This window comes from Microbacterium sp. NPDC089188, assembly GCF_040685155.1.
GTDB lineage: Bacteria > Actinomycetota > Actinomycetes > Actinomycetales > Microbacteriaceae > Microbacterium > Microbacterium galbum.
Genome location: NZ_JBFBHH010000001.1, coordinates 229484 through 342415 on the forward strand (window position 1 = coordinate 229484; position 112932 = coordinate 342415).

General features: G+C 72.2%; 106 protein-coding genes, 1 pseudogene and 2 riboswitches (2 of these 109 only partly in view). Of the genes and pseudogenes, 43 read left to right on the forward strand and 64 right to left on the reverse strand.

What is annotated here, in order from left to right; translation table 11 throughout:
• Positions 1–718, reverse strand: the 5' portion of a protein-coding gene (locus tag AB0N80_RS00965) for an acyl-CoA dehydrogenase family protein (RefSeq protein ID WP_363577013.1). It extends 461 nt beyond the left edge of the window; 718 of the gene's 1179 nt are visible here — the first part of the coding sequence; it begins with the start codon at positions 716–718; its stop codon lies off the left edge, out of view.
• 79 nt (positions 719–797) lie between these two features.
• Positions 798–1517, reverse strand: coding sequence for a VIT family protein (locus AB0N80_RS00970; RefSeq protein ID WP_363577015.1), 720 nt, complete (start codon positions 1515–1517; stop codon positions 798–800).
• A gap of 194 nt (positions 1518–1711) precedes the next feature.
• On the opposite strand from AB0N80_RS00970, the gene AB0N80_RS00975 reads away from it, so the two are divergent.
• Positions 1712–5188, forward strand: coding sequence for a choice-of-anchor I family protein (locus AB0N80_RS00975; protein ID WP_363577017.1), 3477 nt, complete (start codon positions 1712–1714; stop codon positions 5186–5188).
• A 128-nt stretch (positions 5189–5316) separates the two neighbouring features.
• Here AB0N80_RS00975 and AB0N80_RS00980 read toward each other — a convergent pair whose 3' ends face one another.
• From AB0N80_RS00980 to AB0N80_RS01010, 7 genes are all read right to left on the reverse strand, one after another.
• Positions 5317–6033 (reverse strand): Type 1 glutamine amidotransferase-like domain-containing protein, encoded by a 717-nt coding sequence (locus AB0N80_RS00980; protein WP_363577019.1) that lies wholly within the window; start codon positions 6031–6033, stop codon positions 5317–5319.
• A gap of 101 nt (positions 6034–6134) precedes the next feature.
• Positions 6135–7313, reverse strand: coding sequence for a thiolase family protein (locus tag AB0N80_RS00985; RefSeq protein ID WP_363388957.1), 1179 nt, complete (start codon positions 7311–7313; stop codon positions 6135–6137).
• On the reverse strand, positions 7313–8497 hold the full coding sequence (locus AB0N80_RS00990) for a bifunctional 2-methylcitrate synthase/citrate synthase (RefSeq protein WP_363577021.1): 1185 nt from the start codon (positions 8495–8497) through the stop codon (positions 7313–7315). Before AB0N80_RS00990 ends, AB0N80_RS00985 begins: the two co-directional genes overlap by 1 nt.
• 37 nt (positions 8498–8534) lie before the next feature.
• Positions 8535–9434 (reverse strand): methylisocitrate lyase, encoded by a 900-nt coding sequence (prpB, locus tag AB0N80_RS00995; protein WP_315994376.1) that lies wholly within the window; start codon positions 9432–9434, stop codon positions 8535–8537.
• A complete protein-coding gene (locus AB0N80_RS01000; RefSeq protein ID WP_363577023.1) occupies positions 9434–10960 on the reverse strand; it encodes an MmgE/PrpD family protein in 1527 nt (508 codons plus the stop codon). Before AB0N80_RS01000 ends, prpB begins: the two co-directional genes overlap by 1 nt.
• Positions 10957–11586, reverse strand: coding sequence for a GntR family transcriptional regulator (locus tag AB0N80_RS01005; protein WP_315994374.1), 630 nt, complete (start codon positions 11584–11586; stop codon positions 10957–10959). Before AB0N80_RS01005 ends, AB0N80_RS01000 begins: the two co-directional genes overlap by 4 nt.
• 149 nt (positions 11587–11735) lie before the next feature.
• Positions 11736–12311 carry a TetR/AcrR family transcriptional regulator gene (locus AB0N80_RS01010; RefSeq protein WP_363577025.1) on the reverse strand — a complete coding sequence of 192 codons (576 nt, stop codon included), beginning with the start codon at positions 12309–12311 and terminating at the stop codon, positions 11736–11738.
• A 161-nt stretch (positions 12312–12472) separates the two neighbouring features.
• On the opposite strand from AB0N80_RS01010, the gene AB0N80_RS01015 reads away from it, so the two are divergent.
• Entirely contained in the window at positions 12473–13447 is a 975-nt protein-coding gene (locus AB0N80_RS01015; RefSeq protein ID WP_363577027.1) for a zinc-binding dehydrogenase, read from the forward strand.
• A gap of 175 nt (positions 13448–13622) precedes the next feature.
• On the opposite strand, the gene AB0N80_RS01020 is transcribed toward AB0N80_RS01015, so the two are convergent.
• The 5 genes from AB0N80_RS01020 to AB0N80_RS01040 form a co-directional block, all read right to left on the reverse strand.
• A complete protein-coding gene (locus AB0N80_RS01020; RefSeq protein WP_363388940.1) occupies positions 13623–14108 on the reverse strand; it encodes an NUDIX domain-containing protein in 486 nt (161 codons plus the stop codon).
• A complete protein-coding gene (locus AB0N80_RS01025; RefSeq protein ID WP_363577029.1) occupies positions 14108–15751 on the reverse strand; it encodes a DUF4407 domain-containing protein in 1644 nt (547 codons plus the stop codon). Before AB0N80_RS01025 ends, AB0N80_RS01020 begins: the two co-directional genes overlap by 1 nt.
• 324 nt (positions 15752–16075) lie before the next feature.
• The gene (locus tag AB0N80_RS01030; RefSeq protein ID WP_363577031.1) at positions 16076–17089 is read right to left on the reverse strand and encodes an aldo/keto reductase family protein; all 1014 of its coding nucleotides are present in this window, start codon (positions 17087–17089) and stop codon (positions 16076–16078) included.
• A gap of 148 nt (positions 17090–17237) precedes the next feature.
• On the reverse strand, positions 17238–18041 hold the full coding sequence (locus AB0N80_RS01035) for an ABC transporter permease (RefSeq protein WP_315994368.1): 804 nt from the start codon (positions 18039–18041) through the stop codon (positions 17238–17240).
• Complete coding sequence (locus AB0N80_RS01040) at positions 18038–18913, reverse strand: ABC transporter ATP-binding protein (protein ID WP_363388930.1); 876 nt, start codon at positions 18911–18913, stop codon at positions 18038–18040. The genes AB0N80_RS01035 and AB0N80_RS01040 overlap by 4 nt, the downstream gene beginning before the upstream one ends.
• Before the next feature lie 216 nt (positions 18914–19129).
• Between AB0N80_RS01040 and AB0N80_RS01045 the strand changes: the two genes are divergently transcribed.
• From AB0N80_RS01045 to AB0N80_RS01060, 4 genes are read left to right on the forward strand one after another with little or no spacing between them, the layout of a single operon-like run.
• Positions 19130–20611 (forward strand): glycosyltransferase family 2 protein, encoded by a 1482-nt coding sequence (locus AB0N80_RS01045; RefSeq protein WP_315994366.1) that lies wholly within the window; start codon positions 19130–19132, stop codon positions 20609–20611.
• Entirely contained in the window at positions 20608–22596 is a 1989-nt protein-coding gene (locus AB0N80_RS01050) for a glycosyltransferase family 39 protein (RefSeq protein WP_363577033.1), read from the forward strand. The genes AB0N80_RS01045 and AB0N80_RS01050 overlap by 4 nt, the downstream gene beginning before the upstream one ends.
• Before the next feature lie 29 nt (positions 22597–22625).
• The gene (locus AB0N80_RS01055; protein WP_363577035.1) at positions 22626–23510 is read left to right on the forward strand and encodes a DUF4397 domain-containing protein; all 885 of its coding nucleotides are present in this window, start codon (positions 22626–22628) and stop codon (positions 23508–23510) included.
• Positions 23507–25129 (forward strand): class F sortase, encoded by a 1623-nt coding sequence (locus tag AB0N80_RS01060; RefSeq protein ID WP_363577037.1) that lies wholly within the window; start codon positions 23507–23509, stop codon positions 25127–25129. The genes AB0N80_RS01055 and AB0N80_RS01060 overlap by 4 nt, the downstream gene beginning before the upstream one ends.
• A 22-nt stretch (positions 25130–25151) precedes the next feature.
• Here AB0N80_RS01060 and rlmN read toward each other — a convergent pair whose 3' ends face one another.
• The 5 genes from rlmN to AB0N80_RS01085 form a co-directional block, all read right to left on the reverse strand.
• On the reverse strand, positions 25152–26456 hold the full coding sequence (gene rlmN / locus AB0N80_RS01065; RefSeq protein WP_315994362.1) for a 23S rRNA (adenine(2503)-C(2))-methyltransferase RlmN: 1305 nt from the start codon (positions 26454–26456) through the stop codon (positions 25152–25154).
• Between the two features lie 237 nt (positions 26457–26693).
• Complete coding sequence (locus tag AB0N80_RS01070) at positions 26694–26960, reverse strand: HPr family phosphocarrier protein (RefSeq protein ID WP_315994361.1); 267 nt, start codon at positions 26958–26960, stop codon at positions 26694–26696.
• Between the two features lie 21 nt (positions 26961–26981).
• On the reverse strand, positions 26982–27812 hold the full coding sequence (locus tag AB0N80_RS01075; protein ID WP_315994360.1) for a PRD domain-containing protein: 831 nt from the start codon (positions 27810–27812) through the stop codon (positions 26982–26984).
• A 41-nt stretch (positions 27813–27853) separates the two neighbouring features.
• Entirely contained in the window at positions 27854–29305 is a 1452-nt protein-coding gene (locus tag AB0N80_RS01080) for a family 1 glycosylhydrolase (RefSeq protein WP_363577040.1), read from the reverse strand.
• Positions 29292–31193: a beta-glucoside-specific PTS transporter subunit IIABC gene (locus AB0N80_RS01085; protein ID WP_363577042.1), complete on the reverse strand. Its 1902-nt coding sequence runs from the start codon at positions 31191–31193 to the stop codon at positions 29292–29294. The genes AB0N80_RS01080 and AB0N80_RS01085 overlap by 14 nt, the downstream gene beginning before the upstream one ends.
• Before the next feature lie 308 nt (positions 31194–31501).
• On the opposite strand from AB0N80_RS01085, the gene AB0N80_RS01090 reads away from it, so the two are divergent.
• Complete coding sequence (locus AB0N80_RS01090; protein WP_363577044.1) at positions 31502–32344, forward strand: Cof-type HAD-IIB family hydrolase; 843 nt, start codon at positions 31502–31504, stop codon at positions 32342–32344.
• A gap of 84 nt (positions 32345–32428) precedes the next feature.
• Here AB0N80_RS01090 and AB0N80_RS01095 read toward each other — a convergent pair whose 3' ends face one another.
• Genes AB0N80_RS01095 through AB0N80_RS01110 form a run of 4 tightly spaced genes read right to left on the reverse strand, consistent with a single transcriptional unit; the run spans position 32429 to position 35805 of the window.
• Positions 32429–33259 carry an NAD(P)-dependent oxidoreductase gene (locus AB0N80_RS01095; RefSeq protein ID WP_315994356.1) on the reverse strand — a complete coding sequence of 277 codons (831 nt, stop codon included), beginning with the start codon at positions 33257–33259 and terminating at the stop codon, positions 32429–32431.
• Positions 33256–34032: an enoyl-CoA hydratase/isomerase family protein gene (locus AB0N80_RS01100; RefSeq protein WP_315994355.1), complete on the reverse strand. Its 777-nt coding sequence runs from the start codon at positions 34030–34032 to the stop codon at positions 33256–33258. Before AB0N80_RS01100 ends, AB0N80_RS01095 begins: the two co-directional genes overlap by 4 nt.
• Positions 34029–34790 carry an SDR family NAD(P)-dependent oxidoreductase gene (locus tag AB0N80_RS01105; protein WP_315994354.1) on the reverse strand — a complete coding sequence of 254 codons (762 nt, stop codon included), beginning with the start codon at positions 34788–34790 and terminating at the stop codon, positions 34029–34031. Before AB0N80_RS01105 ends, AB0N80_RS01100 begins: the two co-directional genes overlap by 4 nt.
• 46 nt (positions 34791–34836) lie before the next feature.
• The gene (locus AB0N80_RS01110) at positions 34837–35805 is read right to left on the reverse strand and encodes a hypothetical protein (protein WP_363577046.1); all 969 of its coding nucleotides are present in this window, start codon (positions 35803–35805) and stop codon (positions 34837–34839) included.
• Positions 35806–35948: 143 nt separating this feature from the next.
• On the opposite strand from AB0N80_RS01110, the gene AB0N80_RS01115 reads away from it, so the two are divergent.
• Entirely contained in the window at positions 35949–36443 is a 495-nt protein-coding gene (locus tag AB0N80_RS01115) for a GNAT family N-acetyltransferase (RefSeq protein ID WP_363577048.1), read from the forward strand.
• 98 nt (positions 36444–36541) lie between these two features.
• Here AB0N80_RS01115 and AB0N80_RS01120 read toward each other — a convergent pair whose 3' ends face one another.
• The 3 genes from AB0N80_RS01120 to AB0N80_RS01130 form a co-directional block, all read right to left on the reverse strand.
• The gene (locus tag AB0N80_RS01120; RefSeq protein WP_363578164.1) at positions 36542–37315 is read right to left on the reverse strand and encodes an energy-coupling factor transporter transmembrane component T; all 774 of its coding nucleotides are present in this window, start codon (positions 37313–37315) and stop codon (positions 36542–36544) included.
• Between the two features lie 38 nt (positions 37316–37353).
• The gene (locus tag AB0N80_RS01125; protein ID WP_363577050.1) at positions 37354–38805 is read right to left on the reverse strand and encodes an ABC transporter ATP-binding protein; all 1452 of its coding nucleotides are present in this window, start codon (positions 38803–38805) and stop codon (positions 37354–37356) included.
• Entirely contained in the window at positions 38805–39443 is a 639-nt protein-coding gene (locus tag AB0N80_RS01130) for an ECF transporter S component (protein ID WP_363577052.1), read from the reverse strand. The genes AB0N80_RS01125 and AB0N80_RS01130 overlap by 1 nt, the downstream gene beginning before the upstream one ends.
• Positions 39436–39546, reverse strand: a riboswitch (TPP riboswitch). (Overlaps the previous gene by 8 nt.)
• A gap of 36 nt (positions 39547–39582) precedes the next feature.
• Between AB0N80_RS01130 and AB0N80_RS01135 the strand changes: the two genes are divergently transcribed.
• The 8 genes and pseudogenes from AB0N80_RS01135 to thiD all read left to right on the forward strand — a co-directional run bounded on the left by AB0N80_RS01135 (position 39583) and on the right by thiD (position 47538).
• The gene (locus tag AB0N80_RS01135) at positions 39583–41223 is read left to right on the forward strand and encodes a D-alanyl-D-alanine carboxypeptidase (protein ID WP_363577054.1); all 1641 of its coding nucleotides are present in this window, start codon (positions 39583–39585) and stop codon (positions 41221–41223) included.
• A gap of 3 nt (positions 41224–41226) precedes the next feature.
• The gene (locus tag AB0N80_RS01140; protein WP_363577056.1) at positions 41227–41583 is read left to right on the forward strand and encodes a GntR family transcriptional regulator; all 357 of its coding nucleotides are present in this window, start codon (positions 41227–41229) and stop codon (positions 41581–41583) included.
• A 269-nt stretch (positions 41584–41852) separates the two neighbouring features.
• The gene (locus AB0N80_RS01145) at positions 41853–42374 is read left to right on the forward strand and encodes a hypothetical protein (protein WP_363577058.1); all 522 of its coding nucleotides are present in this window, start codon (positions 41853–41855) and stop codon (positions 42372–42374) included.
• A 15-nt stretch (positions 42375–42389) separates the two neighbouring features.
• Positions 42390–43202: pseudogene (locus AB0N80_RS01150) on the forward strand (HNH endonuclease); the annotation flags it as partial.
• Between the two features lie 364 nt (positions 43203–43566).
• The gene (locus AB0N80_RS01155) at positions 43567–44232 is read left to right on the forward strand and encodes an SDR family oxidoreductase (RefSeq protein ID WP_363577060.1); all 666 of its coding nucleotides are present in this window, start codon (positions 43567–43569) and stop codon (positions 44230–44232) included.
• 306 nt (positions 44233–44538) lie between these two features.
• Positions 44539–44630, forward strand: a riboswitch (TPP riboswitch).
• Complete coding sequence (gene thiM / locus AB0N80_RS01160) at positions 44622–45467, forward strand: hydroxyethylthiazole kinase (protein ID WP_363577062.1); 846 nt, start codon at positions 44622–44624, stop codon at positions 45465–45467. It overlaps the preceding riboswitch by 9 nt.
• Positions 45464–46111: a thiamine phosphate synthase gene (thiE, locus tag AB0N80_RS01165; protein WP_363577064.1), complete on the forward strand. Its 648-nt coding sequence runs from the start codon at positions 45464–45466 to the stop codon at positions 46109–46111. The genes thiM and thiE overlap by 4 nt, the downstream gene beginning before the upstream one ends.
• On the forward strand, positions 46108–47538 hold the full coding sequence (thiD, locus tag AB0N80_RS01170) for a bifunctional hydroxymethylpyrimidine kinase/phosphomethylpyrimidine kinase (RefSeq protein WP_363577066.1): 1431 nt from the start codon (positions 46108–46110) through the stop codon (positions 47536–47538). Before thiE ends, thiD begins: the two co-directional genes overlap by 4 nt.
• 84 nt (positions 47539–47622) lie before the next feature.
• On the opposite strand, the gene AB0N80_RS01175 is transcribed toward thiD, so the two are convergent.
• Genes AB0N80_RS01175 through AB0N80_RS01195 form a run of 5 tightly spaced genes read right to left on the reverse strand, consistent with a single transcriptional unit; the run spans position 47623 to position 51311 of the window.
• Positions 47623–47805 carry a DUF5302 domain-containing protein gene (locus AB0N80_RS01175; RefSeq protein WP_315994342.1) on the reverse strand — a complete coding sequence of 61 codons (183 nt, stop codon included), beginning with the start codon at positions 47803–47805 and terminating at the stop codon, positions 47623–47625.
• Positions 47806–47844: 39 nt separating this feature from the next.
• The gene (locus AB0N80_RS01180) at positions 47845–48774 is read right to left on the reverse strand and encodes a DnaJ domain-containing protein (RefSeq protein ID WP_315994341.1); all 930 of its coding nucleotides are present in this window, start codon (positions 48772–48774) and stop codon (positions 47845–47847) included.
• Positions 48775–48815: 41 nt separating this feature from the next.
• Positions 48816–49391, reverse strand: coding sequence for a hypothetical protein (locus tag AB0N80_RS01185; RefSeq protein WP_363577068.1), 576 nt, complete (start codon positions 49389–49391; stop codon positions 48816–48818).
• The gene (locus AB0N80_RS01190) at positions 49388–50218 is read right to left on the reverse strand and encodes an LssY C-terminal domain-containing protein (protein ID WP_363577070.1); all 831 of its coding nucleotides are present in this window, start codon (positions 50216–50218) and stop codon (positions 49388–49390) included. The genes AB0N80_RS01185 and AB0N80_RS01190 overlap by 4 nt, the downstream gene beginning before the upstream one ends.
• A gap of 28 nt (positions 50219–50246) precedes the next feature.
• Positions 50247–51311, reverse strand: a complete 1065-nt coding sequence (locus AB0N80_RS01195) for an enoyl-CoA hydratase/isomerase family protein (RefSeq protein ID WP_363577072.1) — start codon at positions 51309–51311, stop codon at positions 50247–50249.
• Between the two features lie 87 nt (positions 51312–51398).
• Here AB0N80_RS01195 and AB0N80_RS01200 point away from each other — a divergent pair, with 87 nt between their 5' ends.
• From AB0N80_RS01200 to AB0N80_RS01210, 3 genes are read left to right on the forward strand one after another with little or no spacing between them, the layout of a single operon-like run.
• Complete coding sequence (locus AB0N80_RS01200; protein ID WP_363388854.1) at positions 51399–52697, forward strand: ABC transporter ATP-binding protein; 1299 nt, start codon at positions 51399–51401, stop codon at positions 52695–52697.
• Positions 52694–53512, forward strand: a complete 819-nt coding sequence (locus AB0N80_RS01205) for an ABC transporter permease (protein WP_363577074.1) — start codon at positions 52694–52696, stop codon at positions 53510–53512. Before AB0N80_RS01200 ends, AB0N80_RS01205 begins: the two co-directional genes overlap by 4 nt.
• A 54-nt stretch (positions 53513–53566) precedes the next feature.
• On the forward strand, positions 53567–54385 hold the full coding sequence (locus tag AB0N80_RS01210; RefSeq protein ID WP_363577076.1) for a TSUP family transporter: 819 nt from the start codon (positions 53567–53569) through the stop codon (positions 54383–54385).
• A gap of 210 nt (positions 54386–54595) precedes the next feature.
• On the opposite strand, the gene AB0N80_RS01215 is transcribed toward AB0N80_RS01210, so the two are convergent.
• Positions 54596–54994, reverse strand: coding sequence for a hypothetical protein (locus AB0N80_RS01215; protein ID WP_315994334.1), 399 nt, complete (start codon positions 54992–54994; stop codon positions 54596–54598).
• 148 nt (positions 54995–55142) lie between these two features.
• On the opposite strand from AB0N80_RS01215, the gene cofG reads away from it, so the two are divergent.
• The 4 genes from cofG (at position 55143) to cofC (ending at position 60936) form a co-directional block, all read left to right on the forward strand.
• Positions 55143–57596 (forward strand): 7,8-didemethyl-8-hydroxy-5-deazariboflavin synthase CofG, encoded by a 2454-nt coding sequence (gene cofG / locus AB0N80_RS01220; protein ID WP_363577078.1) that lies wholly within the window; start codon positions 55143–55145, stop codon positions 57594–57596.
• On the forward strand, positions 57593–59074 hold the full coding sequence (locus AB0N80_RS01225) for an NAD(P)/FAD-dependent oxidoreductase (RefSeq protein WP_363577080.1): 1482 nt from the start codon (positions 57593–57595) through the stop codon (positions 59072–59074). Before cofG ends, AB0N80_RS01225 begins: the two co-directional genes overlap by 4 nt.
• A gap of 11 nt (positions 59075–59085) precedes the next feature.
• Positions 59086–60096: a glucose-6-phosphate dehydrogenase (coenzyme-F420) gene (fgd, locus tag AB0N80_RS01230; RefSeq protein WP_363577082.1), complete on the forward strand. Its 1011-nt coding sequence runs from the start codon at positions 59086–59088 to the stop codon at positions 60094–60096.
• A gap of 204 nt (positions 60097–60300) precedes the next feature.
• Positions 60301–60936: a 2-phospho-L-lactate guanylyltransferase gene (cofC, locus tag AB0N80_RS01235; protein WP_363577084.1), complete on the forward strand. Its 636-nt coding sequence runs from the start codon at positions 60301–60303 to the stop codon at positions 60934–60936.
• 169 nt (positions 60937–61105) lie between these two features.
• Here cofC and cofD read toward each other — a convergent pair whose 3' ends face one another.
• The 10 genes from cofD to hemQ form a co-directional block, all read right to left on the reverse strand.
• Positions 61106–62071, reverse strand: coding sequence for a 2-phospho-L-lactate transferase (cofD, locus tag AB0N80_RS01240; RefSeq protein ID WP_363577086.1), 966 nt, complete (start codon positions 62069–62071; stop codon positions 61106–61108).
• Positions 62072–62144: 73 nt separating this feature from the next.
• Positions 62145–62597, reverse strand: a complete 453-nt coding sequence (locus tag AB0N80_RS01245; RefSeq protein WP_363577088.1) for a hypothetical protein — start codon at positions 62595–62597, stop codon at positions 62145–62147.
• Positions 62597–62875, reverse strand: coding sequence for a WXG100 family type VII secretion target (locus AB0N80_RS01250; RefSeq protein ID WP_363577090.1), 279 nt, complete (start codon positions 62873–62875; stop codon positions 62597–62599). Before AB0N80_RS01250 ends, AB0N80_RS01245 begins: the two co-directional genes overlap by 1 nt.
• Complete coding sequence (locus AB0N80_RS01255) at positions 62865–63077, reverse strand: hypothetical protein (RefSeq protein WP_363577092.1); 213 nt, start codon at positions 63075–63077, stop codon at positions 62865–62867. Before AB0N80_RS01255 ends, AB0N80_RS01250 begins: the two co-directional genes overlap by 11 nt.
• Before the next feature lie 119 nt (positions 63078–63196).
• Positions 63197–64306: a hypothetical protein gene (locus tag AB0N80_RS01260; protein ID WP_315994325.1), complete on the reverse strand. Its 1110-nt coding sequence runs from the start codon at positions 64304–64306 to the stop codon at positions 63197–63199.
• A 59-nt stretch (positions 64307–64365) separates the two neighbouring features.
• Positions 64366–65706, reverse strand: coding sequence for a glutamate-1-semialdehyde 2,1-aminomutase (gene hemL / locus AB0N80_RS01265; RefSeq protein ID WP_363577094.1), 1341 nt, complete (start codon positions 65704–65706; stop codon positions 64366–64368).
• 96 nt (positions 65707–65802) lie between these two features.
• Complete coding sequence (gene hemB / locus AB0N80_RS01270) at positions 65803–66786, reverse strand: porphobilinogen synthase (protein ID WP_315994323.1); 984 nt, start codon at positions 66784–66786, stop codon at positions 65803–65805.
• Entirely contained in the window at positions 66783–67598 is an 816-nt protein-coding gene (locus tag AB0N80_RS01275) for a uroporphyrinogen-III synthase (RefSeq protein ID WP_363577096.1), read from the reverse strand. The genes hemB and AB0N80_RS01275 overlap by 4 nt, the downstream gene beginning before the upstream one ends.
• The gene (gene hemC, locus AB0N80_RS01280) at positions 67595–68593 is read right to left on the reverse strand and encodes a hydroxymethylbilane synthase (protein WP_315994321.1); all 999 of its coding nucleotides are present in this window, start codon (positions 68591–68593) and stop codon (positions 67595–67597) included. Before hemC ends, AB0N80_RS01275 begins: the two co-directional genes overlap by 4 nt.
• Complete coding sequence (hemQ, locus tag AB0N80_RS01285) at positions 68590–69261, reverse strand: hydrogen peroxide-dependent heme synthase (RefSeq protein ID WP_315994320.1); 672 nt, start codon at positions 69259–69261, stop codon at positions 68590–68592. Before hemQ ends, hemC begins: the two co-directional genes overlap by 4 nt.
• 131 nt (positions 69262–69392) lie before the next feature.
• Between hemQ and AB0N80_RS01290 the strand changes: the two genes are divergently transcribed.
• Positions 69393–70181: a DUF4239 domain-containing protein gene (locus AB0N80_RS01290; RefSeq protein ID WP_315994319.1), complete on the forward strand. Its 789-nt coding sequence runs from the start codon at positions 69393–69395 to the stop codon at positions 70179–70181.
• Between the two features lie 187 nt (positions 70182–70368).
• On the opposite strand, the gene AB0N80_RS01295 is transcribed toward AB0N80_RS01290, so the two are convergent.
• The 5 genes from AB0N80_RS01295 to hemE form a co-directional block, all read right to left on the reverse strand.
• On the reverse strand, positions 70369–70647 hold the full coding sequence (locus tag AB0N80_RS01295; RefSeq protein ID WP_315994318.1) for a hypothetical protein: 279 nt from the start codon (positions 70645–70647) through the stop codon (positions 70369–70371).
• Positions 70637–71047 carry a phage holin family protein gene (locus AB0N80_RS01300; protein WP_315994317.1) on the reverse strand — a complete coding sequence of 137 codons (411 nt, stop codon included), beginning with the start codon at positions 71045–71047 and terminating at the stop codon, positions 70637–70639. The genes AB0N80_RS01295 and AB0N80_RS01300 overlap by 11 nt, the downstream gene beginning before the upstream one ends.
• 4 nt (positions 71048–71051) lie before the next feature.
• Positions 71052–71453, reverse strand: a complete 402-nt coding sequence (locus tag AB0N80_RS01305; protein ID WP_315994316.1) for a hypothetical protein — start codon at positions 71451–71453, stop codon at positions 71052–71054.
• 111 nt (positions 71454–71564) lie between these two features.
• Positions 71565–73070, reverse strand: coding sequence for a protoporphyrinogen oxidase (gene hemG, locus AB0N80_RS01310; protein ID WP_363577098.1), 1506 nt, complete (start codon positions 73068–73070; stop codon positions 71565–71567).
• Positions 73067–74155, reverse strand: a complete 1089-nt coding sequence (gene hemE, locus AB0N80_RS01315) for a uroporphyrinogen decarboxylase (RefSeq protein WP_315994314.1) — start codon at positions 74153–74155, stop codon at positions 73067–73069. The genes hemG and hemE overlap by 4 nt, the downstream gene beginning before the upstream one ends.
• A gap of 100 nt (positions 74156–74255) precedes the next feature.
• On the opposite strand from hemE, the gene AB0N80_RS01320 reads away from it, so the two are divergent.
• From AB0N80_RS01320 to AB0N80_RS01330, 3 genes are all read left to right on the forward strand, one after another.
• Positions 74256–75584, forward strand: coding sequence for a glutamyl-tRNA reductase (locus tag AB0N80_RS01320; protein ID WP_315994313.1), 1329 nt, complete (start codon positions 74256–74258; stop codon positions 75582–75584).
• Positions 75585–75625: 41 nt separating this feature from the next.
• Positions 75626–75907 carry a hypothetical protein gene (locus AB0N80_RS01325; protein ID WP_315994312.1) on the forward strand — a complete coding sequence of 94 codons (282 nt, stop codon included), beginning with the start codon at positions 75626–75628 and terminating at the stop codon, positions 75905–75907.
• An 82-nt stretch (positions 75908–75989) separates the two neighbouring features.
• On the forward strand, positions 75990–76568 hold the full coding sequence (locus AB0N80_RS01330) for an HhH-GPD-type base excision DNA repair protein (protein WP_363577100.1): 579 nt from the start codon (positions 75990–75992) through the stop codon (positions 76566–76568).
• Between the two features lie 201 nt (positions 76569–76769).
• Here the strand turns inward: AB0N80_RS01330 and AB0N80_RS01335 are convergent, their stop codons facing one another.
• The 4 genes from AB0N80_RS01335 to menC all read right to left on the reverse strand — a co-directional run bounded on the left by AB0N80_RS01335 (position 76770) and on the right by menC (position 85097).
• Positions 76770–81542, reverse strand: coding sequence for a hypothetical protein (locus tag AB0N80_RS01335; RefSeq protein WP_363577102.1), 4773 nt, complete (start codon positions 81540–81542; stop codon positions 76770–76772).
• 276 nt (positions 81543–81818) lie between these two features.
• The gene (locus tag AB0N80_RS01340) at positions 81819–83207 is read right to left on the reverse strand and encodes a glycine--tRNA ligase (protein ID WP_315994309.1); all 1389 of its coding nucleotides are present in this window, start codon (positions 83205–83207) and stop codon (positions 81819–81821) included.
• Positions 83208–83265: 58 nt separating this feature from the next.
• The gene (locus AB0N80_RS01345; RefSeq protein ID WP_363577104.1) at positions 83266–83967 is read right to left on the reverse strand and encodes a hypothetical protein; all 702 of its coding nucleotides are present in this window, start codon (positions 83965–83967) and stop codon (positions 83266–83268) included.
• Positions 83964–85097, reverse strand: a complete 1134-nt coding sequence (menC, locus tag AB0N80_RS01350) for an o-succinylbenzoate synthase (RefSeq protein ID WP_363577106.1) — start codon at positions 85095–85097, stop codon at positions 83964–83966. The genes AB0N80_RS01345 and menC overlap by 4 nt, the downstream gene beginning before the upstream one ends.
• 100 nt (positions 85098–85197) lie before the next feature.
• Here menC and AB0N80_RS01355 point away from each other — a divergent pair, with 100 nt between their 5' ends.
• Positions 85198–86010 carry an SDR family oxidoreductase gene (locus AB0N80_RS01355; protein WP_315994306.1) on the forward strand — a complete coding sequence of 271 codons (813 nt, stop codon included), beginning with the start codon at positions 85198–85200 and terminating at the stop codon, positions 86008–86010.
• A 10-nt stretch (positions 86011–86020) separates the two neighbouring features.
• Complete coding sequence (locus AB0N80_RS01360; protein ID WP_315994305.1) at positions 86021–86230, forward strand: multidrug transporter; 210 nt, start codon at positions 86021–86023, stop codon at positions 86228–86230.
• 48 nt (positions 86231–86278) lie between these two features.
• Here AB0N80_RS01360 and AB0N80_RS01365 read toward each other — a convergent pair whose 3' ends face one another.
• From AB0N80_RS01365 to AB0N80_RS01375, 3 genes are all read right to left on the reverse strand, one after another.
• Entirely contained in the window at positions 86279–86965 is a 687-nt protein-coding gene (locus AB0N80_RS01365; RefSeq protein ID WP_363577109.1) for a GNAT family N-acetyltransferase, read from the reverse strand.
• 84 nt (positions 86966–87049) lie between these two features.
• Entirely contained in the window at positions 87050–88372 is a 1323-nt protein-coding gene (locus tag AB0N80_RS01370; RefSeq protein ID WP_315994303.1) for an MFS transporter, read from the reverse strand.
• A gap of 60 nt (positions 88373–88432) precedes the next feature.
• Positions 88433–89008, reverse strand: coding sequence for a helix-turn-helix domain-containing protein (locus tag AB0N80_RS01375; RefSeq protein WP_363577111.1), 576 nt, complete (start codon positions 89006–89008; stop codon positions 88433–88435).
• Between the two features lie 82 nt (positions 89009–89090).
• Here AB0N80_RS01375 and AB0N80_RS01380 point away from each other — a divergent pair, with 82 nt between their 5' ends.
• Both AB0N80_RS01380 and purU read left to right on the forward strand, forming a co-directional pair.
• On the forward strand, positions 89091–90209 hold the full coding sequence (locus tag AB0N80_RS01380) for a zinc-binding alcohol dehydrogenase family protein (RefSeq protein WP_363388786.1): 1119 nt from the start codon (positions 89091–89093) through the stop codon (positions 90207–90209).
• Positions 90210–90283: 74 nt separating this feature from the next.
• A complete protein-coding gene (gene purU / locus AB0N80_RS01385) occupies positions 90284–91165 on the forward strand; it encodes a formyltetrahydrofolate deformylase (RefSeq protein WP_315994300.1) in 882 nt (293 codons plus the stop codon).
• Positions 91166–91382: 217 nt separating this feature from the next.
• Here purU and AB0N80_RS01390 read toward each other — a convergent pair whose 3' ends face one another.
• On the reverse strand, positions 91383–92273 hold the full coding sequence (locus tag AB0N80_RS01390; protein WP_363577113.1) for an FHA domain-containing protein: 891 nt from the start codon (positions 92271–92273) through the stop codon (positions 91383–91385).
• Between the two features lie 14 nt (positions 92274–92287).
• A complete protein-coding gene (locus tag AB0N80_RS01395) occupies positions 92288–92563 on the reverse strand; it encodes a hypothetical protein (protein ID WP_315994298.1) in 276 nt (91 codons plus the stop codon).
• 154 nt (positions 92564–92717) lie between these two features.
• On the opposite strand from AB0N80_RS01395, the gene AB0N80_RS01400 reads away from it, so the two are divergent.
• The gene (locus AB0N80_RS01400) at positions 92718–93275 is read left to right on the forward strand and encodes a helix-turn-helix domain-containing protein (protein ID WP_315994297.1); all 558 of its coding nucleotides are present in this window, start codon (positions 92718–92720) and stop codon (positions 93273–93275) included.
• Positions 93272–94474 (forward strand): MFS transporter, encoded by a 1203-nt coding sequence (locus AB0N80_RS01405; RefSeq protein WP_363577116.1) that lies wholly within the window; start codon positions 93272–93274, stop codon positions 94472–94474. The genes AB0N80_RS01400 and AB0N80_RS01405 overlap by 4 nt, the downstream gene beginning before the upstream one ends.
• A 3-nt stretch (positions 94475–94477) precedes the next feature.
• Here AB0N80_RS01405 and AB0N80_RS01410 read toward each other — a convergent pair whose 3' ends face one another.
• Together AB0N80_RS01410 and AB0N80_RS01415 are read right to left on the reverse strand one after the other, a co-directional pair.
• The gene (locus AB0N80_RS01410; RefSeq protein WP_363388777.1) at positions 94478–95446 is read right to left on the reverse strand and encodes a serine hydrolase; all 969 of its coding nucleotides are present in this window, start codon (positions 95444–95446) and stop codon (positions 94478–94480) included.
• A gap of 42 nt (positions 95447–95488) precedes the next feature.
• Positions 95489–97468: a M13-type metalloendopeptidase gene (locus AB0N80_RS01415; protein ID WP_315994294.1), complete on the reverse strand. Its 1980-nt coding sequence runs from the start codon at positions 97466–97468 to the stop codon at positions 95489–95491.
• Between the two features lie 301 nt (positions 97469–97769).
• Here AB0N80_RS01415 and AB0N80_RS01420 point away from each other — a divergent pair, with 301 nt between their 5' ends.
• A complete protein-coding gene (locus AB0N80_RS01420; RefSeq protein WP_315994293.1) occupies positions 97770–99098 on the forward strand; it encodes an MATE family efflux transporter in 1329 nt (442 codons plus the stop codon).
• Between the two features lie 67 nt (positions 99099–99165).
• Here AB0N80_RS01420 and AB0N80_RS01425 read toward each other — a convergent pair whose 3' ends face one another.
• Positions 99166–99576 carry a Rid family hydrolase gene (locus AB0N80_RS01425; RefSeq protein WP_315994292.1) on the reverse strand — a complete coding sequence of 137 codons (411 nt, stop codon included), beginning with the start codon at positions 99574–99576 and terminating at the stop codon, positions 99166–99168.
• A gap of 20 nt (positions 99577–99596) precedes the next feature.
• A complete protein-coding gene (locus tag AB0N80_RS01430) occupies positions 99597–100349 on the reverse strand; it encodes a TrmH family RNA methyltransferase (RefSeq protein WP_363577119.1) in 753 nt (250 codons plus the stop codon).
• Positions 100350–100523: 174 nt separating this feature from the next.
• Between AB0N80_RS01430 and AB0N80_RS01435 the strand changes: the two genes are divergently transcribed.
• Positions 100524–101882 (forward strand): Nramp family divalent metal transporter, encoded by a 1359-nt coding sequence (locus AB0N80_RS01435; protein WP_315994290.1) that lies wholly within the window; start codon positions 100524–100526, stop codon positions 101880–101882.
• A 9-nt stretch (positions 101883–101891) separates the two neighbouring features.
• The gene (locus tag AB0N80_RS01440; RefSeq protein ID WP_315994289.1) at positions 101892–102527 is read left to right on the forward strand and encodes a metal-dependent transcriptional regulator; all 636 of its coding nucleotides are present in this window, start codon (positions 101892–101894) and stop codon (positions 102525–102527) included.
• Between the two features lie 45 nt (positions 102528–102572).
• Here AB0N80_RS01440 and AB0N80_RS01445 read toward each other — a convergent pair whose 3' ends face one another.
• Complete coding sequence (locus AB0N80_RS01445) at positions 102573–105437, reverse strand: HAD-IC family P-type ATPase (RefSeq protein WP_363577121.1); 2865 nt, start codon at positions 105435–105437, stop codon at positions 102573–102575.
• Between the two features lie 43 nt (positions 105438–105480).
• The gene (locus AB0N80_RS01450) at positions 105481–106428 is read right to left on the reverse strand and encodes an SDR family NAD(P)-dependent oxidoreductase (RefSeq protein ID WP_363577123.1); all 948 of its coding nucleotides are present in this window, start codon (positions 106426–106428) and stop codon (positions 105481–105483) included.
• A 190-nt stretch (positions 106429–106618) separates the two neighbouring features.
• Between AB0N80_RS01450 and AB0N80_RS01455 the strand changes: the two genes are divergently transcribed.
• The 3 genes from AB0N80_RS01455 to AB0N80_RS01465 all read left to right on the forward strand — a co-directional run bounded on the left by AB0N80_RS01455 (position 106619) and on the right by AB0N80_RS01465 (position 107883).
• Entirely contained in the window at positions 106619–106789 is a 171-nt protein-coding gene (locus tag AB0N80_RS01455; protein WP_055832729.1) for a CsbD family protein, read from the forward strand.
• 96 nt (positions 106790–106885) lie between these two features.
• Complete coding sequence (locus AB0N80_RS01460; RefSeq protein WP_315994286.1) at positions 106886–107716, forward strand: HAD-IIA family hydrolase; 831 nt, start codon at positions 106886–106888, stop codon at positions 107714–107716.
• Positions 107717–107739: 23 nt separating this feature from the next.
• Positions 107740–107883: a hypothetical protein gene (locus AB0N80_RS01465; RefSeq protein WP_315994285.1), complete on the forward strand. Its 144-nt coding sequence runs from the start codon at positions 107740–107742 to the stop codon at positions 107881–107883.
• 151 nt (positions 107884–108034) lie between these two features.
• On the opposite strand, the gene pyrE is transcribed toward AB0N80_RS01465, so the two are convergent.
• The gene (pyrE, locus tag AB0N80_RS01470) at positions 108035–108613 is read right to left on the reverse strand and encodes an orotate phosphoribosyltransferase (RefSeq protein WP_315994284.1); all 579 of its coding nucleotides are present in this window, start codon (positions 108611–108613) and stop codon (positions 108035–108037) included.
• Positions 108614–108834: 221 nt separating this feature from the next.
• Between pyrE and AB0N80_RS01475 the strand changes: the two genes are divergently transcribed.
• The 3 genes from AB0N80_RS01475 (at position 108835) to AB0N80_RS01485 (ending at position 111672) form a co-directional block, all read left to right on the forward strand.
• On the forward strand, positions 108835–109680 hold the full coding sequence (locus tag AB0N80_RS01475; RefSeq protein ID WP_363577125.1) for an exodeoxyribonuclease III: 846 nt from the start codon (positions 108835–108837) through the stop codon (positions 109678–109680).
• A 322-nt stretch (positions 109681–110002) separates the two neighbouring features.
• Positions 110003–110428, forward strand: coding sequence for a YciI family protein (locus AB0N80_RS01480; RefSeq protein ID WP_315994282.1), 426 nt, complete (start codon positions 110003–110005; stop codon positions 110426–110428).
• Positions 110425–111672, forward strand: coding sequence for an RNA polymerase sigma factor (locus AB0N80_RS01485; protein ID WP_363577127.1), 1248 nt, complete (start codon positions 110425–110427; stop codon positions 111670–111672). Before AB0N80_RS01480 ends, AB0N80_RS01485 begins: the two co-directional genes overlap by 4 nt.
• A gap of 132 nt (positions 111673–111804) precedes the next feature.
• On the opposite strand, the gene AB0N80_RS01490 is transcribed toward AB0N80_RS01485, so the two are convergent.
• Positions 111805–112377, reverse strand: coding sequence for an NADPH-dependent FMN reductase (locus AB0N80_RS01490; RefSeq protein ID WP_315994280.1), 573 nt, complete (start codon positions 112375–112377; stop codon positions 111805–111807).
• Positions 112378–112524: 147 nt separating this feature from the next.
• Between AB0N80_RS01490 and AB0N80_RS01495 the strand changes: the two genes are divergently transcribed.
• Positions 112525–112932: the start of a sensor histidine kinase gene (locus tag AB0N80_RS01495; RefSeq protein ID WP_363577129.1), read on the forward strand. It continues 852 nt past the right edge of the window; the window shows 408 of its 1260 coding nt (coding positions 1–408); the start codon lies at positions 112525–112527; the stop codon falls past the right edge of the window.

Consider the following 112932-nt stretch of genomic DNA (forward strand, 5'->3'; position numbering starts at 1 on the left):
CCTCGCCGCCGAGCAGGTTCTCCGCCGGTACGCGCACCTCGTCGAGGATCACCGGGCGGGTGGGTTGGGCGTTCCAGCCCATCTTCTTCTCGTTCGGCCCGAACGACAGGCCCGCGGCGTCGGCGGGGACGAGGAACGCGCTGATGCCGCGGGCCCCCGGCTCGCCGGTGCGCGCCATGACGACGTAGACGGATGCCTCTCCGGCGCCCGAGATGAACTGCTTCACGCCCGTCAGCACGTACGTTTCACCATGGCGGATCGCGGAGGTGGCGATCGCCGCGGCATCCGATCCTGCGCCCGGTTCGGTGAGGCAGTAGGCGCCGAGGTCGTCCATGGCCACGAGCGAGGGCAACCACCGCTCGCGCTGGGCGGCGGTGCCGTAGGTGTCGATCATCCACGCGACCATGTTGTGGATCGTGATGTACGCCGTCACCGTGGGGTCGCCGTAGGCGAGCTCCTCGAAGATCGCCACCGCATCCGCTCGTGACAGCCCGGCGCCGCCGACGTCGTCGTTGACGTAGACGCCGCCGAGACCCAGCTCCCCCGCGCGGCGCAGCACGTCGCGGGGGAAATGCTTCTCGGCATCCCACTCGAGGGTGTGGGGGGCGAACTCGGTCGCGGCGAAATCGCGCACGGCATCGAGGATCGCGGCGCGCTCATCTGTCGACAGGGTGCTGACCGGTGAGGCGTCGAGCGCGGGAGCAGGGGTGGTGTCCATGCGGCTCTCCTTCGTGAGGCGACGGCGTCGTCGCCTGCTCAGATTACCTGGACGTCCTAGTAAATGGTAGAGGGGTCGATTACCCCGCGGACACCCCGAACAGAGCGCCGACGGCGTACGTCGCCGCGAGCGCGAGCGCCCCGCCGATGACGGTGCGCAGCACCGCCCGCCCCCGCCGGGCCCCGCCGATGTACGCCGCGACGTAGCCGGTGATCGCGAGCGCGATGAGCACCGCGACGAAGGTCAGCGGCACCCGGATCTCGACGGGCGCGAACAGGATCGTCGCCAGCGGCAGCAGCGCGCCGATCGTGAACGCCACCGCCGAGGCGAGAGCCGCCGCCCACGGACTCACGACGTCGTCGGCGTCGATGTTGAGCTCGACCGCCAGATGCGCCTTGAGAGCATCGGATGCCGTGAGCTCGGTCGCCACGCGCGTCGCCGTGTCGCGCGAGAGGCCCTGCGCCTCGTACATGCCCACCAGTTCGGCGAGCTCGGCCTCGGGGTCGTCGGCCAGTTCGCGCTTCTCCTTCTGGATGAGCGCGTGCTCGCTGTCGCGCTGGCTCGACACCGAGACGTACTCGCCCAGCGCCATGGAGATCGCGCCACCGACGAGGGCCGCGAGACCGGCGATCAGCACGGGACCGGTGTCGCTCGTCGCTCCCGCGACGCCGACGACGACCGCGGCGGTCGAGACGATGCCGTCGTTGGCGCCGAGGACTCCGGCCCTCAGCCAGTTGAGGCGCTGCGAGAGTCCCTGACGGTGCGGTTCATCGGCGTGCGCGCCGTTCGCGGTGGTCATGGGCGAGAGGATATCCCCGCCGTCGACACCCGGACGCCCTTGCGTCGACGTCAACGAGCCGTGCGGGTCCGCCGTTCCCCCGTCGTTCACTCGGGCGACACCGCCCGCGGGCAGACTCGCCGCCATCGCCGCCCCGCGGCGTCCTCGCGCCGTTCTCGACGCGCGAGCTCCCCCCTGCATCCGAGGACACAGCCATGCCTTCGCCCCTCCTCCGCCGCGCGGTCGCGTTCAGCGCGACCACCGCCGCGGTCTGCGCTCTCGCTCTGTCGAGCGCCACCGCGGCATCCGCCGCTCTCGTCTCCGATCCCGTGCGTGACGTCGCCGCCGACGGCGCGGTGTCGCTGCGTCCGCTCGGCACGTACGAGACCGGGGTGTTCGACCAGTCGGCCGCCGAGATCGTGCACGCGTACAAGAACCGCCTCTTCGTCGTGAACGCCCAGGCCGGGGCCGTCGATGTGCTCGACAACGGAAACCCCGCCGCACCGACGAAGCTGTACTCGATCGCCGGCACCGGGATCGCGAACTCCCTCGCCGTCCGCGCCGACGGCCTGGGCGTCATCGCCCTGGAAAGCACCGACAAGACCGCGCCCGGACGTCTGGTCTTCTTCGACGCGGATGCCGCCGCGCCCACGATCCTCGGAGAGGTCACGGTCGGCGCTCTGCCCGACATGGTCGCGATCAGCGACGACGGCTCCTTCGCGGTCGTCGCGAACGAGGGCGAGCCGGCCGATGACTTCACGACCGACCCCGAGGGTTCCGTCGGCGTCGTCGCGCTGCCGAGCACCAAGACCGCCCCGACCCAGGATGCCGTGCGCACGGCCGGGTTCGGAGCCTTCGAGCAGGACGGCTCGAAGTCCCTCGACCCCGCCGTCCGGGTCTTCGGCCCCGATGTCGCCGCCCCCGACCAGGGCTCCACGCCGCTCGCCGCCAACCGCGTGAGCCGCAACCTCGAGCCCGAGTACGTCGCGATCGCCGGCTCCACGGCGTACGTCGCGCTGCAGGAGGCCAACGCCGTCGCGGTCGTCGACCTGGCGACGGCGGAGGTCACCGGCATCCGGTCCCTGGGCTTCAAGGACTACGGCGTCGAGACGCTCGACGCGAGCGACCGCGACCCGAAGGATGCCCCGACCTTCAACGAGAAGAGCTACCCCGGCCTGTTCGGCATGTACATGCCCGACGGCATCCAGGCCTACCAGTCCGGCGGCGAGACCTACCTCGTCACCGCCAACGAGGGTGACGGTCGCGAGTGGGGCGACTTCACCGACACCGCCCGCGTGAAGGATCTCGGCTCCGACGGTCTCGCGCCCGTGTGCGCCGACAGCCCGCTCGCGGGCTCGCTCGGCGACGCCGCCCTCGGTCGCCTCAACGTCGCGACCGACATGGGCCTGAACGCCGAGGGCACCTGCTACTCCGCGCTCTACACCTTCGGCGGGCGCGGGTTATCGGTGTGGAACACCGCGGGCGAGCAGGTCTTCGACTCGGGCTCCGACTTCGAGCGCATCACGCACGATGCGAATCCCGATTTCTTCAACTCGAACCACTCGGAGTCGAACCTGGAGGGTCGCAGCGACGACAAGGGCCCCGAGCCCGAGAACCTCGCGATCGGCGAGGTCGACGGGCGCACCTACGCCTTCATCGGCCTCGAGCGTGTCGGTGGCGTGATGACCTACGACATCACCGACCCGAAGAACGCGACCTACACCGGGTACGTCAACAACCGCGACTTCTCGGTCTCGGTCGAAGACCGGCTGACCGGCGATGAGACCGCCGACCGCGAGCTGCTGGCGAAGGCCGGCGACCTCGGTCCCGAGGGCGTGGAGTTCATCTCCGCCGCCGACTCTCCGACGGGCCGCCCGCTCGTGGCCGTGGGCAACGAGGTCTCGGGCACCACCACCGTGTTCGCGGTGGAGAACCCGAACGTGAAGGACATCGACATCCTCACGATCAACGACTTCCACGGCCGCCTCGAGGCGGGATCGCAGGGCGAGGCCGGCGCCGCCGTCATCGCCGGCGCCGTGAAGGCGAAGGAAGCCGCGAACCCGAACACGCTGTTCGTCTCGGCCGGTGACAACATCGGCGCGTCGACTTTCACCTCGCTGATCCAGGACGACTCCCCCACGATCGACACGCTGAAGGCCTCGGGTCTCGACGTCTCGGCCGTCGGCAACCACGAGTTCGACCGCGGCTTCGCCGACCTGACCGACCGCGTGCTCCCCGAGTACGGCGGCGGGGAGTTCGGCCTGGGCGCGAACGTCTACAAGAAGGGCACGAAAGAGCCCGTACTCGACGAGTACGCCGTCAAGGACGTCGACGGCGTGCGCGTCGCCTTCATCGGCACCGTGACCCCCGACACCGCGACCATGGTCGACCCGGCCGGCATCGCCGACCTGGACTTCGGCGACCAGCTCGAGGCGGCGAACCGCGTGGCCGACGAGATCACGGCGGGCGACCTCGCCGACGTCATCGTGCTGCTGACGCACTCGGGAGCTGCGACGTCGAACGACTGCGCCGCCATCGCCGCCGACCAGGCCGGTTTCGGCGCCCTCGCGGTCAACGCCTCTCCGAAGATCGACGCCGTCGTCTCCGCGCACACGCACCAGACCTACGCGTGCGACCTGCCGGTGGCCGGCACCGACCGGACACGCCCCGTCATCCAGGCCTCGGAGTACGGCAAGGCCATGGGGCAGCTGTCGCTGAGCTGGGACACGCGCACCGACTCCCTGGCATCCATCTCGGGGACGACCTTCCCGCTCGCGGGCGCGGCGGCTCCGGATGCCGACATCGCGGCCAAGGTCGCCGCGTACGTCGCGCAGGCCGACGTCATCGGCGCGAAGCCGGTCGGCGAGATCAGCGGTGACATCCTGCGCGGCGGAACCCCCTCGGGAGCGGACCGCGGTGTCGAGTCGTCGATGGGCAACTGGGTGGCCGACGTGTACCTGTGGGCGACGTCGCAGAACCCCGCGTATGCCGGCGCGAAGGCCCAGATCGCGCTGATGAACCCGGGCGGCCTCCGCGCCGACCTGCTCAAGGGCGACGACGGGGTGGTGACCTACAAGGAGGCCGCCCTCGTGCAGCCCTTCGCCAACACGCTCGTGACGGTGACGCTGACGGGTGAGCAGCTCCGCGGCATCCTGAACGAGCAGTGGAAGGCCACGGGAGACCGGCCGAAACTGCACCTGGGCGTGTCCGACGGGTTCACGTACACATACACGCAGGACCCGTCGAACCCGCGGGTGGGCGCGGTCGTCTCGATGGCCTACCAGGGCCGCGCGATCGCCGACACCGACACCTTCACGGTCGTGACGAACTCGTTCCTCGCCAACGGTGGCGACGGCTTCCCGACCTTCGCCGCGGGCACCGACCGCACCGACACCGGGCAGATCGACCTCGACGCGACGCTGTCGTACTTCGAGGCGATCCCCGTGGTCGATCCGGCGCCGCTCGGGCGTGCGGTCCTCGCGACGGATTCCACTCCGCAGCCGGGTCAGCCCGGCACCGAGCCGACGCCGGTTCCCGCCCCGGACCAGCCCGGCCGGCCCGCGGGAGAGCGCCCCGGCAGCGGCCTCGCCAACACGGGTGTCGAGGCGCCGTGGGGCCTCGCCCTGGCGGGCGGGTTCCTCGTGGTCGCGGGCGGGCTCGCGTTCGCCCTGCGCAAGCGCCGCGCGGTCTGACGCCGGACGCCGGAACGGCCCTCACCCTCGCGGGTGGGGGCCGTTCCCGTTCACGTGGGGGGGTCGGAAGCCGTCGCCGGGAAGCACGCCGGGCGATAGTTCCTGACCCCTCACGAGCGCGTGGCGCCTCAGGCGCGGAGCACCTGGACGTGCACCCCGGATGCCGTGGACTCGACGCGCCAGACCTGACCGCTGCCGCGCACGGCCGGGGCCGCCTGCGCCGAGATCACCAGGGCCGTGTTCTCGTCGATGGCCACACCGTCGGTGACGAGACCGGCATCGACCGCGGCGACGAGACGCGAGAGGGTGCCCCACTGGGCGGCGTGGACGTCGACGGCGAAGTCGAGGAGCCCGAGGCCCGGGCGCACCTCGACGGCGTCCAGCTCTTCGCCCGCGTCCTCCGACACGACCTCGACCCCGCGGACCCGGTACCCGCCGACGAGCGCCGGACCCGCGGCGATGGACGCTCCCGCGGAGAACCCGGCGTACGGCATGCCGCTCGCGACCCGTTCGCGGATCGCCTCCCGGATGCCGCGGACCGCGTCGTGATACGCCGGAGTCAGACCCCCGCCGACGAAGACACCGTCGGCGTCCGTCATGGCATCCGCGAAGGTCTCTCCCTCGACGACCGCGTGCACCCGGATGTCGTCGGGTGCCGCTCCGGCGGCCTCGAGCACGCCGCGGAACCGGTCGACCGACGCGTCGTCGTCGGCTTCGAGCACGAGCAGGAGCGCGATCACGGGCGCACGACCGGCGGCGTGCTCCCGCGCCTCGCTCACGAAGGCCTGCAGCAACGATGCGCAGACGGCGACATCGCGGCCGCCGCCGAGAAGGAACACACTCATGGGCCCAGTATCCCGGGTGCCCGCCTTCGCGAGAGTCGCCAGCTTTCGTCGCTTCGGGACGCCCCTGGGCGACGCATCCTGGCGACTCGCGCGGGCGGGGGTCAGTACCGCCGCAGCAACGCCGCGAGGGCCTGGCCGCCGCCGATGCACATCGTCACGACGGCGTACTCGAGGTCGCGGCGCTGCAGATCGAGGGCCGCGCGCACGGTCAGGATCGCGCCGGTCGCGCCGACGGGGTGGCCGAGCGCGATCGCCCCGCCGTACGGATTGACCCTCTCGGGGTCGAGGCCCGCGTCGCGGATGACCGCGACCGCCTGAGCGGCGAAGGCCTCGTTCACCTCGATCACGTCGACGTCGGCGGGGGTGAGCCCGGTCCGCTCCCACAGCCTCTGCAGCGCGATGACCGGCGCGTAGCCCATGATCTCGGGGTCGACGCCGGCCGTGGTCACGGCCTCCAGCGTCGCGAGCCCGGTCAGCCCGCGCGCGCGCACGTCGTCCTCGCGCATCAGCACGGTGGCCGCCGCGCCGTCGTTGATGCCCGAGGAATTGCCGGCCGTGACCGACCCGTCCTTCTCGAAGGCGGGACGCAGCCCCGCCAGGGCCTGCATCGTGGTCCCGGGGCGGGGGTGCTCGTCGATCGACACCTCGACCGGCTTCCGCCCCCGGGTGGTCACGGGCACGATTTCCTCCGCGAAGGCCGCGCGAGCGGCATCCGTCGCCGCTCTCCGCTGACTCTCGACGGCGAAGGCGTCCTGCTGCTCGCGCGAGACGGAGTAGCGGGATGCCACGACCTCGGCCGTCGTGCCCATGTGCCGACCGCTGAAGGGGTCGGTGAGGATCGCGAGGGTGCCGTCCAGGAGCGTCCGGTCGCCGAGACGGGCGTTGCCGCGGGCGCCGTACTCGAGGAACGGCGTGCGCGACATGCTCTCGTCACCGCCCGCGACGGCGACGTCGATGCCGCCCCAGCGCAGTTCCTGCGCGGCCGACCAGATCGCCTGCAGGCCCGAGCCGCACAGGCGGTTGACGGTGAAGGCGGGCACACGGGTGGGCAGCCCCGCGGCGAGTGCGACGCGGCGGGCGTTGTAGGCGTCGGGGCCGTTCTGGGCGATGCAGCCCATGACGACCTCGTCGACGTCGGCCCCGTCGACCCCGGCGCGGCGCAACGCCTCGGTGACCGCGACGGCCCCGAGCTCGTGGGCGTCGACGCCCGACAGCGCACCGCCGAACGAGCCGATGGGCGTGCGGGCGCCCGAGACGATGACGATCCGCGGCTCGGACATCAGCCCGCCGCCTCCTCGGGGCGCTCCTGGGCATCGACGTCGGCGGCATCCGGGACGTATCCCTCGACGTGGCGCTCGTCGGGGCCGACGTAGGCCGACAGGGGGCGGATGAGGGCGTTCGCCGCCTGCTGCTCGCGGATGTGCGCCGTCCAGCCGGTCACCCGCGCGGCGACGAACAGGGGCGTGAAGGTGAGCGTGTCGAAGCCCATGAGGTCGTAGGCCGGGCCGGAGGGGTAGTCGAGGTTGGGGTAGATGCCCTTACGCTCGACGAACTGCGACTCCAGGGCGTCGTACAGAGCGGCGACGTCGGGGCGGTCGTAGTGCGCGACGAGGGTGTCGAGGGCCGCCTTCATCGTGGGCACGCGGGAGTCGCCGCGCTTGTACACGCGGTGACCGAAGCCCATGATCTTGCGCTTCTCGGCGAGCGCGGCGTCGAGCCAGGGCCCGACGTTCTCGGCCGAACCGATCTCGGTGAACACGTGCAGCACGGCCTCGTTCGCCCCGCCGTGCAGGGGCCCCTTGAGCGCGCCGACGGCGCCGACGACCGCGGAGTAGAGGTCGCTGAGCGTCGAGGCGATGACCCGGGCGGTGAAGGTGGAGGCGTTGAAGGAGTGCTCGGCGTACAGGATCATCGAGCGGGTGAACGCGTCGACGACGACAGCGTGCGCTTCCTCGCCGAACGTCATCCACAGGAAGTTCGCCGCGTAGTCGAGGTCGTCGCGGGGCTCGATGAGCTCCTCGCCCCGTCGGCGGCGCTGGCCGTACGCGACCACGGCCGGCAGCTGCGCCCACAGGCGGATGCTGCGCTCGAGGTTCTCCTCGGGGGTGCCGACGGCATCCATCACGTTCGAGATGCCCGCGGTCTCGCGCGCGCCGATGACGCTCACGGCCGTGCGCACCTCGTCCATCGGGTGGGCGCTCGTGGGCAGCAGGTCGATCGCGGCCCGGACATCGTCGGTCAGCGCCCGATGCGCGCGCTCCGTCTCGCGCAGGGCGGCGAACTGCGCCGCATCCGGGAGCTCGCCGTTCCACAGCAGGTACGCCACCGCCTCGAAGGGCTGGGTCGCCGCGAGCTCCTGCACCGGATACCCGCGGTACAGCAGGCTGTTGGTGTCGGGGTTCACCTTGCTGATCGCGGTCTCGTCGACCGTGACGCCGGCGAGGCCCTTCTTGATGTCGGTCATCGTCTCTCCTTCGAGTCGTGCACGTGCGGGTGGGGCCTCAGCGTTCGACGGTGAAGTCGAACACGTCGGCGTCGAAGCGGGTGTAGCCCTCGTAGTCGATGAGGTCGTACAGGTCGGCGCGGTGCTGCATCTCGCCGAGCTGCTCGCGCAGGTGGCCCTCGGATGCCAGGGCGTCCAGGCCCCGGCCGGCCGCGCCCATCGCGAGCCGCAGCAGCGACACCGGCCAGATGACGAGGTTCACGCCCGCATCCTGCAGCTGCCTGGTCGAGAAGAGCTCGGATTTCCCGAACTCGGTCATGTTCGCGAGGATCGGCACATCCAGCGCCGTGCGCATCGCCTCGAACTCACCGAGGTCGCGCATGGCCTCGGGGAAGATCGCGTCGGCACCCGCGTCGACCAGCGCCTTCGCGCGGTCGATCGCGGCATCCAGGCCCTCCACCGCCCGCACGTCGGTGCGCGCCATGAGGAGGAAGTCGGGGTCGCGCCGGGCGTCGACGGCCGCGCGGATGCGCTTGATCGCGGTGTCGGCATCCACGACGCTCTTGCCGTCGAGGTGGCCGCAGCGCTTCGGGTTGACCTGGTCCTCGATGTGCGTGCCGGCGAGGCCTGCATCCTCGAGCGTCTGGATCGTGCGGGCGACGTTCATCGGCTCGCCGAATCCCGTGTCGGCGTCGATGATCGCCGGCAGTTCCGTCATCCGTGCGATCTGCTGCCCGCGTCCGGCGACCTCGGTGAGGGTCGTCAGGCCGATGTCGGGCAGGCCGAGGTCTGCCGAGATGACCGCGCCGGAGATGTAGACGCCGTCGAAGCCCTTGCGCTCGATCAGCCGGGCCGAGAGCGGGTTGAAGGCTCCCGGCATCCGCACGAGCTCTCCGGATGCCAGCTTCTCGCGCAGGGCGCGACGCTTCTGCTGGGGGGTGCTCTGGGCGTAGAGCATCAGAACAGCCCCTTCGGCGCGGGGGCCAGCGCCAGCACGCCGGGCTTCGCGACGATCGTGAGCTGCATGACCTCGGCCGGGCTCAGCTCGGGCAGACGCTGCACGAGCTCGAGGAAGCGCTCGATCTCCTCGGGCAGCAGCACGGGCTCGGCCAGGATGCGGAACTTGCGGATGTAGTCCTCGCGCGCGAACGGGCGGGCGCCGAGCGGGTGGGCGTCGGCGACGGCGATCTCGCCCTCGACGACCGAGCCGTCGGTGAGGGTGATGACCACGCGGCCGCCGAAGGCCTTCTCGTTCGGATCCTCGGAGTGGTAGCGGCGCGTCCACTCGGCATCCTCCGCCGTCGTCACCTTGTGCCAGAGGACGACGGTGTCGGCGCGGCCGGCGCGCGCGGGGGCGTAGGAGTCGACGTGGTGCCACGCGCCGTCCTGCAGGGCGACGGCGAAGATGTACGGGATCGAATGGTCGAGCGTCTCGCGCGAGGCGGTCGGGTCGTACTTCTGCGGGTCGTTCGCTCCCGACCCGATCACGTAGTGCGTGTGGTGGCTGGTGTGCAAGACGATGGATGCCACGTTGGCGGGGTCGCGCAGATCGGGCCGGTCCGTGCCGAGGCGGCGGGCGAGGTCGATCCACGCCTGCGCCTGGTACTCGGCGGAGTGCTCCTTCGTGTACGAGTCGAGGATGCCGCGCTTGCTCTCGCCCTCGCCGGGCAGCGGGACGTCGTAGGAGGCGTCGGGGCCGTCGAGCATCCACGCGATGACGCCGTCTTCGCCTTCGTAGATCGGCGAGGGGCTGGTCTCCCCGCGCATCGCGCGGTCCACCGCCTCGATCGCCATCTTCCCGGCGAAGGCGGGGGCGTGCGCCTTCCACGTCGAGATCTCGCCCTTGCGCGACTGGCGCGTGGCGGTGGTGGTGTGCAGCGCCTGGCCGATGGCCTGGTAGATCGTCTCCTGGTCGAGGTCGAGCAGGGTGCCGATGCCGGCGGCCGCCGCGGGTCCCAGGTGGGCGACGTGGTCGATCTTGTGCTTGTGCAGCGAGATCGCGCGGACGAGGTCGATCTGGATCTCGTAGGCCGTGGCGAGGGCGCGCACGAGGGCGGCGCCGTCGCGACCGGTGTGCTGGGCGACCGCGAGCACGGGCGGGATGTTGTCGCCGGGGTGCGAGTAGTCGGCGGCGAGGAAGGTGTCGTGATAGTCGAGCTCGCGCACGGCGACGCCGTTCGCCCACGCGGCCCACTCGGGGCTGGTGCGCCGCTCGAGCAGGCAGCCGAAGACGGTCGCGCCGGGTCCGCCGATCGACACCGCGTGATCGAGCGCCTGCTGGCGCGCGGCGCTGACCGGCTGACGGGTGAGGGATGCCGCGGCGACGGCGGCGTTGTCGATCAGGCGGTTGACGATCATGTCGGCCACGTCGTCGTCGACCGCGACCGGGTCGACCGCGACGCGCGCGAGCGCCCAGGCGAGCTGGCCCTCGCGGGCGAGGTTCTCGTCGCTGCGGTGCACGCGCACGTGATGGGTGATCGTCATGAGGGGTCCTCCGTGAGGGCTTCGAGGATGGTCGTGAAGGCGTTGTGCAGGTGCACGTGGGTGGCGTGGGCGGCGAGTTCGGGGTCGCCGCCGCCGATCGCGCGGGCGATCAGTTCATGCTCTCGCGCCGAGGCGGAAAGCCGCAGGGGGTTGTCGCGGGCCATGCGTCGGACCCGCACGAGGTGCGTGCGGACGCTGCGCAGGGCCGCGGAGAGGTAGGGGTTGTCGACGGCGGCGTCGATCGCCGCGTCGAACCGGGCGATCAGCGCGTAGTAGTCGTCGGCGTCGGCGGTGTCGACGCGCTCGAACTCGGCGGCCAGCGCGTGGAAGACCCGTCGGTCGCCGCGCTGCGCGGCCAGCCGTGCCGCCTCTGTCTCGAGGGCGCGACGCAGGTCGAACAGGGCACGGATGTCGTCGGCGTCGATGCCCGCGACCACGGTCACCCGCGGCGAGGCCTGGGCGACGAGCCCGTCGGATGCCAGGCGGCGCAGCGCCTCGCGCAGCGGGGTGCGACTCACTCCGAGACGCGTGGACTGCTCCACCTCGCCGAGGACCGTGCCGGGAGAAAGGGCGCCGGTCTGGATCTCGTCGAGGAGGGTCGCGTACGCGCGTTCGCTCGCTCGCATGCCGCACCTCCCTCGCCGCCTTCCCAGTGTATGCACTGCGGCGCCCAAGGGATAGTTTTCGCCCCGGGAGCGCTACGAACGTATACAAAGAGATACCGAGATCATCCCCGGACCGCACCCGAGGAGACGATTCTCGGCGACTCGCGCGATCAGGCGCGCCCCCACGACTCCAGGGTCGTCGGAATGGATGCGAGGGTGCCGAGCGCCGCGTCGCGGTCGGCGCGGGCGAGGGTGAGGCCGGCCACCACGAGCGAGGCGCAGACCGCGGCGAGGGCGTCGACGGCATCCGGGGTCAGGTCGGGGCGCCGGTCGGCGACCGCGGCGCGGATGGCCGCACGCATCTCGGCCGCGTAAGCCGAGACGAGGGCGCGCACGTCCGCATCGTCGCTCGCCAGGGGCGATGATCCGGCGTTGAGCAGGAGGCAGCCGAGGCGGGCCCGCGGGGAGTCGGCCTCGATCGCCGCGCTCATGTCGTCGACGTAGGCCTCGAGCGCGCTCGGATCTCCCCCGCCCAGCGGACGCAGGCGGGTGCGCACGACGTCGTCGAGGTAGGCGGAGAGCACGGCGTCGAACAGCCCGCGCTTGCTGCCGAAGGCGTTGTAGATGCTGGAGCGCGTGAGCCCGGTGGCCTCCTCGAGCTCGGCGATGCCGGTCTCGGCGTAGCCGCGGCGCCAGAAGACGTCGCGCGCGGCGTCGACGACGGCGGAGCGCTCGAAGCTCGGCATCCTGCCCATGTTCCCTGTTCTCTCCCTGTGCCTCGCGATGGCGTCCGGCGGAGGTGGCCGAGCCCGTCGAAGCAACCGGACGCGGACGCCTTCCGGTTGCATTCGCAGCGTCGAGGTCTATATTAGACCGGTCGTTACAAAATAACCACCGGAGGCATTCCATGCGCGCAGTGATCCACCACGAGTTCGGCGAGCCCGCCGACGTCCTCGGCGTCGAAGAGGTCGAGACCCCGACCCCCGGCCCCGGCGAGGTACGCCTGCGCGTGCTGCTGTCGCCCATCCACAACCACGACCTCTGGACCATCCGCGGCACCTACGGCTTCAAGCCCGAGCTGCCCGCGCGCGCCGGTACCGAGGCCGTGGGCGTGGTGGAGGAGCTCGGCGAGGGCGTCGAAGGCCTCACCGTCGGCCAGCGCGTCGCCACGGGCGGCACCTTCGGCGTCTGGGCAGAGCAGGTCGTCGCGAAGGCCGCCGGCCTCATCCCGGTCGCCGACGGACTGAGCGACGAGGTCGCTTCCCAGCTGGTCTCGATGCCGTTCAGCGCCATCAGCCTGCTGCACTCGCTCGACCTGAAGGCGGGCGACTGGATCGTGCAGAACACCGCCAACGGCGCCGTCGGCCGCATGGTCGCGCAGATCGCGAAGGCCCGCGGCATCCACGTGATCGGCCTCGTGCGTCGCCGGAGCGCGGTCGCCGAGCTGGCGGAGCAGGGCATCGACAACGTCGTGTCGACCGACGCCGAGGGGTGGCGCGACGCGGCGCTCGCCCTCGCCGACGGCGCGCGCATCGTCGCCGGCGTCGACTCGGTCGGCGGCTCAGCCAGCAACGACGTGCTGTCGTTGCTCAGCGAGAACGGCACCCTGGTCATCTTCGGCTCGATGGGCGCCGGCAAACTCGAGCTCTCGGCCGGCGACATCATCTTCCGCCAGGCCACCGTGAAGGGCTTCTGGGGCAGCGTCGTCAGCAAGACGATGGATGCCGAGACCCGCGGCGCCCTGTTCGGCGAGCTGTCGCGCTACCTCGCCGACGGCACCCTGACCCTCCCGGTCGCGGCGACCTTCGCGCTCGAGGATGCCCGCGAGGCCGCCCGCGCGAGCGACTCCCCCCGCGTCGGCAAGGTGCTGCTGCGCCCCTGAGCCGACGCGCCCCGCTCATGAGTCGCACGCGTCCGCGCGGGCGGTGAGGCGCTGAGTCGGTGTGCGCGGCCGCCGTGCACTCCCCATCGAGTGTCCGAGACACCCGGACGAGATCCGAGAACGTCCGGGTGTCTCGGACACTCGAACAGAAAAGCGAGCGCGGAGCGCGGATGCGTCACGCGCCGGCGAGCTCCTGCAGCGCCCTCTCGAGCGCGTCGATCGCGGGGCGCTGGCCCTTCACGAGCGCGTCGCGCGCGGCATCCAGGCCCATCCACTCGGCGCGGTCGACCTCGGGGAACGACGCCGTGCGACCGGAGCGCGGTGGCCACTCCATCTCGAACTCCCCGAAGACGAAGTCGTCTCCGGATGCCGTGAACCCGGCGCCGTCGCCGCAGAAGACGACGACCTTCTTACCGCTGCTGTAGGCGAAGGTGCCGAGCTCCGCCCACTCCGTCTCGGGCGGCTCGATGCCGAGCTCCTCGCGGAACTCCCGGTGGGCGGCATCCAACGCCCCCTCCGTGGCGGGGTCGAACTCGCCCTTCGGGAGCGACCACGCGCCGGCCTCCTTCTTCGCCCAGAACGGGCCGCCCATGTGGGCGATGAGCACCTGGGGCGCAGGGCTCAGGCGGTACAGCAGAAGCCCTGCGCTCCAGGCGACCATCAGGCCGTGGCCGCCGGGACGCGGGTGGCCTCGTCGGCGATGATGTCGGCGCGCTTGCGGAAGGTGCGGGCCGACACCCGGTCGAGGGCGATCTGTCCGCGCATCTTCTCGGCCTTCTCGTACAACGAGGGGCCGCCGAAGCCCGTGAGCACCTTCACCAGCACGGGGAGCAGCTCGATCATGAAGAACAGCGCGGCGATGAGGTAGTGCGCCCAGCGCAGCACCGGCTCGCGGTCGGACAGGCGCTCGAGCGCCGTGATCTGACTCAGCAGGCCCACGGCGCCGGCGTTGCCGTCGGCGACGGACGACGCCCGGGCGTTGTACGCGGCGAGCGCCGACTCGTACTGCGCGCGAGCTGCGGGCAGCTGGTCTTCGGCCTGCTGCTTGTTCGCCTCGGCGGAAGATGCCGCAGCCGCAGCGCCCGCGGTGTTGGCGGCGGCCAGCGTCGACTGCGCCTGCTGCAGCTGGGTCGACAGCGCGTCGTACGCCGTCTGCGCCTGCTGCAGCTGCGCCTGGGCGGCGTCGGAGCTCGCGCCGTCGCCGGCGACACCGGTGCAGCCCGGGACCGTTCCGGCGCCCTGCCCGGTCAGCTCGCACTGGTACACCGCGCGCGCCTGGTCGATCACGCTCTGCTGCGCCGCGAGCTGCTGCGTGAGCTGGTCGACGGTCTGCTGGGCGGCGGCCGACTCGGCCGACGTCGACGAGGTGCCCGTGACGATGCCGGTCGCGGCCTGGTTCTCGAGCGCCGAGACCTGGGCCGTGGCCGCGTCGAGGGCCTGCTTCTCGGGACCGTTGGTCACGGCATCCTGATCGCCCAGGGCCTGCGTGATGTTGGTCGCGTTGACCTCGCGGTTGATGTCGTTCTGGAAGATCTGCAGCACGAGCGGCTCGGCAACCACGACGCCGATGAGCGCCGCCATGATCACGCGGGGCATCGCGAGCCCGAGCAGGCGGAAGACGTTCTTCGTCGAGCGCATCGTCGAGGTCAGGAAGCGATCGAGGTTGAAGATGATCAGGCCCCACACGATCGCGAGGGGGATCGCGAGCAGGATGCTGACCCGCACGCCCGTGAGGAGCGCGAACATCATCGACAGCGCGGACACGAGCGCGGTGCCGGCGAGCACGAGGAACATCTGCACGAAGCGCGGCACCTCTTCGGGAACCTCGTCGAGCACGTCGTTGTCGGCACCGCCGAGCACGGCCATGCGCCGGATCAGCGACAGACGCGGTCGACGGGGGTCGTGGCGCCGCAAGCGCGGCTGGCGGGGCTCAGAGGTCACCGGGATGGATGCCACGGCGGGAGCCGCGAGCACCTGCTCGGTGTCGGTCTCGGCGTCGACGGGCGCACGGTCGATCACGACGGTGTCGCGGTCGTCGGCGGGGTCGTCGTCTCGCGGGTCGCGGGGCGGGTCGTCATCGCGGGGATCGCCGTCCGCGTCGTCGACGAAGGGGTCGCGCGGCTCGTCGTCGGCGGGCGGCGCGCCCCACGGCTCGGACGTGTGGTCGCGCGCGTCGGCGTCGGGGTTCGCCGCGTTCTGTGCGGCGAGGATGTCGTCGAGATACTGCTCGCGTTCCTCGTCCGTCGTGAACTCGATGCGGCCGTCGGAGCCGAAGCGGCCCGGCCGGTGAGCGGAAAAGGACATTCGCAGAGGGTACGACGCCGACCCTGCCCTCTCCTGTGCGCAGGCTGAGGCACGGCCCCTCGTCGCCGGCCGCGCTCCGGCGGGCACCTCCTGCCGGCCGGTCGACCCGCCCTCCGCCCCGCCGCCGCTGTCGCGTCGCGCGCCGACATGATGCGTGTCACCCGAGATGACCCGCGATTGCGCCGAATGGGGTGTGCTCTCGCGAAACCCGGGTCATCTCGCGGACCGATCCGCCCGCGCCGGGCGCCGGGCGCCGGGCACGCCGAGCGGGCCGCACGCGAAAGCGGGCCGAGCGCGAACGCCCGACCCGCCGCGCGAACCGCGTCAGACCAGGCGCTTCCTCGGCGACACCTCGTAGGTGTTCTCGGGGTCGGAGAACACGGCATCGCCCAGGGCCGCGTCGATCGCGGCGAGCGTGTCGGCGTCGAGGGTGACGCCGGAGGCCTTGACCGTGTCGGCGAGCTGCTCGGGGCGCGAGGCGCCGACCAGGGCGGCGGCGATGTTGGGGTTCTGCAGCACCCACGCGATCGCGAGCTGGGGCATCGTGAGCCCGGCCTCGTCGGCGATGGGCTTCAGGCGCTGCACGGCCTCGAGGGTGTCGTCGTTCAAGAACCTCTTGATGAAGTTCGCGCCGCTCTTCTCGTCCGTCGCGCGCGAGCCCTCGGGCACGGGCTGACCGGGAAGGTACTTGCCGCTGAGCACGCCCTGCGCCATGGGCGACCAGACGATCTGCGAGATGCCGAGCTCCTCGCTCGTGGGCACCACCTTGCCCTCGATGACGCGCCACAGCATCGAGTACTGCGGCTGGTTGGAGATGAGCTGAATGCCGAGCTGCTTCGCGAGCGCATGACCCTCGCGCAGCTGCTCCGCGGTCCACTCCGAGACGCCGATGTAGAGCGCCTTGCCCTGGCGGACGACGTCGGCGAACGCCTGGAAGGTCTCTTCGAGCGGCGTCTCGTAGTCGAATCGGTGCGCCTGGTAGAGGTCGACGTAGTCGGTGCCGAGGCGCTTCAGCGACCCGTTGATGGAGTCCATGATGTGCTTACGGCTCAGGCCGGTGTCGTTGGGGCCACCGGGACCGGTGGGGAAGTAGACCTTCGTGAAGATCTCGAGCGACTCGCGCCGCTGCCCCTCGAGCGCCTTCCCGAGCACGGTCTCCGCCGCGGTGTTGGCGTACGTGTCGGCGGTGTCGAAGGTCGTGATCCCCGCGTCGAGCGCGGCGTGCACGGTCTTGATGGCGGCGTCGTCTCCGACCTGCGAACCGTGGGTCACCCAGTTGCCGAGGGTGATCTCCGAGATCTTGAATCCACTGTTACCGAGATAGCGATAAGCGACCATCCCTCCACGCTAGCCCCGGCCACCGGCACCGGGGCCGTGGCGTCCACCCCCCCCCCCGATAAACGCCAACCGTGATGAGAAACGCGGAGGGAGGGCGTTTCTCATCACGGAGAGCGTTTATCGATCAGTGGGGTGCCGGCGAGGCGCCTCACGCGTCCTTGCGGATCCACCGGAAGGTCACCCGCACCACGGCGAGACCGACCACCAGCCACAGCGCCGTCACCAGCAGGATCAGCGGGTGGTCCCACGATCCCGACGGCTCGGCGGCGGCGAAGCCCTCGGGAAGGAACACCGACCGGAAACCCTGCGCGAGCCACTTCAGCGGGAACACGCTCGCGACGTTCTGCAGCCACTCCGGCAGGGCGGCGAAGTTGATGTACACACCCGAGATGAACTGCAGCAGCAGCACGATCGGGATGACGACGCCGGTCGCGCTGCGGCCGGTGCGCGGCAGCGCCGACAGGCCGATGCCGAGGATCGCGCAGGTCGTCACGCCCAGCAGGAACACCCACGCGAACGTCAGCCAGCGCTCGGGCTCGGTCGGCACGGGAACGCCGAAGAACACCGCCGCCACGACGATGAGCAGCACCGACTGCAGGAACCCCGTGACGAGCACCTGGCCGAGCTTGCCGATGAAGTACGACACCGGGCTCAGCGGCGTTCCGCCGAGGCGCTTGAGCGTGCCGTCGCTGCGCTCCATCGCGATGTCGATCGACATGTTCTGCAGACCCGACAGCAGCACGCCGGCGGCGAGCATCGCGGGGAGGTAGAACTGCGCGGCATCCACCTCATCGCCCGGAGGACCGAAGGTCTGCGCGTCGAACGCGACGGCGAAGATCAGCAGGATCATCACGGGGAACAGGAACGTGAAGAACACCGAGTCGCCCTGGCGGAAGTACGAGCGCACCTCGAACGCGATGCGGGAGGCGCCCAGACGCAGGATGCGGCTCATGCCGCGCCCCCGGCCGCGGTCGTGCGGCGCGCCTCGTCGCCGAGGAACGACAGGTAGACGTCTTCGAGGCTCGGGCGCACGATCTCGAGGCGTTCGGGCTCGCCTCCGCGCGCGACCAGCGCGGCGACCACCGCCCCGGGTTCATGGGTGCGCTCCTCGCGCACCTCGCCGCCCTCGCGCCACCGCACGATCGGCACGCGCGCCCCGGCACCGCCGAGGTCGTCGATCCGGCCGACGGATGCCACCTCACCGGCGACGATGATCGCCGCTCGTTCCGCGAGCTCGGCGGCCTCGTCGAGGTAGTGGGTGGTCAGCAGGATCGAAGTGCCCTCGCCCTGCAGACGGCGGATGAGGTCCCAGAACTGCCGCCGCACCTCGGGGTCGAAGCCCGTCGTCGGCTCGTCGAGGAACAGCAGCTCGGGGCGACCGATGATGCCGAGTGCCACGTCGACGCGACGACGCTGCCCGCCCGAGAGCTTCCGCACACTCACCGTGGCCTTCTCGGTCAGCCCCACCGACGCGATGACCTCGTCGACGTCGCGGGGCCGCGGGTAGAACGAGGCGAAGTGGGCGAGCATCTCCCGCACGGTGGCGGCGGGCGCCTCGCCGGTGTTCTGCAGCACGATGCCGAGCCGCGCCTTCCAATCGAGTCCGCCGCGGTGCGGATCGACGCCGAGCACGCGCACCTCGCCGCTCGTGCGGTCGCGGTAGCCCTCGAGGATCTCGATGACGGTGCTCTTCCCGGCGCCGTTCGGCCCGAGCACCGCGAACGTCTCGCCGCGGCGGATGTCGAAGGAGACCCCGCGCAGCGCCTCGACGCCGCCGCGGTAGGTCTTCCGCAGGTTCTCGACGCGCACGACGTGATCGCTCATGTGCCCAGTCTGGCGGTCGCGACGCCCCCGACGCCCCGTCGTCCCCCGTGGGCAGGGCAGGGAAACACCGCAGAGCAGGCTGGGAGAACCCTGACTCCTCCAAACCATCCCCCCTTCCCGCCTCGGATGACCACCCGTGCGGGGAGATTCGCCCCCGGTCGCCGCACGTCCCCTTACCGCCCTCGAACCGTCCACGTGGACGCTGGAGGTTGACTTTTGCCGTTCCCGCACGCATCCCTGATCGCCGCCGCACCCGATCCCACTCCCGAACCGCTCCTCACCCCCGTCGCGCCGGCCCCCGGCCAGGGATCCGCGGGAACCACGGACGTCCCCCTCCCCGCCCAGCCCGGGACCACCGTGTCGGGCGGATTCCTGCCCGACTGGTCAGTGGGCGAGTGGCTCGGCTACAGCGGGATCATCGTCCTGGCGCTCGCCCTGACGATCGTCGCCACGACGACGTTGTGGTGGATGCTGCACGCGTGGCGTTCCGCCGACGACCTGCGGGCCACGCAGTTCAGCTCGACGCCGCGCCCCGCGCGGCACCGGTTCACCCTCCTGGTCCCGGGTCGCCACGAGGAGGAGGTGATGGGACAGACGCTCGACCGGCTCGCCCAGCAGGACCACCCCGACTTCGAGATCATCGCGATCGTCGGTCATGACGACCCCGGCACGGAACTGGTCGTGCGCCAGGCCGCCGCTCGGCATCCCGCGCTCATCAAGGTCGTCGTCGACGACAGCGTGCCCAAGAACAAACCGAAAGCGCTCAATCGCGCCCTCCAGATCGCCACGGGTGACGTCGTGGGCGTGTTCGACGCCGAGGACGAGGTGCACCCCGGGCTCCTGACTGTCGTCGACTCGAAGTTCCAGGAGACCGGCGCCGATGTCGTGCAGGGCGGCGTGCAGCTGATGAACTTCGAGACCAGCTGGTGGTCGCTGCGCAATGTCCTGGAGTACTACTTCTGGTTCCGCTCGCGCCTGCACTTCCATGCGCGCTCGAAATTCATCCCCCTCGGCGGGAACACCGTGTTCGTCACTCGCGACCGGCTCGAATGGTCGCACGGCTGGGACGACCAGTGCTTGGCCGAGGACTGCGAACTGGGCGTGCGCCTGTCGAGCGACGGCGCCAAGGTCGTCGTCGCCTACAACCCGGAGTACGTCACCCGCGAGGAGACCCCGCCGACGCTGAAGTCGCTGTACAAGCAGCGCACCCGGTGGAACCAGGGCTTCCTGCAGGTGCTCGGCAAGGGCGAGTGGAAGGCGCTGCCGACGCTCCGGCAGCGCCTGTACGCCCGGTATCTGCTCAACATGCCGTTCCTGCAGGCCGCGACGGGGCTTCTCATCCCCATCTCCCTCGCGTTCATCCTGTTGGTGAAGGTTCCCACCCCGGTGGCGCTCATCACCTTCCTTCCTCTGGTGCCCACCGTCATCACCCTCGTGGCGGAAGCGGCGGGACTCACCGAGTTCGGCCGCGTGTACGGCAAGAAGGTGCGCGTGCGCGATTACGTGCGCCTCGTCCTCGGGCTCGTGCCCTACCAGGTGTTCCTCGCCGCGGCCGCCGTGCGCTCCGTCGTGCGGCAGCTGCGCGGTGACGGCAGCTGGGAGAAGACCGAGCACACCGGCGCCCACCGCGAGGGCGCCCCCACCCCCGGATCCGGCGAGCGCGTGCTCGTCGCAGCCGCGACGGAGGCGACGCGATGACCTCGACACTCGACCGTTCTGCGCAGGCCCCCCTGCGCACCGACCGGGCCGTCCCGCATGCGCGTCGACGCGTTCCGGCCTGGCGATCGCGCCTCGGCGACGCCCTCTGGCTGTTGCCGCCCCTGCTCCTGGGACTCCTCGTCAACGGCGCGAACCTCGGCGGCTCGCCCCAGCGCATCGACGACGAGGGGACCTACGCCGCGCAGGCGTGGAGCATCGGCAATCTGGGCGAGCTCACGCACTACACCTACTGGTACGACCATCCCCCGCTCGGCTGGATCCAGATCGCCGCGTGGGCCGGTCTCACCGACGCATGGAACCGATACGACGTGGCCGTGATCGCCGCTCGCGAGGCGATGCTCGTCGCCAGCGCGATCGCGGCGGTGCTGCTGTGGTTCCTCGTGCGGCGCATCGGCTTCGCACGCCTCACGGCCTCGGTGGCGGTCGCCCTCTTCCTGCTGTCGCCGCTCGCTGTGCAGTTCCACCGCCAGGTGTACCTCGACAACATCGCGACGGCGTGGCTGCTCGCCGCCCTGCTGCTCGCCCTGAGCCGACGCGCCCAGCTCGCCGGCTACATCGGCGCGGCCGCGGCCTTCGGCGTCGCCGTGCTGACCAAGGAGACCTACCTTCTTGCCCTGCCGCTCGTCGCGTGGTTCATGTGGCGTGGAGCGGACCGCACGACGCGGCGGTACACGCTGTCGGTCGCTGCCGCCGTCCTGGGGTTGATCGGACTGACCTACGTCGCCCTCGCCGCGGTCAAGGGCGAGGTCATGCCCGCAGCGGGTCGCGTGAGCCTGTGGGACGGCCTCGCCTTCCAGCTCGCGTCGCGCGAGGGGAGCGGCTCGCTGTTCGATCCCGAGAGCCTCATGGCACGCACCGTGGGGCTGTGGTGGCAGCTCGACGCCGTGCTCATCGTGACCGCCCTCGCCGCCGCGGTCGCCGCCCTGCTCGTCCGGCGCCTGCGCCCGTGGGCCGTCACCCTGCTCGCCCTGACGGCGTTCATGTTCCGCGGCGGGTACCTCCCCGTCCCCTACGTGATCATGCTGCTGCCGTTCGCCACGATCGTCGTGGCGGGAATGGGACAGCTCGCGGTGGAGGCGCTCCGCGCGCACGGCGTCTTCCGCCGCCTCGGGGGTGTCGCCGTGGCATCCGGGCTGGTCGTCGCCGTCATCGCCGCGGGTCCCCTGTGGGCGGCGCAGTTGCGCGGGTTCCTGCTCGCCGACCTCGACCGACCGCTCCGGGACGCGGAGTCCTGGATGACCCAGAACGCCCCCGCCGACTCGCGCATGCTCGTCGACGATGCGATGTGGGTCGACCTCGTGCGCGCCGGCTTCGAGCGCGAGAACGTCGTCTGGTACTACAAGGCCGACACCGACTCCGACGTGCAGGAGCTCGCCCCGGACGGGTGGCGCGACTACGACTACGTCATCACCACCGACTCGATGCGCACCTTCCCCACCGAATTCCCGACCGTGCGCCAGGCGATCGAGAACAGCGCGGTCGTCGCCTCGTTCGGCGAGGGTGCCCAGAAGGTCGAGGTGCGCCTGGTCGACTCCGACCAGGCCGCCCTGGCCCAGGCCGCCGACGACGGTCTGTACGCCGCACGGTCGGTCGCCGGCCAGCAGGTGCTGAGGAATCCCGACGTCGGCGTCCCCGCGGAGCAGCAGGACCTGCTCACCTCGGGTGTGGTCGACGGTCGCATCCTGCTCACCCTCGGCCAGCTCTCGGCCTCGGGGCGCGTCGATGTGGCCGACATCACGCAGCTCGAGGGCGACCCCTCCGGCGTGCATCGGCAACTCATCGTCAGTTCCTACGCCGGACAGGACGCTCGGGCGGATGCCGCCGGAGCCGACGCCCTGCTGCGCTTCTACGAATCTCTCACCGGCCCCCTCCGCCCCGTGTCGGTCGAACGCGGCGACGCGGGCGTCGTCATCACCTTCTCGCCCGACGAGCCCGTCGACCTCCTCCCCCGCCCCGCCGACTGATCCCCTTCTCCCCCCACGAAAGGACCATCATGTTCCGCTTCGCCTCACCGACCTCGCCCCGCCGCCGCGTCACGCGGATCGCCGCGGGAGCCACGGCCGCCCTCGTCGCCGCCGGTCTCGCCGCAGCCGTCGCCCCCGCAGCCCACGCGGCCGACTCCGCCCCGGGAGGATGGGCTCGCGTGGCCCACCTCTCGCCCGACACGAAGTCCGTCGACGTCCAGCTGACCGCGCTCGCCGGTGGCGCCGTCGTGTACGAACTCGACGACGTCGCCTACGGCGCGGTCAGTCCCTACATCCCCCTCGCCGACGGCACCTACGTCGTGTCGATGGTCCCCTCCGACGCGGCCGACGGCACCCAGCCCGTCGTGCAGCAGTCGATCGACATCGCCGAGGGCGAGCCCCTCACCGTAGCGGCCTACGGCCGCAACGCCGATCTGAAGACCACCGTCTTCGACGACGACCTCTCCGCGCCCGCGGAGGGCCAGGCACGCGTCCGCGTGGTGCAGGCCTCCACGGTCGAATCCAGCGTCGACGTCGACACCGCCGAAGGACGCGTCATCGCGCGCGACGTGCCGGCCGGCGCCGCGACCGATTACGCCGCCGTCCCCGCGGGTTCGTGGGACCTCGCCCTCACCGGTGCCGACGAGGCCGCCACCTCGGCCGTGGACCTGCCCGCGGGTTCCGTGTCGACGGTGTTCGTGCTCGACGACGCCGCGGGGTCGCTGACGGCGCAGGCCATCACCGACTCGGCGACGCTCGCCGACATGCCCGTCGGTGGCATCCACACCGGCGGTGGCGGCACCGCGCCCTCCTCGGCCACGCCCCTCGGTGCGGTGGCGGGCGTCGCGGGCGTGCTCGGTCTGGTCGCCGTGGCCGGCCTCCTGGCCCGTCGCCGGGTGCGGGCGGGCGCGTGAGCATCGCGCGCCGCGCCCTGGCCGGGGCTGCCCTCGCGGCCACCGTCGTCGTGACGGTGACCGCGTGCGGCGTTCCCGCCGAACCCGACACCTCCGCGGAGGATGCGACCGTCGCCTCGGCGACGGCGTTCCTCGACGCCTATGTCGAGGACGGACGGGTCGTCCGCACCGACCAGGGCGGTGACACGGTGAGCGAGGGACAGGCCTACGGCATGCTCCTGGCGGTGGCCGCGGGTGATCCGGCGCGCTTCGACCGCATCTGGGACTGGACCACCGCGAACCTCCGACGCGGCGACCTCCTCCTCTCGTGGCAATGGAAGGACGGCGGCGTCGTCGACGAGCAACCCGCCTCGGATGCCGATCTGGACGCCGCGCGGGCCCTCGTCCTCGCCGGCGACGCCTTCGGCCGCGACGACCTGCGCGAGCAGGGCGTGGCGCTGGGCGCGGCGGTGCTCGACGAGATGACGGCCGAGACCTCGCTCGGGCGCATCCTGCTCCCGGGTCCGTGGGCCACGGCCTCCCCGCACGCCTACAACCCGTCATACGCGTCGCCGGCCGCATACGCGGTCCTCGAACAGGCGTCGGGCGATCCCCGGTGGGCGGAGCTGGCCGAGGGCAGTCGCGCCGCGACCGCCGCGCTACTGGACGCCAACGCCCTGCCCACCGACTGGGCCACCGTCGCCGCGGACGGATCCGTGGCGATCGCCGGCTCCGCCGGAGGCGGCGGCGAACCGGGGTACGGCTACGACGCGGCGCGCACGGCGATCCGTTTCGCCGAGTCCTGCGACCCCGCCGATCGCGCCCTGGCCGCACGCGTCTCCTCCGCCCTGCCGGAGGACGAGGCCCTCCCCGCCGAGCTCGACTCCGGCGCGGGGCCGCGCACCACCGATCAGCACCCCGTCGCCTACGCCGCCCGCGCCGCCGCGGCGGCGGCGGACGGACGGTCGGATGACGCTCGCGCCGACCTGGAGCGTATGACCGACACCGCGGCATCCACCCCCACCTACTACGGGTCCGCATGGAACGCCCTGACCACGGCCATGCTCTCGGGTGACGTGCTGGGCGGCTGCCCGGCTGTCACCGACGACGCCGGCGGTGCGGCCGCGCAGAGCACGACCGCGCCGGGAGTCGGTGCCGCGGCGGGGTTCCAGGACCCCGTCGCTCCCTCGTCGGCCAACACGGCGCCGCCGGTGCACATCTCCATCCCCTCCATCGGAGTCAGCAGCGACCTCGTCGGCCTCGACCGCGGCGAGGACGGGTGGATCCAAGCGCCCGGGGACTACGACGCGGTCGGCTGGTACGAGAAGGGCGTGCTGCCGGGCGAGGTGGGCCCGGCGGTGATCGCGGGCCACGTCGACTCCCCCACCGGGCCGGCAGTGTTCATCGACCTCCCCCGACTCGCCCCGGGGGACACCGTGGCGGTCGAGCGCGCGGACGGTTCGACGGCGAATTTCGTCGTCACCGGCCTGCAGACCGTGGAGAAGGACAGCTTCCCGACCGAGTCCATCTACGCCCCCACACCGACGCCGCAGTTGCGGCTCGTCACGTGCGCCGGGGCGTGGGATCCGGCCAGCGGGCACTATGTCGACAATCTCGTCGTGACGGCCGTCGCCGCCTGACGAGCGCTCCCCGCACCGCGGCTCAGCCGACCGGCATCGCCTCGGCGACGGCTTCGTCTTCTTCGGTCGCGACGAGCTGACCGCACGCCCCGTCGATCTCCTTGCCGCGGGTGTCGCGCAGGGTCGTCGGGATGCCGGCATCGTTCAGACGACGCACGAACTCGTTCTGCACGGGCACCTCGGATGCCGTCCAGATCGACCCCGGAGTCGGGTTCAGCGGGATCGGGTTGACGTGCACCCATCCCCGACCGCGGGCGTTGAGCTTGTCGGCCAGAAGGTCGGCGCGCCAGGCGTGATCGTTCATGTCTTTGATCAGGGCGTACTCGATCGACACGCGGCGCCCGGTCTTGTCGAAGTAGGCGCGGGCGGCATCCAGGGCCTCGTCGACCTTCCAGCGCGAGTTCACCGGGATGAGCTCGTCGCGCAGGCCGTCGTCGGGCGCGTGCAGCGAGAGGGCGAAGGTGACCGGGATGTCCTCGTCGGCGAGCTTCTTGATCGCCGGAACCAGGCCCACGGTCGACACCGTGATGCCGCGCGCGCTCATGCCGAGCCCGTGCTCCTTGTCGACCATCACGCGCACGGCCTGCATGACCCGCGCGTAGTTCGCGAGCGGCTCACCCATGCCCATGAACACGATGTTCGAGACGCGGTCGAGCGAGTGGTCGGAGCTCTTCTTGCCGCCCAGGCCGCCGGCGGCGATGAGCGCGTTGGCGCGCACGATCTGCTCGATGATCTCGGCGGCCGACATGTTGCGGGTCAGCCCCGCCTGACCGGTGGCGCAGAACGGGCAGTTCATGCCGCAGCCGGCCTGGCTCGACACGCACAGCGTAATGCGACCGGGGTAGCGCATGAGCACGGATTCCACGAGGGCGCCGTCGTGCAGCTTCCACAGGAACTTGATGGTGTCGCCGCGGTCCGTCTCGAGCCGGCGCACCTCGGTGAGCAGCGGAGGCAGCATGCCCGCCACGAGTTCCTCGCGACCGGATGCCGGCAGGTCGGTCATCGCGGCCGGGTCGGACGTGTAGTGCGTGAAGTAGTGCTTCTCGAGCTGCTTCGCCCGGAAGCCGGGCAGGCCGAGCTCCTTCACCTTGGCGACGCGCTCGTCGGCGGTCAGGTCGGCGAGGTGCACCGGCGGCTTGCCGCGCTTGGGGCTCGCGAATTGCAGGAGCGGCCGGCCGGTGTCGTCCTTCGCCTGCTGCCATCCTTCGGTCGCGGGGCGCACCTGGCGTCCGGTCTTCGGACGGGTTTCGCGGATGCCGGTGTCGGCCGGCGCCCCCGCGGGGCGCACCGGCGGCGTGGTCGTGCGCACGGGGGGCTGATCGGTCATGGTTTCCAGGGTACCGGGGCGCGGCTGCGACGCGGCTGGGCGCGGAGCCGGACACCGGCGCGAACACCGGTTCCCTGCCACGCGACGGATGCCGGGCGCCGACCCCGGTCAGCCCCGGGGGCGACCCCGGTGGACGTACGTCTGCGTCGCTCGAGCGGCGGACGGAAAAGAAGAGCGCGAGGGGCCGATCACCACAGTCGGGGGGAGACTCCCGACCGACCCCTCGCGCCGTCAGGGTCAGGCGGCGTCGAGATCCCGCTCGAGCAGCGCCCGGAGTTCATCGGCGACGCGATCGGCCTCGGGCCCGTCGACCTCGAGGGCGACCTCGTCGCCCGTCTTCACACCCAGCTGCAGCAGCGCGAGGATACTGCGGGCGTCGACGGAGGTGTCGCCGGCGGCGAGGGTCACCGTGTGCTTCGATGCCGCGGCCGCACGGGCGAAGGTGGCGGCCGGTCGGGAATGCAGGCCGGACGGGGAGCCGAAGACGGCGGTGCGCTGTGCCATGGGGAGGGACCTTTCGGGTGTTCAGCTCGACTGTGCGCGAGCGATGTGGAGGGCGAGATAGCCGACCTCCTCGTCGGAGATCGCGACCTGATGCTCGCGGAGCACGAACGCGCGGACGCGCTCGGCCGTGGCGACCGCGCGCGGGTGCTTGGCCGTCATGGTCGCGAACAGCAGGTCGTCGTCCTGCGCCGCGAGCCGGTCGGAGAACAGGCGCTCGGCGAAGAACTGCAGGTGCGTGAGGAATCGGCGCGTGTGCAGGTCGTCGGCATCCAGGGCCACTCCCCCGGAGTGCGTGACGATCGTGGTGATGTCGGAGATGAGGCCGACCACCCGCATCGAATCGACGGCCGGACGACCCACCTCGGAGTTGACGAGGTGGAACGCGATGTTGGCCGCCTCCTCGTCGGGGAGCGCCGCCCCCGTGCGCTCGCGCAGCAGCGCGAGGGCGCGCAGGCCGACCTCGTACTCCGCGGGATAGACGGTGCGCACCTCCCACGCGAGCCGGTTCGTGACACGCAGCCCCCGACGCAGCCGTTCCACCGCGAAGTGCAGGTGATCGGTGAGCGTCAGATAGATGTGCGGATCGAGCTGGATGCCACCGTCCTCGGCATCCATCACGATCGAACGGGTCAGTTCGACGAACTCCCCCGGGATCTGGGCCAGCAGCTCGACGAGGTTGCGCTGGTCGGTGTCGTCGAGCGCGACGAACACGCGGTCGGTGTCCTCGGGCGCGACCGTGGCGCCCGGCTTGGCACCGAAGCCGATGCCCTTGCCGAGCAGCACGCGCTCCACGCCGCGCTCGTCCTCGACGAGCACGACGCTGGAGTTCAGCACCTTCTTGATGATCTGCATGGGTGTCTCCGTCGACCCCGGCGGATGCGCCGCGGTGGCGATCACGCCAGGTCGGCCCCGTTCGAGGCGATGACCTTGCGGTACCAGAAGAACGAGTCCTTGCGACGTCGTTCGCCGGTGCCGTTTCCGAGGTCGTCCTGGTCGACGTGGATGAAACCGTACCTCTTGGATATCTGCGACGACGATGCGCTGATGATGTCGATCGGCGCCCAGCTCGCGTACCCCCGCAGGTCGACGCCCTCGTCCACGGCGCGGATCATCTCGGCGAAGTGGGAGCGGAAGTAGTCGATGCGGTACGGATCGTGGATCCGGCCGTCGTCGGTGAGCTCGTCGCGCATGCCCAGGCCGTTCTCGACGATGAACAGCGGCTTGCCGTAGCGGTCGTAGAGGTCGATGAGCGAGATGCGCAGCCCGACCGGGTCGATCTGCCAGCCCCACTCGCTGGACTCCAGGAACGGGTTCTTCACACCGAGCACGGTGTTGCCCGGGGTGCGCTCGGCATCCGGTCGCACCGACTCGGTGAGGGTCATGTAGTAGGAGAAGGAGATGTAGTCGACGGGGTGCGCGCGCAGCAGCTCGACATCGCCCTCTTCGAACGGGATGACGATGCCCTTCGCCTCCAGGGCCTTCAGCGCCAGGCGCGGGTAGGCGCCGCCGGCCTGCACGTCGGTGCACAGGTAGAGCAGGCGCTCCTTGGCCTGGGTGGCGGCGACATCGTCGGGGTGGCAGGTGTTCGGGTAGGTGGTGAGCATGGTGAGCATGCAGCCCATCTCCGACTCCGGCCACAGCTCGTGGAGGATCCTCGTCACCGATGCCGACGCCACGAACTGGTGGTGCAGCGCGGTGTAGCAGGCCTGCTCCAGCGAGCCCTCGACGGTCTCGTCGATGATGCCGCCCGAGGTGAAGGGGTGGCGGATGATCCCGTCGATCTCGTTGAACGACAGCCACAGGTCGACGAGGTGGCCGAACCGCTCGAAGCAGGTGCGCGAGAACCGCTCGAACAGCGCGATCGTGCCGCGGTCCACCCAGGCGTTGTTCTTCAGCGCGAGGGCGAGGGGCGGGTCGTAGTGCGACAGCGTCACCAGCGGTCGGATGCCGAGACGGCGCATCTCCGTGAAGAGATCGAGGTAGAAGGCGATGCCCTCCTCGTTCGGCTCCTGCTCCTCACCGGTGGGGTACAACCGCGACCACGCGATCGAGACGCGCAGCACCGAGAACCCCATCTCGGCGAACAACGCCAGATCCTCGCGGTAGCGGTGGTAGAAGTCGATACCGCGTCGCTTCGGATAGAACGAGATGTCGTCGTCCGCCATGGCCGCGGCGATGCTGGCGAGGGTGTGCTGGTGGTGCACGGCGTACTCGCGCGGGTCGACGTTCGGGCGGTACTTCGCCACGTCCGACACGGCGGGGCCGCGGCCCCCTTCGTTCCAGGCCCCTTCGGCCTGGTTGGCGGCGAGGGCGCCGCCCCAGAGGAATCCGTCAGGCAATCCCATTCGCGGTCTCCTTCGCGTCGATGGCCAGCAGCGCGTCGCCCGCGGCGACCCGTCCGGTGGCGAGGGGGGCGACGTCGTACGCGTCGCCGTTGAGCACGACGACGGGCGTCGTGATGTCGAGTCCGGCCGCTTCGATCGCGGCGAGGTCGGCGGTGAGCACGCGCTGGCCCGCCTCGACCCGGTCGCCCTGCTCGACGTGGGCGATGAAGGGCGCACCCTCGAGTCGCACGGTGTCCAGGCCCACGTGCACGAGCACCTCGAGGCCGTCGTCGCCGAGGATGCCGAGGGCGTGGCGCGAGGGAAGGAGGCTCGACACGACGCCGCTGATGGGGGCGCGCACCTCGCCGTCCGTGGGACGGATGGCGACCCCGGGTCCGAGGATGCCGCCCGAGAACACCGGGTCGTCGACGGCACCGAGCGCGACGATCTCGCCGGTCATCGGTGCGACCACCCCGCCTGCGGCGTCGGGGGCGGGAACGGACGCGCCGGACTGCTGCTCGAGCAGGCGCACGGTGGCGGAATCGGAGTCCTTCCAGATCACCAGCGAGACGATGAAGGAGGTCACCATCGCGACGAGGGCGCCGATGACGGCGTGCAGCAGGTTCCACGGGTTGGCCATGTCGATGAACATCGAGATGGACGCGGCTCCCGGGCTGACCAGCGCGAAGGCCGAGATCGCGGCGATGCCGAGGTACGCGCCGCCCACGAACGCGCCGATGACGACCGAGACGATCGCGCGACGGTTCTGCAGGGTGACGCCGTACAGGGCAGGCTCCGTGATGCCGAAGAAGGCCGAGATCCCCGAGGAGATCGCGGTTCCCCGCAGCGTCTTGTTCTTCGTGCGCACGGCGATCGCGAGGCTCGATCCGGCCTCGGCGAGGTTGTGCGCGAGGGAGGCGACGAGGTAGAAGCTCTCCCGACCCGCGGATGCCATGGTGGCCACCGTCGGCGGGATGAAGGCCTTGTGCATGCCCACCGAGACGATGAACGGCAGGGCTGCGGCCATCAGGGCCACGGCGATCCAGCCGAGCGTGCCGTAGAGCCAGAGCATCGCACCCGTCAGCAGCGTTCCGAGGAAGAAGCCGAGCGGGCCGAGCAGGAAGATCGTGGCGGGGGCGACGACGATGAAGCAGATCAGCGGGACGAGGAACGTGCTGATGACGCTCGGGCTGATGCGGCGCGCGAGACGCTCGACCACCGCCAGCAGCAGCACGGCGAGGATCGGCGGGAAGACCTGAGCGTTGTAGGCGATGGCGGGGACGGTCAGTCCGAAGAGGGCCACACCGCCCTCCTGCGTCAGCAGGCCGGCGAACGTCGGGAAGACGAGCAGACCCACGATGCCCAGGGCGAGCGGGATGTTCGTGTCGAGTTTCTTCGCCGCGGTGTAGGTGACGAGCAGCGGCAGGAAGAAGAAGACCGCGTCGGGGATCGCGGTGAGCACCTGATAGGTCTGATCAGTCGTCTGCAGCCAACCGAGGGCCACCGCGAGGATGAGGAACGACTTGAAGATGCCCGCACCCGCGACGGCGGGGATGATCGGGGTGAACACGCCGACGACGAAGTCCATCGTCACCGCCCCGGCGCGCTTGAGCGTCGGTTTCGGCTTCGCGGCCTCGACCCGCGCACCCGCCCGGGTGCCGGTGCCGCCGCTGCGGAGCTTCTCGATCTCGCGGAAGTAGTCCGCGACGCCCGAGCCCACGATGACCTGGGTCTGCGTGCCGGTGACGACGCCGATGACGCCGGGAGTGGCTTTGAGCGCGGCCTCGTCGGCGCGGCTCTCGTCGGCGAGGGTGAACCGCAGACGGGTCGAGCAGTGGTGGAGCGCCGCGACGTTGGCCGCTCCCCCGACGTGCTCGAGGATCGCGCGGGAGCTGTCCTGGGTGGTCATCGAAGTCCTTCCTTGGTTCGAAGGACACGCGTCGCGGCATCGACTCCGATGCCGCCCGGGCAACAAAAAAGGACCCGAAGGCGGTGCTCTCGCACTGCGTTCGGATCCTGCCTGCATGACCAGTCACATGTCCACCGGCGACTGTACACGATGAGCGATGGATGCCGGACCACCCGGCGCTCCCCCGGGACGGATCGCGATACGGTGACCACGGCAGCGCCCCGCGGTGGCGCACCCCCACGCATCCCTTCCCCCGACCGGATCGGCCCGGGCCGCACGGCCCGCAGTCGATCCTCCCTGGAGCGCACATGACCCGCATCGCCTTCCTCGACGTCGACGGCACGATCCTCGAGCACGGCTCCGTGATCGCCCCCTCGACCGCGACGGCGATCCGCCGCGCGCGCGAGAACGGCCACCTCGTGTGGCTCTCGACCGGGCGGTCGGCGGGCGACATCCATCCCGACGTGCTCGCGATCGGCTTCGACGGAGCCATCACGAACGGGGGCGCCTACGCGATGCGCGACGATGAGCTCATCGTGGAACGCCCGATGCCGCGGAACGACGTCGAGGCCCTCGAACGCTACTTCGAGGCCCACGGCATCCACTACTTCCTCCAGACCCACGGCGGGGTATATGCCAGCGACGGCATGGGGCCGGTCATGATGGAATACCGACGCGAGCGTCACGCGCAGCGCGCCGCCGAGCTCGAGGCCCAGGGCCTGCCGGCCGAGCAGCCGCTGTGGCGCGAACCGCGCCCCGTGTCGGACGTCGACCGTGACGCGGTCGCGAAGGCCGTGTTCGTCAGCCCCTCGACCGACACCGTCGCCCACGCTGCCGCGGCGCTCGGCGACGGGTTCCACGTCATCCCGGGGTCGATTCCCCTGCCCGGCGGGTCGAACGGCGAGATCGGGCAGGCCGGGGTGACCAAGGGCTCCGCGATCACGTCCGTCCTCGCCCAGCTGGGCCTGTCGGCCGCGGATGCCATCGGCATCGGCGACAGCTGGAACGACGTCGAGATGTTCGAGGTCGTCGGCACGCCGGTCGCGATGGGCAACGCGGTGCCGGAGCTGCAGCGCCTCGCGGGTCGCGTCACCACCGCCGTGCTCGACGACGGGGTCCATAACGCGTTCGCCGAGCTCGGCCTGATCTGAGGCCCGCGCGGGTCCCCGAGCCCGTCGAAGGGACCGGCTCCGCAGCCCCGGTCCCCGAGCCCGTCGGAGGGACCAGACTCCGCGTCAGTCCAAGAAGATGTCCGGGTACATCGCCTCATCCGGCGTCCCGGGCACCGCGGCGTAGCCGGAGAAGTCGGTGACCCCGGCGGCGAGAAGCACGTCCTCGACGATGAGCGTCTGCCCGCTCCGCTCGCGCGCCGGCGCGGTCAACACCTCGTACGCGGCATCCGCGTAGATCTCGGGTGTCCTCGACACGCGCATGAGACGGTCCCCGCCGATGACGTTCTGCACGGCGGCGGTCGCGATCGTCGTGCGCGGCCAGAGGGTGTTCGCGGCGATCCCGTCGCCGGCGAACTCGGAGGCGAGGCCCAGCGTCGCCATCGTCATGCCGAACTTCGCGAGGCTGTACCCCGTGTGCGCGCCCAGCCACTTCGCCGAGACGTTCAGGGGCGGCGACAGCGAGAGGATATGCGGGTTCTCGGCCTGCTTCAGCTGCGGGATCGCCGCGCGCGAAAGCAGGAAGGTGCCGCGCACGTTGACGTCCTGCATGAGGTCGTACTTCTTCGTCGCGAGCTCGAGCGAGCCCGAGAGGTCGATCACGCTGGCGTTGTTGACGACGATGTCGATGCCGCCGAACTCCCCCACCGTGCGTATCACGGCTTCGGTGATGGATGCCTCGTCCCGCACGTCGCCGACGATGGGCAGCGCGCGACCGCCCGCCGCGCGGATCGCCTCGGCGGCGGTGTGCACGGTCCCCTCGAGCTTCGGGTGCGGGGTGTCGGTCTTGGCGAGCATCGCGATGTTCGCTCCGTCGCGGGCCGCGCGCAGCGCGATCGCGAGGCCGATGCCGCGGCTGCCGCCCGACATGAGGATGGTCTTTCCGGAGAGCGTCACGAGCGTCCTTTCGCGGAGGCGGCGGCGAACGCGGCGACCCGCGCCCGCGCCTCGGGGGTGTCGAAGGCCGCGCCGATCGTGGCGGCTTCGTCGTCGAGGTTCTCGGCGAACGTCCGCGCCGCGCCCACTCGCACGAGACGCGTCGCCTGCCCGAAGGCGGCGGTCGCGCCGTCGAGCCAGGAGCGGGCGATCTGCTCGACCCGCGACGCGAGGTCGGCGGATGCCACGACCTCGGCGACGAGGCCCCAGTCCTGGGCCTCCGCGGCATCCAGCATCCGGTCCTGCAGCAGCAGCTGCAGCGCGCGGCGCTGCCCGATCGCCGCGGGCAGAAGCGTGGAGACGCCGAGGTCGGGGGTGAGGCCGATGTTGGCGTAGCGGCTGACGAAGCGCGCGTTCTCGCTCGCGACGACGTAATCGGCCGTGAGCATGAGGCCGAGGCCGCCGCCCGCGACGGCGCCCTGCACGGCCGCGACCATCGGCAGCGGCGCCTCGGCGAAGGTGCGGATGCCGTCGTGGATGGCCCGGGCGGTCTCGGTCACCTCGGCGCCGGAGGATCCGCTCGTCGACATCGCGACCACGTCGCCGCCGGCGCAGAACGCGGGGCCGCTGGCATCCAGGATCACCGCCCCGACCGACGCGTCGGAGGTGACCTCGTGCGCGACCTCGCGCCAGCGGCGGGCCATGGGGAAGTCCATCGCGTTCAGCGAGGCGGGGCGGTCGAAGGTGACCCGGGCGAGCCCGCCCTCGACGTGGAGCAGGATGCCGTCGGTCATTTCGGAGCCATCCGGATCGCGCCGTCGAGGCGGATCGTCTCGCCGTTGAGGTAGCCGTTGTCGACGATCGCGAGGACGAGTCGCGCGTACTCGTCGGGGGCGCCGAGGCGCGAGGGGTAGGGCACCTGCTGACCGAGCGAATCCTGCGCGGCCTGCGGCAGCCCCTTCAACATCGGGGTCTCCATGATGCCCGGCGCGATGGTGCACACCCGGATGCCGTGGCGCGCGAGCTCCCGGGCGATCGGCAACGTCATCGCGTGCACGCCGCCCTTGCTCGCCGAGTACGCCGGCTGGCCGATCTGGCCGTCGAACGCGGCGACGCTCGCGGTGCTGACGATGACGCCCCGGTCACCCCCCTCGGTCGGATCGGTCTTCGCCATGACGGCGGAGGCCTGCGCGATGACGTTGTAGGTGCCGAGGAGGTTGACGCGGATGACGCGCTCGAAGTCGGCGAGCGACGAGGGCGCTCCGTCGCGGTCGAGCACCTTCGCGGGAGGGGCGATCCCGGCGCAGTTCACGACCACGCGGAGCGGGCCGGCCTCGGCCGCCCGGGCTGCGGCCGCGGCGATCTGTTCCGGGTCGGTGACATCGGCCGCGGCGAAGGCGCCTTCCAGCTCGTCCGCGATCTCGGCGCCGGACGACGAGGGCAGGTCGACGATGGTGACGTGCGCGCCGGCACCTGCGAGGCGTCGCGCGGTGGCGAGACCCAAGCCCGAGGCACCGCCGGTGACGAGGGCGGAGGCTCCTGAGACATCCATGCGTTCTCCTTCGAAAGCTGAAACCGGGTCCCACCCTAGCCGAGACTCAGGATCGCCTGAGCCCCCACCACCGCCGGCGCTGGACGGTGCCGGTCTGCGTCCGGATCGCCGCGGTCGAGGTGCCGTCGACGAGCAGGATCACGTCTTCGGCCTTCCAGCCGTAGTCGCTCTTCAGGCAGGTGCTGACCGTCGACAGCGGGTCGGGGATCGTCAGCTCCACGCCGCGCGGAACCTCGAGCGCTCGAGGGTCGAGGCCGCGAGCCGCCTGTCGGAGTTGACCGACGAGTTCGTGCACGCGATCCGCGCCGTACGCCGCGACGGCCAGCTCCCAGTCTCCGACGACGACGAGCGAGCCGTTGGGGCACTCGACCTCCTTCTCGTGTGCGTGTGCACCGAAACGCAGGCGGATGACGGCCGCCCCGCACAGAACCACCGCCGCGGCGCCCAGCACCGTCGCCGGGGCGTAGGAGAAGCCCACGAGGTAGATGAGCGAGTCCCATCCCGCGACAGCTCCGACGACGACCCGGACGACGCAGTAGACGGCGAACACCGCCGTCGTCACGGCGATGAGTCGCACCGGCGCGAACGGGTCGATGTCGGCACGGAACGCGGCGATGGCGCAGGCCCCGCACGCGAGTGCGAGCGCGAGGGCCTTGACGGCGAGCGATCCGGGCAGCGGCACGATCGCGGTGACGATCGCCACCAGCAGCGCCAGGGCGACGACGGCCGCCGAGGTGCGCCGGGCGCTGCGGCCGTCGAGGACGCTCACCGCGACGAGCAGGAGCGACGGCGCGAGCACCATCGCCACGTCCCCCAGGACGAGGCTCAGGATGCCACCGCCCGCCGCGTAGATGAAGTACATCGCGCTCGATCCGACGGCGCACACTCCGGCGACGGCGGCGAAGCGCAGGAAGAGCGTGGTGCGGCCCGGGGTTCCGATGCGCGGCATCGCGACGAAGAACACGACCGTCGCGACGGCCGCGCTCACCGCCACCAATCCCAGCGCGAGCTCCACGTTGCGCACCTCCCCCCTCCTCATTCTGCCTCGCCGCATCGACGGCGTCCGCGACGCGCCGTGCGGGTGCGGCGGCCCGCCATCGGGTCGCCTCGCGGCCACGGCGCGTCCATCCGCGACGAGCGCGAAGCTAGGCTCGACGAGTGAACGCCCCCGCCTTCCACCTCGAGTCCGTCGACGTCGACGACCCTCGTGCCGTGTACCTGCGTGGCATCCTCGACGACGATCTCGACGAGCGGTACCGCGAGGCCGACGCCGACGACACCCCCGAGTTCGCCGCGAAGCGGACCGCCGCGCTGGCCGTGCATCGCGAGCAGATCGTTGCGACACTGCTCGCGATCGACGCCGACGACAGCCCGATCGGCCACGTGATGCTGCGGCGCCTCGGCGACGAGTGGGAACTCAAGCGCCTGATCGTGCGCGACACCGCCCGTCGGCGCGGCGTCGGGAGAGCACTGACCGCCCAGGTCGTCGACCTCGCCCGCCGCGGCGGCGCGTCCCGCGTGATCCTGCAGAGCGGCAGGATGCAACCCGAGTCGCTGCGCATGTACGCCGCGTCGGGCTTCACCCCCATCCCGGTGTACGAGCCCTACATCGAGACGATGCCGCGCTCGCTGTGCTTCGAGTACGTGTTCTGACCCGCAGACCCTCCGCCCGCGCGCGACGAGTGTCCACGACACGCCGCCTCGACTCCGCGGGGCACGGCGTTTCCTGGACACTCGACGGGGCAGGGTCGTTACGTCCCCACCACACGGAACGCCCCCGTCGCCACCGCCACCCCGAGCGCCGCAGCGACGAGCAGCGCCGCTGAACCGACGGCGACGGCATCCCGAGCCGAGAGGGTCGAGGGCCGCGCCCACGTGCGCGCGACGTCGGCGCCGAATCCCCGGGCCTCCATCGCCGTGGCGAGCTTCGTTCCGCGGCGCACCGCGAACACCAGCAGCACGAAGGCCATCGAGAAGAACCGCCGCAGCGCGCCGCGATCGCCCACGCCGCGCGCGCGACGGGCGAGGGCCATCGTTCGCCAGTCGTCGACGAACAGCCCCACCGTGCGCGCTCCCGCGAGCACGCCGAGCACGAAGCGACTCGGCAGTTTCGCCACCTGCGCGAGCGCATCGGCGAGTTCCGTGGGGTCGGTGCGGGCGAAGAGCAGGATCATCGGCAGCGCCAGCACGATCACGCGCACTAGCACCGCGACGCTGAGGGCGATCGACCCGTCGCTCACCGTGGCGAAGAGGAAGGTGCCGTAGACGGTCCCCTCGGGTCGGGCGTAGAGGAGCATGCTGATCGCCGCGACGGGGGCGAACACCAGCACGGGCACGAGCCGCCGGAGCACCACCGCGTACGACAGTCCGGTCAGCGGTACGCACAGCAGTTCGAGCACGAGGGCGGTACTCGCGCTCACCGCGTCGAGGGTGACCAGCAGCGGCACGGCCAGCACCAGCGCGACGAGCACCTTGGCGACCGGGTTGACCCCGTCGAGCCAGACGGCGCGTGGATGCGTCGGCATCCCGACCTCCGCCGCACTGATCGGGGCGCTCCCGCCGCTCACGCGACATCCCCCATGACCACGCGGTGCTGGCCCAGATGACGCACCACGTCGGCGTCGTGCGTGACGGCGACGACCGTGCGCCCGCGCGCGATCTCGCGCTGCAGCAGCGCGACGAGCTCGGTCCACCCCCGGCGGTCCTGGCCGAACGTCGGCTCGTCGAGCACGATGACCTCGGGCGAGGCCGCGAGAACGGTCGCCACCGACAGACGGCGCTTCTGCCCGCCCGACAGCGTGAAGGGGTTGGCGAGGGCGAGGGATGCCAGGTCCAACCGCTCGAGCAACTCGTCGACGATCGCGTCGACCTCCGCGGCCGACCGCTTGAGCGCACGCGGGGCGACGGCGAGTTCGTCGCGCAGGGTCGAGGCGAGGAACTGGTGCTCGGGCTCCTGGAAGACCGTGCCGATGCGCGTCAGCAGCTCCGTCGACCGCCAGCGCGACGGCCGCGTGATCCCGCGGGCGGCGAGGGATGCCGCGGCGGTCACCTCACCGTCGAGTTCGGGCAGCAGGCCCGCGAGCGTCAGCGCGAGCGTCGACTTCCCGGCGCCGTTGGGCCCCGTGACGACGGTGCCCGCGCCGGAGGGGATCGCGACCTCGAGCCCGGATGCCACGACCGCGCGCTTCTCGCGCCCGATCGACAGCGCCCGCGTCGACAGCACGGCATTTTCCCCTCCCCCCGCGGCGGGAAGCACGGGCAGGTCGACCGGGCGCCCCGGTACCCACACCCCCGCGGCGGCGAGGGCATCGCCGTGCTCGGCGAAGACGCGGTCGGGCGGACCGTCGGCCAGCACGCCGCCGCCCGGGGCGAGCACCACCACGCGCGTCATGAGGTCCGCCCACACGGCGGTGCGGTGCTCGATGAGCACGAGGGTCGTCCCCTCGCTCTCGACCACCCGCTCGACGGCGGTGCGCACCTCGGCGACGCCCACCGGATCGAGGTTGGCCGTGGGCTCGTCGAGCAGCAGCAGCCCCGGGCGCATCGCGAGCACGCCGGCCAGGGCGAGACGCTGCTTCTGCCCGCCCGAGAGCGCCTTGGTCGGGCGGTCGAGGGGAACGGCGAGCCCGACGGATGCCACGGCCTCGGCGACCCGCGCCCGGATCTCGGCCGCGGGCACACCCAGGTTCTCGCAGCCGAAGGCGACGTCGTCACCGACCTTCGACAGGACGATGCCCGACTCGGGGTCCTGCAGGACGAGGCCGATGCGGCCGCGCTGGGCCTCGGGCGCCTGTCCGTCGACGACGATGCGACCGGTCGCCTCACCCTCGTCGCTGCCGCCGAGGAGCCCCGCGAGGCCGGCGAGGAGAGTCGATTTGCCGGCGCCCGAGGCACCGAGCAGCAGCACCCGCTCCCCCGGTTCGATGCGCAGGTCGACCCCGCGCGTCGCGGGCAGCCGGCGACCGGCGTAGCGCCAGCCCCACCCCTCGACGTCGACGCGTGCGGGATGCGCCATCAGACGTCGCGGCGTGCTTCCCGCCCCGCGGCGAATCGGCTCAGGGCGCCCGTGGCCGCGAGCGCGCGCACGAGGAACCAGCCCACCACTCCCGCCAGCACGGCGCCCGAGACCACGAGCGTGCCGAGGTAGATGAGGTTGAACTCGAGCGACTTGACGATGTTCGGCGTCAGGAACAGCTCCAGCACCCACGCGCCGATCCCCGCGCCGGCGCCGGCGAGCATCGCGACCGGGAGCGTGAAGCGCAGGTAGAGGAAGGCGAGGAAGATCAGCTCCGCGCCGAGGCCCTGCGCGAGACCCGAGAAGATCGTGGTGATGCCCCAGACGTTGCCGATGAGGGCCGAGACGATCGCCGCGATCAGCTCGACGAGCAGCGCGGCACCGGGCTTGCGGATGATGAGGCCACCGACGACGCCGCCGAGGAGCCAGATGCCCACGGCGATCCCGCCGAGGCCGGGGGTCACGGCATCCATGGCTCCGAACCAGATGCCGCCGACGGTGTTCCACCCCCAGAACACCAGGCCGATCGCGACGCCGAGGACGGCGGCGACGACGATGTCGACGACCCGCCAACGGAAACGGTCGGGGGTGAGCGCGGCCGTCCGGGGGGCCGTGCGGGCAGACGTGGACGTGTGCATGTGATCTCCTCCCTGCGCCGGCATGATCCGGATCAGGTTCGACGGTCGAAGCGTGGATTCGCTTCCTCTCAGCCCGGCTCACCGGACTCCCGTGGTTGTGCTGAAGAGTATAGACAGGCGGCCGGGGTAGCGTGGGCGGGTGCACGAGCAGATCCCGGCCACGAGGCGCGCACCGCGCGATCCGGCCGAGTCGTCGCTCGAGAGCCCGACGGATGCCGAGAGCCCGGCGGGCGCCGACGTCACGGACGCTCCGGCGAACGCTGACGCCGCGACCGCCTCGGAACCCGCACCGGCGCCGTCCGTTCCGGGAGCCGACCCGGCGCCGTCCGTTCCGGGAGCCGACCCGGCGCCGGCAGTCCCGGGAGTCGCCCCGGCGCCGGACGCGCCGACGACCATGCCCGCCCCTGCGCCGACGGCTGCTGCTCCGACGTCCGCCGACGCCCCCGTCCTGCTCGGAGCCCTGTCGTGGGTCGATCCGGGCGAGGCGTCGGCGCCGCGTCCGTCGCCGACCTTCGTCGTGTCGGGCGCGACGAGTCGACAGGCCGACCTGCTCTCCGGCGCGCGTCGCCGACGACTCCGGCCCGCCACGGTCGTGCCCCCGGTGCTGCTCGTGCTCATGCTCGCCGCGTACGTCGCCACGACCCTGCTGTGGCCGCTGAACGCCGTGCAGCCCACGACCCGCGCGGTCGCGGTCGAGCCCGCGGCGGCGCCCGCGGCGCAACCGGCGTGGCCCGCCGACGGAGAGGCGGCGATCGCGATCGACGGCGTGCCCGGCACCCTGTCGTCGGCGGCGAGCGCGCCCGAGTCGATCGCGAGCATCACGAAGGTGGTCACCGCGCTCGTGGTGCTCGACCGCCTGCCCCTGGCACCCGGCGAGCAGGGCAAGACGTACGCCTTCACCCAGGCCGACAGCGCCGACTACTGGCAGTACCGCGCCCGCGGCGAATCCTCCCTCGACGTGCCCGTCGACGGAAGCCTCACGCAGCTGCAGATGCTGCAGGGCATGCTGATCGCCTCGGCGAACAACTACGCCCAGCGCCTGGCATCCGATCTCTTCGGTACGGATGCCGCGTTCTCGGCCGCCGCGAACACCTACCTCACCGAGCGGGGCATCGACGGCATCACGATCGTCAACCCCACGGGCATCGAAGCGGGGAACACCGCGACGCCCGCGGCCCTCATCGCGCTCGCCGAACGGGCCCTGGCCAACCCCGTGATCGCGGAGATCGTGCGCACCCCGGAGTTGACCCTGCCGGGTGCGGGCACCTTCAAGAACGGCAATGCGCTCCTGGGCGATCCCGGCGTGGTGGGGGTCAAGACCGGCACCCTCGATGCGTGGAACCTCCTGACCGCGAAAGACATCACGGTCGCCGGGACGACGGTCCGGGCTTACGCGGCGGTGCTCGGCCAGCCCGGACCCGACACGCGCAACCAGGCCACTCGCGACCTCTTCACGCGCCTCGAGGAGGAGCTGCAGCCGAGCCCGTCCGTGACCGCGGGAACCGTCGTCGGCAAGGTCGAGACGCTCTGGAGCGACGACATCGATCTGGTCACCGCCGACGACGCGACCGTGGTGCTGTGGAACGGCGCCAGCGCGCAGACCTCCACGCGCTTCGATCTCGGCGAAGCACGCGACGAGGGCGAGACGGTCGGGGCCTTCACGGCGACCGGGCCGGTCGACGCGTCCACCGTCGACGTGCGACTCGCGGCGGAGATCGAGCCGCCGAGCCCGTGGTGGCGTCTGACCCATCCGCTCGACCTGTTCGGGGTGAACGACTGACCCATGCAGTTCTCTGTGGATGCCGAATCGCCCACCCCGCCGTACGAGCAGGTGCGGGCGCAGGTGATCGCCGCGATCGATGACGGTTCCCTCGTCGCGGGGACGCGCCTGCCGCCGGTCCGCACCCTCGCCGCCGAGCTGGGCCTCGCCGCCAACACCGTCGCCCGGGCGTACCGCGAGCTCGAGGAGGCCGGGTACGTCGAGACCCGCGGTCGCGCCGGCACGATCGTCCGCGGCGGCGACGCGGCGACGACGCGCGCCGCTCAGGCGGCGAAGACGTACGCCGATACAGTCCGGGGTCTGGGCGTCTCGCCGACGGACGCGGTGGCTCTGGTGCGCGCGGCCCTCGGCGCGGGGTGAGGGCGCGGGGTTTCGTCGCGGCGATGGGGTGGTCGGCGGTTGCGCATCCGGGCGGCGCTCGGTGGGCGACGGAGCCGTCGCCGGTCGCGTGAGGAGCGGCGATGCCACGGTCGGGAGCTCGGTGGGCGGTCCGTCCGGGCTGCGATGCGGTAGACGGCCGAGGAAGCCGGGCAGCGACCCCTCCTCCCCAACCCAGCGCTCGAGCGATCTATCCACAGAAGAGCCTCTTGACCTGGGGTAATGTCGGAGGTTCCCGGTAGCATGCACACATGCACGATGAGACCTCCCCCTCGACCTCGGACGGGCCGGCGCGGCCCCTGTCCGCGGTGCTCGACGAGGTCGTGCGAGCAGGAAAGAGCCTGGCGGCCGCCGAAGTCGCCCGCACCCGCGCCCTCGCCGAAGCCGGGCACCTCGCCCTCGACGTGATGGCCGGCCAGCGCGCCTCGTCGCGTGCGGCCGATTTGGCGCTGCGCGAGATCGCGTCGGAACTCGCCGCGGCCGAGAGCCTCTCCGATCGGTCGCTCCAGCGTCAGATCATCCGCGCGATGACCCTGGTCGACGACTATCCCGCGACCCTCGCCGCATGGGAGGCGGGCCTCCTCCGTCGCACCCACGCGCACGTCATCGCCGACGTCGGCGGCGAGATCCCGCCCGACACGCGAAGCGAGCTCGACAGGCTCGCCGTCGCACTTGCACCCGGGCTCAGCCCCGGCCGGCTCCGCTCCCGCCTGGCCGTGCTGGCGGAGCAGCTTCACTCCACGACCCTCACCGAACGTCACGCGCGCGGGTGAGAGACCCGCGGCGTACGCGTCGTCATGGGGGACGACGGCATGTCCGATCTCATCGCCACCCTTCCCACGGTCCTCGCCGTCGGCATCCATGACCGACTGACTCAGCAGGCCCGCGCCGTCATCGATCATCGCGATGCGGGTACCGCCCCCGTGCCGACCGCTCCCGCCGACGAGCGCACCACCGCGCAGCTGCGCGCCGACATCCTCGCCGATCTCCTCCTCACGGCGGCCCCCGAGGTCGACCCCACCCGCGGGGATGACGGCCCGGGAACCCTCGGCGCCATTCGCGCGCGCGTGCAGGTGGTGGTGCCCGCACTCAGCATCCTCGACCCCGGCACCGAGAACGCCGATCCTGCTCACTTGGTCGGGCACGGACCCGTCGACGCGCACACCGCCCGCACGCTCGCGGAGTCCACAGCCACCCCGTGGGACCGCGTCCTCACCCACCCCGTCACCGGCGCCGTGCTCCACACGGACACATATCACCGCACGTCTGCGATCGACCGCCACCTCCGGGCGCGTGACCGGCACTGCCGGTGGCCCGGCTGCATCGTGCCCGCCGCCCGCTGCGAGGTCGACCACACCGTCGACCATGCTCTGGGCGGCCCCACCGCCGTCGCCAATCTCGCCCATCTGTGCCAGCGCCATCACACGCAGAAACAGTTCACGCGCTGGAAAGTGCGACAACTCCCCGGCGGAGTCCTCGAGTGGACCTCGCCGACCGGCCGTACGTACACCGACGAACCGTTGCCCTATTCCCCCGCGGTCCGTTTCCTTCCCGACGACCTCGCGCCACCCGATCCGGATGAGGCTCCCGCGCCGTTCTGACGGCCACCTCCCGCAACCGTCCCACCGTCGGCCGGTTCGACGAACGCGCCCGCGAGCGTCCTGATCGCTGCTTCCCTCACGCCGCGCTCATCCCCTGCCGCGGCACGGAGACGCACGCCACGACCTCGACGCACCACACCCCGCCGCCCACACGCACCATCCGACACCACCCCGTTGTCGGGCCTGCAGAAAGCCCACGCCCCACCATCCGACCTCGCCCCCGTCGCCCGACATCGCAATGGCCCCCACCCGGCGACTCGACACCACACCCGGTTCGCCCTCGCGGCTCCGACATCGCTCACCGTCGCGTCCTCCGCTCCCGCGGAGCCCCGCCCCCGGCGCACCGACGGCGTAACCTGCGTCCATGCCCCTCGCCCTCGTCACCGGCGCCGCGCGCGCGAACAGCATCGCCGCCGGGATCATCCCGCGCCTGCACGCCGACGGGTGGGACGTCGTGACCAGCGAGATCGATTCCGGCGACTATCCGTGCGACCTCGCCGACTCCGCGGCACCCACGCAGCTCGTCGAGCGCGTCTCGGGCGAACGCGGGCCGATCCACGCCCTCGTCCTCAGCCACGCGCACGGCGTCGAGTCCGGCATCCTCGACACCACGGCAGAGAGCTTCGACCGCCACGTCGCCGTCAACGCGCGCGCGACCCTCCTGATGATCGCCGCGTTCGCCCGGCAGGTGGACGACACGGGAGGGGCGATCGTCGCGTTCACCAGCGACCACACCACCGGCAATCTCCCCTACGGCGCCTCGAAAGGCGCGCTCGACCGCATCGTCATCTCGGCCGCGCGCGAGCTCGGACCCCGCGGCATCTCCGCCAACGTCGTCAATCCGGGGCCGATCGACACCGGCTGGATGGACGACGAGACCCGCGACGGCCTGGCCGGGTACCACCCGCTCGGGCGCTTCGGCACTCCCCGCGACATCGCCGCCGTGACGGCGTTCCTGCTGTCCGACGCCGGCCGGTGGGTCAGCGGGCAGCTTTTGCACACCGACGGCGGGTTCTCCGCCCGGTTCTGAACCCCGCGCACCGCAGCGCGCAGGAGGGTCCGCGCTCGCAACAGCGCCGGCGAACCCGCACGCGGGCACCCCCGCTGCACGAGTGGTGCAGCACACACCGGGAGGCGACCCGCGCGGCGCGAGCGGCGCAGCACATACCGCCATGCGACCCCCGCTGCACGATCGGCGCCGCACACACCGGGAGGCGACCCGCGGCGCAACGGGCGTCAGCGCGCGCGAGCAGCCGGCACCGACCACCCACCACGACCGACCGCGCCCCGCGCGGCCCACCCGTGAACCCCGTCCACCCCCTGTGCTAGCGTCGCCCGCAGTGACACGGGGTGCCCGCCAGGGCTGAGAACACACCCGTCGAACCTGATCTAGTTCGTACTAGCGAAGGGATGTCGCGAATGGTCGTTCGCACGTCGTCGTCTCCGTCCACCCCCGCAGGGCCCGCCCCCGCCGAGAGCCTCGAGGCCCTTCGTCGGACCGCTCCGCTGACGCAGTGCATCACGAACGCGGTGGTGACGAACTTCACCGCCAACGCACTGCTCGCCCTCGGCGCCGCCCCCGCCATGTGCGACATCCCCGGCGAGGCAGGTCTGTTCGCGGGCGTCGCGGGCGGAGTGCTGGTGAACCTCGGCACCCCGACCGCCGAGCAGCGGGATGCCGCCCGCGAGGCCGTGGGCGCCGGCACCCCGTGGGTGCTCGACCCCGTCGCCGTCGGCGCCCTGCCGGTCCGCACCGCCCTCGCCCGTGAGCTGCTCGCCGCACGGCCGGCGATCATCCGCGGCAACGCCTCCGAGATCCTCGCCCTCGCCGGATCGGGAGCGGGCGGCCGCGGCGTCGACGCGACCGACTCACCCGACGACGCCCTCGAAGCCGCCCGAGCCCTGGCGCGGGAGACGAAAGCGACCGTCGCCGTGTCGGGAGAGGTCGACCTCATCGTGGATGCCGAGCGCACAGTGCGCGTGATCGGCGGCAGTGTCCTGCTCACCCGGGTCACCGGCGGCGGCTGCGCCCTCGGCGCGGCGATGGCGGCCCTCTCGGCGGTGACGGCACCGTTCGATGCGGCGATCGCCGCGAGCGCGGTCTGGGCGATCGCGTCGGAGCGGGCGGCATCCGTCTCCCGCGGTCCGGGGTCGTTCGCCGTCGCCTTCCTCGACGAGCTGGCCGCGCTCGAGCCGTCCGACCTGCGATCGGTCGGCATCGCGACGGAACGAGCCGACACCGTCGAGACAGGGGTCCGACGATGACCCGCGACCTCTCGCTGCACCTCGTCACCGATCATCGCGTGCCCTTCGCCCGACTGCGCGGCATCGTCGATGCTGCGGTCACCGCGGGGGTGACCGTCGTGCAGCTGCGCGACAAGATCGCCACGGGCGGCGAGCTGTTCGCGCGCGCCCTCGACCTGGCCGACGTCGTCGCCGGGCGGTGCGCGTTCGTGGTCGACGACCGCCTCGACGTCGTGCTCGCCGCCCGCGACCGCGGGGCGCGGGTCGACGGCATCCATCTGGGGCAGAGCGACCTGCCGGTCGACGCCGCCCGCGCGCTGCTCGGCCCCGACGCCCTCATCGGGTGGACCGCGAACACGCCCGCCCATCTCGCGGCCGCCGCCGCGCTCCCCGCCGACACCGTGGACTACCTCGGCGTCGGGGTCATCCGCGCCACCGCCACCAAACCCGACCACCCGCGCCCGCTCGGCGTCGACGGGTTCGCCGCGCTCGCGGCATCCACTCCCGTGCCCTGCGTGGCGATCGGCGGGATCGGCGTCGACGACGTCGCCGCTCTGCGGGGCGCGGGGGCGGCCGGCGTGGCCGTCGTGTCGGCGGTGAGCGGCGCCGACGATCCCGGCGCGGTCGTCCGCGACCTCCGCGATGAGTGGGAGGCGGGAGCGTGAGCCCGCGCGTCCTGAGCATCGCCGGCACCGACCCGACGGGCGGCGCCGGCGTGCAGGCCGACCTCAAGTCGATCGCCGCCTTCGGCGGCTACGGCATGGCCGCGGTCACGGCGCTCGTGGCGCAGAACACCCGAGGCGTGCGCGAGGTGCACGTGCCGCCCACCGCGTTCCTCGACGCGCAGCTGCGCGCGGTCAGCGACGACGTCGAGATCGACGCGGTCAAGATCGGCATGCTCGGCTCCGTCGAGGTCGCGGCGACCGTCGAGGGCTGGCTCGCCGAGGTGCAGCCGCCGATCGTCGTGCTCGACCCGGTCATGGTCGCCACCAGCGGCGACCGCCTGCTCGACCCCGACGCCGAAGAAGCCGTGCGCGCCCTCTGCCACCGAGCGCACCTCGTCACCCCCAACCTCCCCGAGCTCGCCGTGCTCGTGGGGGAGCCGCGCGCCGCGTCCTGGGACGCCGCCGTCGCTCAGGCGCAGCTTCTCGCCGAGCGCTCCCGCACGACCGTCCTGCTCAAGGGCGGCCACCTCGACGGAGAGCAGAGCCCGGATGCCATCATCGACGGCTCGGGCGTGCATCCGGTCGCCGGACCCCGCGTCGACACCCGGCACACCCACGGCACCGGCTGCTCGCTGTCGTCGGCCATGGCCACCCTCGCCGCCCACGGCCTGTCGTGGCCGGATGCCCTGACCCGCGCGAAGCGCTGGCTGACCGGCGCGCTCGAGCACGCCGAGGCGCTGCACGTCGGCCACGGCAACGGCCCGATCGACCACCTGCACGAGCTGCGCCCGCACATCGACCTCGGCCGGTCGTGGAGTGCCGAGCGGTGGGATGCCACGGCCCGAATCCGCGCCGACGTCGACGCCTGCGCCTTCGTACGGGGCCTGGCATCCGGCACCCTCGATCGCGCGGCGTTCGCCTGGTACCTCGGCCAGGATCTGCTCTACCTCCGCGAGTACGCGCGCGTCCTCGCCCGCGCCGCGGCCCTCGCGCCCACGGTCGACGAGCAGCGCTTCTGGGCCGCGGCGTCGGTGTCGTGCCTGGCCGAGGAGGCGGAGCTGCACCGCTCGCACGTCGACCCCGCGGGTCTCGAGCCCGCGGCATGCACCCTCGACTACACCGACCACCTGCACGCCGCGTCGAGCACGGGCTCGTACGCGGTGCTCGTGGCGGCGATCCTCCCCTGCTTCGTGCTGTACACCGACATCGGTGCGCGCTGGCGCGGAACATTCGGCCCCGACCACGCCTACGCCGATTGGCTCACCGCCTACGGCGACGAGGTGTTCGCGGCGTCGTCGGCCGAGGCGGCGGGGATCGTGGATGCCGCCGCGCGAGCGGCATCCCCCGCCGTCCGTTCCGCGATGGCCGCGGCCTACGACCGCTCGATGGCCCTCGAGCGGGCGTTCTTCGAGGCGCCCCTGCGCTGACCCCGCTCGCGCGAGTCGCCACGTTCTGTCGCTTCGGACGGGCCGGTGGCGACGATTCCCGGCGACTCGCGCGGCGGCGGAGGGTCAGCCGCTCTTGCGACGGAACTCGCGCTTCGTCACGGCCGCGTGCGTGCCCTGGACGGCGGAATGACCGTCGAGGTGCGCCTGGCCCGACCGCTGCTGACCGTTCTTCTTCGCGAGCGCCTCTTGGAACTTGCGCTTCATCTCGGCGGATGCCGTGGCATCCGAGGTCTCATCGGTACTCATGCCCCCACCCTAGGCACGCTCCGCAACACGGACCACCGGTCAGACGTGGCGGACCCGCTGCTGCAGACGCGTGCGGATGTCGAACAGCTCGGTGCCGCCCACCTCGCGCGCGCCCGTGATGCCGCGACGCAGCAGCGTCGTCAGCGCGCTGCGCGTGACCAGCGCGACGGGGGTTCCCCGCACCTTGCCGAGCTCCGTGATCGCGTCGAACACGTCGTCGTCGGGCAGGACGACGATCGCCCCGCTGAAGCGCACCCCCGCGGAACGCGCGATGACGCGGGCGCGGGAGACGAGCTCCGTGACCGGCGCCCCGATGACGTTCGGACCGGTGATCTCGCCCCGGCGTACCCCGACCGGGCCGCCGAAGTCTTCGCTGAGCAGGGCGTACAGGCCGCTCGGGCCGAGCACGAGGTGGTCGATCTTCTGCTCCGGATCCACCCCGTCGCGGTCGGCGAAGACGTCGTGCCACACGGTGTACCCCATGCCGAGCTCCGACACCAGGCGCGCGGTCTCCTCTTCGGCGAGCGCATCCGCGAGGATGTGGCGGATCTCCGGCGGCGCCGAGCGCACGAGCGCCGGGTCGTAGGGGTCGGCGATGTCGACGCCGCGCCCGACCCACTCGCGGATCAGGTCGAGGTAGCGCTCACGCCGCCAGCCGCCCGGCTGGCCGTGCGACCGCGCGCGCGGGCGGGTGTCCGCGGGACGGGAGGGCGTGGATGCCGTCGGCGCGCCACCCCAGTCCCCGGTCGTCGCCGCTCCTTGGCCCCGGTCGTAGGCGCTGCGCGCCTCGGGCGTGCCGACGAGCTCCCATGCCCGCTGCACCTGCACGAACAGGGCGGCGTCGCCGCCGGTGTCGGGGTGCGTCTCGCGCAGGCGCACCCGGTAGGCGCGGCGCAGGCCCTCGTCGTCGACATCGGCCGCGACGCGGAGCACCTCGTATGCCGAGGACGACATAGGACTGTCGAACACGTGCGTCATCCGTTCCGCCGCGGGGCGCGGCGCTTCTCAGGCTAACGCGCCGCGCCTGTGCGGGATCCGTGCGCCCGGGGGCGGCTCCGGCGCGGGCGCCGCGCGTACGCCGCCGCGTCGCGACTCGACAGGGCCAGCAGCACGAGGATGTCGAGGCTCAGCGTCAGCAGCGTGGTGCGCACGGTGATCTCGAGCCCCAGCTCCCACCAGCCCACGAAACTCGCGCTGATCGAACCGACCGAGATGAGCATGACGAGCACGCGCGACAGGTTGCCCCCGACCAGGATCCGGATGCCGAGCACCACCTGCACCACGAAGAGGGCGCCCATGACGCTCAGGAAGACCGCGGTGCCGATACCGAGGTCGGCGAACGCGGCGAGCTCCGGGTCGGTCGACGCGCTCGCATCGCCGCTGGCGGCGCCGGCGATCTGCTGCAGCCACGGCGGGAGCGAGAACGCCACGCTCACCGCCCAGAGGGCCCCCGCGATGGCGCGGAGGAGGACGAGCACCGCTCCCGCGACGGTCGCGGTGGGGCGGTGCATCGCGGCATCCCCCGCCGTGGGATCCAGAGGCGGCTCGAAGGCCACGCGTTTGCGCGGATGCCGCTGCTCGTTCACGGTGTCCGCTCCCCACCGACCGCCGAGACGGCTCGCACGTCGATGATGGGCAGGTCGCCGTCGGTGGTGATGCTGTCTCCGCCGCCGTTTCGCGAGTGGTATCCGGTCGAGAAGTCCCGGATGACGTCGACCTCCACCCCGCGGACCCCGGCGACGCTGCCCACGATGTGGTCCCTCTCGATGTCGGTGTCGGCATCGATCCGGTGGGTCACCTGCAGCGTGAACAGCGAGAGGCCGACCGCGCGATCGAAGGTGCCGGCGGCCAGCCAGTCGACGCGGCGTCCACCCGGGAGGAGCCATCCGTCGGGGCATCGCCACAGGCGCACGTGGTGCCGCTGCGCGGGGGATCCGGCGACCTCCTGCTGATACGCGAGATCCTGCACGTGCCCGAAGAGGAACAGCGGGCTGACCGGCGCACGCGGATAACTGCGCCGTCGCAGGGTCGAGCTGATGATCTGCCACGAGGAGCGCAGGGTGACCGGATCGGCGGCGATCCAGCCGGCGTCCGCCAGCACGTCCTCGATCTGCTCCCGTTCGCCCAGGAAAGCCAGGTTGACGGGGTCGCCCAACAGCCCGTCGGACGTGCGCGTACGCCCCATGAAGTAGTCGGGGACGTAGATGGCGGTGAGGATGCGATGCAGCCGCGGCAGCACGAGATAGGCGAGCAGCACCCAGAAGGCGATCGCCATCGCGATGCCGGCCCATCCGAGCGAGAACGACTCGGTGAAGCTGAGATACGCGAGCCAGAACGCGGCGAGACCGGCGAAGACGAAGAAGAACCCGTCGAGGGCTCGACCTAACGACCAGCGGCGCCGCGGAGGGGTCATCGCCGGCGCGATCCCGGCCGCCGGCGCGTCACCACAGCGCCGGCTCCGGCTCATAGGCGAAGGCCTCCGCCACGCGACCACTCGGCAGCTCCTCGAGCCGCGCGGGCGTCCATCGCGGCGTGCGGTCCTTGTCGACGACCTGCGCGCGGATCCCTTCGACGAGGTCGGGTTGCGTGAACGCGAACCACAGCACGAGGCCGTACTCCTGCGCGAGGGCGGCGCGCAGGGAGGGCAGCTCGCGCGCGCGACGCACGGCCTCGAGCGTCACCGCCACCGCCGTCGGGGCGGACGCGGCGAGGAGGTCGGCGGTCTCGCGCGCCTCGGGCTCGGGCCGTGCCCGCAGGCGGTCGATGATCGCCGGCACGTCGGCGGCGGCGAAGGCGTCGTCGATCCACTCCCGCGCCGCGATCAGGCGCGACGGCTCCGGACTCTCGTCGAACAGCAGCACGAGCTCCGTCGGACTCGAGGGGTCGGCCCGGTTCTCCAGCGCCTCGTAGAGCGCCTCGAGGTGGGCGGTGGGCACCATGTGGTCGGCGAATCCCGCGTACAGCGCGTCGGCGGCATCCATCGTTGCGCCGGTCAGGGCCAGGTACTCGCCGAGGCGGCCGGGGGCACGGGCGAGCAGCCACGAGCCGCCCACGTCGGGAGTGAAGCCGATGCGCGTCTCGGGCATGGCCAGGCGCGAGCGCTCGGTGACGATGCGGATGGCGGCGTGACCGGCCAGTCCGATGCCGCCGCCCATGCAGACGCCGTCGGCGATCGCGATCACGGGCTTGCGCGACGTGGCGATGCGGTGGTCGAGGGCGTACTCCTCGCGGAAGAAGGCGTGCACCTCGTCGACGCGTCCGGCGGTGACCATCTCGTGCAGCGCGCGCACGTCACCACCCGCGCAGAAGCCCCGGTCGCCGGCGCCGTCGAGCAGGATGACGTCGACGTCGGTGTCGCGCTCCCAGCGGTCGAGCGTGACGTTCAGCGCACGGATCATCTCCAGGTCGAGGGCGTTGATCGCGCGGGGCTTGTTGAGGGTGAGGTGGCCGAGGCCGCGACGACCCCCCACGAGGACGCTGTCGTCTGCGGATCGTTGTGCGTGCACGGTGCCACGTTACACACGCCGCCAGATGGGTTTTCGGCCCCGGATCGGGGAAGATGGACGGAACGCCCACCGAACGAGAGGTGCCGAATGCCCGACGGACAGGTGCTGGAGCTCGCCGGCCTCACCAAACGCTTCGGAGCGGTCTCGGCGGTCGATGATCTCTCCGCCCGGATCGAGCCGGGTCAGGTCACCGGGTTCCTCGGGCCGAACGGCGCCGGCAAGACCACCTCGCTGCGCATGCTGCTCGGGCTCGTGCGCCCGACGTCGGGGACCGCCACGATCGGCGGCAAGGCGTTCGCCGACCTCGATTCCCCCCTGCAGACGGTGGGCGCGGCTCTCGAGGCGTCGAGCTTCCACCCCGGCCGATCGGCCGCGAACCACCTCAAGGTCTACGCCCGCGCCGCGAACCTGCCCACCACCCGCATCGACGACGTGTTGGGACTCGTCGGTCTCGCCGACGTGGCCGGGCGCCGCGTCGGCGGCTTCTCACTCGGGATGCGCCAGCGTCTGGGGTTGGCGACGGCACTGCTGGGCGACCCCGGCGTGCTGGTGCTCGACGAGCCGTCGAACGGTCTCGACCCCGAGGGCATCCGCTGGATGCGCTCCCTGCTGCGCCATCTCGCCGAAGAGGGACGCACGGTGCTCATCTCCTCGCACCTGCTCGCCGAGGTGCAGCAGACCGTCGACGCGCTGCTGATCATCTCGCGCGGCCGCCTCGTGTTCCAGGGCGGTATCGAAGACCTCGCCGACCCCGACGAGTACGCCACGGTGGTCGACTCGCCCGATCGCGCCGCGCTGTCGCGGCTGCTCGACGAGCGGGGAATCGACTACCAGCTGCTGCGCAACGGCTTTACGATCCGCCATCACGAACCGGTGGAGATCGGCGGCCTGGCCGCCGCTGCGGGCATCGCACTGTCGAACCTGCAGAGCAAGGGCGCGAGCCTGGAGGACATCTTCCTCGAACTCGTGAGCGGCGCGCGCGTGCACGCGAGCGCCGGGGGAACGTCGATCCCGACGACGGATGCCGCCTCCGCGACGGCCGGCGACGGGGCAGCGCCCGAGCCGGTCGCCGCGGCCGCGGACGTCCCGACACCGGCGGACGCCCCCACGACCGCGCCGGCGCCCGAGCACGAGGTGCCCGTGCACGCGGCGCCCTCCGCCGAGGACCGCGTCGCCGACGAGCCCCGCCCGTCGACGGCGCTGGTCGCGGTCATCGCCCCCGTCGCGGCCGCTCCCGCCCGCACCGAGGCTGACGACATCCCCCGCCCCTCGTACGCCGTCGCCTCCACCGGGGTGATCGACATCGTTCCGGTGGGAGTCGCGCACGGCGGCGAGACGCCCGACGACGACCACCTCGTCCGTCACGAGCAGGAGGTGTCGCGATGACGCTCCTCGCCGCCACGCGCTCCGAGTACACCAAGCAGTTCACCACCGCCGGCTGGTGGGTGCTGGGCATCGTGCTCATGGTCTACGTCGCCTTCACCGCGGGCCTGCTCGCCTTCGTCTTCGGCGGCGTGGCCTCGGGGCGCCTCTCCGGCGGCACGGGTCCCGCGATGTCGGCCGACGGCGTCCCCGCGCTCGTCTACAGCACGGCCTCCGCGGTCGGATACGTCTTCCCCCTGCTCATCGGCACCCTCATGGTGACCACCGAGTTCCGCCACAAGACGCTGACCCCCACGTTCCTCTCGACGCCGCGCCGCGGCGTCGTGCTCGGCGGCAAGTTCGTCGTCGGCATCCTGGTCGGCCTGCTCTACGGCATCCTGGGCTCCCTCGCCGCGATCGCGGCGGGCGCGGGCGTGCTGAGCATCTTCGGGATCGACGCGGAACTGGCCTCCTCCGACACGTGGGTGCTCGTCGGCCGCATGCTGCTGGCGTTCGCACTGTGGGCCGTGGTCGGCATCGGCGTCGGCACGGTCGTGCGCAACCAGGTCGCCGCGATCGTGATCGTGCTCGCGGTGACACTGTTCGTCGAACCGATCATCCGCACCCTGGGCGGAGTGGTCGACGGCTTCGGCGAGGTCGTGAAGTGGTTCCCCAGCGCCGCGAGCGACGCGCTCGTGGGGCAGACCATCTTCGGCGCGATGGGCACGGCGGGTGCAGACGCCCTCGAGTGGTGGATGGGCGGCCTCGTGCTGCTCGGCTACGCCGTGGTGCTGCTCGTGATCGGCCTGTTCACCACTTGGCGCCGCGACATCGACTGACCCGTTCCGAGCTGCGCTTTTTGTCGGCCCAGCCCGCAGCGGCGAGAATCAACCGTGCTCGATGGACCGGTGATCGCCGAGTGGCTCCCCGTCTCGGTGGCCGCTCTCATCCTGCTGCTCGCGGCGGCGGGTGTCGCCGGGTGGGTCGACGCGGTGGTCGGCGGCGGCGGCCTGATCCAGCTTCCCGCTCTCGTCATCGGCGTGCCGAAGGACGTCGCGACACCCTTCATTTTGGGCACGAACAAGCTGTCGTCGTTCTTCGGGACGCTCTCGGCCAGCTGGGTGTACCTCCGCCGCATCCGGGTGCAGCTCGTGCTCCTCGTGCCGCTGGTGGCGGGGGCGTACGCCGGTTCGACGGTCGGTGCGGCGCTGTCGCGTTTCGTCCCGCGCGAGGTGCTCACACCGATCGTGCTCGTGGCCGTGGTGGCCGTCGCGCTGTACACGTTGTTCAAGCCGAAGATGGGTCTCGAGCACGCCCCGCGCCACGACTCCCGGGCGGCCGTCGCCTGGCGGGCGGGGGCGATCGGTCTGCTGGTCGGGTTCTACGACGGCATCCTGGGTCCGGGCACGGGCTCGTTCTTCGTCATCCTCATCGTGGGCGTGCTCGGCTACGGGTTCCTGCAGGCCAGCGTGAACGCCAAGATCGCGAACCTCACGACGAATCTCGCGGCCCTCGCGGTGTACGGCGTGCACGGCGAGATCATCCTCGCGCTGGGCCTCGCCATGGCCGTGATGAACATCACCGGGGGTTTCATCGGCGCGCACATGGCCACGCGTCGCGGCAGCGGCTTCGTGCGCATCGTGTTCCTGGTGACGTTGTCGATCCTGATCGTCAAGCTCGCGTGGGACACCGTGGCGCAGTTCGCCGGCTGATCCAGCGCTTCGCGCAGCACCGGCCGCACCGGCCGCACCGATCGCACCGGCAGCACCGGCCGCACCGGCCGCACCGGCCGCACCGGCCGCACCGGCCGCACCGGCCGAGTGTCCAGGAAACCCGGACGGAACGGAATTTCGTCCGGGTGTTCTGGACACTCGGCGCGCATGTGCGCATGTGCGCGGGAGCGCCGGAAGAGCGGGGGATGCTCAGGCGACGATGTCGGCGACGTCCTCGGGCTCGGATGCGACGTCGAGGCGCAGCGCCTTCACCAGCGCCACCCCGTGCTTGGTGGTGAGCACCAGGCGCTCGAACTCGTCGTGACCGACGAGGTCGACGACCACACTGGGCTTGCGCCCCCGGATGATGACGAAGTCGTTGCCGCCGGCGGACTTCCACGTGCCGGCCCCGACGGCGACGGGGAGGTTGATCCCGGGGTTGGGCACCCCGCGGATCCAGGTCCATGCGTCGTCGGTCAGCTGCACCCGGTCGATGTGCTCCCGGGGGACGACGATGTTGGTCTTGCGGAACGACAGAGCCCGCTCGGTCGGCGAGAGCACGACCTCGAGCTGCGTCGAATCGAGCAGCAGGGTCACCATGCCATCCATCCTGCCAGCGTCGTGGTGCGTCGACCCGCCGGGCACCTCACAGGACGGCAACGATCGCCGGAACGGATGCCGGGACGCCACGCGCGCGACGGCCGCGGTCCCCCTCCCCCTCGGCCCCGATGTCGGAGCGGGGGGATAGCCTGGAGCGATGAGCACGGGCAGCGCTGCGCCGCGAGTCGCACCGGCCCGAGGCACCTCGATCGACGACCTGCTCGCGCGCGTGCGCACCGGTCACCGGCCCGACGTCGACGAGACGGAGACCCTCCTCGGGGCCGATCTGGACGTCCTTCTCCCGGTGGCCGCGGCCCTGCGCGACGAGGGTCTCGACCGGGCCGGCCGAGCGGGCGTCATCACGTATTCGCGCAAGGTGTTCGTGCCGCTCACGACGCTCTGTCGCGATCGGTGCCATTACTGCATCTTCGTCGACACCCCCGGCCAGCTCGCGCTGCTGCGCAAGCCCGCGTACATGACGCCCGAGCAGGTGCTCACGGTCGTGCGACAAGGCCAGGCCCTCGGGTGCAAAGAGGCGCTGCTCACCCTGGGCGACCGCCCCGAGGAGCGCTGGCCCGAGGCCCGGGCGTGGCTCGACGAGCACGGCTTCGCCTCGACCATCGACTACGTCGTGCACATCGCCCGCCTCATCACCACCGAGACCGGGATGCTCGTGCACGCCAACCCGGGAGTCATGCACCCCGACGAGCTTGCCGCGCTTCGACCGGTCTCCCCGTCGATGGGCATGATGCTCGAGACCACCTCCCGGCGCCTGTTCGAGGAGCCCGGGCAGGTGCACTTCGGCTCGCCCGACAAAGACCCGGACCTGCGCCTGAAGGTCATCGACGACGCCGGGGCCGCCGGCATCCCCTTCACCACCGGCATCCTCGTCGGCATCGGCGAGACCGTCCGCGATCGCGCGGAGTCGCTGGTCGCCCTCCGCGAGAGCGCCGACCGCCACGGCCACGTGCAGGAGGTGATCGTGCAGAACTTCCGCGCGAAGCCCCGCACCGCCATGCAGGGCGCCCCCGACGCCGACATGCGGGAGTACCTCGCGGCGGTCGCGGTCGCGCGGCTCGTGCTCGGGCCCGACATGCGCGTGCAGGTGCCACCCAACCTCTCCGATCCGCGCGAGCTCGGGCTGCTCGTCGCCGCCGGCATCGACGACTGGGGCGGAGTGTCACCGCTCACCGCCGATCACGTGAACCCCGAACGGCCCTGGCCCCACATCGACGACCTGGCCGCCTCCACCGCGACCCACGGCTACACGCTGCGCGAGCGTCTGACCGCGCACCCGGAGTTCGTGCGAGATGCCGAGACCTGGATCGACCCGGCCCTGCGTGCGCCCGTCCGGGCCCTGGCGGATGCCGCGGGCCTGGCCGCCGACGTGACTCCCACGGCCCCCACGGCCTCCTCCGCCCGCCCCGTGCCCACGCCCCGCACCGGCGCCGTCTCTCCCGACCCCGGCGTGCGCCGCCTCGCCGAGCGGGCGGCATCCGCCCCTCTCGCTCTCGACGACGCCGACTGGACCCGCCTGCTGCACGCAACGGGCGGTGAGCTCGACGATCTGACCGCGGTCGCCGACGACGCCCGCCGCTACACCGTCGGCGAACCGATCACGCTCGTGCGGAACCGCAACCTCACCTCGTCGGGGCTGCGCCGCGGCGGCCGCGCGGCACCGGGCGAGTTCGGCCTCGACGACGCCGCGGCCATCGCGGTGGATGCCGTCGACCTCGGTGCGACCGAGATCTGCATCCAGGGCGCACTGCCCGGCGACGAAGACCCCGCCGGGTACCTCGACCTCGTGCGGGCCGTGAAGGGCGCCGCCCCCGGCATCCACGTGCACGCCTACCGCCCCCTCGATGTGCGCGACCTCGCCGACCGAGGCGGTCTCGGCCTCGGCGGTGCCCTCGCCGCGATGCACGCCGCGGGGGTCGACACCGTGCCGGGGACGGGCGTGAAGGTGCTCAGCGAGCGCGTGCGCGGGCTCGTCGCCCCGGGCGATCTCGAGATCGACGCGTGGATCGAGACCATCACCGCCGCGCACCTCAGCGGTTTCCGGTCGACCTCGGTGCTCTTCTACGGGCACGTCGAGACGGCTGAGGAGCGCATCGCCCACCTGCGGCGCCTGCGCGAGATCCAGGACCGCACGCGCGGCTTCGCGGAGTTCGTGCCGATCCCCCTGCCCGGCGGCGACGTGCCGCCGGTGGCGGGGCGCGCGCCCGTCGACGAGCACCGGGCGATGGTCGCGGTGTCGCGGCTGCTGCTCTCGGGCAGCATCGCGCACGTGCAGATCCCGTGGACCCGCGTCGGCCGCGACACCGCTGCCGTGCTGCTGCGTTCCGGTGGCGACGACCTCGGCGGCACGCTCTACGACGGGCGGGTGCTGCCCGACACCGGGATCGAGCAGGGCCTCGAACTGCCCGTCCCCGCCGCCGAGCGCCTCGCGCGGAGCCTCATGCGGCCGTTCCGGCTGCGCACGACCGACTACCGCGTGACCGATGCCTCAGCGCCGTACGTCGTGACCAGCGGCGGCACGCGCTTCCCCCTCCCCGCCGACGCGAGCCGGACGCCCGATGAGACCCCCGCACCCGACGGAGCCCCCGCGTGAGAGTCGTCGACGTCGCGATCGTCGGCGCGGGCTTCGCCGGCCTCGCCATGGCCGGCGCTCTGCGGCGGGCAGGTCGCGACGACATCGTGCTGCTCGAACGCGCGTCCGACGTGGGCGGCACCTGGCGCGACAACACCTACCCCGGTGTCGCGTGCGATGTACCGGCCCATCTCTACAGCCTCGCCGCGCACCCGAACCCGGGATGGACCCGCACGTTCGCGGCGGGCGGTGAGATCCAGCGGTACCTGCGCGAGGTCGCCGAGCGCGAGAACCTCGGCGATCGCCTGCGACTGCGCACCCCCCTCCTCGGGGCGCGGTGGGATGCCGCCGACGCGGTCTGGCGGATCGACACCGGGGCCGAGCCCGTCGTCGCCCGCTCCCTGGTTCTCGCCTGCGGACGCCTGACCGAGCCGCACGTCGCCGCGATCGACGGACTCGAGTCGTTCGACGGTCCCCTGTTCCACTCGGCCCGGTGGGACCACGACGTCGACCTCACCGGAAAACGCGTCGCCGTCGTCGGCACCGGCGCGAGCGCCGTGCAGCTCGTCCCCGAACTCGCCCGCCGCGCCGCCCACGTCACGCTCTTCCAGCGCACCCCGGCGTGGATCGTGCCGCGCGGCGGCGACGAGATCCCGCTCGCCGAGCGCGAGCGTCTCGCCGCGCACCCCGGTGACCTCGCGCGCCTGCGGGCGGAGCTCTACGCCGAGGGCGAGCGGCGCTTCGCCTCCCGCTCGGGCGACGCCGTGGCATCCGCCGCCGCTCGGGAGGTCGCTCTCGCGCACCTGCACGCGCAGGTCGCCGACCCCGCGCTGCGCGAGGCTCTCACGCCCGACTACGCCTTCGGATGCAAGCGCGTCCTGCTGTCCGACGCGTTCTACCCCGCCGTCGCCTCGGATGCCGTGACCCTCGAGCCCACGGCGCTGGTGTCGGTCGAGGGCTCGGCGCTGACCGCCGCGAGCGGGACGCGCCACGACGCCGACGTGCTCGTGCTGGCGACCGGCTTCGCCTCGGCCCAGCAGCCCTACGCCGATCTCGTGCACGGCGAGGAGGGCACGCTCGCGGCGCACTGGTCCGACGGCATGACCTCGTTCGGCTCCACGGTGGTCACGGGCTTCCCCAACCTGTTCGTCTTGAACGGCCCCAACGCGAGCCTCGGCCACAACTCCGCGGTGCTCATGGCCGAGGAGCAGGCCGCCTACGTGGTGCGCGCTCTGTGCGAGCGCGACCGTCGCACCGATCGCGTGCTGCGAGTGCGCCCGGATGCCGAGGCGGCGTACACCGCCGAGATCGCCGAGGCCGCGGCATCCACCCCCTGGCTCACCGGCGGATGCCGCAACTGGTACGTCGACCACCGATCGGGGCGCCTGACACTGCTGTGGCCGGGTACGGTGCAGGCGTTCCACGAGAGACTGGCCGGCACCGACGGTTCCGAGTTCGTCGCGCCCGTGCGGGCGACCCTTCCCAGCGTCGACATCTAGAGGAGACAGCCATGACCATCCCCCTGCGTTTCGGTTACAAGGCCTCGAGCGAGCAGTTCGGCCCCAACGAGCTGCTCGAGTTCGGGGTGCTCGCGGAGAAGATGGGCTTCGACTCCGTCTTCCTCTCCGATCATCTGCAGCCCTGGATGCACGACGGCGGACACGCTCCCAACGCGCTGCCGTGGCTCGGCGCCCTCGGCGCCCGCACCGAGCGGGTGATCATCGGAACGAGCGTGCTCACCCCGACGTTCCGCTACCACCCCGGCGTCATCGCCCAGGTGTTCGCCACCCTCGGGGTCATGTACCCGGGTCGCGTGGTCCTGGGGGTGGGCACCGGCGAGGCGCTGAACGAGGTCACCCTCGGGCTCGACTGGCCCGAGCCGCCCGAGCGCTTCCAGCGTCTGAAAGAAGCCATCACGATCATCAACGAGCTCTGGGCGGGCGAGCGGGTCACCTACGAGGGCACCTACTACTCGGTGAAGGATGCCACCATCTACGACCGCCCCGCGCAGAAGGTGCCCATCTACATCGGCGCCTCCGGACCCGCCGCCACGCGGCTCGCCGGCCGGATCGCCGAGGGATACATCACCACCAGCGGCAAGGATCCCGAGCTCTACACCGAGAAGCTGCTCCCCGCGCTCGACGACGGCCTCGCCAAGGCCGGTCGCACCCGCGACGACGTCGACACGCTCATGGAGGTCAAGGTCTCGTACCACCCCGACCACGACACCGCGCTCGAGAAGACGCGCTTCTGGGCCCCGCTCGCCCTCACCGCCGACGAGAAGATGAGCGTGCACGACCCCCTCGAGATGCAGCGCCTCGCGAACGAGCTGCCGATCGAGCGCGTGGCATCCCGCTTCATCGTCTCCACCGACCCCGACGAGCACGTCGAGCGCATCGCACGCTACGTCGACCTCGGCTTCCGCCACCTCGTGTTCCACGACCCCGGACACGACCAGGAGGAGTTCCTGCGCATGTACGGCGAGGAGATCCTGCCCCGGCTGCGCAAGCGCTTCGGCTGAGGCCCGGGGCGCCGGTCGGGGCGACGGCAACGAGACCGCCCGCGTTCGCCGACATCACACGCGATTCGCGCGCCACCCGCATCGTCTCGCGAGACGGGGGTCATCTCGGTGGCGTCGGGCCGCGACCGCGATCCGCAGCACGGATAAGCGGAGCCGCGCTACCCCCACCCGCGGATGTCCGGGGTTCGACGCACAATGGATGCGATGAGCACTCCTGAGATACGTGACGGCTGGACGATCGTGGTGCCGGTCAAGCCGGCCGCGATCGGCAAATCGCGCCTGACGGGCGTCTCCGATCGCGAGGCGCTCGCCCGCGCCCTCGCCCTCGACACGATCGCGGCCGCCGCAGCGACCCCGCGCGTCTCGCGAGTGGTCGTCGTCACCGACGACGTCGAGCTCTCGGCCCTCGTCGCGCAGTGGCCCGCCGTCGATGTCGTCGCCGAGGGAGACGTGCGCGGTCTCGATGCCGCGGTCGCGCTCGGCGCCGAGGAAGCCGGACGGGGCACTGCCCGCGCCGCCCTCCTCGGCGACGTGCCCGCGCTCACCCCGCACGACCTCGACGCCGCCCTCGAGCTCGCCGGCCGCGTGGAGCGGGGTCTGGTCCCGGATGCCGAGGGCACCGGCTCCACGCTCGTCACCGCCCGACCGAACGCGGTGTGGGTGTCGGCGTTCGGCGCCGACTCCGCCGCGCGCCACCGTCTGCTCGGCTGCGCCGACCTCGCGGTCCCCCGCGATTCGACGCTGCGCCGCGACGTCGACACGGCCGTGCAACTCGCGCAGGCCGTCGCCCTCGGCGTGGGTCCGCGGACCGCGGCCGTACTGGCGTCCGCCGCGGCCTGAGTCGGGCGCGGCCCGACCCCGGCGCAGCCTCACCCGGGCGCACGGCCCGCCGCGGCCCACCCCGCCCCCGCAGGGCCCCCGCGGCCCTGCGCCTCGGCCGCCGCCACTCACCCGCGGATCCGCCGCGCATCTCCTCTTCCGCGCTCAGCACGGGGCGCGACCGGGCGGCTCAGGCCCCCAGCGCCGCCTCGGCGATCGCCGCCGACGCGTCGTCGTCGCTCATCCACAGCGGCCGCACGACCGCGTGGATCCCCGCCTCCTCGACCTGGGCCGCCGACGCTGCGTCCTCCTCGGCGAGCACCCACGCGTCCAGCACCCCATCCGCCGACCGCGCGCCGTAGTGCCGCGCGACGGCCGCGGCCGAGGTCTCGACGCCGATCGCCGTCAGGCACACGTCGGCCATCCCGCGCACGACGCGGCCGCCGATGATGGGCGAGACCCCGACGACCCGCGCCGAGGTGGCGCGCAGGGCCTCCCGGATGCCGGGGACGGCGAGGATCGGACCGATCGACACGACCGGGTTCGACGGCGCCAGCAGCACCACGTCGGCCGCCGCGATGGCATCCGTCACTCCCGGGGCGGGCACGGCATCCGTGATCCCGGGGTTCTCGAACGCACGGGGGGTCAGCTGGGCGCGATGGCGCGTCCACCACTCCTGGAAGTGCAGGCGACGCCCGTCTTCGAGCAGCACGTGCGTGTCGACCTCGCTGTCGGTCATGGGCAGCATCCGGATGCCGAGCGGCCAGCGCTGCGCCATCCGACCGAGCACCTGGGTCGGGGTGAGGCCCTCGCGCAGCCAGCCGGTGCGCGCGAGGTGGGTCCCGAGGTCGAGATCGCCGAGGGTGAACCAGGGCCAGCCGGCGCCCCACGCCTGCAGTTCCTCGTTGACGCGCTCGGTGTCGCCCGCGCGACCCCAGCCGCGCACGGTGTCGTTGACCCCGGCGAGGGCGTAGGTGATCGAGTCGACATCGGGTTGAAGTCGCACACCGGAGAGCCAGAGGTCGTCACCGGTGTTGACCACGACGGTGGCCTCGGGGGCGCCGAGCCGGTGCAGGGCAGCGCGCACGCCGAGCGTGAACTTCGACCCCCCGACTCCACCGGCGAGCACGACGACACGGGGTTGGGGAGGACGCATCCATCCAGTCTTCCACTTCGCTGTCCCGCGCCGAGACCGCGTGCCGAGGGGTGGCGTCAGGCGGAACCGCGCGTCACTCGCAGCGCAGACTCGCGGTCACCGTCGCGGGATAGCGTGTCGCGTCGTCCGGGGACTCGACGATGCCGTCCTCGGGTTTCCACCCCTCCACGACCGCCGCCTCGCCGTCGCTGGAGGCCACCGACACGTTCTCACCGCCGACGGTGAGGTCGATGTCGTCGGATTCGAAGGAGACCAACACGCCGTCCGCGCCGACACCGACCGACCCGCGCGCCCCCTCGTCGACGTTCGTGCGGAACGAGAAGGTGCCCTGCGGCGTCACCTGCACCGCCGTCCCGCGCGCGCCGGTGTCGTCGCACTCGATCACATCGGGGGTCATCGTGACCGTCTGTTCGCCGTCGGGTCCGGTCCAGGTGACGGTGATGGTCGAGGGCGAGGCCGCCGGCGCGCAGCCGGCCAGAGCGAACCCCACCGCGACGACCGCGGCGGCGAGAAGACGACGCCGCATCACGCCCACGCTCCGGCTCGACGCCGATCGAAGTCGCCGAAGCGCCGAACGGCGCCGTGCGCCCGTTCCCCGGCCGCCGCGGCGGCGGCGCGCAGCACGCGGACGGATTCGTCCCATTCGCGCATCGCCGTGGCGAAGGCGTCGCGCGCGTCGCCGTCCCACGAGGCCTGCAGACGCGCCGCTTCGTTCTCGAGCGTCGTCAGGTGCTCGTCGATCCGGTCGATCGCCTCGCGGACGATCGCGATCGAGCCCACCGCCGAGTCTTCGTCAAGATGCATCATCACGCTCCCCGCCGCGCATCGCGGCGCGCACCGATTCTGTCACGGCGGGATCTCTCAAAGCCGAGGGTGGCGCGAAGGCGGGCATCTCGAGCAGCGACCGCGGTTCAGCGGATCCGTCGAGCACGGCGCGCAGCGCACGGGCGACCTCGCTGTCGGGATGCTCCTCGCGCAGGCGACGCTGCATCTCCGTGCGCAGCATGCCGAGAACGGGCGCCGTCCCCGGAACGGTCGCGAAATCGAGACCGCTGGAGGAAGCCGCCCGATCCGCTCGGAAGGCTTCGCTCACCTCGGCGGGGGTGGGCCGGCGCGCGTCGTCGCTCAATTCGTGACCTCCATGGCGGGGACGGGGAGCTCCGACGAGAAGTCCGAGAGGTCGGAGGAGAGGTTGCTGATGGACCCCAGGATGTTGCCGAGGTCGTTGAGGAACTGCAACTGGTCGTTGACTTCGGCCACGAGGCGGCCCGCGTTGAGCAGCGCCACTCCCGCGGCCCCCCATCCCAGGATTCCGCCCACGACCGTCTCGATCGTCGCCGTTCCCAATCCGGCGGCGACCGCGGCGATGAGGATCGAGTCCAGCAGACCGTAGAGCGCACTGCTGACGGCCTCCGCCGTCCCCTCGACCCCGTCGGCATACGACGCGAAGGCGTCGCCCGCATCCTGGAATTCCTGCACGGCGTTGCCGAGCACCGCGGAGAGCCGGTCGAAGTAGTCCTGCGCGCTACTGGCGGCGTAGCCCTGCCAGGCGACCTTGATGAAGGATGCCGCACTGCCCAAGTGCCCCCGCATGTCGTCGATGAGCTGGCTGAGCCCTGTCAACGTGTCGGCGAAGGCCCGCAGGTCACCCCAGCGCCCTCCGAACTCGCGCATCACCGTCTCGGGGAGCGGCGTGGCACCCAGCCAGCCGAGGATCGTGTCGATCCACTCGACGGGACTCAGGAGATCTCCGGGCACGAGGTTCAGCGTCAGGTCGTTGAGGTGGTCGTAGGCCGGTCCGAAGTCGCAGAACCGTGCCGCGCCGCCCGCGGGCGGCCCCCAGACGGGCATGAGGTCGGTGCTGCGCCCGCCCGCCGAGTCCGAGACGACTTCGCTCGCCGACGACGAGTTCCCGTTGTACACGGACGGATCCGACGCATCGATGCGGGCGGCTTCTTCCGCATCAATCGAGCGTCCTTCGTCCGCCACCGACCGCAACTCGACCGCCACGCCCGTCAGGACGCTCGCGAGATGGTCGAACCAGTCGATGAGCGACGAACGCAGCTCCCGCGCGCGCTCGGCGGCGAACCGATAGGCCGGGTGATCCCCCGTGTCATCGAAGGGATGCGCCGCGAGGTACTGCTTCGCGCTCTGCGCCTGCGCGGCGTAGTCGTCGAACGGTATGGCCTGGTGCTCCAACGCGTCGGGCGCCAGCCAGAAACTCGATGCGGTCATCCCCCACCCCCCCGTTCGACCGTATCAAGCGGTCTCGACGGTGTCAGCGCCGGCGTCGACTACTGCGCGAGCAGCGTCGGATCCAGCGCTTCCGCCGCGGCCTTCGCCGCGACCGGCAGCGCCTCGAGCACGCGCTCGAGGGCGACGTCGTCGTGGGCGGCGGTGAGGAACCACGCCTCGAACACGCTCGGGGGAAGCGAGACACCGGCATCCAGCATCGCGTGGAAGAACGGGGCGTAGCGGTAGGACTGCTGCGTGAGCGCGGTGGCGTAGTCGCGCGGCACCTCGGGCAGGAAGGCGACGCCGAACAACGAGCCCGCGCGCGGCACGGTGTGCACCACTCCCTCGGCGGTCAGGGCGGCGTCGAGCGCGTCGGCGATCCGCGCGGCCGCGGCGTCGACGGCCGCGTACACCTCGGGCGTCGCCAGACGCAGCGTCGCCAGGCCCGCGGCCACCGACAGCGGGTTCCCCGACAGGGTTCCGGCCTGATACACCGGGCCGAGGGGGGCGAGGTGGTCCATGACCTCGGCGCGGCCGGCGAGGGCGGCCAGCGGCATCCCGCCGCCGATGACCTTGCCGTAGGTGAGGATGTCGGGCAGGTAGCGCTCGCCCTGCGAGGCCTGCAGACCCCAGAAGCCGGCGGGGTGCACGCGGAATCCGGTGAGCACCTCGTCCATGATCAGCAGGGCGTCGTGGCTGTGCGCGATGTCGGCGAGCGCGGCGTTGAAGCCGGGCAGCGGTGGCACGACCCCCATGTTCGCCGAGGCCGCCTCGACGATGATCGCGGCGATGTTCTCGCCGTGCACCTCGAACACTTCGCGCACCGCGTCGAGGTCGTTGTAGGGCAGCACGAGAGTCTGCGCGGCGATCGGCGCGGGGACACCTGCCGATCCGGGGAGCGCGAGGGTGGCGACACCCGAGCCCGCCGCGGCGAGGAGCCCGTCGGAGTGCCCGTGGTAGTGCCCGGCGAACTTGATCAGCAGGTCGCGTCCGGTGACTCCGCGGGCGAGGCGGATCGCCGTCATCGTCGCCTCGGTGCCGGTCGAGACCAGGCGCACCTTCTCGATCGGCTTCAGATCGCCGACCTGGACGCGCTGGGCGACGAGGTCGGCCAGCTCCACCTCGGCACCCGTGGGCGCGCCGAACGACAGACCCCGGGATGCCGCGGACTGCACCGCGCCGACCACCTCGGGATGCGCGTGGCCGAGGAGCGCCGGACCCCACGACGCGACGAGGTCGACGTACTCGCGACCCGCGGCATCCGTGATCCGCGGTCCCGACGCCGACTGCACGAACCGCGGCGTCCCGCCGACGGAGCCGTATGCGCGCACGGGCGAGTTGACGCCGCCGGGGATGACGTCCTTGGCGCGGGCGAACCACTGGTCGTTGAGATCGGTCATACGTCAATTCTCCCGGGTAGACACGCGTGAGTCGCCGAGAATCGTCGCTTCCGCGTATCGCGAAGCGACAATTCTCGGCACGTCACGCGATGAAGATCAGAGCTCTTCGCGGAGCCAGCGGGCGGCCTCGACCGCCCAGTACGTCAGGATCGCGTCGGCGCCGGCGCGACGGATTCCGAGGAGGCTCTCGAGGATCGCGCCGCGGCGGTCGATCCAGCCGTGGGCGGCGGCGGCCTCGACCATCGCGTACTCGCCCGAGACCTGGTACGCCCACACCGGCACGTCGACCGACGCCTTCACGTCGGCGAGCACGTCGAGGTACGGCAGCGCGGGCTTGACCATCACGACGTCGGCACCCTCTTCGACGTCGAGCAGCGCCTCACGCACGCCCTCACGGCCGTTGCCGGGGTCGAGCTGGTACGAGCGACGGTCGCCCTTCAGCTGCGAGTCGACGGCCTCGCGGAACGGACCGTAGAACGCGCCGGCGTACTTCGCGGAGTACGCGAGGATCAGCGTGTCGGTGAAGCCCTCGGCATCCAGCGCTTCACGCACCGCGCCGACCTGGCCGTCCATCATCCCCGACAGTCCCAGCATCGCCGAGCCCGCGCGGGCCTGCGCCAGACCCATCGCCGTGTAGCGGTCGAGGGTCGCGTCGTTGTCGACCGCGCCGTCGGAGCGGAGCACGCCGCAGTGACCGTGGTCCGTGAACTCGTCGAGGCAGAGATCGGTCTGCACGACCACCGCGTCGCCGACCTCGGCCACGACGGCCTCGGTCGCGCGGTTCAGGATGCCGTTCGGGTCGTCGGCCCCGGAACCCACGGCGTCGCGCACCTCGGGAACGCCGAAGAGCATCACTCCGCCGATGCGCTGCTCGGCGGCCTCGGCGACCGCGCGGCGGAGCGAGTCCATCGAGTGCTGCACGATCCCGGGCATCGACCCGATCGGACTCGGTTCGGTGATGCCCTCGCGCACGAACATCGGCAGCACGAGCTGCGACGGCACGAGATGCGTCTCGCGGGCGAGACGACGGACGGCGGGGGTGCGGCGCAGACGCCGCGGGCGGTGCTCGGGGAAGCTCATGACGTCGATTCGTCGGGGGTGAGGGGGAAGCGGGCGACCGCCTCGATGAGGGAGTCGACGGTCTGCCGCTCGGCCACGACGTCGACGCTGAGTCCGGCGCGCTTGGCGTCTTTGGCCGTGCGGGGTCCGATCGCCGCGATGACCGTGGATGCCGGGATCTCGGGGAACTGCTCGACCACCTGTTCCGCCACCGAACCACTGGTGACGAGGATGGCGTTGATGCGGCCCGAATGGACGTCGCCGGCGATCTTCTCGGTCACGGGCACGCCGACCGTGCGGTACGCCACGACGCTGCGCACGTCGTGCCCGGCCTCGATCAGCAGGCGCGTGAGGACCGGCTTGGCGATCTCGCTGCGCAGGGTCAGGACCTTGCGCGGCTCGGTCTCGATCTCGATCATCTGCTCGGCCATGCCCTGGGCCGAGTTGTCGCGCTCGGGCACGAGGTCGACGCGGTAGCCGACGGCCTGCATCGCCGCCGCGGTGGTCTCGCCGACCACGGCGACCTTCGTCTCGGCGGGGATGACGGCCTTGTAGGCGTAGAGGACGTCGACCGTGGTCGCGCTGGTGAGCGTGAGCCAGTCGAAGGCGCCCGCCGCGAGGTCGGCGAGCGCCTCGTCGAGGGTCGCCTGATCGTTGGTGGGCGCGAAGTTGATCAACGGCGCGATGACCGGAACGGCTCCGAGCTGGCGCAGGCTGGCGGCGACGCCGTCGCCCCACGGACCCCCGCGCGGCACGAGCACGCGACGACCGGACAGAGGTTTGGGCACGCCGCCCGTCGAGGGGTTCGGCGTGTTCCAGTGGCCTTCATTCATGTGGTCGACTCTCGTGGTACCAGGTCGGCCGCCCCACGTTCGAGCAACCGACGCGCGGCTTCTCGGCCCGCTCGCGCCGCTCGCGCGATCGGTCCCCCGTCGTCGGCAGCATCCGCTCCATTGCCACTGCCCGTTTCCCCACCATACCCCGGGGCGAGGCGCACGGTCCGGTCGATACCGATCCGTTGCGAGCCGTCGAGGGCGTAGACCACGGCGCGCAGCCGCAGGTCGCCCCCGGCCAGCGACGCGTGCGTGCCGACCGGCGCGCTGCACCCGGCGTCGAGGGCGTTCAGCACCACGCGTTCCGCGGTGATCGCGACGCGGGTGTCCTCGTCGTCGAGCTCGGCGAGGGCGGCGTGCACCTCCGGGTCGATGTCGCTGCGGGTCTCGATCGCGAGCGAGCCCTGGCCGGGCGCGGTGGGCCATTCCGCGAGGCCGAGCGCCTCGGCCTGCAGCCCGCCCAGGTCGCCGCCGAGACGCGAGATGCCCGCCGCGGCGAGGATCACGGCATCCAGCTCTCCGTCGCGCACGCGCGCGAGGCGGGAGTCGACGTTGCCGCGGATGTCGTGGATGTCGAGACGCGGGTTGTGCCGCAACGCCTGCGCGATGCGGCGGGGCGAGCCCGTTCCGACCCGCGATCCCGGCGCGAGCGAGCCGAGGGGGGTGCCGTCGCGCGTCACGACGACGTCGCGGGCGTCCTCCCGCGGCGGCGTCGCGGCGATGACGAGGCCCTCGGGCTGCACGGTCGGCAGGTCTTTCAGCGAGTGGACGAGGAAGTCGCAGCGGTCGGCGGCGAGCGCCTCGCGCAGCCCGTTCGCGAACACGCCGCGCCCGCCGAGCTGCGACAGCGAGGCGCGGTTGACGTCGCCCTCCGACACGATCGGCACGAGTTCGACCGCCCGACCGGAGGCCGCGGCCACGGCGTCGGCGACCATCTGCGACTGCGCCATCGCGAGGGTGCTGCGACGCGTTCCGAGCCGCAGAGGCGCGCTCACTGGAGGATCTCGGGGATCTCGTCGAGCGTCACGAGACGACCGGTGTAGAACGGAACTTCCTCGCGCACGTGACGACGGGCCTCGGTGTAGCGGAGGTCGCGCATCATGTCGACGAGGTCGGTCAGCACGTCCGCCTCCATGGGCAGGAGCCACTCGTAGTCGCCGAGGGCGAAGGATGCCACGGTGTTGGCGATGACGCCCTTGTAGGCGCTGCCCTTCTTGCCGTGCTCGATGAGCATCTCGCGACGCTCCTGCTCGGGCAGCAGGTACCACTCGTAGCTGCGCACGAACGGGTACAGGCAGAGCCACTGCTGCGCCTCGATGCCGCGGAGGAATCCGGGGACGTGCGAGCGGTTGAACTCCGCGTCGCGGTGCACGCCCATCGCGTTCCAGGTGGGCAGCAGGTTCTTCAGCAGCTCGGTGCGACGAAGGCGCCGCAGGTCGCGCTGCAGCGCCTGCGGGTCTTCGCCGTGCAGCCAGACCATGAGGTCGGCGTCGGCGCGCAGACCGCTGACGTCGTAGAAGCCGCGGACGGTGACGCCGTCGGCCTCGATCAGCGAGACGAGGTCGGCGAGCTCGGTGGACTCGGCGGCGGTAACCGGATTCTCGGGGTCGCGGCGGAAGACCGCCCACAGCGTGTACACGGAGGAGGAGCTGTCGTGGGACATGGCTCCTAGTCTCGTCTCGCCCGGGCGGCGGGCCAAACCCGTTGACTCGCCGACGAAGCACCCCCGCCCGCCCGAGGCCGTTGGTATCGTTCGCTGACGGCGTCGGGGGACGCCCGTCGGAGGGGTGCCCGATGTGGCTCTACGACCTGCCCATGTCCGTGGGTCTGCCGTTGTTCATCGTGCTGGTGGTGGGCGGATCGTGCGTGATCCTGCTCATCCTGCGCAAATGGGTGTTCCGCGTCGCCCCGCAGGGCGAGGAATGGGACCGGGTCCTCAGCTACGCGGTCGGCGCCTACGGCGTCTTCTACGGCGTGACCCTCGCCCTCATCGCCGCGGCCGCCTACGGCAACTTCACCGAGGTCGACGGCGTCGTGCTGCAGGAGTCGTCGTCGCTGGCATCCCTCTACCGCACCGCGGCTCTGCTGCCCGATCCGCAGGGTGACGAACTGCAGAACCAGATCGTGCAGTACACCCGCAACGTGATCGACCTCGACTGGCCGATGCAGCGGCGACTGGAGATCCCCGCCGAGACGGATGCCAACATCTCGGCCATGCAGCAGGCGATCGGCCAGGTGCAGCCGACGACGGCAGCCGAGACCCTGTACGTGCAGCAGTCGCTGGATCAGTTCCAGCTGCTCGTGGAGAACCGCCGCGACCGCATCGCCCTGACCCACCTGGCCCTGCCGAGCGTCCTGTGGATCGTGCTGAGCGTGGGCGCCGTGCTGAACGCCATCCTCATCGCCCTCATCGAGGTGCGCAACCTCCGCGTGCACCTGCTGATGTCGAGCCTGCTGGCCCTCTTCGTGGCGCTGCTGCTGTACGCCATCGCCGGCTTCGACCACGCCTACGCGGGTCCGATCGCGGTGACGCCGGAGTACTTCGAAGACCTGCTGAGCGGCCTGTTCCTGAACGAGCCGTGAGCCTGTCCCCGGCGAAGCCCGGGCCCGCCGGAGGACCCTCAGCCCGTCAGCCCGCGACAGGACCCTGAGCCCGTCGAAGGGTCCGGACCCGCCCGGCCACCGGTGGTTTCGACGGGCTCGGCCAGCTCCGTCCGGTACACGCCGAAGCGGCCCGACCCCGGCGAGGGACGGACCGCTTCGGTGATGTTCAGCGCGTGTAGGCGCGCACGATGCCCCACACGGCGAAGCCGACGAGGGCGGCGACGCCCGCCACGGCCGCGGCGGCGGCACCGGGGTTGCGCTGAGCCTTCTCGCGGACGTCGTGGATCGTGCGGTCGACGGCGTCGCTCGCACGGCGCGGCACGTTGGCCTTGACCTCGATGGCGGCGAGCGCCGCCTTGAGCTCGGCGCGGGCCGATTCCACCGGGTCAGTGATGCCCAGCGGCACCGCGGTGCGGGGCACGGGGACGGGACGCTCAATACTCATCGCGGACCTCCTTGACGATGCGGACGTCTTCGGCGATGGCCTCGCCCGGGTTCTCGCGGTTCGAGAGCTTCTTGAACCGCAGGTAGCCGAGCAGCGCCAGGATCGCCGTGATCACGACCATCACGCCGAAGACGACGAGGGCCGACAGCCACACCGGCCACCACGACGACAGCCCGGCGATGACGAAGGCGAAGAACACCGGAATCGCCCAGAACAGCACGATGAGGGCGCCGACGAACCAGCCGGCCCCGATACCGGCATCCTTCGCCGTCCGCTGCGCCCACGCCTTCGCCCCGTTGATCTCGGCGACGACGAGGTTGCGCACCAGCTCGGGGATGTCGCCGAGCAGCTCGAACAGGCTGTCGTCGGAACGGTCGCGGAATCCGCGCGGAGTGGTCATGCGGTCAGCTCCCGGACGAGGTGGAGCCGCTCTTGGCCGCGCGAGCGCGCGTGGTCGCCGACTTCTCCGCCTGCTCGGCGTCGTCGACGGCGTCCTCGACGACATCGGCCACCTCGCTCGCGGAGCGCTTGGCGGCACGGCCCGCGCGCTCGGCGCGCTCCTGCACCGTGCCCGAACCGGACGCTGCGCTGGTGACGGACTTGGCGCCCTTCCACACCACACCGGGAACGGACTTGAGGGCGGAGACGCCGAGCGCCTTCACCTTCTCGACCTGTCCCTGAACGACGGGCTGGCTCCAGACCTTGTCGGCCTGCTCCTTGATCTGCTCGTACCGCTGGCGGCCGGCGCGTGCTCCGAGCACGTAGCCCGCCACGAGTCCGACGACGAGTGCTGCTTTGCCCCTCATGGGGTCTCCTCACGCTCGATCGAGTGCTGGTCGAGTCTCACAGTAGTCATGTATGCCGCGTCCGGCATCCGGCCTTGACAGGCGGCGCGGTATGGCCGACGGTGACGCGGGTCAGCTGCGCCAGAGCGCGACGCTGCGGACGCGATCGGCCTCGTCGCGCGCGTCGGGGATGACCTGCGCGAGTCCCGTCCCCGAGAGCCACGCGCCCGTCGCACCGAGCCCGGGGACGGCGCGGACCGCGCCGCGCGCCGCCTGCGTGACGGCTGCCCGGCCGATCGTGGCGGCCGGCTGCGATTGCACGTAGCGCACGCGGTGCGCGGCCCGGAGGCTGGTAGCCGGCAGCTCGACGCCGAGCATCGCGGCGGCTTCCGAGAGCGCGAGGTGCGCCGCGCCGTCGTCGTCGAGAGCAGCGGTGGCGGGCTCCTCCCCCTGCGCGCCGAACGAGACGCGCACGACGTGGACGCCGGGGTCGGCGGCATCCCGGACCCAGTCCCATTTGGCGCTCGAGTGGGTGAGGGCCTTGGCCACGTGACTGCCGGGCACGGTGAGCACGCCGGTCCCCCGCGGCGCGCTGTCGAGGACGGGGGCGTCGAGCACGAGGGTCACGACCTCGACCACGGGCGCGATCGGATCGCCCTCCTCGAGCCCCGGCACGACGGGCGCGAGCAGCTGTCGGGCCGACCCCTCGGGCAGGGCGACGATCACGGCCTGCGCGCGCAGCGGCTCGTCGTCGACCGACGTCGACACCGCCCAGCCGTCGTCGACCTGGCTGAGCCCCTCGGCTCGCACGCCGGTGCGCACCTCGACGTCGGCGTCGCGCAGGCCCGCCGCGAGCGCGTCGACCAGGCGCGACATCCCCCCGACGATCCCCTGCACGGCTCCCCCCGGCGCCGGGGCCTTGGCGGCGCCGGTGGTGACCGGGACGTCGGATGCCGGGGCATCGGCCGGACGGGACGGAGGGCGGCGGGCGCGCAACTCGGCGACGGCGCCCGTGAGCGAGCCGGTGCGGGTGAGGGCGGCGTTGAGCCCGGGGGCGGCGAGGTCGACGTCGATGTCGTCGGGTCGCGCGGAGTACACCCCGCTCGTGACGGGGGCGACGAGGCGGTCGAGCACCCGCGCGCCCAGGCGCGAGCGCACGAGCTTTCCGAGGCTGAGGGCATGGCCGATCGTGAGGGGAGGCCGCACGCGATCGACGTAGGCCCGCCAGGCGCCCGACCAACCGATCACGCGCCGCACATCGGGGGCGAAGGGGTTGTCGGGGATGCCGAGCACGCCGCCCTTCGGCAGGGGCGCGGCGCCCACGCCGGGGACGCCCGCCACCCAGGCTCCCGCCGGATTCGGCGAGACCACGTCGGCGCCGAGGCCCAGTTCGTCGAGCAGGTCGCGGACCACGCCCCCGCGGGTGGCGAAGCTCTCGGCTCCCACGTCGAGCGTCATCCCGCCCACCTCGGCGGAGCGCACCACGCCGCCGAGCGCGTCGGAGGCCTCGAGAACCGTGACCCGCAGGCCCACCTTCGCGCACTCGCGCGCGGCGACCAGGCCGGAGACGCCCCCGCCGATCACGATCACGCGCGTCTCGTGCGCGTGCTGCACGAGACGATCGAGGGGCTCGCTCACGCCCGCTCCCCGTCGGCCGGGGCCCCCTGCGCGGGAGCGGCGTCGACCGAGGCTCGGTGCGCGTGGGCGACGATGCGCGTCAGCACGTCGGGGTCGGTGTCGGGCGGCACGCCGTGGCCGAGGTTGAGGATGTGCGCGCGCGCCGCGCGTCCGCGGGCGAGCACGTCGTCGACGTGCGCCGCGAGGACGGGCCAGGGCGCTCCGAGAAGGGCCGGGTCGATGTTGCCCTGCAGGGTCACGTCGGGGCCGACGAGCGCGGCGGCCTCGTCGAGCGGCATCCGCCAGTCGACACCCACCGCGTCGGCGAGCCCGCCCAGACGCATGTCGTCGAGGAACGCCCCGGTTCCGACGCCGAAGTGGATGCGGGGAACCTCGATGCCCTGAAGGGCCTCGGTGGAGTGCGGGGCGATGAACTCCCGGAACGTCGCCGGTGACAGCGAGCCCGCCCACGAGTCGAACAGCTGCACGGCCTGCGCCCCGCCCTCGATCTGCGCGTCGAGGAAAGCGCGCGACACCTTCGCGAGCCAGCCGGCAAGACGGTGCCACGAGGCGGGGTCGGCGTGCATCATGCCGCGGGCGCGCAGGTGCTCCTTCGACGGTCCCCCCTCGACGAGGTAGGCGGCGAGCGTGAACGGCGCCCCGGCGAAGCCGATGAGGGGGACGCTGTCGCTGAGCTCGGCCGTCACGCGCCGGGCGGCCTCGCGCACGGGCTCCGCCGCCGCGGCCACGTCGGCCGGATCGATCGCCGTCACCCGCGCGACGTCGTCGGCGGTGCGCACGGGGTCGGCGAACACCGGCCCGCGGCCGGGCTCGATCACGACGTCGACGCCGGCCAGGCGCAGGGGCACCACGATGTCGCTGAAGAAGATGGCGGCATCCACGTCATGCCGACGGATCGGCTGCAGCGTGATCTCGGCCGCGAGATCGGGCGTCAGGCACGCGTCGAGCATGCGCGTACCGACGCGCAGCTCCCGGTACTCCGGCAGCGAGCGCCCCGCCTGCCGCATGAACCACACCGGCTGCCGCTCGGGACGGTCGCCTCGGAGGGCGCGGAGGAGCGGAGCGTCGGGGGATGCGGATGCCATGGCATCCATCCTCCCATTCCACCCCTGTGCGCGAGGGGGATGCCTTGACGTCGAGAGGCCGCTCGGAATACCCCGAGGCGCCCGGGCGTAGAATATGAGCGTGTTGCTGTGCGTCAGCGCGAGTCACAAGACCGCGTCCTTCGAGCTCCTCGAGCGCCTCAGCGTACCCCGCACCCCGGTCGCCCCCCTGATCGCCGAGCACGCCGAGCTCGTGCAGGGCGCGGTCGTCGTCGCCACGTGCAACCGCTTCGAGGCCTACGTCGACATGGACGAGCCCGTCACCGCGGCCGTCGCCCTCGGCGTCGACGCCACCTTGAGCGCCATCGAGGCGGCCACCGGCGTCCCCGCCAGCGAGCTCGAGGGCTCCTACACCGTGCTCGGCGGCGACGACGTCGCGGAGCACCTCTTCTCGGTCGCCTCCGGCCTCGAGTCCGTCGTCGTCGGCGAAGGCGAGATCGCCGGCCAGGTGCGTCGCGCGCTCACCGAGTCGCGGCAGCTGGGCACGACCTCGGCCGAGCTCGAGCGGCTGTTCCAGCGCGCGTCCGAGGCGCAGCGCGGCGTGAAGAACTCCACCGCCATCGGCCGCGCCGGTCGCTCCCTCGTGCGCCTGGGCCTCGAGCTCGCCGACAGCCGCATCGCCGACTGGTCGACGCAGCGCGTGCTGCTGGTCGGCACCGGCGCTTACGCCGCCGCCACGGTCGCCGCCCTGCGCGACCAGGGCGCCGAAGACATCTCGGTGCACTCGCCCTCGGGTCGCGCCGCGAAGTTCGCCGCCAAGCACGGCCTGCGCGCCGTCTCGGCCGAGACGTTCCCCTCCGCCGTCGCGCACGCCGACCTCGTCATCACGTGCACGACCAGCGAGCACCACGTCGTCAGCGCCGCGACCTTCGCCGCCGGCCGCACCGGCGCCGAGACCACCGCGGCCGCCGGGTGCCCGGTCGACCACGCGGGCCGCCGTCTCGTCATCGACCTCGGCCTCCCGCGCAACGTCGACCCCGACGTCGCGACCGTGCCGGGCGTGGATCTGCTCGACCTCGAGACCATCCGCCTGCACGCCCCGCTTGAGGAGCTGCAGGCGACCGACGCCGCGCGCGACCTCGTGCGCGACGCCGCCCGCCGCTTCGCCTCCGTCGGTGAGCGCAAGAACATCACCCCCGCGGTCGTCGCGCTTCGCGCGCACGTCTTCGGCGTGCTCGATGCCGAGGTCGCCCGCGTGCGCGCCCGCGGCGACGAGGGCGGCCAGACCGAGCAGGCCCTGCGGCACCTCGTGGGCGTGCTGCTGCACACCCCCACCACGCGTGCGCACGAGCTGGCCGAGACGGGCCGGGCCGACGAGTACATCGACGCCCTCTCGGCGCTCTTCGGCATCGAGGTCGAGGGCTCCCCGGAGTCCGCCGCCCCGCGTCGCGACATCGCCGACGCGGGCTGAGACCCCCTTCTCGCCTGCTGTCCTCGGGCAGGATGGATGCCGTGAGCACACCGGCATCCGAGGTCTACGTCGTCGCGGGCGAGGACCGCGCCCGCAACGGACTGCGGTGGGCGGCGACCGTGGTGCTCGGTCTGCTCGACGTGGGCGGGGGCGCGCCGGCGGTGAGCGAGGTCGTCATCCGGCGGGTGGACGGATCGCTCGTGAAGCGCCTCCCTCCCGGCGACGTCGATGACTTCCGCTCGCAGCTGAACGAGATCACGCTCGACCTCACCTCGATGGATGCCGTGCCCTTCGCGCGGAAGTGGATCGCCGCTCCGGAGTGAGGCGGGTCGTGCCGCGCCCGGCGGAACCGAGGATGGGGGCGTCCGCACCGCCGGCGCCGGTCGGTCGCGGGAGAATGGGCGTATGAGCCTGCGCATCACCGATGATCCCGCCGCCGACGAGCTGCTCTCGGCCAACCCCCTCGCGCTGCTGATCGGCATGCTGCTCGACCAGCAGGTGGCGATGGAGACGGCTTTCGCGGGACCGTTGAAGATCCGGGAGCGAACCGGGTCGATGGATGCCGCGAACATCGCCCACGAAGACCCCGAGGCCTTCGCGGCGGCGTTCTCGCAGTCGCCGGCCGTGCATCGCTACCCGGGTTCGATGGCGAAGCGTGTGCAGGCCCTCTGCGCCGCGGTCGAACAGGATTGGGACGGCGACGCCGCGAACATCTGGACCCGTGACGACCCCGACGGCGCGACGGTTCTGAAGCGACTGAAGGCCCTGCCCGGGTTCGGCGAGCAGAAGGCGAAGATCTTCCTCGCCCTGCTCGGCAAGCAGCGCGGCTTCGACGGCGCGGGATGGCGCAACGCCTCCGCGCCCTACGGCGAGGACGGATCGTTCCGCTCGGTCGCCGACATCGTCAGCCCCGAGTCGCTGACGAAGGTGCGCGAGCACAAGCGCGCCGCGAAGGCGGCGGCGAAAGAGGCGAAGAAGGACTAGCCGCCGGGCAGCGTCGTCCCCTCGCGCCCGGGCCGCCGGGGCCGGCGGGCGGGCGTCGACGCCGGGGCGTGGAGTGGGCGGCGAGGCACACGGCAGGGGAGAGCCGCGGACGACGGAAGGCGGGCGCCGTCCTCACGGCGAGGGGCCGACGGCGCGGCGCTCGGGTCGAGGCACGAGCTGCGCGGCGTTCTCCACCGGCTCTCACCGCAGGGCGCGCAACGCCAGGGCGACCGCCTTCACCTCCCGGATGCGACGCTCGTAGGTCGCGGCGACCACGATGAGCAGCGCACCCGCGATGCCCAGCCACAGCCACCACAGCCCCGAAGCGCTCTCGTACAGCGCGGTGATCCAGGGCCACAGCTGCGCGACGGCGTGCACGATCAGCACCACGCCACCGAGCACCACCGGAGCCTGGAGACGCCGGCGCACACCCCAGAGCAGGGCGACGAGGGCTGCCGCGCCGAGGCCGATGACGCGCCACAGCGCCGAGTCGCCGGAGAAGTCGAACAGCAGCGAGGGGACCAAGAGCACACCGAGACCCGCACCGAGCGCGGGCCAGCTGCCGAGCTCGGGCGTCGAGCGCAGCGATCGGATGCCGTGCACGAGCAACGCCGCCGCGAGCGGAAGCGTCGCGGTCTCCACCGGATCGGCGGCGCCGACGGCGACCGCCACGATCGCGAGGGCCAGGCCGAGTCCGAGAGCCGCCCACCGCACGAGGGCGGCACGCAGACCGCGCCACAGCACGCCGACGGCGAAGACGACCGCGAGCGTGACGACCACCCGCACGACGTCCTGACCGGGAACGGCGATCAGACGCACCGCCGACAGACCGGTCACCAGAGCGAGCGCGGAGACGGCGAGAGCGGGCGGCATCCACACGGGAACGCCCGTGCGTCGGCGCGCGAGCAGGACGGCCGCGCCCATCAGGACGACCACGAGCACGACGAGCCAGAGGTCGAACGACGCGGCGCGGACGTCATGCACGGCGCGCACCGCCGTCGCGATGGCGAGGGCCGCGCCGGAGATCGCCACGGACGGCACGAGAAGCACCGTCCGTGGGCCGGACAGCAGTCGCGGCGCGGTTCCCAGCACGATCGCGGCGGCCAGGGCGACGCCGATCGCGCGAGCGGGGGAGTCGCCCGCGAGGATCGCTGAGGGGAGCAGCCCCACAGCGAGGCCGACCGCGGCCGTGACGACGAAGGGCAGGGGCATCGGCAGCGACTCCGGGCGCGGGCGGGACCACCGCATCAGCGCCGCCGCCAGGGCGACGAGCGCGAGGGGAATGGTCGCCCACTCGATCGGGCGCACGCCCCCGGCCGTCGCGGCGGCCGCCACGAGCGCCGCGCCGCCGAGCGCCGCACCGCCGACCGACATCTCGGCGACGGTCGGATCGCCCGCGCCGAGGTGCCGGCGCAGCAGCACGACGCCCGCGGCGCCGAGCACCGCGATGGCCGTCGCGACGCGGAGGACCGGACCGACCGCGGCCGCGACGAGCACCGCCTCGCCGAGGGCGAGGACAGCCACGGCGGCGATCGCGACACCGCGCGAGGCCGGGGCGGCCCACGTCGTCGCCCGACGCGAGAGGCCGACCGCCGCGACGGCGAACGCCAGCGCGGCGGTGGCGAGCGCGGCATCCGGTGCCGCGGATCCTGCCGCGCCGAGGTCGACCGCGCGGGTGACGCGCACCGCGACGCACAGCACCAGTGTCAACGCCCCCGCGGCGGCGACGCCGACGGGCAGCACGTCGGGCGTGCGCGCGGGGCGGACCCAGGCGCCCGCGAGGAGGGCGAGGAGGGCGAGCCCCCCGGCGACGACCGCCCGGACGAGATCGTCGGGGTCGGCCAGTGCGGTGGGGAGGAGGGCGACCCCCGTGCCCGCCGCCGCGATCACCGCGGGCGTCACGGCCGAGCGCTCCGGACGGCGTCGACGTGCGCGCTCGGTACCGGCCGCGAGGGAGAGCAGCGCGACACCGACCGGGAGGGTGAAGAACTCGACGGTGTCGGTGCCCTGCCACAGGAGGCGGGACCAGAGGGCGGCAGCCCCGACGGCGAGCGCGAGCCAGACGAGGTGACGCCGCGCTCCGCTCGAGGAGAAGAGCCCCTCGGAATCGGTGGCCCACAGCAGCACCGCGACGGCGGCGAGGAGGAGCGGCACCCACCGCAGGCCCTCCGACGGGGCGGCGGCGACCGCCAGCACGAGGACCACCGCCGTACCCGCATCGGTCAGCGCCCGCACGGCGGGTTCCGATCGGAGGGCGCGCAGAGCGACCCCCGCCACGACCACCCCGAGGGCGGCGGCGGCGATCGTTCTCGCGGACGCGGTCGCGCCGGCGAGGCGAAGCACCGTGTCGGTGGTGGCGGCGGCGAACAACGGTGCCGTCAGCGCGGCCGCGGGTCGCGCGATCCGCCACGTGGCCAGGCTCGGCGCCCCCGCGAGGGCGATCGTGGCGACGACGGCGGCGAGGCCCGCCCCTGCGATCCAGGCGTCGGCGGCGGGCGGCGCCGTGAGCAGCGCCACCCCGATCGAGAGCCCCGCGCCGATGGTCGCCGTGAGCGCACCGGCCGCACGCTGGGTCACGTCGAGTCGCACCCGTCGGGCGAGCGGCGACACCAGGAACAGAAGGCACCCGGCGGCCACGACACCGGCGGACGCCGCGGGGGCTCCCCCCGCGAGCGATACCTCGATGCCCGCGCGCAGAGCGGAGGGGAGGAGCAACGCGCTGGCCGAGACGAAGGCGACGACTCCGGCGGTGGAGGCCACCCGGACCGAGCGGTGGACACCGGCCGCCATGGCGATGACGCCCGTCACGACGACCGTGCTGACACCCCACGCCAGCGGTGAGGCGAACGACAGGACCCACCCGCCGAGCAGCGCGATCGTCCCCGCGATGACGGCGAGCACGACGCCGCCGGCGACCACGGGGGCTGCCGAGGGGACCGCCGATTCGAGCGGCGTCGCCCCGGGATCCGCCGGAACCATCGGCTCCGCTCCTGGCGTCGGCGCAGCGGGAGCGGGGGCGATCGGAACGGGCCCGGGCGCGATGGCTGCCGTAGCGTCCGGATGACCGACCGCGCGCGGCGCGTCGGCGCGCGGCGGAGGAACCGCCGCCGTCCCGCCGGGGACGGGCGAGGACGCGGCCCCGACCGGGGTGGTCCCCTCGCGGGTCAGCACGCCGCGACGGCGGAGCAGCACCACGACCGCGACCAGCGTGAGGGCGAGGTACCACGCGACGACGAGCAGCAGGACCCGCAGCTGGGGTCCGGCGAGGAGCGCGATCGCGGCACCGGCCGCGAGGGCGGCGAGACGCCGGCTGCCCCACGCACCCGTGAGGCGCCAGGCGATCGCGGCGAGAGCCACGACGGCCGCGAGGGCGATCACGGCGGCGGTGGCCTCGGCATCCGGGTGGCGGACGTCGAAGGCGGACCGCCCGAAGACCGGGACGACGCCGCTGAGCTGGACGAACACCGCGCCCGTGGCGGCGCCGACCGGCGCGAGGGAGGCCAGCCCGGCGACCGCGAGGGCGGTGATCGCGCCGGCGGCGAACGTCGTGCGCGCAAGGCCGGGCGCCGCCCGACGCCCCGCGACGTCGAGGGTGAGCGCCACTACCGCGGCGACCACGACGGGCACCGTCACGGTGAGCGTCGCATCGGCCGCCCGCACCACGGCGACCGCCACCCCGGCGCCCAGGGAGAGCACTGCGGCGATCGCGGCGACCGGTGCGAGTCGCGACTCGCCCCGGCGGGTCATCGTCCACGCGTGGGCCGCGAGGGCCAGGGCAAGCACCGCGGACGGCAGGACCGGCGCCCACGTGGACTCCGGGTCGAGCAACAGGGCGGCCGCGAGCGCCATGATCGCCGCCAGGCCGGCGACGGCACGCACCGCGGCGATCTCCGGCCGCAGCGGAGCACGCGGCGGGCGGCCGAGCAACGGAGCCAGGGGGGCCGCGATCGCCAGCACCACCACGACGAGGCCCGAGACGTACCAGGCGAGCAGCGTGTCGGATCCGACCACCCCCGCGGCCAGGATGGCGGGGCCGACGGCCAGGGCGACCACCGCCGTCGACAGCGGCGCGCGCAACCGGGACAGCCGCGACCAGCCGACGAAGGCGGCCCCCGCGGCGGTGGTCGCCGCACCCCAGTACACGGCCGCATCGAGGGATGCCGCTCCCCCCAGGTCGTTGGCGCGCACGGCCCAGACATCCAGCGCCACCAGGGCGATGCCGAGCAGCGAGATGCCCTCGGCCGTGGCCTCGAGCCGGCGCCGACGGAGGAGCGAGGCCGTGGCGATCACGGCCGCGGTGACGAGGCCGATGATGACCGAGCGCAGGACGAGTCCGCCGCTGATCCACGCGACCGTGAGGAAGAACACCGCCGCCACTGCTAGCAGCACCACGCCGGTCGAGAGCAGGAAGACCTGCACGCTCGAACGCCGCGGTTTCGCCGGGTCGGCCGTGGTCAAGCCGACGGCAGGGGGTTCGTCGCCGGGCGGCACGTGCACATCGGCGGAGGCCGCGGCGGCCGGGGTCGCGGAGGTGCGGGGGACGCCCGAGGCCGCGGGCACCGGCAGGCGTGGGGACGGCGGTGCCGCGATGTCGGTCGCCGAACCGGGCGGGGGGAACACCGCTGCGGCGGGGGCTTCCGCCGGGGCCGCAGCGGGCACCAGCGCGGGCGCGGGCGCGGGACGCACGGGATGCCGTTCGGCCTCGGTCGCGCGGACCGGGCTCGATGCGGCGCCCTCGCTCGCCCGGTGGATGAGGAGGAGGGCCTCGGCGCGTTCGTCGACGAGGGCGACGATGCGCTGCGACAGGTCGAGCACACGGGCCGTGCGTGCGTCGGTGAGGTCGAGACCGCACGCGGGACAGGGCGAGACCGTGATCGCGGTGAAGCACGAGGGGCACCGCCCGGTGTCGACGAACGCCCCCGGCTGCGGGGGCCAGGAGATTCCCGAGCGTGCGCCCGTGTGTTCGACTTCCATCGTGCCCCCTCGGCGTCGATCGTCGCCCCAGGCTAGCGAAGACCCCGCCGCCCCCTCGGCCACCGTCCACGGCGGGGGGCGCACGGCTCCTCCCCCGTTCCGCACCGCGGACGCCGTCCCACCCCGCCCGAGACCCCGTCGCGCACGCCGGCCCGGCTGGGCGATCCGTGCTCCGGGTACGCCGACGCCGTCACCCGCGGCACCCTGCACCCTCGAAACGCGAAGACCGGATGCCACGGCCCCGAGGCCCCGGCATCCGGTCTCCCGTGACGCAGGTCAGGCGCCGCGCAGGCGCTCCGCCAGGTAGCCGTGCAGCGCGTCGAGGCCGATGCGCTCCTGGCCCATCGTGTCGCGGTCGCGCACGGTCACGGCGTTGTCGTCGAGCGAGTCGAAGTCGACCGTGACGCAGAACGGGGTGCCGATCTCGTCCTGGCGACGGTAGCGGCGACCGATCGCGCCGGCGTCGTCGAAGTCGATGTTCCAGCCCGCCGCGCGCAGCGCGTCGGCGGTCTCACGGGCCAGCGGCGACAGGCGCTCGTTGCGCGACAGAGGCAGCACCGCGACCTTGACGGGCGCGAGACGCGGGTCGAGCTTGAGCACCGTGCGGGTGTCGGTGCCGCCCTTGGCGTTGGGCACCTCTTCTTCGCGGTACGCGTCGACGAGGAACGCCATCATGGCGCGCGTGAGGCCGAACGAGGGCTCGATCACGTAGGGCGTGTACTTCTCGCCCGACGCCTGGTCGAAGAACGTGAGCGACTGGCCCGACGCCTCGGAGTGGCTCTTGAGGTCGTAATCGGTGCGGTTGGCGACGCCCATGAGCTCGCCCCACTCCTTGCCCGGGAAGCCGAAGCGGTACTCGACGTCGATCGTGCCGGCGGAGTAGTGCGCGCGGTCGTCTTCGGGGACGTCGAAGCGCTTCATGTTCTCGGGGTCGATGCCGAGCTCGATGAACCAGTTCCAGCACGCCTCGACCCAGTGCTCGAACCACTCGTTCGCCTCGGCCGGCGGGGTGAAGTACTCGATCTCCATCTGCTCGAACTCGCGCGTGCGGAAGATGAAGTTGCCGGGGGTGATCTCGTTGCGGAACGCCTTGCCCACCTGGCCGACGCCGAACGGCGGCTTGCGACGGGATGCCGTGAGCACGTTCGAGAAGTTCACGAAGATGCCCTGCGCGGTCTCGGGACGCAGGAAGTACAGGCCCGACTCGTCGTCGACGACGCCGAGGTAGGTCTTCACCAGGCCCGAGAACGACTTCGGCTCGGTGTACTGCCCCTTGGTGCCGCAGTTCGGGCACGGGATGTCGGCGAGACCGTTCTCGGCCTTGCGGTTCTTGCGGGCCTCGAAGTCCTCGATGAGGGTGTCGGCGCGGAAGCGCTTGTGGCAGCTCAGGCACTCCACGAGCGGGTCGGTGAAGGTCGCGACGTGACCCGAGGCCTCCCACACGCGCTTGGGGAGGATGATGCTCGAGTCCAGACCCACCATGTCGCCGCGGCCACGGACGAAGGTCTGCCACCACTGGCGACGGATGTTCTCCTTCAGCTCCGTGCCGAGGGGACCGTAGTCCCACGCGGAGCGCGAGCCGCCGTAGATCTCACCGGCCTGGAAGACGAACCCGCGGTGGCGGGCGAGGGCGATGACCTTGTCGAGGCGGGACTGTTCGGCCACGGTGGCTCCAATGGTCGGGAAAGCTGTGGGGATCGAGCGCGAGGGCGCGGCATCCAGTTTATCGAAGCGATCCCGCCTCTCCCGGCCCGCCGTCGCGGGCGTGCTCGCGCTCGCGCATCCAATTCTGCAGATACGGCATCGCGACGTTCTCGGCGTGGGCGGCCAGGGTGGCGCGGGCGGCGTCCGCGAGGGAGCCGGGGGCCGGCGCCGCGGGGTCGGCGACGTGCGCGATCGGATACGGGAAGCGGTTGCGGAACATGTCCATCCACAGCAGCACGAGGTCGTCCTCGTGTGCGAGCGTCGCGTGGCTGAACGAGCCGCGCTCGTGCCGCTCGATCTCCCACCCCTGCCGCGTGGGCCGCGCGGCGTAGTCGGGATCCCCGCCCCAGGACCACCCGCCCCGACCGCGGACGGGCACGCCGTAGCCGAAGCCGTTCAGCGCCGAAGCGAGTGCCTCGGGCGTCCACGGGGCAGGGAAGAAAGTCGACAGGCTGACCCGCAGCGCCAGCGGCGACAGGTGCGTCGGCGCCTCGCGCGAGGTCCGCGGGAGCTCCGCTTCGAGCGCGGCGGCCAGCGCGATCGTCGCGGCCGTCGGCTCGCCCCGGTCGAGCAGCAGCAGGAACGTCTGAAGGGCACGGAGGTAGGCGCGGTGCTCCGCGGCATCCGCGAAGGGCGGGATCGGGATGCCGTCGAGGGGCGCCCGCCCCCAGGGCACGTCGTCGCGGTCGGTCTCCGAGAGACCCGAGCGTGCGCTGCTCATCGCGTGATCCGCTCGCGGTGCACGGTGAACTCCTCGAGCGCCGCCGCGTCGATCTCGACGCCGAGGCCGGGTCCCGTCGGAACCCGCACGTGTCCGTCCTCGATCACCGCGGGCTCCGTGACGATGTCGCGGGTGTAGAAGCGGGCGGATGCCGAGATGTCGCCGGGCAGGGTGAACCCCGGCAGGGCCGCGAGGGCGGCGTTGGCCGCGCGCCCGATCCCCGTCTCGAGCATGCCCCCGCACCACACCGGGATCCCCGCGGCGAGCGCGCGATCGTGGATCGCGACGGCCTCGAGGTAGCCGCCGACCCGACCGGCTTTGATGTTGATGATCGCCGCGGAGCCGAGGGCGAGGGCGTCGGCGGCGGCCTTGTCCGAGACGATCGACTCGTCGAGGCACACCGGCGTGCGCAGGCGCTTCGCGAGGGTGGCGTGGTGGACGAGGTCGTCTTCCTGCAGGGGCTGCTCGATGAGCAGCAGGTCGAAGGCGTCGAGCCCCGCCAGCGTGTCCGCGTCGGCGAGGGTGTAGGCCGAGTTGGCATCCACCTGGAGAGGGATGCCGCCGAACGCCTCGCGCACCGCCGCGGTGTCGTCGATGTCGCGACCGGGTTTGATCTTGATCTTGATGCGCACGTAGCCCTCGTCGAGGTAGCCGCCGACCGCGTCGACGAGCGCTCCCGGGTCGCGCTGGATGCCCACCGAGACCCCCGAGGGCACCCGGTCGCGTTCGGCGCCGAGGTACGGCGCGAAGCTCCGCCCCTGGGCGCGGAGCGCGGCGTCGACCAGCGCGAGCTCGAGGCCCGCCTTGGCCATGCGGTGCCCGACGACGGGGCTCAGGATGCCGGCGACCTCCTCGGGTGCGAACGAGCGGTGCGCGAGCAGCGCCGGGGCGAGGAAACGCGACAGGACGTCCCACGCCCCCTGCGTGTACTCGCTGGAGTACGACGGTTCGGACTGCGTGACCACCTCGCCCCATCCGCGGCCGTCCGCCGTCTCCGCGGTGACGATGATGACCTCGCGCACCGTCTCGGTGCCGAAGGAGGTGGTGAACGGCGACACGAGCGGCATGTGCAGCACGCGGAGTTCCACGGCGTCGAGGGTCACGGGTGCGGCGGGATGCGGGAGCGACATGGGGGCAGGGTATCGGGCGACCGGTCCCCGACCGTAACGCCCGTGCCCGAGCCTGGCAAGGCCGACTCCTGCACGGCTCCGCGCGCGTACGGTCGGGCCCATGAGCGACGACTTCACCCCCCGCCACGCGATCGTCACCGGCTCCGACTCGGGCATCGGCGCGGCCACCGCCCTCGCCCTCGCCGACGCCGGGATGGACGTCGCGGTCACGTACCACTCCGACCAGGACGGCGCCGAAGAGACCGCCGCGGCCGTCCGCGAGCGCGGCGTGCGCGCGATCGTCGCGCAGTTCGACGCGACCGACTTCGACGCGGTCCCGGATGCCGTGAACGCCATGGCCGACGAGCTCGGCGGCCTCGACGTGTTCGTCAACAACGCCGGCGGCGGGATCGGCGGCTCGTTCCTCGACCTCGACTTCGACACGTGGCGCACCGACATCTCGCTGAACCTCGACGGTGCCTTCCTCGCCCTGCACACCGCGGCGAAGCGGATGGTGACCTCCGGCAACGGCGGCCGCCTCATCGTGGTGTCGAGCGTGCACGAGCACCAGCCCCGCGTCGGCTCCGCCCCCTACGTCGCCGCGAAGCACGGTGTCGGCGGCCTCATCAAGACGATGGCCCTCGAGCTCGGTCAGTACGGCATCACGGCCAACGCCGTCGCTCCGGGAGAGATCGCCACCCCGATCAACGACATGTCGGCCGAGGATGCCGATCGCGTCCACCGCCCCGGCATCCCCCTCGGCCGCCCCGGCAAGCCCGAGGAGATCGCCGACGTGATCCGGTTCCTCGCCTCCCCGTCGGGCTCGTACGTGACGGGTGCGAGCTGGGTCGTCGACGGCGGGATGCTGCACATGGGCCCGCAGGCGGGCTCGCACATGGAGTCCGACGCCTGGCGCTCGGCCGGCGAGGAGTGAGCACAACACCATGAGCGACGAGAAGAGCTTCGAAGAGAACCGTCACGACCAGCTCACGAGCGCGCCGAAGGCCACCGAGGCGGACGCCGCGCCGCGCTTCGACGTGAGCGAGCACGACGGCGTCACGCGCATCGACGTGCGCGACGACGCCGCGGTGCGGCCGGGTCCCGGCCCGGGCGACCCCGCCGCCGAGAAGGACCAGCCGATCACCGAGCAGTGAGCCGCCGCGTCGCCGGGCGATCGGTCCTCGACCGGCCCGGCGACGCGGTCATTCCACGATCAGGTATCCGCGCCGGTCGAATCCGCCGATCCGGCGACCGGATGCCACGTGCCCGCGCAGCTCGTCGCGCACCCGCCGGCGCCACACGGCGGCGGACGCCGGGTCGCTGCGGCGCAGACCCGCGATGTCGTCGGGCACGGGGACGACCGCCGCGATCTCGGCATCCGTCGGGGTGGGCGCGGGCGGCTCGGCGAGCGCCCACGACACCAGGAGCCGATCGGACTCGTCGCCGCGGTTGACCTCGTCATCCATCTCGCCGTACTGGTTCACCAGGTAGTCGGTGACGCGTGTTCCGAGCACCGCGAGGTTGAAGTGGGCGTTGCGCGGGATGAGCGGGTCGAACGTCCACGTGATGTGCCCGACGCCGCGCTCGAGCGCCCAGTCGCGCTGGTGGGTCTTGAGCTGTCGCCCGAGGCCTCGCCCTTGGTAGCCGTCGACGATCCCGGTGATGTGCGAGTGCATCGTGCGCGCGGCGGGCGGCCCGAAGAACGCCGCCGACGCGCCGATCATGGCGTCGCCGTCGTACAGCCCGACGACGTAATCACCGGCGTGTTCCAGTGCTCGCAGGATGTTCGCCGGCATCGTCCCCCGGTCGCCCCACACGCGGTCCAGCACGCGGGAGGCCTCGTGCACGGCGTCGACGGTGTCGAGCGGGCGGATGTCGATGGAGCTCATGCCTCGATCCTCGCACCGCGGTGCGGGGGGGCTCGTGTCCCCCGTACGGCCGACCCCGGCCGTCGGCGTCAGCCGTACGCCGCGTCAGCGCGGGAGCACCCCGCCGACGTGGCGGATGGTGCGGCCGCGTTCCACCACGATCGCGATGCCCCCGATGAGCCACAGCGGCACCTGCGTGAGGAAGGCCACGCGGAACGCGTCGAGCGAGTAGCTCTCGGGGCTGCCCGCGCCCTGCACGTCCATCGCGATGCCGATGAAGAGGATGGCCAGGAGGGCGGCGAGGAAGCCGCCGCCGTTGACGATGCCCGTCGCGGTGCTGAGGCGATGACTGGGTGTGAAGGTGCGCGCGTGGTCGAACGCGATCATCGACGCCGGTCCCCCGGTCGACAGGGCGAACATCAGCACGATCAGCAGCCACACGGGCGCGGGACCCGGCCACGCGATGACGACGATCCAGGCGACCGCCTGGAACACGACCGTGGGCAGCACGAGCCAGCGCGACCGGCGGGTGGGATGCCGGCTCGACAGCGCCCCGATCACGGGGCCGCTGAGGATGCTGAAGAGCACGAGCGAGGTCATCACGAGCGACGCCGTCGCCGGCTCGAGGCCCTCGCCCGCCGTGAGGAAGGGGAAGCCCCACAGCAGCATGAACGCCGTCCCCGCGAAGGGGGTGGCGAAGTGCGACCAGAAGCCGAGCCGCGTACCGGGGTGCGCCCAGGACTCGCGGAATCCCCGCCGCAGATCGGGCGCGGATCGAACGACGCGGATGGCCCCGGTCTGGGTGTCGACCGAGGTGTCCACGGGATCGGCGCGACGTTCGGGCGGGCGGTTGCGGATGATCAGGAAGGTCAGCACCCCGAACAGCACGCCGAGCCCGGCGAGGCTGCCGAAGGCGACCGTCCAGCTCGTCGCGTGCAGGAGCGCGGCGAGCGGCAGCACCGCGACGATCTGGCCGAGCTGTCCGATGATGCCGGTCAGCTGCACCATCACGGGCGCCCGCTGCGCGGGGAACCATGTCGCGATCACGCGCAGGACGCTGGGGAAGACGGCGGCGTCGCCCGCCCCGATGAGCACGCGGGCCAGGATGCCGATCCCCACGGCATCCGCGAAGGCCATCACGAGCTGGCCCACCGCCATCAGCACCATGCCGATCGCGATCATCGGGCGCGCGCCGAAGCGGTCGAGGAGCAGCCCGACCGGAATCTGCATCGCGCCGTAGACGAAGAGCTGGATGACGGCGAACATCGACAGCGCCGACGCGTCGGCGCCGAAGCGCACGGCGGCATCCACTCCCACCGCCGACAGCGAGGTGCGGTTGACGATCGAGACCACGTAGGCGAGCACGCCGACGGCCCACAGCGTCCAGGTGCGCCAGCCCGGCCGGTCGAGGCGGAGGGTGCTGGTCACGTCTTCCAGGCTAGACCCGCCCGTCGACACGGGCGGCGGGGTGGCGCTGGCCCGCGTGGCCTACCCGGGCAGGTCGGCGTCGAAGACGGCGGCCATCTCCGCCCGGACACGCTCGAGGTGGTCGACGAGGGAGGTGTTCGTGTCGTCGTCCGCCCACTGCTCGAGCGCCGTCTGCAGCAGCTCGACGGCGACCCCGGCGACGATCCGCGCGCGGCGTGCCTCGACACCCCGCGCGTGGAACCCCGCGGTCAGGACCTCGCGGAGGTCGGCCTGCTTCTGCAGGTCCCTCTCGCGGAGCGCGGGCTCGGCCGCGATGATGCGCCGGGCGGCGGCGATCTCGGCGCGGCGCGGCTCGAACCGCTCGCCGGCGAGGGTCTGAAAACCCGTCCAGGCGACGCCGAAGGGCGACAGGTGGACGGGTGCGGCGGAGAGCATCGCGGCGGCGAGGCGGGGGATCTCGTCGCCGGAGAAGAACACCTCGCGTTTGTCGCCGAAGTGTCGGAAGAAGGTGCGCCGCGTCACCCCGGCGCGCTCGACGATGTCCGGCACCGTCGTGGCCTCGAACCCGCGCTCGCCGAAGAGCTCGAAAGCGGCCGCGCGCAGCCGCTCCCGCGTGTCGGGGGCCCATCTCGCCATGCGGCGATCCTACGTGATGACACTCCGTGTCATGCCGAATTATAGTGAAGGCACTCCGTGCCATCACGATGAAGGGCCGCTCATGACCATGCACGCCGCCGCGACGCTCGCCGCACCCCGCGCCCCGCTGACCGTCACCGAGGTCGAGACGCCGGCTCCAGCCGCCGACGAGGTCCTGGTGCGCGTTCGCGCCGCCGCGATCAACCCCGTCGACTGGGTCATCCAGGGCACCGGTCGCATCACCTACCGATGGCTGCGGACGCCCGCGGTCCTCGGCTCCGACATCGCGGGCGAGGTCATCGCCGTCGGCGCCGACGTCACGCGCTTCCGCGTCGGCCAACGCGTCTTCGGCCTCGCCACGGGCACCGATCGCGGGCGTGACCCCCTGCGCGAGGGAGCGTTCCAGCACTCCTCCATCCTGCTCGAGCGCCTCACCGCTCCGACGCCCGAGTCCCTCACCGACGCGGAGGCCGCCGTGTTCCCCCTCGGCCTCTCCACGGCCGCCTGCGCGCTCTTCCAACCGCAGCACCTGGGACTCCGGATGCCGGGGACCCCGGCATCCGCCGCCGCCCCGGAGGTCGTCGTGGTCTGGGGCGGCTCGACGAGCGTGGGGATGAACGCGATCCAACTCGCGCGCGCCGCGGGCTACACCGTGGTGAGCACGGCGTCCGCCAAGAACGCGGAGGTGGTCAGCGCCCTCGGCGCCGAGGCCGTCGTCGACCACGGATCGCCGTCGGCGGTGGCCGACATGGTCGCGGCCGTCGGCGGACGTCCCGTCGCGGGCGCCGTCGCTCTCGGGGCCGGCTCGACGGACGCCTGCCTCGACGTGCTGTCGCGTACGGGGGGAACCCGCCTGGCGATGGCGAGCACACCGGTGTCGCTCGACTCCCTCGCCGGGGGCCGCCACCTGTTCCCCGCGATGCTGCCCGTCTTCACCCGCATCGGTCTCGCCACGGTGCGCTCGAGTCTGCGCGCCCGCCGCCTCGGCATCCATGCCGGGTTCGTCTGGGGCAGCAGCCTGCGGGACGACGAGATGGGCCCACGACTGTGGAGGGAGACGGTGCCCCGGATGCTGGCCGACGGCTCGCTGCGCCCCGCGCCGTCACCCCTGGTCGTCGGCGACGGTCTCGAGGCCGTCCAGGGCGCCCTCGATCGGCAGCGCGCCGGCGTCTCGGCGCAGAAGGTGGTCGTGCGCCTGTGAGCGCGACGGAGCAGCGCCTCGTCACACGCCGACCATGGTCAGCCGGCGCCGCCCGCGCACGGCAGAATGGTCCGATGGTCTCCGCGAGCCCCCACCTGCAGCCCGATCACGCGTGCCTCATCATGCACGGCAGCGACACCCCCGGCATCATCGCCGCGGTCTCGGCCCTCATCGCGCGTCAGGGCGGCAACATCGTCGCCTTCGACCAGTACTCCGACGACCCGCGCGGGGGCGCGTACTTCCAGCGCGTGGTCTTCCACCGCCCGAACCTGACCGTCGCGCTGCCCGAGATCGAGGCCGACATCGCCACCACCCTCGGCGAGGGCTTCGAGCTGGAGTGGACCCTCACCGACCTGTCCACGCCGAAGCGCATGGCCATCCTCGCCTCGAAGCAGGACCACTGCCTGCTCGACCTGCTCTGGCGTCACCGTCGCGGAGACCTGCCCGTGAGCATCCCGATGGTCGTGTCGAACCACACCACGGCCGCAGAAGACGTGCGCTCGTTCGGCGTGCCCTTCTTCCACGTCCCGTCGACGCCCGGGCCCGACAAGTCGGCATCCGAGGCGCGCATCCTCGAGCTGCTGGTCGGCAACGTCGACTTCGTCGTGCTCGCGCGCTACATGCAGATCCTCTCGCCCGACTTCCTCGAGAAGATCGGTGTGCCCGTCATCAACATCCACCACTCGTTCCTGCCGGCCTTCATCGGCGCCGAGCCGTACAAGAAGGCGAAGCAGCGCGGCGTCAAGCTCATCGGCGCGACCTCGCACTACGTCACGAGCGACCTCGACGAGGGCCCGATCATCGAGCAGGACACCGTGCGCGTCACGCACGCGGACTCCGCCGCGGAACTCGCGCGCCGGGGCGCCGACGTCGAGCGACAGGTGCTCTCGCGCGCCGTGCTGTGGCACGCGGAAGACCGCGTCATCCGGCACGGGAACCACACGATCGTCTTCTAGATCGCGGATGCCGAGCGCGAGGCCACCGCGCCCCGCTCGGCACCCGTCCGCACGGCGCGCCCGCGGCTCGACGCCCCGCCGCGATGGGAGCGGCCCCCGGCCACGGCAAGACGGCATCCCGCTGACATCCCGGTTGCAGGGTGCACCGGCTCCGTCAGCCGGATGCCGTCTCGGTGGATGACAGATCAGCGGCCGGCCCCGACCTCGTCGAACGCCGTCAGTCGGGATCGCTCGCGCGGCTGAGCGGGCCCGAACCACCGCGCGGGGGCTGCTTGCGCTGACGCGCGAACTCGCCGCCCTGCCGTCCGCCGTACGGGCGACCGTGGTCGGCGAACTCGGCGCGGAAGTACGCCAGCCGCCAGTCGCCCAGCTCGATGCGCGCGCCGGTGCGCAGGATGCGCCCCCCGCCGTCGCGCCCGGGGCCCTGGTCGCGCGCCCCGCCTCCGCCGACGACGTCGAAGCCGTACAGCACGTACTCGTCATCGCCCTCGTGGCGGATCTCGGCGTGCACCGGAGCGAGCCCGGGCAGACGCAGGTCGGCCTCGTCGCCCGATCCGATGACGGTCTTGGTGGGCAGCAGGTCGAATTCGCGCGGCCGCGAGCCGTCCCACGACGAGTCACCCACCGCGAAGATGAGCCGCGGTCGCCCCGACCCCGGGGTGTAGTGGGTGGTGGTGACGCGGCGGCGCACGGTGCGGTTGACGGTGGGCACCAGCGGAAGCGGCGTCTCGGGGGGAACCGGGAACGTCAACGTCCGGTCCCCGTTGCGGCGGACGAGCAACGGCGCCACGGCCGCCACCGAGCCGAGCCGGATGTGCTTCGACCCGGTGATCACCCGCTGCAGCGCGCCGCTCTTGATGTCACCGAGCTGCAGGATGGGCCCGTCCGGCCCTTCGAGCTTCACGGAGATCCCCCGGGATGCCAGGGCGTCGGCGACCGTGGACAGCTCGGTGAGCGTCCGCCGGCCGTTTCCCGGCAGGCGCGAGGGGTCGTTCACGACGATGCGCACCTCGGTGCCGGAGGCCGTGACGGTCCCCTCGAACGGCGGGGAGTCGGCATCCCCCCTCTCCTGCTCGGAGAAGGCGAGGTCGATGTCGAGGCGCACCATGACGGCGCCGCCTCTCAGTTGCCGCGGTACGGGTCGGACCCGGCCGCGGTGTCGTCGCTCGTGGTGACGCGGAGGGTGCCGTTGAGCTTCCACGTCGCGCGGGGAGCGTCGGGGCCGATGTCACGCGGCACCTCGACGGTCATGTCGACGAAGGAGTAGTTCACGGCGGCGCCGCGGCCGGTGAGGTACGACCACATCTCGCGGCCGAGGTCGGTCCAATCGGTGATCGAGTGGCCCTCGGGGCCGGACGAGTCGGCGAACGGGTCGGTGGTGGCAGGAGTCTCGGACATGGCTTCGGTCCTTCCTTTCGTTTCGAGGCCACCAGCGTCCCAGCGGCTCGGACCGGTTGGGGAGGGATTGCGCGGACGCCGCGGTTGGGGCACCATTCCCCCGACCCCCAAAGACTCATTTGACGGTCGAGGCCGGCCGCGGCACGATGGCGGGATGTCGCGCCTCGAGGAACTCCGCGCCACCGCCCATCCGCTGCGGCTGCGCCTGCTGTCGCTGCTCACCGGAGCGGCGATGAGTGCGGCCGAAGCAGGGCGCGAACTAGGCGTGTCGCAAGCGTCGGCGAGCTACCATCTGCGCGTGCTGGAGCGGGCGCGCCTCGTCCGCGTGGTCGAGGTCGTGCGGCTGCGCGGCGGCGAGGCGAAGCGCTACCGCCACGAGTCGTCGTCACGGCGGTACGACCCCGATACGCCTCACGGCGAACGCTCCCCCGAGGGCGAGACGGAGTACCTCGAAGCGATCGTCGAGGAGCTGCGCCGCCGCGCCGCGCTGCGCGCGGACGGCCCCGCGATATCGACCGACGCCGAGCTGTGGGTGGACCCCGCCGTCTGGCGCCGGATCGTGCAGCACGTGGGCGAGGCGTCCGCGCTGCTGCACGCCGCCGCCCGTCCGCCGCGCACGCCGGGCACGCGTCCGGTGTCGATGACCGCGGCGTTGTTCCCCGTGCGCGTCCCGACACCGCGCCCGGCGGCCGGTCACGGGAATCCCCGGTGAGCGGCCCCCTCGCCCTCGCGCCGTTCCGATGGCTGCTCGCCGCGCGCACCACGGCGATCGTGGGCAACGCCGTCGCGCCGCTCGCCCTGGCCTTCGCGGTGCTCGACCTCACCGGGTCGGCGGCGGATCTGGGGCTGGTGGTCGCCGCCCGCTCGATCGCCAACGTCGGGATGCTGCTGTTCGGCGGAGTGATCGCCGACCGTCTCCCCCGCAGCGCCGTTCTCGTGGGGTCGTCCGTCGCCGCTGCGCTGACCCAGGGGGCGATCGCCGCACTCGTGCTCACCGGGACCGCCGGCATCCCGCTGCTCGTCATCCTGAGCGTCGTCAACGGTGCCGTGGCCGCCGTGAGCCTCCCGGCCGCGGCGGCGCTCGTGCCCGACACGGTGCCCGCCCCGCTCCTGCGACCGGCCAACGCGCTGCTGCGGCTCGGGCTGAACGGCGGCAGCATCGTGGGCGCGTCGGTCGGCGCCGTGGTCGTCGCCGCCGTCGGACCGGGGTGGGGTCTCGCGATGGATGCGGCCGCCTTCGCCGTCGCCGCGATGCTCTTCTCACGCCTGCGACTGCCGTCGCCGCCGGATGCCGCGCCCGGCGAGCGCGCCTCGGTCTGGAGCGACCTCCGCGAGGGCTGGCGCGAGTTCGCGGCGCGTCGATGGGTCTGGATCGTCGTGCTGCAGTTCGCCGTGCTGAACGCCGCCTTCGTCGGTGCGACCACGGTGCTCGGACCGCTCGTGGCCGACGAGAGCTTCGGGCGCGGCGCGTGGGGCCTGATCGTCGCCGCGCAGACGGCGGGGCTCGCGCTCGGTGCGGTCGTGGCGCTGCGCTGGCGGCCGCGACGCGCGCTCGGCATCGGCGTCGCGGCGATGGCCCTCGCGGCCCTGCCGGCCGCGGCCCTCGGGGCGGCGCCGGTCGTGCCAGTGCTCATCGCGGCCTTCGCGATCGGCGGGATCGCGATCGAGCTCTTCGCGATCGCGTGGGATCAGTCGCTGCAGACGCACATCCCCCGCGCGGCGCTGTCGCGCGTGTACTCCTACGACATGGTCGGATCGTTCGTCGCGGTCCCGGTCGGCGAGATCGTCGTCGGCCCCCTCGCCGAGCGGGTGGGGGCGGCCCCGGTGCTGCTGGGCTGCGCGGCGATCATCGTCGTGGCGACCTCGGCTGCGACGTGCTCGCGGAGCGTGTGGAGCATCCGCGCCGCCTGAGGCTCAGTACACGTACTCCATGAGCTCCACGCCCAGCACGCGGAAGGCGTCGTGGGCGCGCAGCCGGTGTGCGATCGACAGATCGTCGAAGTTCACGATCAGGGCGTACGAGACGCCCGCGCGCGGTCCGCCGAGCACCCCCGCCTCGGCGCGCACCCCGGGCGCGCGGCCGGTCTTGTTGACGAACAGCAGCCCGTGCTGATCGTTCTCGTGGGCGAAGGGATCGAGGCCGGTGGCGGATGCCACGAGCGAGAGATCGTGGTTGAGACTCAACCACTCCGCCACCTGGGCGCTGACCCCGGGCGAGACGATCGTCGAGTTCACCAGTCCCGCGAAGACCTGCGCCATCTCGCGGGCGGTCGACAGGGCCACGTGCGGAGCGTCGTCGGGACCCCGGTCGTCGCGGAACCGGTCGAGCAGCGCGGTGCGGCGAAGGCCCAGCTGCTCCAGACGCGCGCGGACCGATTGCAGGCCCACCCGGTGCAGCAGGGCGTTCGCGGCGAGGGCGTCGCCCGTCGATGCCGCCAGCATCGCGAGATCGGTCAGGGGCAGTGCCGGAGCCTTGAGGTGCTGCCACGTACCGCCGTTGACGGCGCCGGCGACCGCCGCGCGATCGACGATCTCGAGGGCGTCCAGGCGACCCGACTCGAACGACGCGGCCGTCTCGACGAGCAGAGGCACGACGCCGAGGCCGCCGACCGGCAGAGTGACGAAGTCGTCGCCCGAGAGCACGGCCGTTCCGCCGTCGAGATCGTCGATGCGCACCGACACCTTCGCCCCCGAGGCGGCGAGCTCGTCGAGCGCGCGCAGCGTCGCGGTGAAGGAGCGGCGGCCGGCCGCCGCCCGCCGGGGCAGTCGCTTCGGACCCTTGCGCCCCGCGCCGCGGAGGGCCGGGGCGTCGCGTCGCGACGACTCCACCGGCCCTCCGGCGGGCTCGGGCAGGGCGGGCTCGGGAAGCGGGGGCATGCCCACGAGCGTGGCTCCTTCCGGGTCAGCAGGACAACAAACGCCGTCTCACCAGATGGTGACGCGCTGGTCGGCGTCCAGCCAGAGAGCGTCGCCCTCGGTGACCTCGAACGCCTCGTAGAACGCGTCGATGTTACGCACGATCTGGTTGCAGCGGAACTCGTTCGGCGAGTGCGGGTCGATCGTGAGAAGGCGGATGGTCTCGGCATCCCGACCCTTCTGCTGCCAGATCTGCGCCCAGCTCAGCAGCAGACGCTGGATGCCGGTGAACCCGTCGACGACGGGACCCTCGCCCTCCGCCTCACCCTGCTCCTCGAGGAACAGACGGTACGCGGCGATCGCGATGCCGAGCCCGCCCAGGTCGCCGATGTTCTCGCCGATGGTGAGGGCGCCGTTGACGTGGTGCTCCTCGCTCAGTCCCTGCGGCACGAGCGCCTCGTACTGGGCGATGAGGGCCTTCGTCCGCTCCTCGAACGCCGCGCGGTCGGCATCCGTCCACCAGTCCCGCAGCGATCCGTCGCCGTCGAAGCGGCTGCCCTGGTCGTCGAAGCCGTGACCGATCTCATGACCGATGACCGCGCCGATGCCGCCGTAGTTCGCCGCCGCATCGCGCTCGGCGTCGAAGAACGGGTACTGCAGGATCGCCGCGGGGAACACGATCTCGTTCATGAGCGGGTTGTAGTACGCGTTGACCGTCTGCGGGGTCATGTACCACTCGTCGCGGTCGATCGGCTGGCCCACCTTGGCGAGCTGACGGTCGTGCTCCCACACGTGGGCGCGCCGCACGTTGCCGACCAGGTCGTCGGCGTCGATCTCGAGGTCGGAGTAGTCCTTCCAGCGAACCGGGTAGCCGATCTTGGGCGTGAAGGCGTCGAGCTTGGCCAGCGCCCGCTCGCGCGTCTCCTCGGTCATCCACTCGAGCGTGCGGATCGATCGGCGGTACGCCTCGATGAGGTGGGCGACGAGGCCGTCCATCGCCTCCTTCGCGGCGGGCGGGAAGTGCCGCTCGACGTAGACCTTGCCGATCGCCTCGCCCAGCGCCGCCTCGACGAGGCTCACGCCGCGCTTCCAGCGTTCGCGGTTCACGGGCACGCCCGTGAGCTGCGTGCCGTAGAACGCGAAGTTCTCGGCCACGAACTCGTCGGACAGGAACGCCGCCGCCGCGTGCACGATCTTGAAGCGCAGCCACGCCTTCCAGTCGTCGAGACGCTCGGCCACGAGCAGACCGCCGAGCGATTCGATGAAGCTCGGCTGGTACACGACGACCTCGGCGAGCGCGTCCTCGTGACCCGGGGCGACCCCCGCACGCCACGGCTCGAGGTCGACTCCGGCGAGGGCGAGCGTGTCGTCCCACGTCTTGAGGTTGTACGTCTTGACCGCGTCGCGGCTGTCTTCGCGCGACCAGTGATGCGCGGCCAGGTCGGCCTCGAGCGCGAACACGCGATCGGCGGATGCCGCGGCCTCGGCGACCCCGGCGAGCTCGAGCACGCGGGCGATGTGCGCCCGGTAGGCGGTGCGGGTCTCGTCGAAGTTGTCGAGCCGGTAATAGCTCTCGTCCGGCAGCGAGATGCCGCCCTGGTAGACCACCGGCACGTAGCGGGTGGGGTCGCCCGGATCGGGCTCGACGAACAGCGTCAGCAGGCCGCTGATGCCGTCGCGCTCGAGTTCGCCGATGAGCCGGAGCAGGGAGGGGATGTCGGTGACGGTGTCGACGGCCGCGAGCTGCGGGGCCAGCGGCTCGCCGCCGAGCGTGGTGATGCGCTCGGTGTCCATGAAGCTCGCGAAGAGGTCGCCGATCTTGCGGGCTTCGCTGCCCGGCTCGGCTTCCTGCGACTCCTGGACGATGGTGCGCACGTCCGCCTCGGCCTGCTCGGCGATGAGGTGGAACGAGCCCCAACGGGCCTTGTCGTCGGGGATCTCGGTGCGCTCCAGCCAGCGGCCGTTCACGTAGCGGAACAGGTCGTCCTGCGGGCGGATCTCGTCGCTGAGCTCGTCGAGCGCGAGACCGGAGCGGGGGGTGTCGGTCATGGAGACAGGATAAGTGCCCCGCATCCGTGCGGGCTCGGAATGCGGGGCGCGCCACGCGTGGACGCGGAACGCAAGCCGTCGCCGTTCCGCGCATCGACCCGAGCGCCCCCGCGCCGGGCGGGCCCGCCCCGTCCCCCTCGCATCGCGCAACCTCCGCGATCGGCGCGACCTCAGCGGCATCCCCCTCGGATCGGACGGAGGTTGCGCAGATCACTGACCCTGCGCCGCGCCCGGCTCGCGCCGCACGCGCGCAGGGCGCCGCGCGCCGAGCGACGTCGGAGGCCCGGCCTAGGCTCGGACCGTGACGACACCGCCGCCCGCGACGCTGAACCGCTCGATCCTGCGGCTCGCGGTGCCCGCGCTCGGCGCGTTGATCGCCGAGCCGCTCTTCTTGATCGTGGATGCCGCGATGGTGGGGCACCTCGGTGTCGCTCCCCTGGCGGGTCTCGGCATCGCGAGCGCCGTGCTGCAGACGATCGTCGGGCTCATGGTGTTCCTCGCCTATTCGACGACGCCCGCGGTCGCGCGGCGGTTCGGGGCGGGCGAGACGGGACGCGCGGTGTCCGTGGGCATCGACGGGATGTGGCTGGCTCTCGCGCTGGGCGGGGTGCTCGCCGCAGTCGGGTCGATCGTCACCCCGTCGGTCGTCGACCTCTTCGGCGCCGCCCCCGACGTGGCCGAGAACGCCCGCGTCTACCTCTCGATCTCGATGTGGGGCCTTCCGGCCATGCTGGTGGTGTTCGCGGCCACCGGGCTGCTGCGCGGGCTGCAAAACACGGTCACCCCGCTCTGGATCGCCGGGGTCGGCTTCGGGGCGAACGCCGCCCTCAACGCGGTGTTCATCTACGGCTTCGGATGGGGCATCGCGGGGTCAGCGATCGGCACGGTCGCCGCGCAGTGGGGCATGGTGGGCGCGTACGTCCTCGTCGTGCGCGCGCTCGCGCGTCGGCACGACGCCTCCGTCCGGCCGCAGCGCGAGGGATGGGGCGGGACCGCGCGATCCGGGGGGTGGCTGTTCCTGCGGACCCTCAGCCTGCGGGTGGCCTTCCTCGCCACCGTCGCGGTCGCCACCGGACTGGGGTCCGACGAACTGGCCGGGTGGCAGATCGCCTTCACCATCTTCTCGACGGCCGCCTTCGCCCTCGACGCGCTCGCGATCGCCGCGCAGGCCCTCATCGGCCACGCGCTGGGCGCCGACGAGACCGAGACGGTGCAGAGGGTCCTTCGACGCACGAGCGCCTGGGGCATCTGGTTCGGCGTCGGCGTGGGCGCCGTGCTCGCCGCGGCCTCGGGCGTGATCGGGCTCCTCTTCACCGGCGACGCCGAGATCGCCGCCCTCGTCCAACCCGCTCTGATCGTGCTGGCCGTGGCGCAGCCGCTCGCCGGCTTCGTCTTCGTGCTCGACGGCGTGCTGATCGGCGCGGGAGACGCCCGGTATCTGGCGCTCGCGGGCCTGCTCAACCTCGTCCCCTACGCGCCGGCTCTCGTCCTCGTCGCCCTGTTCGCCGGCGGGGGCCCCGCGGGACTCGCGTGGCTCGCCGCCGCGTTCTTCGGCGTCTACATGATCGCTCGCGCGCTCACCCTCGGCCTCCGCGTGCGCGGTCGGGCGTGGATGACCGCGGGCGGCTGACCCGCCACCGCGGGCGCCCCTTCCGAGCCGGGTGCCACCGGCCACGACGATGCGCCCTCCGCGGGCGTCACTCGTCGACGATCGCGGCGACCGCCTCGAGCTCGACGAGCTGATCGTCGTAGCCCAGCACGGTGACCCCCATCAGCGTGCTCGGCACATCGTGCGACCCGAACGCGTCGCGCACGACCTCCCACGCCGCCACGAGATCGTCCTGCCGAGCGGATGCCACGAGTACACGCGTGCTGATCACGTCGGTGAGCTGCGCCCCGGCGTCGGCGAGCGCGGTCTCGAGGTTCTCGACGCACCGGGCCGCCTGCGCGCGGACGTCGCCGACCCCGACCGTCGCGCCATCCGCGGCCAGGGGGCAGGAGCCGGCCAGGAAGATGAGACGAGCCTCGGCGGGAGCGGTCGCCGCGTAGGCGTATTCGGCGACGCCCGACAGCGACGCCGAACGGATGAGGGTGACGGCCTTCGGCATCCCCCCACCCTCGCACGCCCCTAGGCCCAGCGGCGGCACCACTCGTACATGATGACCGCGGCGGCGGAGGCCGCGTTGATCGACCGGGTCGAGCCGTACTGCGTGATCTCGACGACACCCGTCGCCGCTTCGATCGCCTCGGCCGAGAGCCCCGGCCCCTCCTGGCCGAACAGCAGCACGCACGCCTCCGGCAGGTCGGACCGATCGATCGGGACCGAACCGTCGACGTTGTCGACCGCGATCACCGGCAGGCCCGCCTCGCGCGCCCACGTGACGAACGCCGCGACGTCCTCGTGATGGCGCACGTGCTGGTACCGGTCGGTCACCATGGCGCCGCGGCGGTTCCATCGGCGCCTGCCGATGATGTGCACCTCGGCCGCGAGGAACGCGTTGGCGCTGCGCACGATGGTGCCGATGTTGAGGTCGTGCTGCCAGTTCTCGATCGCGACGTGGAAGGGATGCCGTTTGGCGTCCAGGTCCGCGACGATCGCGTCCATGCTCCAGTAGCGGTAGCCGTCGACGACGTTGCGGCGATCGCCGTCGGCGAGCAGCTCGGGGTCGTAGCGCGGATCGTCGGGCCACTCGTCGGGGCCGCCGGGCCACGGCCCGACCCCGTGCGTCGGAGTCTGTTCGCCCGGGGCGGGCGCCTCCGGGTCGTGCGTCGAGGTCGGCGCGTCCCGGGTCGGGACCCGCGGGTCGCGCGCCGGAGACGGCGCGTCCCCCTCCGGAAACCGGGGGTCGAGCGCCGGCGTCGGGTCGTCGGCATCCGTCACCGATCCAGGCTATCCGCGGTCGACGCCCCGCACGATTCGGCGGCCGAGAGCACACGAACGGTACGAGAGCACGCGCCGGCGCTGACGGTCGAACCGGTGATCCCGCGCCGGTCGCGTGCTCCGGGGACGCGTCGAGGAGTTTTCGGGTGCCCGAAAAATCAGTAAGGTTTCGGCATGCCGAAAACAGAGGATGCCGTGGTCCGCCGCCACGCTCCGGGGCGCGCCCTCTGGCTGCTCGGCCCGGCGATGGTCGCGGGAGTGGCGTACCTCGACCCCGGCAACGTCGCCAGCAACATGACCGCGGGCGCCGCCTTCGGCTACCTGCTCGTGTGGGTGGTGGTGCTCGGAAACGTCATGGCGTGGCTTATCCAGTACCTCTCCGCCAAGCTCGGCATCGTCACCGGCGAGAGCCTCCCGCAGATCCTCGGCCGCCGGATGCACCGCCCCTGGGGGCGGCGGCTGTACTGGCTGCAGGCCGAGGCGGTGGCGATGGCCACCGACGTCGCCGAGGTCATCGGCGGGGCCGTGGCGCTGCACCTGCTGTTCGACATCCCCCTGGTGTGGGGAGGAGCGATCACCGGCGTGGTGTCGATGGGTCTGCTGCTCGTCCAGACGCGCCGCGGGGCGCGCGCCTTCGAGACCGTGCTCATCGGGATGCTCGTCATCATCGCCGTCGGCTTCTCGTTCGGCCTGCTGATCGCGCCTCCCGATGCGGCGGGGGTCGCCGCCGGTCTCGTGCCGCGCTTCGAGGGCACGAACTCGGTACTGCTGGCCGCCTCCATCCTCGGCGCCACGATCATGCCGCACGCCATCTACGCGCACTCGGCACTCGCCCGCGACCGCTTCGCCCCGGATGCCGCGACCTTCGCGCAGGTCGGGCACACGGCATCCGCGCTCTCGGCGGGAGCCGGCGCCGACGGCCCCCCGGCGACGGGGACGTCGGCCTCGCGCGCGGCGCTGGAGCACGCACGCGGCATCTCGACCCCGAGGCTGCTCCGGGCCACCCGGTGGGACGTCACGATCGCCCTCGCCGTCGCCGGCACGGTCAACCTCGCCATCCTGCTCCTGGCCGCCGCCAACCTGGCGGGCGTCGACGGCACCGACAGCCTCGAGGGCGCCTACGCGGCGCTCCGCGACGGGCTCGGCCCCCTGGTCGCGACGCTGTTCGCCGTCGGGCTGCTCGCGAGCGGCCTCGCCTCGACCTCGGTCGGCGCCTACGCCGGCGCCGAGATCATGCACGGACTGCTGCGGGCGCGCATCCCACTCGTCGTCCGGCGTCTCGTCACCCTCGTCCCCGCGCTGGCGATCCTCGCACTCGGCGTCGATCCCACCCTCGCCCTCGTGCTCAGCCAGGTGGTGCTGTCGTTCGGCATCCCGTTCGCCCTGGTGCCGCTGGTCGCCCTGACCGCGCGCTCCGACGTCCTGGGCCGGTACCGCAATCGCCGCGCGACCACGGTCGCCGGGGTGCTGGCATCCGGGTTCCTCATCACGCTCAACGTCGTCCTCCTGTGGCTCGTCTTCACCGGCGGATAGGCTGACGGCGTGGAATCGCCCGTGGCAGACGACTATCTCAAGGCGATCTACCACCACACCGAGTGGCAGGACTCCCCGATCACGCCCTCGCAGCTCGCCGGTGTGCTGAGCCTCGCCCCCTCGAGCGTCACCGAGATGGTGAAGAAGCTCGCCGCCCAGGGACTGGTCACCCACCGCCCGTACGGACCCGTGTCGCTCACCGCGGCCGGGCAGCGCCGCGCCGCCGGCGTGATCCGCCGCCACCGCCTCATCGAGACGTGGCTCGTGCGCGAGTTCGCCTACGCGTGGGATGAGGTGCACGACGAGGCCGAGGTGCTCGAGCACGCTCTCAGCGACCGGCTGCTCGAGGGCATCGACGAGCGCCTGGGGCGCCCCCGCTTCGACCCGCACGGAGACGCGATCCCGGATGCCGAGGGCGCGGTGCACCGCGAGCCCTTCATCCTGCTGGCGGAGGCGCCGGTGGGCCACGCGGGCCGGGTGCTGAGGGTGAGCGACCGGGATCCCGAGTTGCTGCGTGCGCTCGTCGATCGCGGGATCGACGTCGGTCACGAGCTCGAGGTCGTGTCCGAGGGCGTGGTGCGCGCGGACGGCGTGGAGATGTCGCTGCCGGCCGGAGCCGACGGGTCGGTCTGGCTCACTCGCTGACACCGCCGGTGGGGGAAGGCGCGGCCGCCGTCGGGGTGGCCCGGCTCACCTGCTGACGCGACCTGCCGCGGGCACTGACGCCGCGTCACCGCGGAACCATCGCCGGGCCCGCGCGGGCACCCACATACTGGCGATGACGGCCAGCGCGGCGACGAGGGCGACGACGAGGATCGGGTCGAGTTCGGTCAACGCCATCGCCGTCGCCTGCAGAGCGACCAGGACGCCGAGGTAGACCGTCAGCAGCGTGCGAGCAAGGGAACTGCCCCGCGAAAGCGCCGACCCACCGGCGATCGTGAGCAGTCCGAGCAGCACGGTCGCCGCGCCCACGAGCGAGACCGGCAGCACGAGATCGGGCGTCACGGCGTAGCGCGCCAACAGGACGACGATGCCCAGAGCGGTGTTGAGCAGTCCGCCGACGTAGACGAGCACGATGGCCGCCGTGACCACAGCGGGTCGGCGGCGCACCTCGTCGGCGACCCCGCCCGCACCAGCGGACACGTCGGCCAGGGAGCGTCGCACGAACCGTCGGTGCGCGAACCGCACCGCTTCGATCGCTCCGAGCGCGAGCACGACCATGAGTGTCACCAGGGTCGCACCGTCGTCGCCCGGATCCTGCAGTTGGAAGAACTCCCCCAACGGCGGCACGGTGAAGATCGCGGTGAGCGCGATGAACATCGCGCCGATCACCACCACCTTCACGCGCGTGACCGGACGCGACAGCACCGTGAGCACCCAGATCGCGACGATCGCGAGGATGATCGTCGCGCCCGTGCGCAACGGCGCCGTCCCCAGACCGATCTGCATCGCCACGCGCGTGTAGACGGTGAGGGAGACGGCGATGACGAGACCCGCGGGGATCGCGAAGCTGAGCGAGCGGCGGAGGAACCCCGGCACGTACCGCTGCGCGTTCGGCAGCAGCGCCAGGAAGAACGCCGGGATGCCGATGGTCAGACCATCGGTTATCGACAACTGCCGCGGCAGGAACGGGAACTCCATCACGAGGACGCCGAACAGCACCGCGAGCCCCGTCGCGTAGACGGTCTTGGTCAGGAACAGCATCGAGACGCGCTCGATGTTGGCGATCACCTGGCGCCCCTCCGCGACCACCGACGGCAGGTGCGAGAAGCGCCCGTCGAGGAGCACGAGGCGCGCCACGGCCTTCGTCGCCGCCGCACCGGAGTTCATCGCGATACCGATGTCGGCCGTCTTGATGGCGAGGGCGTCGTTGACGCCGTCGCCGGTCATGGCCACGACGTGCCCGCGCGCCTGCAGCGCGGTGACCATGCGCTTCTTCTGGTCGGGCGTGACACGGCCGAAGACGGTGTGCTGCTCGAGCACGGCGCCCAGCTCGTCGTCGTCGGCGGGCAACCGACGTGCGTCGTACCCCTCATCGACGTCGAGGCCGACCTCTCGTGCGATGGCCGCCACCGTGCGGGGGTTGTCGCCCGAGATGACGCGCACGCCGACGCCCTGATCGCGGAAGTACGCCAGAGCCTCGGCGGCATCCGGACGCACCGCCTCGACGAAGGTCAGCACCGCGACGGCCGCGACACCCGCCGGCAACCGCTCCGCGTCGACGTCGGCGTCGGTGAGCGGCGTGCCCGCATGCCCCAGCACGAGGGTGCGTCGACCCGACGAAGCCAGCCGCGTGACCGCGGCGCCCAGTTCGCCGCTCGCATCGGTCGCGGCATCGCCGAACACCATCTCGGGCGCGCCGAGCACCCAGGTGCCGTCGGCGCCGCCGTCGAACGACACCGCACTCCACTTTCGCGCCGATGAGAACGGGATCCGCCGGGCCGCCGTGAGCACCGCACCCACGGGGAACGGCTCGCGCAGGCACGTCGCCGTCGCGTTCGCGTCGGGGGCGGCCCCGTACCAGGCCAGCACGTCGGTCCAGCCGGTCGCCTCCGACAGGGCGACCGCGTCGTCGAAGCGGATCTCGCCCGCGGTGAGAGTGCCGGTCTTGTCGAGGCAGATCACGTCGACCCGGGCGAGCCCCTCGACCGCGGGCAGTTCGTTGACGAGCACCTTCTGCCCGGCGAGCCGCGCCGCACCGACCGCGAAGGCGATCGAGGTCATGAGCACGAGCCCGAGCGGGATCATGGCGGTGAGGGCGGCGATGGTGTTCACGACCGCCTGCGACCACGTGCCCTGCTGCCAGGCCTGCACCCAGCCGCCGGCCACCATCATCTGCGCGTTCAGGACCAGCAGTCCGATCGGCCCGATCCCCCAACCGACCCATCGCAGGACGCGGTCGATCGAGGTGCGCAGCTCGCTCGAGACGAGCTGGAAGCGCTTCGCCTCCGCGGCGAAGGTGTTCGCATACGACTCGGCGCCCACGCGGGCGACGCGTGCCGCACCTTCGCCGGCCACCACGATCGACCCCGACAGCACCTCGTCGTCGACGCGTTTGTCGACGGCATCCGACTCGCCGGTGAGCATCGACTCGTCGATCTGAAGGCCGCGGGACGCCACCACCACCGCGTCGGCGGCGATCTGATCGCCCGCGCGCAGCACGAGGACGTCGCCGCGCACCACCTCCGGCGGCGCGATCTCGGCCTCCGCGCCGTCGCGCCGGACCCGGGCGCGGGGCGCGTTCAGCAGGGCGAGGCGGTCGAGCGCGGCCTTGGCGCGGAACTCCTGCACGCATCCGATCACGGCGTTCGAGAGCGCAGCGACCCCGAACAGCGCGTCCTGCCAGCGGCCCAACAGCAGCAGCACGACGAAGCACGCCCCGACGATCCCGTTGAAGAGCGTGAAGACGTTGGCGCGCACGATGTTCCACGCGCTCCGGCTGGTGTCGGCCGTGAAGGCGTTGGTCTGCCCCGACGCCACCCGTTCGGCGACGTCGGCCGCGCTCAGTCCGGCGACGCCGAGGTCTGCGCGGTCGTCGCTCGTCGCCTGCTCCATGCGCTCACTGTAGAGCCCCCCCGCCGACACCGCGGGGGCCGGTTCAGGATGCCGCTCGCCGAGCCCTCTCGAACGGCCATCTCACGTGCGTGGCGGTCTCGCAGGCGCGCCACAGCTCGGTGCCCAGGTCTCCTCGCCGCGTGCCCCGGGCGGGAGTCGCCCGCCGCGGCGCGCCGCGCGCGATGAGCGCCGGGCCGTACATCGAGCCGCCCTCGGCGTGGGGATCGACGAGAGCACGCACGAGCGCCCACGCGCCCTGCTCCTTGGACTGGGTGATGGGCGCCTGCAGGTTGTCGACGAATCGCGTGAGACGGCTCGGCTCGTTCACGCCCCGCACCCCGCGCGTACGACCGCTCGTGGAGTAGCCCGGGTGCGCGACGAGGCTCTCCACCGGCACGCCGTGGGCCCGCAGCATCTTGTCGGCCTCGAGGGCGAGGGCGGTCGTCGCGGCCTTCGACTGCACGTAGGCCTTCCAGGGCGTGTAGCCCTCGCGCAGCTCGGGGTCGGTGGGCAGGTGCCGCCAGAGGGAGGTCGACAGGCTCCCCACCCAGACCATCCGCCCGCGGGCGGTCGCGAGCGGTTTGAGGAGCTCGCCGGCCAGGGCAAAGTGGCCGAGCACGTTGGTCGCGAACACGAGTTCGTGTCCACCGACGGTCTCGCGCTGCTTCGGCGGATGGACCACGCCGGCGTTCAGCAGCAGCCCGTCGAGGCGCCCGCGCGCCCGCGCCGTCGCCGCGGCGGCACGCACCGACCCCATGTTGCTGGTGTCGAGCAGGAGCGTCTCGATCGCGGCATCCGGGGTCGAACGCTTCACCGCCGCCTTGGCGGCGGAGAGGCTGTGGGGGTTGCGCCCGGTCAGCAGCACGTGGGCACCCGCCGCGGCGAGCTGCTCGCACGCGAAGAACCCGAGACCGCGGGTCGCGCCGGTGACGAGATAGGAGCGTCCAGAGAGATCGGGAAGGTTCTCGGGGTCCCAGTCACGACGCGTCACCCTTCGACCCTAACGAGATCGGGCGCCCACGTCACGGGTCCATTCCGTTCGGGGAATATCGGCATCCCGGAACTTTTTTCAGAATCGACGTGACGAATCGTCCGCGGGCACCGTCTCCCTCGTGAGCACCCCGCTCCGTCGCGACGAACACCCCGCCGCCGACGCCGTCACATCGAGAAGGAGTCAGATCATGGGTCTGGACGACAAGATCAAGAACGCCGCTCAGGACATCGTGGGCAAGGCGAAGGAAGCCATCGGCAACGCGACCGACAACGACAAGCTCGCCGCCGAGGGCAAGGCCGACCAGGTCAAGGCGGATGCCAAGAAGGCCGGCGAGAACGTGAAGGACACCTTCAAGTAAATCGCCGCCACCGCGGGCGGGTCGCGATCCTCATGATCGCGCCCGCCCTCGTGCGTTCTGGAGGGCGCGTACGGGGCCGGGTCTAGGCTGGGCCGCATGCGGACCCGTGGCGACATCGAGTGCTGGCTCACCGACATGGACGGCGTGCTCGTCCATGAGAACACCCCCATCGCGGGCGCCTCGGAACTGCTCGCCCAGTGGCGGTCCGAGGGCACACCGTTCCTCGTGCTCACGAACAATTCCATCTTCACGCCGCGCGATCTGAGTGCCCGGCTGCGCGCATCCGGCCTTGAGGTGCCGGAATCGTCGATCTGGACCTCGGCCCTGGCCACCGCCGACTTCCTCCGGTCGCAGATGCCGGGCGGCTCCGCCTTCGTCATCGGCGAAGCGGGCCTCACCACCGCGCTCCACGAGGCGGGGTTCATCATGACCGAGACGACCCCCGACTACGTCGTGGTCGGGGAGACCCGCAACTACTCCTTCGAGGCCATCACCAAGGCCATCCGCTTCATCCGCGGCGGTGCGCGCTTCATCGCGACCAACCCGGATGCCACCGGCCCCTCGACCGAGGGCGTGCTCCCGGCGACCGGAGCGATCGCGGCGCTCATCACCAAGGCCACCGGCAAGGAGCCCTACATCGTGGGCAAACCGAACCCGATGATGTTCCGCTCGGCGCTCAACCGCATCGGCGCCCACAGCGAGAACACGGGCATGATCGGCGACCGCATGGACACCGACATCGTCGCCGGCATCGAGGCCGGGCTGCACACGGTGCTCGTGATGACCGGCATCAGCGACCAGCGCGAGATCGAGCGCTATCCCTTCCGTCCCGACGAGATCCTCGGCTCGGTGGCAGAGCTCGTGCGCGACGAGCCCCTCGAGACCGAACTGGCCGACGGGGAAGACGGGCTCGAAGCCGGGCTCTGACCCCGCCACCGAGAGGACGACGCATGGACGATCGCACGCTGTGGTTGATCACGGCCTTCTTCATCACCGCCGGCACGCTCGTGGCGTTCATCGTGCAGTGGCGGCGGTCACGGCGCGGGGGCGGACGCCGCGATCCGTTCGACGGGCCGGGAGACGGCGCACCCTGAGCACGGCTGTCGCACCGTTCGACGTGGCGAGGCGAGGGGCGGCATCCACCCCCCGGCCGTCACGACAACAGGGCACGTCACCGCGACAGGACGATTCGCGCGGAATCGGCCTGTTCTCGCCGCACCCGCCTGTTCTGGTGACGCGTCGCGCTTACTGCGGCGCCAGCCCCAGGTCGTCGAGATCGATGGATGCCAGCCACTGCAGGCCCTCCGCCTCGATCGCGGCCTGCGCGCCGGTCTTGCGGTCGACGATCACGGCGACGGCGACGACGTCGGCGCCCTCGCGGCGCAGCGCCTCGACGGCCTTGAGCGCCGACTGACCGGTCGTCGAGGTGTCTTCGACCACGACGACGCGCTTACCCTTCACGTCGGCGCCTTCGATCTGACGACCCCGGCCGTGGTCCTTCGGCTCCTTGCGCACGACGAACGCGTCGAGCGGAGTACCGGCGTGCACGGACTCGTGCATGACGGCGTTGGCGATCGGGTCGGCGCCCAGCGTCAGACCGCCCACGGCGACGACGCCGTCGAGGTCCTTCACGAGGTCGAGCACGAGGCGCCCGATCGCGGGAGCCGCGCGGTGGTCGAGCGTGAGCTTGCGCATGTCGACGTAGTACGTCGCCTTCTTGCCGCTCGAGAGGGTGAAGTCGCCGTGGAACACCGCCTCGGCGTTGATGAGGCCGATGAGGGCCTGGCGGTCGGCTTCGAGCTCGGGCGTAGAGGCGGCGGTCACGGCGTCGAGTCTATTGCTCCGGCCCGCCCGGGCCCGCTCGAGCCCGCCTGAGCACAACGGCGGGCCGGCGGCGGAACACGCCGCGGAACCCGCGCCCCGGCCGCCTTGTCGCACCTCCCTCCCGCCGTCGTGCACACCGACGGGCGGCGCCGGGCGCCGCGGAACGCCCAGGGGCGCCGCCGCGGACGGCGATGTCCGCGCCCGAAAGTAGGCTGGATGCCATGCGCCTGGCCACCTGGAACGTCAACTCCATCCGCGCTCGTGTGACCCGCACCGTCGAGTTCTGCGTGCGCGAGCACATCGACGTGCTGGCGATGCAGGAGATCAAGTGCAAGACGGAGCAGTTCCCGTATGCGGCCTTCGAAGAGGCCGGGTACCACGTCGCCGCTCACGGCCTGAACCAGTGGAACGGCGTCGCGATCGCGAGCCGCGACCCGCTCGACGACGTCGAGATCGGCTTCCCCGGCATGCCCGGATTCGAGAAGGGCAAAGAGGGGCCCGACCTGCCCCAGGAGGCCCGCGCGATCGGGGCGACCGTGAACGGCGTGCGCGTGTGGAGTCTGTACGTGCCCAACGGGCGCGGGCTCGACGACCCCCATTACGTCTACAAGCTCGACTGGCTCGACAAGCTGCGCCAGTACACGGCCGACACTCTCGAGAAGAGCCCCGACCTGCCGCTCGCCCTGACCGGCGACTTCAACATCGCCCCCACCGATGACGACAACGGCGACCCCACCGTCGTGGAGGGCGCGACCACCCACGTGTCCCCTCCCGAGCGCGCCGCCTTCGCCGCCTTCGAGACCGCGGGGCTGACCGACGTCGTGCGCCCGCTCATCCCCACCGGCTACACCTACTGGGACTACAAGCAGTTGCGTTTCCCCCGCAACGAGGGTCTGCGCATCGACTTCATCCTCGGCTCGCAGGCGTTCGCCGATGCCGTCCACGGCGCCGAGATCCACCGTGACGAACGCAAGGGCGAAGTACCCAGCGACCACGTCCCCGTCGTCGCCGACCTCGACCTGTCGGATGCCGACGACGACGACGATCTGCCGATGATCTTCGGCTGATCGCCGGCGCCGTCCGCGCGCTTCCCCGCGGTTCGGCGCGCCCCGCCGGAATCCGTGGTCTTCTCGTCCGCATCGGGCGGTGCGCCGGGTCGCCGGCGGATCCTCGTCGACGCGCACGTTCCTCGCCGCCTCCTCGACGGAGACTCCCGAGAAGAACGCGATCCTGCGAGCACGCGCACCGACCGCCGCCGCACGATCGCGGCATCCGGAAGATTTTTCCCTCACCCTGTCGATTCCGCTCGGTGCCCTTCGACGCGATAGTAGGGGCAGGCATTCGCTCCCCTCAGATCGCTCGAGAGAGCACCGACGAGAAGAGTCCACGATGAAGTACATGCTGATCATGCGCGGCACCGACGAGGCGTACGCGGCGTACAAGCGGATCCCGTTCGAGCAGGTCATCAACGACATGGGCGCCTACAACGAGGCGATGATGACCGCCGGCGTGCTGGTCGCCGGAGACGGTCTGGCCGAGGACATGAGTCAGAACTTCACCGTGGCCTTCGGCGGCGAGGAGCCCGTCGTCACCGACGGCCCCTACGGCGAGACGCACGAGCTGTTCAACGGCTTCTGGATCATCGAGGTGTCGTCGAAGGACGAGGCCGTCGAGTGGGCGCGGCGAGCGCCGCTCATCGCGGGCAACACGCTCGAGGTGCGTCGCGTGACCGACGAGACGGACTTCGCCGCGTTCGCCGACAACGCCTACATCCAGAAGGAGGAGGGCTGGCGCGAGGAGCAGTCCTCCCGGTGAGCCCCGACCCCGTCGCCGACGTCGCGCGGCGCGTCGCGGCGATCTGGCGCATCGAAGGCGCCCGCATCGTCGCGACGCTCGCGCGCGTGGTGGGAGACCTCCCGACCGCGGAGGATCTGGCTCAGGATGCCGTCGCCGAGGCGCTCGCGCGCTGGCCTCGCGACGGCGTTCCGGCCAACCCCGGCGCCTGGCTGACCGCGGTCGCGAAGCGACGGGCGATCGACGACTGGCGGCGGGCGCGGAACCTCAGCGAGAAGTACCGGCTGATCGGCGCGGAGACGGACGAGATGACGGATGCCGAATGGCATCCGATCGACGACGATGTGCTGCGTCTGGTGTTCGCGGCGTGTCATCCCGTGCTCGCTCCGGAGGCGCAGGTGGCGTTGACGTTGAAGGTCGTCGGCGGCCTCGGCTCAGAAGCGATCGCCCGGCTGTTCCTCGTTCCGATACCGACGATGCAGCAGCGGATCGTCCGCGCGAAGAAGACGCTCAGCGCCGCGCGAGTGCCGTTCGAGGTGCCGGATCCGGCGGAGTGGCCGACCAGGCTCCGCGCCGTCCTGAGCGTGATCTACCTCGTCTTCACCGAGGGCTACGCCGCCACCTCCGGCGACGCGGTCCTGCGGACAGAGCTCGCGCACGAGGCGATCCGTCTCGGGCGCGTCCTGGCGCGGCTGCTCCCCCACGAGCCCGAGGTGCTGGGGCTCGGCGCCCTCATGGAGCTGCAGGCGTCGCGCTTCGCGGCCCGCGTGGATGCGAACGGGGATGCCGTGCTCCTCGCCGATCAGGACCGGCGGCGCTGGGATCGCTCGGCGATCGCCCGCGGGTCGGCGCTGCTGGCCCGCGCCGATGCGATCGGGCGCGGGCGCGGGCCGTACCAGCTGCAGGCCGCGATCGCGCTCTGTCACGCGGAGGCGGCGAGCGTCGACGCGACGGAGTGGGATCGCATCGCCCTGCTGTACGAGGTGCTCGGCCGGGTGGCCCCGAGTCCCGTCGTCGAACTCAATCGCGCCGTGGCGGTGTCGATGGCATCCGGGCCTCTCGAAGGACTCGCGATCGCCGACGGTCTCGCCGCCGCCGGCGCGCTGAAGGGGTCGCACTTGATCCCGTCGGTGCGCGGCGAGCTGTTGGCACGGCTGGGACGCACGCGCGAAGCGCACGACGAGCTCCTGAACGCGGCGGACCTCGCCCGCAACGAGCGCGAGGCAGCGCTGCTCCGGCGGAAGGCCGAAGCGCTGGCGCCCTGACTCGTGGCCTGCCGCTCCCGGTCCCTTCGACAGGCTCAGGGACCTCGACGACCACACAGGTGGCTGAGCCTGTCGAAGCCACCGAGACGTGCGGCGGGGCCGGGGGAAACCCGACCCCGCCGTCACTGCGCGTCAGGCCGCGGGGACCTCGGCGGGCGCCGTGCGCGAGATGAGCGTCACGAGCGCCTCGATGATGGAGCGCAGGAACTCCGCCGTGCCCTCGTTCGTGACGGTGCCGTCCTCCTCGAACAGGCCGGGGGTCGACTGGATGTAGCCCTCGGGCTGGCCCAGGACGAGAGCGTTGTAGTGCAGGAGCACCGAGCGCAGGTGCTGCTGGCCGGCCGCGGTGGCGATGCCGCTCTGCGACGTGCCGATGACGGCGGTGGGCTTGTCGTTGAACGACGCCTCGCCGTAGGGGCGGGCGGACCAGTCCAGGGCGTTCTTGAGAACGCCGGGGATGGAGCGGCTGTACTCGGGGGTCACGATGAAGACGCCGTCGGCATCCTGGATCGCGTTCTTGAAGTCCGTCGCGACCTCGGGGAAGTTCCCGTCGTAGTCGGGAGAGTAGAACGGGAGGTCCTTGATCGGGATCTCTTTCAGCGTCACGCCCTCGGGCGCCACCTTCTCGAGCGCCTTGGCCAGGCGGCGGTTGATGGAGGTGCTGGAGATGCTGCCGACGATGTAGCCGATCGTGTAGTCGGTCACGATGATCCTCTCTGTGCTGACGGGGGCGCAGTGACTGTGCCCAGGTGCATTCACGTGCAAGCGTCACCCGCCAACCTGTATTCCGCCCCCGCTTGACTCCGCCCTGCGGGGGATGCAGGTGTGGGGGGTCCCCCTTAGCGTGGAGGGATGGCACGACTCACCCGTTCCCAGCGGCGCAACGATCTCGTGCTCGCGGCGGCCCTCCTGCTGGGCGGCCTCATGAGCGCCGTGCTGTCGTCGATCTCCGGCCTGTACGGCGACAAGCAGGGCTCACTCGCCATAGCCCTCGGTTACGTCGCCTTCCTCGCTGTGCCGATCGCGTTTCGTCGACGCTGGCCGTCGGTCGCGGCGGTGCTGGTGTCGCTCGCGTACTTCATGGCCGTGACGTTCCGCATCCCCGAGGTGTACGCGGGGAACATCGCGATGTTCATCGCGCTTTACACGGTCGGCGCGTGGGAGACGAACCGACGCCGAGCCACGATCGTGCGCGTCGCGATCGTCATCGGCATGTTCGCCTGGCTCTTCATCGTGATGTTCCAGGAGGCCACGCAGCCG

Excerpts from the sequence above, each read along its gene's own strand:
- AB0N80_RS00985 (WP_363388957.1), bottom strand. The coding sequence starts at position 7,313 with ATGTCCGAGCCGCGGATCGTCATCGTCTCGGGCGCCCGCACGCCCATC.
- thiE (WP_363577064.1), top strand. The coding sequence starts at position 45,464 with ATGACCCGCGACCTCTCGCTGCACCTCGTCACCGATCATCGCGTGCCC.
- AB0N80_RS01290 (WP_315994319.1), top strand. The coding sequence starts at position 69,393 with ATGTGGCTCTACGACCTGCCCATGTCCGTGGGTCTGCCGTTGTTCATC.
- AB0N80_RS01190 (WP_363577070.1), bottom strand. The coding sequence starts at position 50,218 with ATGACCCCTCCGCGGCGCCGCTGGTCGTTAGGTCGAGCCCTCGACGGG.
- cofC (WP_363577084.1), top strand. The coding sequence starts at position 60,301 with ATGAGCACTCCTGAGATACGTGACGGCTGGACGATCGTGGTGCCGGTC.
- AB0N80_RS01085 (WP_363577042.1), bottom strand. The coding sequence starts at position 31,193 with ATGACCACCCAGGACAGCTCCCGCGCGATCCTCGAGCACGTCGGGGGA.
- AB0N80_RS01205 (WP_363577074.1), top strand. The coding sequence starts at position 52,694 with ATGACGCTCCTCGCCGCCACGCGCTCCGAGTACACCAAGCAGTTCACC.
- AB0N80_RS01365 (WP_363577109.1), bottom strand. The coding sequence starts at position 86,965 with ATGAGCTCCATCGACATCCGCCCGCTCGACACCGTCGACGCCGTGCAC.
- AB0N80_RS01055 (WP_363577035.1), top strand. The coding sequence starts at position 22,626 with ATGTTCCGCTTCGCCTCACCGACCTCGCCCCGCCGCCGCGTCACGCGG.
- menC (WP_363577106.1), bottom strand. The coding sequence starts at position 85,097 with ATGTCGCTCCCGCATCCCGCCGCACCCGTGACCCTCGACGCCGTGGAA.
- AB0N80_RS01005 (WP_315994374.1), bottom strand. The coding sequence starts at position 11,586 with ATGCGAGCGAGCGAACGCGCGTACGCGACCCTCCTCGACGAGATCCAG.
- AB0N80_RS01300 (WP_315994317.1), bottom strand. The coding sequence starts at position 71,047 with ATGACCACTCCGCGCGGATTCCGCGACCGTTCCGACGACAGCCTGTTC.
- AB0N80_RS01455 (WP_055832729.1), top strand. The coding sequence starts at position 106,619 with ATGGGTCTGGACGACAAGATCAAGAACGCCGCTCAGGACATCGTGGGC.
- rlmN (WP_315994362.1), bottom strand. The coding sequence starts at position 26,456 with ATGACCGATCAGCCCCCCGTGCGCACGACCACGCCGCCGGTGCGCCCC.
- AB0N80_RS01395 (WP_315994298.1), bottom strand. The coding sequence starts at position 92,563 with ATGTCCGAGACTCCTGCCACCACCGACCCGTTCGCCGACTCGTCCGGC.
- AB0N80_RS01275 (WP_363577096.1), bottom strand. The coding sequence starts at position 67,598 with ATGAATGAAGGCCACTGGAACACGCCGAACCCCTCGACGGGCGGCGTG.
- AB0N80_RS01200 (WP_363388854.1), top strand. The coding sequence starts at position 51,399 with ATGCCCGACGGACAGGTGCTGGAGCTCGCCGGCCTCACCAAACGCTTC.
- AB0N80_RS01255 (WP_363577092.1), bottom strand. The coding sequence starts at position 63,077 with ATGCTGCGCACGGAGATGCAGCGTCGCCTGCGCGAGGAGCATCCCGAC.
- fgd (WP_363577082.1), top strand. The coding sequence starts at position 59,086 with ATGACCATCCCCCTGCGTTTCGGTTACAAGGCCTCGAGCGAGCAGTTC.
- AB0N80_RS01035 (WP_315994368.1), bottom strand. The coding sequence starts at position 18,041 with ATGAGCCGCATCCTGCGTCTGGGCGCCTCCCGCATCGCGTTCGAGGTG.
- AB0N80_RS01090 (WP_363577044.1), top strand. The coding sequence starts at position 31,502 with ATGACCCGCATCGCCTTCCTCGACGTCGACGGCACGATCCTCGAGCAC.
- cofD (WP_363577086.1), bottom strand. The coding sequence starts at position 62,071 with ATGCGTCCTCCCCAACCCCGTGTCGTCGTGCTCGCCGGTGGAGTCGGG.
- AB0N80_RS01245 (WP_363577088.1), bottom strand. The coding sequence starts at position 62,597 with ATGCGGCGTCGTCTTCTCGCCGCCGCGGTCGTCGCGGTGGGGTTCGCT.
- AB0N80_RS01355 (WP_315994306.1), top strand. The coding sequence starts at position 85,198 with ATGAGCGACGACTTCACCCCCCGCCACGCGATCGTCACCGGCTCCGAC.
- AB0N80_RS01120 (WP_363578164.1), bottom strand. The coding sequence starts at position 37,315 with ATGCCGACGCATCCACGCGCCGTCTGGCTCGACGGGGTCAACCCGGTC.
- hemB (WP_315994323.1), bottom strand. The coding sequence starts at position 66,786 with ATGAGCTTCCCCGAGCACCGCCCGCGGCGTCTGCGCCGCACCCCCGCC.
- AB0N80_RS01415 (WP_315994294.1), bottom strand. The coding sequence starts at position 97,468 with ATGACCGACACCCCCCGCTCCGGTCTCGCGCTCGACGAGCTCAGCGAC.
- AB0N80_RS01100 (WP_315994355.1), bottom strand. The coding sequence starts at position 34,032 with ATGACCGACGGCATCCTGCTCCACGTCGAGGGCGGGCTCGCCCGGGTC.
- prpB (WP_315994376.1), bottom strand. The coding sequence starts at position 9,434 with ATGCTCTACGCCCAGAGCACCCCCCAGCAGAAGCGTCGCGCCCTGCGC.
- AB0N80_RS01025 (WP_363577029.1), bottom strand. The coding sequence starts at position 15,751 with ATGTCCTTTTCCGCTCACCGGCCGGGCCGCTTCGGCTCCGACGGCCGC.
- hemL (WP_363577094.1), bottom strand. The coding sequence starts at position 65,706 with ATGACCGATCTCAACGACCAGTGGTTCGCCCGCGCCAAGGACGTCATC.
- AB0N80_RS01000 (WP_363577023.1), bottom strand. The coding sequence starts at position 10,960 with ATGACGATCACCCATCACGTGCGCGTGCACCGCAGCGACGAGAACCTC.
- AB0N80_RS01305 (WP_315994316.1), bottom strand. The coding sequence starts at position 71,453 with ATGAGGGGCAAAGCAGCACTCGTCGTCGGACTCGTGGCGGGCTACGTG.
- AB0N80_RS01330 (WP_363577100.1), top strand. The coding sequence starts at position 75,990 with ATGAGCCTGCGCATCACCGATGATCCCGCCGCCGACGAGCTGCTCTCG.
- AB0N80_RS01040 (WP_363388930.1), bottom strand. The coding sequence starts at position 18,913 with ATGAGCGATCACGTCGTGCGCGTCGAGAACCTGCGGAAGACCTACCGC.
- AB0N80_RS01215 (WP_315994334.1), bottom strand. The coding sequence starts at position 54,994 with ATGGATGGCATGGTGACCCTGCTGCTCGATTCGACGCAGCTCGAGGTC.
- AB0N80_RS01020 (WP_363388940.1), bottom strand. The coding sequence starts at position 14,108 with ATGGTCGCCTGGAGCGCAGGGCTTCTGCTGTACCGCCTGAGCCCTGCG.
- AB0N80_RS01465 (WP_315994285.1), top strand. The coding sequence starts at position 107,740 with ATGGACGATCGCACGCTGTGGTTGATCACGGCCTTCTTCATCACCGCC.
- AB0N80_RS01460 (WP_315994286.1), top strand. The coding sequence starts at position 106,886 with ATGCGGACCCGTGGCGACATCGAGTGCTGGCTCACCGACATGGACGGC.
- AB0N80_RS01145 (WP_363577058.1), top strand. The coding sequence starts at position 41,853 with ATGCACGATGAGACCTCCCCCTCGACCTCGGACGGGCCGGCGCGGCCC.
- AB0N80_RS00975 (WP_363577017.1), top strand. The coding sequence starts at position 1,712 with ATGCCTTCGCCCCTCCTCCGCCGCGCGGTCGCGTTCAGCGCGACCACC.
- AB0N80_RS01155 (WP_363577060.1), top strand. The coding sequence starts at position 43,567 with ATGCCCCTCGCCCTCGTCACCGGCGCCGCGCGCGCGAACAGCATCGCC.
- AB0N80_RS01075 (WP_315994360.1), bottom strand. The coding sequence starts at position 27,812 with ATGCAGATCATCAAGAAGGTGCTGAACTCCAGCGTCGTGCTCGTCGAG.
- AB0N80_RS01345 (WP_363577104.1), bottom strand. The coding sequence starts at position 83,967 with ATGAGCAGCGCACGCTCGGGTCTCTCGGAGACCGACCGCGACGACGTG.
- hemQ (WP_315994320.1), bottom strand. The coding sequence starts at position 69,261 with ATGTCCCACGACAGCTCCTCCTCCGTGTACACGCTGTGGGCGGTCTTC.
- AB0N80_RS01425 (WP_315994292.1), bottom strand. The coding sequence starts at position 99,576 with ATGCCGAAGGCCGTCACCCTCATCCGTTCGGCGTCGCTGTCGGGCGTC.
- thiM (WP_363577062.1), top strand. The coding sequence starts at position 44,622 with ATGGTCGTTCGCACGTCGTCGTCTCCGTCCACCCCCGCAGGGCCCGCC.
- AB0N80_RS00970 (WP_363577015.1), bottom strand. The coding sequence starts at position 1,517 with ATGACCACCGCGAACGGCGCGCACGCCGATGAACCGCACCGTCAGGGA.
- AB0N80_RS01295 (WP_315994318.1), bottom strand. The coding sequence starts at position 70,647 with ATGAGTATTGAGCGTCCCGTCCCCGTGCCCCGCACCGCGGTGCCGCTG.
- AB0N80_RS01390 (WP_363577113.1), bottom strand. The coding sequence starts at position 92,273 with ATGGTGCGCCTCGACATCGACCTCGCCTTCTCCGAGCAGGAGAGGGGG.
- AB0N80_RS01335 (WP_363577102.1), bottom strand. The coding sequence starts at position 81,542 with ATGGAAGTCGAACACACGGGCGCACGCTCGGGAATCTCCTGGCCCCCG.
- AB0N80_RS01260 (WP_315994325.1), bottom strand. The coding sequence starts at position 64,306 with ATGACCGCATCGAGTTTCTGGCTGGCGCCCGACGCGTTGGAGCACCAG.
- AB0N80_RS01480 (WP_315994282.1), top strand. The coding sequence starts at position 110,003 with ATGAAGTACATGCTGATCATGCGCGGCACCGACGAGGCGTACGCGGCG.
- AB0N80_RS01140 (WP_363577056.1), top strand. The coding sequence starts at position 41,227 with ATGCAGTTCTCTGTGGATGCCGAATCGCCCACCCCGCCGTACGAGCAG.
- AB0N80_RS00980 (WP_363577019.1), bottom strand. The coding sequence starts at position 6,033 with ATGAGTGTGTTCCTTCTCGGCGGCGGCCGCGATGTCGCCGTCTGCGCA.
- AB0N80_RS01375 (WP_363577111.1), bottom strand. The coding sequence starts at position 89,008 with ATGGCGAGATGGGCCCCCGACACGCGGGAGCGGCTGCGCGCGGCCGCT.
- AB0N80_RS01250 (WP_363577090.1), bottom strand. The coding sequence starts at position 62,875 with ATGCATCTTGACGAAGACTCGGCGGTGGGCTCGATCGCGATCGTCCGC.
- hemE (WP_315994314.1), bottom strand. The coding sequence starts at position 74,155 with ATGGCATCCGCATCCCCCGACGCTCCGCTCCTCCGCGCCCTCCGAGGC.
- AB0N80_RS01050 (WP_363577033.1), top strand. The coding sequence starts at position 20,608 with ATGACCTCGACACTCGACCGTTCTGCGCAGGCCCCCCTGCGCACCGAC.
- AB0N80_RS01360 (WP_315994305.1), top strand. The coding sequence starts at position 86,021 with ATGAGCGACGAGAAGAGCTTCGAAGAGAACCGTCACGACCAGCTCACG.
- AB0N80_RS01080 (WP_363577040.1), bottom strand. The coding sequence starts at position 29,305 with ATGGGATTGCCTGACGGATTCCTCTGGGGCGGCGCCCTCGCCGCCAAC.
- AB0N80_RS01010 (WP_363577025.1), bottom strand. The coding sequence starts at position 12,311 with ATGCCGAGCTTCGAGCGCTCCGCCGTCGTCGACGCCGCGCGCGACGTC.
- AB0N80_RS01435 (WP_315994290.1), top strand. The coding sequence starts at position 100,524 with ATGCCGAAAACAGAGGATGCCGTGGTCCGCCGCCACGCTCCGGGGCGC.
- AB0N80_RS01445 (WP_363577121.1), bottom strand. The coding sequence starts at position 105,437 with ATGGAGCAGGCGACGAGCGACGACCGCGCAGACCTCGGCGTCGCCGGA.
- AB0N80_RS01130 (WP_363577052.1), bottom strand. The coding sequence starts at position 39,443 with ATGCACACGTCCACGTCTGCCCGCACGGCCCCCCGGACGGCCGCGCTC.
- AB0N80_RS01105 (WP_315994354.1), bottom strand. The coding sequence starts at position 34,790 with ATGGATGTCTCAGGAGCCTCCGCCCTCGTCACCGGCGGTGCCTCGGGC.
- AB0N80_RS01475 (WP_363577125.1), top strand. The coding sequence starts at position 108,835 with ATGCGCCTGGCCACCTGGAACGTCAACTCCATCCGCGCTCGTGTGACC.
- AB0N80_RS01380 (WP_363388786.1), top strand. The coding sequence starts at position 89,091 with ATGACCATGCACGCCGCCGCGACGCTCGCCGCACCCCGCGCCCCGCTG.
- AB0N80_RS01400 (WP_315994297.1), top strand. The coding sequence starts at position 92,718 with ATGTCGCGCCTCGAGGAACTCCGCGCCACCGCCCATCCGCTGCGGCTG.
- AB0N80_RS01125 (WP_363577050.1), bottom strand. The coding sequence starts at position 38,805 with ATGGCGCATCCCGCACGCGTCGACGTCGAGGGGTGGGGCTGGCGCTAC.
- purU (WP_315994300.1), top strand. The coding sequence starts at position 90,284 with ATGGTCTCCGCGAGCCCCCACCTGCAGCCCGATCACGCGTGCCTCATC.
- AB0N80_RS01015 (WP_363577027.1), top strand. The coding sequence starts at position 12,473 with ATGCGCGCAGTGATCCACCACGAGTTCGGCGAGCCCGCCGACGTCCTC.
- cofG (WP_363577078.1), top strand. The coding sequence starts at position 55,143 with ATGAGCACGGGCAGCGCTGCGCCGCGAGTCGCACCGGCCCGAGGCACC.
- AB0N80_RS00990 (WP_363577021.1), bottom strand. The coding sequence starts at position 8,497 with ATGACCGACATCAAGAAGGGCCTCGCCGGCGTCACGGTCGACGAGACC.
- AB0N80_RS01175 (WP_315994342.1), bottom strand. The coding sequence starts at position 47,805 with ATGAGTACCGATGAGACCTCGGATGCCACGGCATCCGCCGAGATGAAG.
- AB0N80_RS01030 (WP_363577031.1), bottom strand. The coding sequence starts at position 17,089 with ATGGTCGCTTATCGCTATCTCGGTAACAGTGGATTCAAGATCTCGGAG.
- AB0N80_RS01070 (WP_315994361.1), bottom strand. The coding sequence starts at position 26,960 with ATGGCACAGCGCACCGCCGTCTTCGGCTCCCCGTCCGGCCTGCATTCC.